The 108846-nt window shown below is 71.8% G+C and carries 106 protein-coding genes, 2 tRNA genes and 1 pseudogene; 45 read left to right on the top strand and 64 right to left on the bottom strand.

What is annotated here, in order from left to right:
• Positions 1-186: 186 nt before the first annotated feature.
• From KBY47_RS21290 to KBY47_RS21280, 3 genes are all read left to right on the top strand, one after another.
• Positions 187-1365, top strand: coding sequence for an exo-alpha-sialidase (locus tag KBY47_RS21290; RefSeq protein ID WP_210922993.1), 1179 nt, complete (start codon positions 187-189; stop codon positions 1363-1365).
• Between the two features lie 104 nt (positions 1366-1469).
• Positions 1470-2231 (top strand): MerR family transcriptional regulator, encoded by a 762-nt coding sequence (locus KBY47_RS21285; protein ID WP_210922991.1) that lies wholly within the window; start codon positions 1470-1472, stop codon positions 2229-2231.
• A 196-nt stretch (positions 2232-2427) separates the two neighbouring features.
• Complete coding sequence (locus tag KBY47_RS21280; RefSeq protein ID WP_210922990.1) at positions 2428-3438, top strand: DedA family protein; 1011 nt, start codon at positions 2428-2430, stop codon at positions 3436-3438.
• A 91-nt stretch (positions 3439-3529) separates the two neighbouring features.
• On the opposite strand, the gene KBY47_RS21275 is transcribed toward KBY47_RS21280, so the two are convergent.
• Together KBY47_RS21275 and KBY47_RS21270 are read right to left on the bottom strand one after the other, a co-directional pair.
• The gene (locus tag KBY47_RS21275; RefSeq protein ID WP_210922986.1) at positions 3530-4990 is read right to left on the bottom strand and encodes an aldehyde dehydrogenase family protein; all 1461 of its coding nucleotides are present in this window, start codon (positions 4988-4990) and stop codon (positions 3530-3532) included.
• Between the two features lie 127 nt (positions 4991-5117).
• Positions 5118-5942: a helix-turn-helix transcriptional regulator gene (locus KBY47_RS21270; RefSeq protein WP_210923022.1), complete on the bottom strand. Its 825-nt coding sequence runs from the start codon at positions 5940-5942 to the stop codon at positions 5118-5120.
• 387 nt (positions 5943-6329) lie between these two features.
• Between KBY47_RS21270 and KBY47_RS21265 the strand changes: the two genes are divergently transcribed.
• Positions 6330-6893 carry an ATP-binding protein gene (locus KBY47_RS21265; protein WP_210922985.1) on the top strand — a complete coding sequence of 188 codons (564 nt, stop codon included), beginning with the start codon at positions 6330-6332 and terminating at the stop codon, positions 6891-6893.
• A 93-nt stretch (positions 6894-6986) separates the two neighbouring features.
• Here KBY47_RS21265 and KBY47_RS21260 read toward each other — a convergent pair whose 3' ends face one another.
• The 8 genes from KBY47_RS21260 to rpmG all read right to left on the bottom strand — a co-directional run bounded on the left by KBY47_RS21260 (position 6987) and on the right by rpmG (position 10588).
• A complete protein-coding gene (locus KBY47_RS21260; RefSeq protein WP_210922984.1) occupies positions 6987-7247 on the bottom strand; it encodes a DUF397 domain-containing protein in 261 nt (86 codons plus the stop codon).
• Between the two features lie 191 nt (positions 7248-7438).
• Positions 7439-7936 carry an SRPBCC domain-containing protein gene (locus KBY47_RS21255; RefSeq protein ID WP_210922983.1) on the bottom strand — a complete coding sequence of 166 codons (498 nt, stop codon included), beginning with the start codon at positions 7934-7936 and terminating at the stop codon, positions 7439-7441.
• Positions 7933-8307 (bottom strand): helix-turn-helix transcriptional regulator, encoded by a 375-nt coding sequence (locus KBY47_RS21250; RefSeq protein ID WP_210922981.1) that lies wholly within the window; start codon positions 8305-8307, stop codon positions 7933-7935. Before KBY47_RS21250 ends, KBY47_RS21255 begins: the two co-directional genes overlap by 4 nt.
• A gap of 7 nt (positions 8308-8314) precedes the next feature.
• Positions 8315-8704, bottom strand: coding sequence for a VOC family protein (locus KBY47_RS21245; protein WP_210922979.1), 390 nt, complete (start codon positions 8702-8704; stop codon positions 8315-8317).
• A gap of 75 nt (positions 8705-8779) precedes the next feature.
• Positions 8780-9013, bottom strand: coding sequence for a 30S ribosomal protein S18 (rpsR, locus tag KBY47_RS21240; protein ID WP_210922978.1), 234 nt, complete (start codon positions 9011-9013; stop codon positions 8780-8782).
• 6 nt (positions 9014-9019) lie between these two features.
• Positions 9020-10153 (bottom strand): GTP-binding protein, encoded by a 1134-nt coding sequence (locus KBY47_RS21235; protein WP_210922975.1) that lies wholly within the window; start codon positions 10151-10153, stop codon positions 9020-9022.
• A 4-nt stretch (positions 10154-10157) separates the two neighbouring features.
• Positions 10158-10415, bottom strand: a complete 258-nt coding sequence (locus KBY47_RS21230) for a type B 50S ribosomal protein L31 (RefSeq protein ID WP_210922973.1) — start codon at positions 10413-10415, stop codon at positions 10158-10160.
• 8 nt (positions 10416-10423) lie between these two features.
• Positions 10424-10588, bottom strand: a complete 165-nt coding sequence (gene rpmG, locus KBY47_RS21225; RefSeq protein ID WP_210922971.1) for a 50S ribosomal protein L33 — start codon at positions 10586-10588, stop codon at positions 10424-10426.
• Between the two features lie 61 nt (positions 10589-10649).
• Between rpmG and rpmB the strand changes: the two genes are divergently transcribed.
• The 3 genes from rpmB to KBY47_RS21210 all read left to right on the top strand — a co-directional run bounded on the left by rpmB (position 10650) and on the right by KBY47_RS21210 (position 11825).
• On the top strand, positions 10650-10886 hold the full coding sequence (rpmB, locus tag KBY47_RS21220) for a 50S ribosomal protein L28 (protein WP_210922969.1): 237 nt from the start codon (positions 10650-10652) through the stop codon (positions 10884-10886).
• Complete coding sequence (gene rpsN, locus KBY47_RS21215; RefSeq protein ID WP_210922967.1) at positions 10886-11191, top strand: 30S ribosomal protein S14; 306 nt, start codon at positions 10886-10888, stop codon at positions 11189-11191. The genes rpmB and rpsN overlap by 1 nt, the downstream gene beginning before the upstream one ends.
• Before the next feature lie 136 nt (positions 11192-11327).
• Positions 11328-11825 (top strand): hypothetical protein, encoded by a 498-nt coding sequence (locus KBY47_RS21210; RefSeq protein ID WP_210922965.1) that lies wholly within the window; start codon positions 11328-11330, stop codon positions 11823-11825.
• Here the strand turns inward: KBY47_RS21210 and KBY47_RS21205 are convergent.
• Positions 11803-12072 (bottom strand): hypothetical protein, encoded by a 270-nt coding sequence (locus KBY47_RS21205; RefSeq protein WP_210922964.1) that lies wholly within the window; start codon positions 12070-12072, stop codon positions 11803-11805. The two genes, KBY47_RS21210 and KBY47_RS21205, sit on opposite strands and share 23 nt — an antisense overlap.
• 144 nt (positions 12073-12216) lie before the next feature.
• On the opposite strand from KBY47_RS21205, the gene KBY47_RS21200 reads away from it, so the two are divergent.
• Both KBY47_RS21200 and KBY47_RS21195 read left to right on the top strand, forming a co-directional pair.
• The gene (locus KBY47_RS21200; protein WP_210922962.1) at positions 12217-12486 is read left to right on the top strand and encodes a hypothetical protein; all 270 of its coding nucleotides are present in this window, start codon (positions 12217-12219) and stop codon (positions 12484-12486) included.
• Between the two features lie 258 nt (positions 12487-12744).
• Positions 12745-13266, top strand: coding sequence for a DUF4232 domain-containing protein (locus KBY47_RS21195; protein WP_210922959.1), 522 nt, complete (start codon positions 12745-12747; stop codon positions 13264-13266).
• A gap of 23 nt (positions 13267-13289) precedes the next feature.
• Here KBY47_RS21195 and KBY47_RS21190 read toward each other — a convergent pair whose 3' ends face one another.
• Positions 13290-14471 carry a DUF2786 domain-containing protein gene (locus KBY47_RS21190; protein WP_210922951.1) on the bottom strand — a complete coding sequence of 394 codons (1182 nt, stop codon included), beginning with the start codon at positions 14469-14471 and terminating at the stop codon, positions 13290-13292.
• Between the two features lie 112 nt (positions 14472-14583).
• On the opposite strand from KBY47_RS21190, the gene KBY47_RS21185 reads away from it, so the two are divergent.
• The 3 genes from KBY47_RS21185 (at position 14584) to KBY47_RS21175 (ending at position 17828) form a co-directional block, all read left to right on the top strand.
• Entirely contained in the window at positions 14584-15246 is a 663-nt protein-coding gene (locus KBY47_RS21185) for a LysE family translocator (protein ID WP_210922949.1), read from the top strand.
• Positions 15247-15346: 100 nt separating this feature from the next.
• Entirely contained in the window at positions 15347-16090 is a 744-nt protein-coding gene (locus tag KBY47_RS21180; protein ID WP_210922947.1) for a Clp protease N-terminal domain-containing protein, read from the top strand.
• A gap of 55 nt (positions 16091-16145) precedes the next feature.
• Positions 16146-17828, top strand: coding sequence for a bifunctional 3'-5' exonuclease/DNA polymerase (locus tag KBY47_RS21175; protein WP_210922945.1), 1683 nt, complete (start codon positions 16146-16148; stop codon positions 17826-17828).
• Between the two features lie 16 nt (positions 17829-17844).
• Here KBY47_RS21175 and KBY47_RS21170 read toward each other — a convergent pair whose 3' ends face one another.
• Positions 17845-18531, bottom strand: a complete 687-nt coding sequence (locus tag KBY47_RS21170) for a response regulator (protein WP_374103093.1) — start codon at positions 18529-18531, stop codon at positions 17845-17847.
• On the bottom strand, positions 18528-19931 hold the full coding sequence (locus KBY47_RS21165; RefSeq protein WP_210922943.1) for a sensor histidine kinase: 1404 nt from the start codon (positions 19929-19931) through the stop codon (positions 18528-18530). The genes KBY47_RS21170 and KBY47_RS21165 overlap by 4 nt, the downstream gene beginning before the upstream one ends.
• A 218-nt stretch (positions 19932-20149) precedes the next feature.
• Here KBY47_RS21165 and KBY47_RS21160 point away from each other — a divergent pair, with 218 nt between their 5' ends.
• Together KBY47_RS21160 and KBY47_RS21155 are read left to right on the top strand one after the other, a co-directional pair.
• Positions 20150-20842, top strand: a complete 693-nt coding sequence (locus tag KBY47_RS21160) for an ABC transporter ATP-binding protein (protein WP_210922941.1) — start codon at positions 20150-20152, stop codon at positions 20840-20842.
• Complete coding sequence (locus KBY47_RS21155; RefSeq protein WP_210922939.1) at positions 20839-23208, top strand: ABC transporter permease; 2370 nt, start codon at positions 20839-20841, stop codon at positions 23206-23208. The genes KBY47_RS21160 and KBY47_RS21155 overlap by 4 nt, the downstream gene beginning before the upstream one ends.
• Positions 23209-23261: 53 nt before the next feature.
• Here KBY47_RS21155 and KBY47_RS21150 read toward each other — a convergent pair.
• The 12 genes from KBY47_RS21150 to bldG all read right to left on the bottom strand — a co-directional run bounded on the left by KBY47_RS21150 (position 23262) and on the right by bldG (position 39695).
• Positions 23262-23338, bottom strand: a tRNA-Thr gene (locus tag KBY47_RS21150).
• 108 nt (positions 23339-23446) lie between these two features.
• Positions 23447-25060 (bottom strand): alpha/beta hydrolase, encoded by a 1614-nt coding sequence (locus KBY47_RS21145; RefSeq protein ID WP_210922937.1) that lies wholly within the window; start codon positions 25058-25060, stop codon positions 23447-23449.
• Positions 25061-25163: 103 nt separating this feature from the next.
• Positions 25164-26369: a DNA polymerase III subunit delta' gene (locus KBY47_RS21140; RefSeq protein ID WP_210922936.1), complete on the bottom strand. Its 1206-nt coding sequence runs from the start codon at positions 26367-26369 to the stop codon at positions 25164-25166.
• Between the two features lie 134 nt (positions 26370-26503).
• On the bottom strand, positions 26504-29653 hold the full coding sequence (tmk, locus tag KBY47_RS21135) for a dTMP kinase (protein WP_210922933.1): 3150 nt from the start codon (positions 29651-29653) through the stop codon (positions 26504-26506).
• 182 nt (positions 29654-29835) lie between these two features.
• Entirely contained in the window at positions 29836-32712 is a 2877-nt protein-coding gene (gene topA, locus KBY47_RS21130; protein WP_210922931.1) for a type I DNA topoisomerase, read from the bottom strand.
• Between the two features lie 269 nt (positions 32713-32981).
• Entirely contained in the window at positions 32982-33179 is a 198-nt protein-coding gene (locus tag KBY47_RS21125) for a hypothetical protein (RefSeq protein ID WP_210922929.1), read from the bottom strand.
• Between the two features lie 210 nt (positions 33180-33389).
• Positions 33390-33518: a hypothetical protein gene (locus KBY47_RS37065; protein ID WP_282108430.1), complete on the bottom strand. Its 129-nt coding sequence runs from the start codon at positions 33516-33518 to the stop codon at positions 33390-33392.
• A 30-nt stretch (positions 33519-33548) separates the two neighbouring features.
• Positions 33549-35087, bottom strand: a complete 1539-nt coding sequence (locus tag KBY47_RS21120; RefSeq protein ID WP_247695001.1) for a class I SAM-dependent methyltransferase — start codon at positions 35085-35087, stop codon at positions 33549-33551.
• Positions 35088-35301: 214 nt separating this feature from the next.
• Entirely contained in the window at positions 35302-35898 is a 597-nt protein-coding gene (locus tag KBY47_RS21115; protein WP_210922925.1) for a small secreted protein, read from the bottom strand.
• Positions 35899-36092: 194 nt separating this feature from the next.
• On the bottom strand, positions 36093-38507 hold the full coding sequence (locus KBY47_RS21110; RefSeq protein WP_210922924.1) for a sodium-translocating pyrophosphatase: 2415 nt from the start codon (positions 38505-38507) through the stop codon (positions 36093-36095).
• Positions 38508-38816: 309 nt separating this feature from the next.
• Positions 38817-39248, bottom strand: coding sequence for an ATP-binding protein (locus KBY47_RS21105; RefSeq protein WP_210922923.1), 432 nt, complete (start codon positions 39246-39248; stop codon positions 38817-38819).
• Between the two features lie 105 nt (positions 39249-39353).
• Complete coding sequence (gene bldG / locus KBY47_RS21100) at positions 39354-39695, bottom strand: anti-sigma factor antagonist BldG (RefSeq protein ID WP_010986038.1); 342 nt, start codon at positions 39693-39695, stop codon at positions 39354-39356.
• Between the two features lie 80 nt (positions 39696-39775).
• Here bldG and KBY47_RS21095 point away from each other — a divergent pair, with 80 nt between their 5' ends.
• Positions 39776-42286, top strand: coding sequence for a DEAD/DEAH box helicase (locus KBY47_RS21095; protein ID WP_210922922.1), 2511 nt, complete (start codon positions 39776-39778; stop codon positions 42284-42286).
• Here KBY47_RS21095 and KBY47_RS37390 read toward each other — a convergent pair.
• The 7 genes from KBY47_RS37390 to ssd all read right to left on the bottom strand — a co-directional run bounded on the left by KBY47_RS37390 (position 42195) and on the right by ssd (position 47403).
• Positions 42195-42788 (bottom strand): Rv3654c family TadE-like protein, encoded by a 594-nt coding sequence (locus KBY47_RS37390; RefSeq protein WP_210922920.1) that lies wholly within the window; start codon positions 42786-42788, stop codon positions 42195-42197. The two genes, KBY47_RS21095 and KBY47_RS37390, sit on opposite strands and share 92 nt — an antisense overlap.
• Positions 42788-43162, bottom strand: coding sequence for a TadE family type IV pilus minor pilin (locus KBY47_RS21085; RefSeq protein ID WP_210922918.1), 375 nt, complete (start codon positions 43160-43162; stop codon positions 42788-42790). Before KBY47_RS21085 ends, KBY47_RS37390 begins: the two co-directional genes overlap by 1 nt.
• Entirely contained in the window at positions 43149-43358 is a 210-nt protein-coding gene (locus KBY47_RS21080) for a DUF4244 domain-containing protein (protein WP_210922915.1), read from the bottom strand. Before KBY47_RS21080 ends, KBY47_RS21085 begins: the two co-directional genes overlap by 14 nt.
• A gap of 85 nt (positions 43359-43443) precedes the next feature.
• Entirely contained in the window at positions 43444-44250 is an 807-nt protein-coding gene (locus KBY47_RS21075) for a type II secretion system F family protein (RefSeq protein ID WP_210922913.1), read from the bottom strand.
• Complete coding sequence (locus tag KBY47_RS21070) at positions 44247-45137, bottom strand: type II secretion system F family protein (RefSeq protein ID WP_210922911.1); 891 nt, start codon at positions 45135-45137, stop codon at positions 44247-44249. The genes KBY47_RS21075 and KBY47_RS21070 overlap by 4 nt, the downstream gene beginning before the upstream one ends.
• Entirely contained in the window at positions 45113-46306 is a 1194-nt protein-coding gene (locus KBY47_RS21065; RefSeq protein WP_210922909.1) for a TadA family conjugal transfer-associated ATPase, read from the bottom strand. The genes KBY47_RS21070 and KBY47_RS21065 overlap by 25 nt, the downstream gene beginning before the upstream one ends.
• Positions 46303-47403, bottom strand: coding sequence for a septum site-determining protein Ssd (ssd, locus tag KBY47_RS21060; RefSeq protein ID WP_210922902.1), 1101 nt, complete (start codon positions 47401-47403; stop codon positions 46303-46305). The genes KBY47_RS21065 and ssd overlap by 4 nt, the downstream gene beginning before the upstream one ends.
• A gap of 575 nt (positions 47404-47978) precedes the next feature.
• Between ssd and KBY47_RS21055 the strand changes: the two genes are divergently transcribed.
• Positions 47979-48812, top strand: coding sequence for an HAD family phosphatase (locus KBY47_RS21055; protein WP_210922901.1), 834 nt, complete (start codon positions 47979-47981; stop codon positions 48810-48812).
• 348 nt (positions 48813-49160) lie between these two features.
• Here KBY47_RS21055 and KBY47_RS21050 read toward each other — a convergent pair whose 3' ends face one another.
• Positions 49161-49985, bottom strand: a complete 825-nt coding sequence (locus KBY47_RS21050; protein ID WP_210922900.1) for a Fic family protein — start codon at positions 49983-49985, stop codon at positions 49161-49163.
• Positions 49986-50103: 118 nt separating this feature from the next.
• Between KBY47_RS21050 and KBY47_RS21045 the strand changes: the two genes are divergently transcribed.
• Positions 50104-51084 carry an ATP-binding protein gene (locus tag KBY47_RS21045; protein WP_210922899.1) on the top strand — a complete coding sequence of 327 codons (981 nt, stop codon included), beginning with the start codon at positions 50104-50106 and terminating at the stop codon, positions 51082-51084.
• Positions 51085-51138: 54 nt separating this feature from the next.
• Here the strand turns inward: KBY47_RS21045 and KBY47_RS21040 are convergent, their stop codons facing one another.
• Complete coding sequence (locus tag KBY47_RS21040; protein WP_210922898.1) at positions 51139-52410, bottom strand: hypothetical protein; 1272 nt, start codon at positions 52408-52410, stop codon at positions 51139-51141.
• Between the two features lie 310 nt (positions 52411-52720).
• On the opposite strand from KBY47_RS21040, the gene KBY47_RS21035 reads away from it, so the two are divergent.
• From KBY47_RS21035 to KBY47_RS21010, 6 genes are all read left to right on the top strand, one after another.
• Entirely contained in the window at positions 52721-55423 is a 2703-nt protein-coding gene (locus KBY47_RS21035; protein WP_210922897.1) for a SulP family inorganic anion transporter, read from the top strand.
• A 365-nt stretch (positions 55424-55788) separates the two neighbouring features.
• On the top strand, positions 55789-57744 hold the full coding sequence (gene acs / locus KBY47_RS21030; protein WP_210922895.1) for an acetate--CoA ligase: 1956 nt from the start codon (positions 55789-55791) through the stop codon (positions 57742-57744).
• Between the two features lie 245 nt (positions 57745-57989).
• Positions 57990-59426, top strand: a complete 1437-nt coding sequence (nhaA, locus tag KBY47_RS21025; RefSeq protein WP_247695000.1) for a Na+/H+ antiporter NhaA — start codon at positions 57990-57992, stop codon at positions 59424-59426.
• A 79-nt stretch (positions 59427-59505) separates the two neighbouring features.
• Entirely contained in the window at positions 59506-60012 is a 507-nt protein-coding gene (locus tag KBY47_RS21020; protein ID WP_210922890.1) for a phage holin family protein, read from the top strand.
• Entirely contained in the window at positions 60009-60959 is a 951-nt protein-coding gene (locus KBY47_RS21015; protein ID WP_210922888.1) for an alpha/beta fold hydrolase, read from the top strand. The genes KBY47_RS21020 and KBY47_RS21015 overlap by 4 nt, the downstream gene beginning before the upstream one ends.
• A 155-nt stretch (positions 60960-61114) precedes the next feature.
• Positions 61115-61297 (top strand): hypothetical protein, encoded by a 183-nt coding sequence (locus tag KBY47_RS21010; protein ID WP_210922886.1) that lies wholly within the window; start codon positions 61115-61117, stop codon positions 61295-61297.
• Positions 61298-61325: 28 nt separating this feature from the next.
• Here KBY47_RS21010 and KBY47_RS21005 read toward each other — a convergent pair whose 3' ends face one another.
• The 3 genes from KBY47_RS21005 to nth all read right to left on the bottom strand — a co-directional run bounded on the left by KBY47_RS21005 (position 61326) and on the right by nth (position 64530).
• Complete coding sequence (locus tag KBY47_RS21005) at positions 61326-62525, bottom strand: MarP family serine protease (protein ID WP_210923018.1); 1200 nt, start codon at positions 62523-62525, stop codon at positions 61326-61328.
• A gap of 132 nt (positions 62526-62657) precedes the next feature.
• A complete protein-coding gene (locus KBY47_RS21000) occupies positions 62658-63353 on the bottom strand; it encodes a CoA pyrophosphatase (RefSeq protein ID WP_210922879.1) in 696 nt (231 codons plus the stop codon).
• Positions 63354-63459: 106 nt separating this feature from the next.
• A complete protein-coding gene (gene nth / locus KBY47_RS20995) occupies positions 63460-64530 on the bottom strand; it encodes an endonuclease III (protein WP_210922877.1) in 1071 nt (356 codons plus the stop codon).
• Positions 64531-64782: 252 nt separating this feature from the next.
• Here nth and KBY47_RS20990 point away from each other — a divergent pair, with 252 nt between their 5' ends.
• On the top strand, positions 64783-65457 hold the full coding sequence (locus tag KBY47_RS20990; RefSeq protein ID WP_010031945.1) for a Crp/Fnr family transcriptional regulator: 675 nt from the start codon (positions 64783-64785) through the stop codon (positions 65455-65457).
• A gap of 61 nt (positions 65458-65518) precedes the next feature.
• On the opposite strand, the gene KBY47_RS20985 is transcribed toward KBY47_RS20990, so the two are convergent.
• From KBY47_RS20985 to KBY47_RS20970, 4 genes are all read right to left on the bottom strand, one after another.
• Positions 65519-66349: an MBL fold metallo-hydrolase gene (locus tag KBY47_RS20985; RefSeq protein WP_210922875.1), complete on the bottom strand. Its 831-nt coding sequence runs from the start codon at positions 66347-66349 to the stop codon at positions 65519-65521.
• A complete protein-coding gene (locus KBY47_RS20980; protein WP_210922873.1) occupies positions 66346-67221 on the bottom strand; it encodes an NUDIX hydrolase in 876 nt (291 codons plus the stop codon). The genes KBY47_RS20985 and KBY47_RS20980 overlap by 4 nt, the downstream gene beginning before the upstream one ends.
• 77 nt (positions 67222-67298) lie before the next feature.
• Positions 67299-67766, bottom strand: a complete 468-nt coding sequence (locus KBY47_RS20975; RefSeq protein ID WP_210922871.1) for a RidA family protein — start codon at positions 67764-67766, stop codon at positions 67299-67301.
• Positions 67763-67924 carry a DUF4177 domain-containing protein gene (locus KBY47_RS20970; RefSeq protein ID WP_003975360.1) on the bottom strand — a complete coding sequence of 54 codons (162 nt, stop codon included), beginning with the start codon at positions 67922-67924 and terminating at the stop codon, positions 67763-67765. Before KBY47_RS20970 ends, KBY47_RS20975 begins: the two co-directional genes overlap by 4 nt.
• A gap of 136 nt (positions 67925-68060) precedes the next feature.
• Between KBY47_RS20970 and KBY47_RS20965 the strand changes: the two genes are divergently transcribed.
• Entirely contained in the window at positions 68061-69038 is a 978-nt protein-coding gene (locus tag KBY47_RS20965) for an ArsA-related P-loop ATPase (protein ID WP_210922869.1), read from the top strand.
• Positions 69035-70561, top strand: a complete 1527-nt coding sequence (locus KBY47_RS20960; protein WP_210922867.1) for an ArsA family ATPase — start codon at positions 69035-69037, stop codon at positions 70559-70561. The genes KBY47_RS20965 and KBY47_RS20960 overlap by 4 nt, the downstream gene beginning before the upstream one ends.
• Before the next feature lie 125 nt (positions 70562-70686).
• On the opposite strand, the gene wblA is transcribed toward KBY47_RS20960, so the two are convergent.
• Positions 70687-71025 carry a transcriptional regulator WblA gene (gene wblA, locus KBY47_RS20955; protein ID WP_210923016.1) on the bottom strand — a complete coding sequence of 113 codons (339 nt, stop codon included), beginning with the start codon at positions 71023-71025 and terminating at the stop codon, positions 70687-70689.
• 552 nt (positions 71026-71577) lie between these two features.
• On the opposite strand from wblA, the gene KBY47_RS20950 reads away from it, so the two are divergent.
• Positions 71578-73884: a transglycosylase domain-containing protein gene (locus KBY47_RS20950; RefSeq protein ID WP_210922866.1), complete on the top strand. Its 2307-nt coding sequence runs from the start codon at positions 71578-71580 to the stop codon at positions 73882-73884.
• Between the two features lie 134 nt (positions 73885-74018).
• Here KBY47_RS20950 and KBY47_RS20945 read toward each other — a convergent pair whose 3' ends face one another.
• Positions 74019-74483: a GatB/YqeY domain-containing protein gene (locus tag KBY47_RS20945; RefSeq protein ID WP_210922864.1), complete on the bottom strand. Its 465-nt coding sequence runs from the start codon at positions 74481-74483 to the stop codon at positions 74019-74021.
• A gap of 107 nt (positions 74484-74590) precedes the next feature.
• Between KBY47_RS20945 and KBY47_RS20940 the strand changes: the two genes are divergently transcribed.
• The 3 genes from KBY47_RS20940 (at position 74591) to KBY47_RS20930 (ending at position 76779) form a co-directional block, all read left to right on the top strand.
• The gene (locus KBY47_RS20940) at positions 74591-75517 is read left to right on the top strand and encodes a metallophosphoesterase (RefSeq protein ID WP_210922861.1); all 927 of its coding nucleotides are present in this window, start codon (positions 74591-74593) and stop codon (positions 75515-75517) included.
• A 366-nt stretch (positions 75518-75883) separates the two neighbouring features.
• Positions 75884-76672, top strand: a complete 789-nt coding sequence (locus KBY47_RS20935) for a Pr6Pr family membrane protein (RefSeq protein ID WP_210922859.1) — start codon at positions 75884-75886, stop codon at positions 76670-76672.
• A 33-nt stretch (positions 76673-76705) separates the two neighbouring features.
• Positions 76706-76779, top strand: a tRNA-Pro gene (locus tag KBY47_RS20930).
• A gap of 191 nt (positions 76780-76970) precedes the next feature.
• On the opposite strand, the gene KBY47_RS20925 is transcribed toward KBY47_RS20930, so the two are convergent.
• Together KBY47_RS20925 and KBY47_RS20920 are read right to left on the bottom strand one after the other, a co-directional pair.
• Positions 76971-77471: a YfbM family protein gene (locus KBY47_RS20925; RefSeq protein ID WP_210922857.1), complete on the bottom strand. Its 501-nt coding sequence runs from the start codon at positions 77469-77471 to the stop codon at positions 76971-76973.
• A 184-nt stretch (positions 77472-77655) separates the two neighbouring features.
• Positions 77656-78066: an ATP-binding protein gene (locus tag KBY47_RS20920; protein WP_210922855.1), complete on the bottom strand. Its 411-nt coding sequence runs from the start codon at positions 78064-78066 to the stop codon at positions 77656-77658.
• A 182-nt stretch (positions 78067-78248) separates the two neighbouring features.
• Between KBY47_RS20920 and KBY47_RS20915 the strand changes: the two genes are divergently transcribed.
• The 8 genes from KBY47_RS20915 (at position 78249) to KBY47_RS20885 (ending at position 86839) form a co-directional block, all read left to right on the top strand.
• Positions 78249-79163, top strand: coding sequence for a helix-turn-helix transcriptional regulator (locus KBY47_RS20915; RefSeq protein WP_210923009.1), 915 nt, complete (start codon positions 78249-78251; stop codon positions 79161-79163).
• Positions 79120-79245 (top strand): DUF397 domain-containing protein, encoded by a 126-nt coding sequence (locus KBY47_RS36635; RefSeq protein ID WP_308405223.1) that lies wholly within the window; start codon positions 79120-79122, stop codon positions 79243-79245. Before KBY47_RS20915 ends, KBY47_RS36635 begins: the two co-directional genes overlap by 44 nt.
• 92 nt (positions 79246-79337) lie before the next feature.
• Positions 79338-79550: a DUF4287 domain-containing protein gene (locus tag KBY47_RS20910; protein WP_210922853.1), complete on the top strand. Its 213-nt coding sequence runs from the start codon at positions 79338-79340 to the stop codon at positions 79548-79550.
• Positions 79551-79678: 128 nt separating this feature from the next.
• Entirely contained in the window at positions 79679-80152 is a 474-nt protein-coding gene (locus KBY47_RS20905) for a GNAT family N-acetyltransferase (protein ID WP_210923007.1), read from the top strand.
• A 76-nt stretch (positions 80153-80228) separates the two neighbouring features.
• Positions 80229-80642: a DUF6153 family protein gene (locus KBY47_RS20900; RefSeq protein ID WP_308405222.1), complete on the top strand. Its 414-nt coding sequence runs from the start codon at positions 80229-80231 to the stop codon at positions 80640-80642.
• Positions 80643-80758: 116 nt separating this feature from the next.
• The gene (locus tag KBY47_RS20895) at positions 80759-81394 is read left to right on the top strand and encodes a DUF305 domain-containing protein (protein WP_210922851.1); all 636 of its coding nucleotides are present in this window, start codon (positions 80759-80761) and stop codon (positions 81392-81394) included.
• A gap of 393 nt (positions 81395-81787) precedes the next feature.
• A complete protein-coding gene (locus tag KBY47_RS20890; protein ID WP_308405221.1) occupies positions 81788-86065 on the top strand; it encodes a hypothetical protein in 4278 nt (1425 codons plus the stop codon).
• 162 nt (positions 86066-86227) lie between these two features.
• Complete coding sequence (locus KBY47_RS20885) at positions 86228-86839, top strand: GntR family transcriptional regulator (RefSeq protein WP_210922848.1); 612 nt, start codon at positions 86228-86230, stop codon at positions 86837-86839.
• A 21-nt stretch (positions 86840-86860) separates the two neighbouring features.
• On the opposite strand, the gene KBY47_RS20880 is transcribed toward KBY47_RS20885, so the two are convergent.
• Positions 86861-87298, bottom strand: a complete 438-nt coding sequence (locus tag KBY47_RS20880; RefSeq protein ID WP_247694998.1) for a hypothetical protein — start codon at positions 87296-87298, stop codon at positions 86861-86863.
• Positions 87299-87509: 211 nt separating this feature from the next.
• Positions 87510-88115, bottom strand: a pseudogene (locus KBY47_RS20875) (ScbR family autoregulator-binding transcription factor); the annotation flags it as partial.
• Between the two features lie 243 nt (positions 88116-88358).
• On the opposite strand from KBY47_RS20875, the gene KBY47_RS20870 reads away from it, so the two are divergent.
• Positions 88359-89309, top strand: a complete 951-nt coding sequence (locus tag KBY47_RS20870) for a ScbA/BarX family gamma-butyrolactone biosynthesis protein (RefSeq protein WP_210922842.1) — start codon at positions 88359-88361, stop codon at positions 89307-89309.
• Positions 89306-90274 (top strand): NAD-dependent epimerase/dehydratase family protein, encoded by a 969-nt coding sequence (locus KBY47_RS20865; protein ID WP_308405220.1) that lies wholly within the window; start codon positions 89306-89308, stop codon positions 90272-90274. Before KBY47_RS20870 ends, KBY47_RS20865 begins: the two co-directional genes overlap by 4 nt.
• Positions 90275-90292: 18 nt before the next feature.
• Here KBY47_RS20865 and KBY47_RS20860 read toward each other — a convergent pair whose 3' ends face one another.
• Both KBY47_RS20860 and KBY47_RS20855 read right to left on the bottom strand, forming a co-directional pair.
• Positions 90293-91066, bottom strand: a complete 774-nt coding sequence (locus KBY47_RS20860) for a TIGR03943 family protein (protein ID WP_210922840.1) — start codon at positions 91064-91066, stop codon at positions 90293-90295.
• The gene (locus KBY47_RS20855; protein ID WP_210922838.1) at positions 91063-92073 is read right to left on the bottom strand and encodes a permease; all 1011 of its coding nucleotides are present in this window, start codon (positions 92071-92073) and stop codon (positions 91063-91065) included. The genes KBY47_RS20860 and KBY47_RS20855 overlap by 4 nt, the downstream gene beginning before the upstream one ends.
• A 159-nt stretch (positions 92074-92232) precedes the next feature.
• On the opposite strand from KBY47_RS20855, the gene KBY47_RS20850 reads away from it, so the two are divergent.
• Positions 92233-94164, top strand: coding sequence for an NAD(P)-binding protein (locus tag KBY47_RS20850; protein ID WP_210922836.1), 1932 nt, complete (start codon positions 92233-92235; stop codon positions 94162-94164).
• Positions 94165-94301: 137 nt separating this feature from the next.
• Entirely contained in the window at positions 94302-94628 is a 327-nt protein-coding gene (locus KBY47_RS20845; RefSeq protein WP_210922834.1) for a DUF6191 domain-containing protein, read from the top strand.
• A 36-nt stretch (positions 94629-94664) separates the two neighbouring features.
• Here the strand turns inward: KBY47_RS20845 and KBY47_RS20840 are convergent, their stop codons facing one another.
• Entirely contained in the window at positions 94665-96527 is a 1863-nt protein-coding gene (locus KBY47_RS20840) for a prolyl oligopeptidase family serine peptidase (RefSeq protein WP_210922826.1), read from the bottom strand.
• A 164-nt stretch (positions 96528-96691) separates the two neighbouring features.
• Between KBY47_RS20840 and KBY47_RS20835 the strand changes: the two genes are divergently transcribed.
• On the top strand, positions 96692-97489 hold the full coding sequence (locus KBY47_RS20835; protein WP_210922825.1) for an SURF1 family protein: 798 nt from the start codon (positions 96692-96694) through the stop codon (positions 97487-97489).
• Between the two features lie 77 nt (positions 97490-97566).
• Here KBY47_RS20835 and KBY47_RS20830 read toward each other — a convergent pair whose 3' ends face one another.
• From KBY47_RS20830 to KBY47_RS20790, 9 genes are all read right to left on the bottom strand, one after another.
• Positions 97567-98805, bottom strand: a complete 1239-nt coding sequence (locus tag KBY47_RS20830; RefSeq protein WP_247694997.1) for a hypothetical protein — start codon at positions 98803-98805, stop codon at positions 97567-97569.
• Complete coding sequence (locus tag KBY47_RS20825) at positions 98802-99482, bottom strand: SigE family RNA polymerase sigma factor (protein ID WP_374103092.1); 681 nt, start codon at positions 99480-99482, stop codon at positions 98802-98804. The genes KBY47_RS20830 and KBY47_RS20825 overlap by 4 nt, the downstream gene beginning before the upstream one ends.
• 424 nt (positions 99483-99906) lie before the next feature.
• Positions 99907-100959 carry an aspartate-semialdehyde dehydrogenase gene (locus tag KBY47_RS20820; RefSeq protein WP_210922822.1) on the bottom strand — a complete coding sequence of 351 codons (1053 nt, stop codon included), beginning with the start codon at positions 100957-100959 and terminating at the stop codon, positions 99907-99909.
• Positions 100956-102233 (bottom strand): aspartate kinase, encoded by a 1278-nt coding sequence (locus KBY47_RS20815; RefSeq protein ID WP_210922815.1) that lies wholly within the window; start codon positions 102231-102233, stop codon positions 100956-100958. The genes KBY47_RS20820 and KBY47_RS20815 overlap by 4 nt, the downstream gene beginning before the upstream one ends.
• Positions 102234-102457: 224 nt before the next feature.
• Positions 102458-102847: a hypothetical protein gene (locus KBY47_RS20810; RefSeq protein ID WP_210922813.1), complete on the bottom strand. Its 390-nt coding sequence runs from the start codon at positions 102845-102847 to the stop codon at positions 102458-102460.
• Positions 102844-103119: a hypothetical protein gene (locus KBY47_RS20805; RefSeq protein WP_210922812.1), complete on the bottom strand. Its 276-nt coding sequence runs from the start codon at positions 103117-103119 to the stop codon at positions 102844-102846. The genes KBY47_RS20810 and KBY47_RS20805 overlap by 4 nt, the downstream gene beginning before the upstream one ends.
• A 53-nt stretch (positions 103120-103172) precedes the next feature.
• Positions 103173-103967, bottom strand: coding sequence for a hypothetical protein (locus KBY47_RS20800; protein ID WP_210922810.1), 795 nt, complete (start codon positions 103965-103967; stop codon positions 103173-103175).
• A 349-nt stretch (positions 103968-104316) separates the two neighbouring features.
• A complete protein-coding gene (locus KBY47_RS20795) occupies positions 104317-104499 on the bottom strand; it encodes a DUF397 domain-containing protein (RefSeq protein WP_210922808.1) in 183 nt (60 codons plus the stop codon).
• The gene (locus tag KBY47_RS20790) at positions 104496-105248 is read right to left on the bottom strand and encodes a helix-turn-helix transcriptional regulator (protein ID WP_210922995.1); all 753 of its coding nucleotides are present in this window, start codon (positions 105246-105248) and stop codon (positions 104496-104498) included. Before KBY47_RS20790 ends, KBY47_RS20795 begins: the two co-directional genes overlap by 4 nt.
• 137 nt (positions 105249-105385) lie before the next feature.
• On the opposite strand from KBY47_RS20790, the gene KBY47_RS20785 reads away from it, so the two are divergent.
• The gene (locus KBY47_RS20785; protein ID WP_210922806.1) at positions 105386-105817 is read left to right on the top strand and encodes a hypothetical protein; all 432 of its coding nucleotides are present in this window, start codon (positions 105386-105388) and stop codon (positions 105815-105817) included.
• On the opposite strand, the gene KBY47_RS20780 is transcribed toward KBY47_RS20785, so the two are convergent.
• The 4 genes from KBY47_RS20780 to KBY47_RS20765 all read right to left on the bottom strand — a co-directional run bounded on the left by KBY47_RS20780 (position 105769) and on the right by KBY47_RS20765 (position 108273).
• The gene (locus tag KBY47_RS20780; protein ID WP_210922804.1) at positions 105769-106458 is read right to left on the bottom strand and encodes a hypothetical protein; all 690 of its coding nucleotides are present in this window, start codon (positions 106456-106458) and stop codon (positions 105769-105771) included. The genes KBY47_RS20785 and KBY47_RS20780 overlap by 49 nt on opposite strands.
• A 157-nt stretch (positions 106459-106615) precedes the next feature.
• Entirely contained in the window at positions 106616-107281 is a 666-nt protein-coding gene (locus KBY47_RS20775; protein ID WP_210922802.1) for a DUF5063 domain-containing protein, read from the bottom strand.
• Positions 107274-107873 carry a recombination mediator RecR gene (gene recR / locus KBY47_RS20770; RefSeq protein ID WP_055492101.1) on the bottom strand — a complete coding sequence of 200 codons (600 nt, stop codon included), beginning with the start codon at positions 107871-107873 and terminating at the stop codon, positions 107274-107276. Before recR ends, KBY47_RS20775 begins: the two co-directional genes overlap by 8 nt.
• A 58-nt stretch (positions 107874-107931) precedes the next feature.
• Complete coding sequence (locus KBY47_RS20765) at positions 107932-108273, bottom strand: YbaB/EbfC family nucleoid-associated protein (protein WP_210922800.1); 342 nt, start codon at positions 108271-108273, stop codon at positions 107932-107934.
• A 273-nt stretch (positions 108274-108546) separates the two neighbouring features.
• On the opposite strand from KBY47_RS20765, the gene KBY47_RS20760 reads away from it, so the two are divergent.
• The coding region (locus KBY47_RS20760) for an SLATT domain-containing protein (protein WP_210922798.1) at positions 108547-108846 on the top strand (300 nt) is incomplete at its 3' end.

Below are 108846 nucleotides of genomic sequence, written 5' to 3'. Positions count from 1 at the left end.
GGGTGGGGTGGGGTGGGGTGGGGCGGCGGAAAGTCGCGCGGTGGGAAGTGGAACCCGAAGCCGGTCGGCGGTGTACCAGAAGCAGAAGCAGGTCATCGCGGACCGAGCCGATCGAAGGGGGAGGGGTCCATGAACACAGGCCATGGGTACGGGCGTTCGCCGTGGACGGGGGCAGGCCCGAGAGGCATGGCAGCGCTGCTGCTGTGCCTGGGCGTGGTCCTCACGGCCGGGTGCAGCGGCAGTCCGGACAGAGAGGAGGACGTGCCGGGCGCGGCCCGGACCTCCCCGTCGTCGACCGCCCCGGCCGCTCCCCCGCGCATACCCTCCGCCACCGACCTGCCCGGTGTCCCGCACGCCGTCGGCTTCGCCTCGGACGGCAGTGGCTTCACCCTGACCGCGGAGTGCGACCAGCGCGGGTGCCGTCAGCATGCCGCCGTGCTCGAGGCCGGTGCCGGTCTGTGGCGGCCGGTCCGCTCACCGCTCCCGGACCTCACCGCCGACCAGGGCATCACCGCCGGGCTCACCGTGCTCGGGCCCGGCCGCGCGCTGATCACCGAGGGAGCCGAGCGCGCCGACCGTCCCGGCCGCACCTGGTTCACGGACGACTCCGGCGGCACCTGGCGGCGCGGATCGACCCGCCCCACCGGCCGTACGGCGACCGTGCCTACGGGCGCCGCCCTCGTCACCGACTGCCGGAAGCCCTCGGACGACGGCGACGGCTGCGCCCGCAGCAGACTGCTGGTCGTCCTGCCGGACACCGGTGAGCACCGCGTCCTGACCCACCGACCACCGCTGACCGGCGTCCTCTCCCCCGCGGGCGACATCGCCGAGAACGCGCTGTTCGTGGCGGGCGAGGACCCCGAGACCGGCCTGCCCGCGCTCGCCATCAGCGGCGACCGGGGCCGCAGCTGGCGCCCGACCCATATGACCGGCGCCGCGGAAGACGGCTGGGCGCCCCGGGTGGTCGCGGGCCGGAGGGGGATGTACGCCGTCCAGCCAGGCCAGTTGCCCAGCCAGGAGGGCGTGAAGAACGGCCTGCTGACCCTCCACGTCAGCACCGACGGCGGCGGCACCTGGACCCGGATCTGGCGCTATCGGCCGGGCGTGGAACCGCTCTCGATACTCGGCGACCTCGTCGTCACGGATGACGACCGGCTCACCGTGTACGGCGAGACGGGTGTGTGGCACAGCGACGACCAGGCACGCACCTTCCGCTCCGAGGGCGCCGCGCGTGGCCCGGCGGGCTCCGTGCGGCAGACCCCGATCGGCTGGCTCTGGTCGGACAGCTACGGCAAGGGCGCCTACCGCATATCGGCCGACGGCACCCACTGGCACGACTTCCGCCTGGGCACCGGGGGAGGCTGAGCTTCCGGCGCGGGGAGGATGGAGCACACCCGCGCGGCCTTCCGGCTTGCACCTCACGTCACGTGAGGGCTCACCGTGGAGTGCGTACCGAGAAGGGAGCGGAAGTGAGCTACTCCGTGGGACAGGTCGCCGGTTTCGCCGGAGTGACGGTGCGCACCCTGCACCACTACGACGACATCGGCCTGCTCGCCCCGAGCGAGCGCAGCCACGCGGGGCACCGGCGCTACAGCGACGCCGACCTCGACCGGTTGCAGCAGATCCTGTTCTACCGGGAACTCGGCTTCCCGCTCGACGAGGTCGCCGCCCTGCTCGACGACCCGGAGGCGGACCCGCGCGCGCATCTGCGCCGCCAGCACGAGCTGCTGACCGCCCGGATCGAGAAGCTGCGGAAGATGGCGGCGGCGGTGGAGCAAGCCATGGAGGCACGCAAGATGGGCATCGATCTCACGCCGGAGGAGAGGTTCGAGGTCTTCGGGGACAAGGACCCGGAGCAGTACGCGGAGGAGGCGGAACAGCGCTGGGGCGGCACCGAGGCATACGCCGAGTCACAGCGCCGCGCCGCGAGCTACACCAAGGAGGACTGGAAACGCATGCAGGCCGAGGTGGCCGACTGGGGCGAGCGCTATGACGCGCTGATGGCCTCCGGTGAGCCGCCGACCGGAGAGCGTGCCATGGACATGGCCGAGGAGCACCGGCAGCACATCTGCTCCTGGTTCTACGAGTGCCCGTACGACATCCACCAGGGCCTCGCCGAGATGTATGTCGCCGACGAGCGCTTCAAGGCGTACTACGACTCCATGCGTCCCGGCCTCGCCGGACACCTCCGGGAGGCGATCGCGGCGAACGCGGCCCGGCACGGCGCCTGAGGCGCCCGGCGCTCCCCCCAGATGCCGGTGAGCCGGACACGGCTTTAGACGCGGTGGGCCGGACACAGCTTTGTGCGAGACGGCCCACAGTGCATCCTGGGGGTACCCGTGGAACCTGGGGTGGACGCATTGCGTTGATAGCTTTGTCCGGCCGTACTGGACGCCGTACTTCCCAACCCCTCAGGAGCCCGGAACCGTGACGACGCTTGCCCTCGGACCGAGCTGGCTGGATCCGAACTATCTGCTGGACACCTTCGGTATCTGGGGCCTGCTCCTCATCGTCTTCGCCGAGTCCGGTCTCCTGATCGGTTTCTTCCTGCCGGGCGACTCCCTGCTCTTCACCGCCGGTCTGCTGATCACGTCCAACCAGCTGAACTTCCCGCTGTGGGCGGCCGTCGTCCTGATCGTCATCGCGGCCATCGTGGGCGACCAGGTGGGCTACATGTTCGGCAAGAAGGTCGGACCGGCGCTGTTCACCCGCCCGGACTCCCGTCTGTTCAAACAGGAGAACGTCACCAAGGCCCACGAGTTCTTCGAGAAGCACGGCCCGAAGTCCCTGGTCCTGGCCCGCTTCGTGCCCATCGTGCGCACCTTCACGCCGATCATCGCGGGCGTCAGCGGTATGCGGTACCGCTCGTTCCTGACCTTCAACGTGGTCGGCGGCATCCTGTGGGGTGCCGGTGTGACCATGCTCGGTGCCTGGCTGGGCAACATCGACTTCGTCAAGGAGAACATCGAGGCGATCCTGATCCTGATCGTCTTCATCTCCGTGATCCCGATCATCATCGAGGTGCTGCGGGCCCGTTCCCAGAAGAAGAGGGGTCTCCAGCAGGAGCCCGCGTCCGCGCCCGGCGGCCAGCAGGCCCCGCACCAGGCCGCCTACCAGCAGCAGCCGGTCATGGACGACGCCACCACCCAGCTCCGACGCATCCCCCCGGCCCACCAGAACCAGCCATACGGCAACCAGGACTACGGTCACCAGGACTACGGCAACCAGAACAACCAGGGCCAGCGGGGCTACGGCGACCAGGGCTACGGCGACCAGCAGGGCGGGTACCCGCAGGACCCGTACCAGGGCGGCTACGACCAGCCCGCCCAGCCGTACGCCCCGCAGTACCCACAGCAGCAGTACCCGCACGACCAGCAGCGGTACTCCCATGACGAGCAGCCCTACCCCTACGACCAGGGCGGCTACCCGCAGCGCTGAGGCAGCGAGAACGACCGTCGGCGGTCAGGAAGGCGAAGGCCTGTCCTGACCGCCGACGGTCGTTTCCGGGTGCGCTGCCCCGCTCAGGACCTCAGAACGGGAAGCCGCTGCGGCCGTGCTGGATCGAGATCCACTTGAGGGTGGTGAAGGCGTCCAGGGTCGTCTCGCCGTTCAGCCGGCCGACGCCCGAGTTCTTCTCGCCGCCGAACGGCACGAGGGGCTCGTCATGGACGGTGCCGTCGTTGACGTGGAACATCCCGGTGTCGATCCGCTGGGCGAAGCGCACACCGCGCTCCACGTCACCGGTGTGGACGGCGCCGCTGAGGCCGTAGGGGGTGTCGTTGACGATGCGTACGGCCTCCTCCTCACCGTCAAAGGGGATGAGGAAGGCGACGGGGCCGAAGACCTCCTGGCGGAGCAGGGGCGAGTCGGCGGGGAGGCCGGTCAGCACCGACGGCTCGACGAGGTTGTCGGTGGTGGTGCCGTGCACGAGGGCGGTGGCGCCCTGGGCGATGGCCTGCTCGACGGTGCTGGAGATCGACTCGGCCTGCGAGGAGTTGATCACCGGGCCGATGACGGTCGCCGGGTCGCTCGGGTCACCGGCCGGGAGGGACTTCACCTTGGCGACGAACTTGTCGGTGAACTCCGCGGCGATCGAGCGGTCCACCAGGACACGGTTGGCGGCCATGCAGACCTGGCCCTGATGGACGTACCGGCTGAAGACGGCGGCGTCGACGGCGTAGTCGATGTCGGCGTCGTCGAGGACGACGAGGGCGCTGTTGCCGCCCAGTTCGAGGATGGTGCGCTTGAACTGCCCGGCGCAGACGGTGGCGACATGGCGGCCGACCTTGTCGGAGCCGGTGAAGGAGATGACCTTCGGCACGGGGTGCTCGATGAAGGCGTCGCCGATCTCCGCGATGTCCGTGATGATCACGTTGAGGAGTCCGGGGGGCAGCCCCGCGTCCTCGAAGATCTTCGCGACCAGGGAGCCGCCGGTGACCGGGGTGTCCTGGTGCGGCTTGAGGACGACGCCGTTGCCGAGGGCGAGGGCGGGGGCGACGGACTTCAGGGAGAGCAGGAAGGGGAAGTTGAAGGGGCTGATGACGCCGACGACACCGACGGGAGCGCGGTAGAGGCGGTTCTCCTTGCCGGGGTCCGGGGACGGCAGGACCTTGGTCTCCGGACGCATCGTCAGGTTGACCGACTCGCGCAGGAACTCCTTGGCGAGGTGGAGTTCGAAGGCGGCCTTCAGCCCGGTGCCGCCCAGCTCGGCGATGATCACCTCGGTGATCTCCTGCTCGCGCTCCTCCACCAGGCGCAGCGCCTTCTCCAGCACGGCCCGCCGCGCGAAGGCACCCGCGGCGGCCCAGTCCCGCTGGGCGCGGGCGGCGGCGCGGTAGGCCTGATCTATCTCGTCGACCGTGGCTATCGTGATCGAGGCCAGCTTCTCGCCGTCGTACGGATTGCAGTCGATGATGTCCCAGGAGCCGGTGCCCGGGCGCCACTCACCGTCGATGTACTGCTGAGCCAGGTCGGTGAAGTACGACGACATGTGATCCCTCAATCCCCTGCCGCAGGACGATGCGGAAAGATGGCGGAAAGATGATCGACTTGACAGCCTGATCGTTCGTCATCGTACTTGTGCCGACGCTCAGTTGGAGCGGTTGTTTCCGGAGAGTTCAGGAGAGCTGGAGCAGGCCGCGCAGCAGGTCCCGGCTGGCGTCGGGGCCCGGACTGTCCCGTTGCAGCTCTTTCAGGGCCTTTTCGTACTGGGCCACGTCCTCCGGCTTGTCCAGATAGAGCGCACTGGTGAGCTGCTCCAGATAGACGACGTCCGACAGGTCGGACTCCGGGAAGCTGAGGATGGTGAAGGCTCCGCTCTCACCGGAGTGCCCGCCGAAGCTGAACGGCATGATCTGGAGCCGTACGTTGGGCCGCTCGGAGAACTCGATCAGGTGCTGGAGCTGGCCGCGCATCACCTCGCGGTCGCCGTAGGGGCGGCGCAGGGCGGCCTCGTCGAGGACGATGTGGAAGTCGGGGGCGTTCTCGGAGACGAGGTGCTTCTGCCGTTCCAGGCGCAGTGCCACGCGCCGCTCCACGTCCGCCTCGCTCGCGCCCTCCATGCCGCGCCGGACGACCGCTCGCGCGTACGCCTCGGTCTGGAGCAGCCCGTGCACGAACTGCACCTCGTACGCGCGGATGACGGAGGCCGCCCCCTCCAGGCCCACGTAGGTCGGGAACCAGCTCGGCAAGACGTCCGAGTAACTGTGCCACCAGCCCGCGACATTGGCCTCGCGGGCGAGGGAGAGCAGTGAGTTGCGTTCCGTGTCGTCCGTGATGCCGTAGAGGGTCAGCAGATCCTCGACGTCCCTTGTCTTGAAGCTCACCCGGCCCAACTCCATCCGGCTGATCTTCGACTCCGAGGCACGGATCGAGTAACCCGCCGCTTCGCGCGTGATGCCGCGCGCCTCTCGGAGTCGCCTGAGTTGCGAGCCGAGCAGCATCCGCCGCACCACCGATCCGGGCTCTCCCGCACTCACGTTCGCCAGCCTCCCCAACCGTCTTCAGGGCCCGCAGTCTGCCACTAAAACACTCCGAGCAGTACTCGCCCGGTTACAGAGATGGAAAGAAGCCAAAGATTCCGCCCGGGTTCCGGCCGAGTCAAGAGAGAGGAGGGAAGAGGGTGGACGGAGGGGCGGGGCCGGGAAGGGAAGGGTTCCGCAGGAAAACGGCTCGAAGACGGCGGAAAAAATGGCCAAGAAGCGGTACGGGAGGGTCCAATTCGGTCGCGTGCACGTGCATCTGCCCTTGCATCTGCTGTACGCATCCGAAACCATGGTCCCGCACCACCGCCGCCTCGCACCGTCCGCGAATTCCCGGGAGTGCCTCGCATGGGGACGAATGGATCGACCATGCTCGAGCCTTTAAGGCAGGGCCTTCCGCCAATGGATCCCTCGGCCGTGTCCTCGGCGTCCTCCTGCGCCCTGCCCGCCCGTTACGAAGCGGTGCGCGACGCACGGCGGTTCACCCGTGGCACGCTCGACCAGTGGGGCATCGGCGACCGGTTCGACGATGTCTGTCTGGTGGTGTCGGAACTCGTCACCAACGCGCTGCGCCACGCGGTCCCCACGACCTCCACGACGCGCGGCGTGAACGGCCCCCCCGGCCAGGAACCTCCCGTACGGCTGCATCTGATGCGCTGGACGGAGCGACTGGTGTGCGCGGTGCGCGACCCCAGCAACGACACCCCGGTCGCCCGGGACGCCGACGACTTCTCGGCGGAGTCCGGCCGGGGCCTGTTCCTCGTCGACTCCTTCTGCGACAGCTGGGGCTGGCACCCGCTGGCCGGGACGCTCACCGGCAAGGTCGTCTGGGCACTGTTCCGGCTCCAGCCGGACGGACGCATGACCGACGCACTCGCGGCGGACGTCAGAGAGGCCCGGCAGGACGCCTGACGAACCGGCACGTTCCGACGCCCGGACTCTACGCGCGTTACATTCCGTCTTCACCCGGTAACGGAAAGTCGCGGCGTATGGACGGCGGTGCGGTCACCCCGCGATCAGGTGGTCGAACTCGCCGTCCTTGATCCCGAGCAGCATCGCCTCGATCTCCGCGCGGGTGTAGACGAGCGCGGGCCCGTCGGGGAAGCGGCTGTTGCGCACCGCCACCTCTCCGCCGGGCAGCCGCGCGAACTCCACGCAGGAGCCCTGCGAGTTGCTGTGTCGGCTCTTCTGCCAGGCCACGCCGCCCAGTTCGGTGGCGGCCATGCCGTTGTACACGTCCATGCCGTTGTACACGTCGTGATCCACAGGTCGCTCCCCGATGGTGCACTGGCTGGTGTGGCCATTGATGCAGTGGTCAACTGACCCGGATCATAACCTCGTTCATGTGCAGCCGCATGAGCATATGCAGGCGCACATGCATGCGCAGATGCACGTGCACGAGGGGTGTTCCCGTGGTTACAGGTTGACCGTCGCGATGGCGAGGCTGCCCGACCGCCTCACCGCAGCTTCTCCAGCGTCTGCCCCAGACTCCGCAGGACATGCGACCGCCAGCCCCCGTCCATGATCTTGCGCGCCATCATCTGCGCCGGGTCGTCCGGATCGAATCCCTCGTGCACTAGGAACAGACGCGTACCGCGCCCTTCCTGTTCCAGGGTCCACGTGATCGTCCAGTCCGCGGGACGGGCCGGATCCGCGTCGGCCCAGCGGAGCCGCAGCATCCGCCCGTCGTCGTAGGCGAGCACCTCCACGTCGACCGCGCCGGAGAAGTTGGAGTTGGGGCGCGGTACGGAGGTCATCCGGTAGCGGTGCCCGACCTCCAGCCGGAAGTCCGCCGCCCCGGGCATCTGCCACTGCGCGAGCAGTCCGGGCTCGGTGAGGGCCCGCCAGACCTTGGCGGGCGGGTGCGGGAGGAACTCGTCCACGCGGATGGTGGTGAGGTCGGCGTCGGCAGATCCCTCAGGGAAGCGTTCGTCGAAGCTCTCGTCGTGGTTCATGCCAGGTCGTCGTCGGGCATCCGGTCGAGCAGTCGGCCGAGGCCCTTGAGCTGCTCGCGCCAGAACCGCTCGTACGGGTGGAGCCAGTCCTGCACCTCGGCGAGCGGGGCCGCCTCCAGGCGGTAGATGCGCTGGCGGCCGACGCGCTGCTCGGAGACGAGCCCGGCCTCCCGGAGCACCTTGAGGTGTTCCGAGAGGCTGGGGCGCCGCATGTCGAAGTGGTCGGCCAGGGCCTGGACGGGCTGGGGTCCGCCGTCGCGCAGCAGTCGCAGCACCTCGCGGCGGGTGGCGTTGGCAAGCGCGGCGAAGACACGGTCCTCGACGGCGGTGCCGGATCCGGCACCGGTGGCGTCGGCCCCGGTGGTGGTCATGGTGCGGTCAGAAGCCTTCCTTCTCCGTCAGCAGCATCAGACCGTTGCCGTCCGGGTCCCGGAAGGAGGCCATCCGCCCCCACGGCAGTTCGTCGGGCCCCTGCACGGCGACCCCTGCTTCCGCGAGCCGCGCGCAGTCGGCGTCGACATCGGTCGTGAGCAACATGATCCCCTGCGTGGAGCCGGGTGCGAAACCGCCCATGCCAGGCCCTGAGAGCGTGAAGACGGTCTGTGCGCCCCGGGGCGCCACCTGGAGCCACCGTCCGGGCGGCGTCTCCCGGTCGGCGGTGACCTCGAAGCCGAGCACCTCCGTGTAGAAGCGCAGGGCGCGGTCCTGGTCCGAGACCGGGAGCGTGACGAAGGAAGCGTGCGTGATGTGGGTGGTGTCCGTGGTCATACGGACGACGATAGGCAGGAGATTCCCTACCCGTCAAACGTAGGGAATCTCCTACCTAATGGTTTCCGTGATCGCTCAGCGACCGGCGTACGGCAGCAGCGCCATCTCGCGCGCGTTCTTGATCGCCCGGGCCAGCAGTCGCTGCTGCTGGGCGGTGACCCGGGTGACCCGGCGGCTGCGGATCTTGCCGCGGTCGGAGATGAACTTCCGCAGCAGATCGGTGTCCTTGTAGTCGATATAGGTGACCCCCGCCTGGAGCAGTGGGTTGGGACGGCTCTTGACGGGCTTGCGGTCAGCTTTGCGGACCATGAGGGATCAAACCTCCAGAAGGGTGTCGAATGCGGGCGGCAAGCGCTTCCAGGCGTCCCGTCCGGCGGCGTACTCGGCGTCGGTGAGCAGACAGGTCTCCAGCAGCTCCGCGAGCCCCTCGCGGTCGAGGCCGGGGGACGTGAACACCAGGTGCTGGCAGCGGTCGCCGTGCTCCGGGTGCCAGTCCAGCGCGGCGGCCGCCCGGCGCACCGGCGGCACCATCTCCCAGGCCGCGTCGGGCAGCGAGGCGAGCCAGGGACCCGCGCTCTCCACGCACAGCGCGCCCCCGGCGGCGTCCCAGTGCAGCAGCGTGTCCGGCCGGTCGGCGAGCCAGAACCGCCCCCTGCTGCGGGCCGCGGCGCAGGTCAGGTCCTCCAGGGCGGCGTACAGCCGGCCGGGGTGGAAGGGACGGCGACGGTTCCAGACCAGGGTCGTGACGCCGCACGCGTCGGCCTCGGCGGGCAGCAGCGCGCACGCCGGGTGCTGGGCAGCGGCGGCGGCCTCCACGTCGAAGCCCGCGAGCGCGGCGCCCGCCAGGCCGCCGTCGCCCACGTACACCTGACGGGCCGTCGGGTGCAGCTGGGCCAGCAGCTCCCGGTCCTCCTCGTCGGCCTCCGGGGAGTCGACGAGGGCGAGGACGGGGGCGTACTCCAGCTGCCGCGCGAAGGTGTCCGCGACCGTGCGCTGGTCGGTGGCGGCCGCGGCGAGACCGCCGTCCGCGAGGTCGTCGCCGTTGCCGAGGTACGGCAGCACCAGCGCGGGGTCGACGGCGGTGATCACACCGGTGACGGTGAACCCGCCGCCCGTGACCACCTCGGCCATCGCCTTGGGCTCGACGGAGTCCCACAGCTCGACGATCGCGAGCCGGGTCGCCCCGGCCGCCGCCAGCCGCTCCAGCTCCGGCACCAGGTCCTCGCGCAGCGCACAGCACGCGCAGTCGTTGACCAGCGGCGTCTCACCGGAGGACCGCATGCCGGACGCGTCGCGCACGGTCCGTACGACGGTCCCGGAGGCCGCCGCCGTGGCCAGGTCGTGGTGGAGTACGACGCTGCCGGGCACCTCGGTGAGCAGCCGCTCGACGGCCGCCGTACGGGCGTCGGCGTGCAGCCCGCCGACGATCACGACGGGAAGCTCGGTCACCGGCTCAGCCCTGCTTCCCGTACCGGCGCTCGAAGCGCTCGACGCGCCCGGCGGTGTCCAGGACGCGGGCGGTACCCGTGTAGAAGGGGTGGCTGACGTCGGAGATCTCGACGTCGACGACGGGGTAGGTGTTGCCGTCCTCCCACTCGATCGTCTTCTCCGTGGGCACTCCGGCGAGCGTGGAGCGGGTCAGGAAGGCGTGGTTCGCGGCGCGGTCGCGGAAGACGACGGGGCCGTACTCCGGGTGGATTCCCTCGCGCATGGCGGTGATCAGCGCTCCTCTCGGAAGTCGACGTGACGGCCGACGACGGGGTCGAACTTGCGCAGGGTCAGCCGGTCCGGGTCGTTGCGGCGGTTCTTGCGGGTGACGTACGTGTAGCCGGTCCCGGCCGTGGACCGGAGTTTGACGACGGGACGGAGTTCGTTGCGTGCCATGCTGCTACCTTACTGAAAACGATTCCCATTTACGACAGCCGATGTGAGGTAGTACGTCACGATGTCCGCGCACTGCATGCTGACCGGCGCCCGGCCCGGGTTCGGCAACCGGATCTCCCACTCCCACCGGCGCACCTCGCGCCGCTTCGACCCCAACATCCAGACCAAGCGCTACTGGCTGCCGAGCGAGGGCCGGTACGTACGGCTGCGGCTGAGCGCCAAGGGCATCAAGACCGTCGACACGATCGGTGTCGAGGCCGCCGTGGCCCGCGTCCGCGCCCGGGGGGTGCGGATCTGATGGCGAAGAAGAGCAAGATCGCGAAGAACGAGAAGCGGCAGCAGGTCGTCGCGCGCTACGCGGCCCGCCGCGCCGAACTGAAGGAGATCATCCGCCGGCCGTCCACGGGAGCCACGGAACGGCTCGCCGCCCAGCAGGAGCTGCGCCGCCAGCCGCGCGACGCCAGCGCCACCCGCGTCCGCAACAGGGACCAGGTGGACGGGCGCCCGCGCGGGTACTTCCGTACGTTCGGGCTGTCCCGCGTGAGTCTGCGGGAACAGGCCCACGCGGGATATCTGCCGGGGGTGCGGAAGTCCTCCTGGTAGGACTGCCCCGGTTTCGGTTACGCGCTGGTAGCTTCTGCGGTCGTCAGGGGTGTCCGGCTCACCGTGGGGGATGGCAGTGACTTCGTGGACTTCGTGGGTTTGCAGGACTTCGGCCACGACGGAGACGCACGCGCGCGTGGGGCGCGGTCCGGGGCGGGCGGCGGTCGCTGCCGCGGGGCTCGCGGCGGTGCTCCTGCTGGGCGGGTGCGGTGACGACGGCGGCTCCGACGACGGCACCCCGAGCCCCACCGCCTCCGCCACCTCCACGAACACCGCCGACACGGGTGGCGGCTCCGGTGGCGGCACCCCGTCCGCCTCCGGCGACCTCGAAGGCAGCTGGCTCGCCACCACCGGCGGCGATGCGGTGGCGCTGGTCGTCACCGGCGACAAGGCCGGGCTCTTCGCGACCGGCGGCACCGTGTGCAGCGGCACCGCGGGCGGGGCATCGGGCACCCGCACGATCCGCCTCACGTGCACCGACGGCAACGACGACCGGGGGACGGGACGCGTCGACTCCGTCGACGGGACGACGCTGAAGGTCACCTGGGAGGGCGGCCTCGGCACGGAGACGTACACCAAGGCCGAGGGTGGCCGGCTGCCAACGGGGTTGCCTACGGACGGACTCGGTTCCTGAGCCGCAGACCACCTCGCGCCGCCTTCCCGGGAGTCGGGCCGTCGCCGTCGTCCAGGGCGGCGGAGAGTTCGGTGAGGGCTTCGAGGAGAGCGCGGGTCGCGTCACGGATGACGGATGTCGGGGTGGCGTCGGCGCGTACGGCGTTGTCGTCTGTGCGTACGGCTCTGTCCTCGTCGGCCGGGGACTCGTCGTCGAGCGCCTTCCGTAGGGCCGTCCAGTCCGGCACCCGGCGTTCCCTGATGGCCATGGCGCCCTGCCGGGTGGCCGTGCGTGCGGCGTCGGCGGGACGGGCGGTGGGCTCCCGGGTGAGCCGGGCGGCGGCAGGCGGTCCGGATCGGCGGGCCCGGTGTGTTCGGGCGGATGGGCCTCCACGAGCATCGCCACCCCGCCCATGCGCGTGAGCGCCTCCCCGGCGTCGTCGGCCGCGACCCGGGACAGGCCCCGGTGCCGTACCGGCTCGTCGGCGGCGCGCTTCACCGCCGTCTGCCAGGCCACGCGGGCGGCGCGCGCGGCGAGGAGCGTGGCCCGCACGGCCGCGACGCCGTTGCCCCGCGCGGCCGGTTCGGCGTGCTGCCGCAGGACGGCGGCGGCGTACTCGCCCTGGGCGGCCAGCCAGTCGGCCGGATGGGCCCGCAACCGCGGCGTCTCCCGGGCCGGGTAGACGGCGTACGCCGGCATCGCTACGGCCAGTCCCGCGCGCTCCGGTGCCCTTCAGCGAGCGGAACCAGTTCATTCGGTCGGCGGATGGGACATAGGGAGACGAAGTGGGGCGGGCCAGCCGGGCGGGCAACCGGGACGTCGTCGTATGCGTGATGATCCACACGTTCGATGCGCATCGGCACCACCGCTTCGGTACCCCGCCATCGGCACTGCTCTGCCCCGCCACCCCGGCGCCACTCCACACCGCAAGGACTCACTCATGCGCTCCGCCCCCCTCGCCGTCACGGCCCTGACCGCCGCCCTCCTGCTCACGGCCTGCTCCTCCGACGGTGACGGTGACGGCGGGAACACCGGCTCCGGTACGGCCTGTGCCGTCGGCGCGGTCGACATCGAGGTCGGCCCCGCCAACGCCGCGCCCGCCGCCGGGGACACCGGCAATGTGCCGGTCACCGTCACCAACCGCGGCGACGACGCGTGCACCTTGGACGGCTTCCCCCGCGTCGAGCTGCGCGCGGGTGACACCTCGGCCGTCCTCCCTGAGGAGGAGGGCGCCAAGCCGCAGCAGCTCACCCTCGCGAAGGACACCGCGGCGACCTTCACGATCACGTACGTACGGGGCGAGGACGGCGGCTCCGGCAGCCTCGACGTGCAGAAGCTCGCGATCGGCCTGCCCGGCGGCGACGACGAGCAGAGCTTCCCGTGGTCGTACGGACCGGTTCCCGTCGACGGGGAGGACACCCCGGACGCGACGGTGAGCACGTTCCTCCAGGCAGGCGACTGAGTCGTACGGCCGTACCGCCGCCCTCAGTCCAGCGGGCGGCGTGGCCTGACCTGGGCGCGGTCCGCCGCGCGGGAGCCCTCCGTCCAGCCCGCCGCGTCGCTCACCCCGCGCAGCCGTGTCGTGGTGGTCTCCGGGAACAGCCGGTCCGTCGCGGCGGTGACCGCCACCTCGCGCGAGGCGAGGACGGGCAGGAGGTCCGCGGCGCCCTTCCCCTCGGCCTGCACCGTCTCCGCCGTGGCCTGTTCCGCCGCGGCGGCGAGGCGGGTGCCGATGCGGTGGGCGTAGGCCGCGAGGAACGCCTGCCGGAAGGTCTTGGTCCGCTTGCGTCCGCCGGCGCGCTGCTCGGCCTCCGCCTTCGTCATCGCGGTGGTGGCCTGTACGAGGAGCGAGGTGTAGAGGAGTTCGACGGCTTCCAGGTCGGGTTCGAAGCCGACGACCGTGGTGAAGCCGAAGGGTTCGTTCCACACGGCCCGGCAGTGGTTGGCGGTGGCGACGGCGTCCAGCAGTACCGCCTTGGCCTGCTCGTACGGCGCGTCGACACCGATCCGGCAGGCGCCCGGGGTGTCCTCGGCGGGCGCCCGGGAGGCGAGCAGCGCCTCGTCGACGCTGTGCCGGGCCATCAACTCCTGTGCCTTGGCGCTGAGCGCTTCCGCCTCCTCCGGGTAACCGGTCGCCTCGGCCTTGGCGAGCAACGCCCGGATCCGCGCGAGCATGCGGGACTCGGCACGCCGCTCCCCCGGCGCGTGCGGCGGCCGTACGGGCTCGTCGAGGGGTTCGAGGGCGGGCAGCCGGAGCAGCAGGCGGTACAGCTCCAGGACGGCCGTGGCGTGCGAGAAGCGGTCGGCGCGGGGCGCCCTGGAGGCCGCCGCGTCCCGGTGACGCCGGTCGAGGTCGGCGAGTTGGTCGGCCCAACGGCGCCCGCGCGGACGGTCGTCGGGCGCCTGGTCGAGGATCAGCGCCGCGACGAGTCGTACGTGGACGTCGTCCAGTTCGCGGCGCACGATCCGTACGACGTCGGCGGGCTGCCAGCCGCGCCGCCAGGCCGCCGCCACGAAGTCCCGGCCACGCCGCGCCAGTTCCCCGTCCGCCTCCGGGTCGGCGGCGAGCAGCGACGCGGCGGTGTCGAGGGCGGCGGCGCCGGGATCGGCGTAGAGGGCGGTCCGGAGGGCGCGGTCGACGGTGCCGGGCGGGGTGGGGGTGCTCACGGGCCGATGGTGCCATGGGGGCGAGGGCGGCGATCCAGGTCACTCGCGCTCGCCCCGTCCAGCCCCTGGAATTCGCTGCACCCGGGCGGGACGCGCGGCCACCATGGCGCGCATGGTGGACATGTCTCTGTACGCGGCGTTCCTGGTCGCCGCCCTCGCGCTCTGTCTCAGCCCCGGCCCCGACATGATGTTCATCGTGGCGATGGGCGGACGGGGCGGCCCGGTCGCGGGCGTGATGGCCGCGTTCGGCGTGGCCTGCGCCATGCTGGTGCACTCGGTCGCCGCGGCGCTCGGTCTGTCGGCCCTGTTCACGACGTTGCCGACGCTCTATCACGTGCTGCGCTGGGCGGGCGCGGCCTATCTGCTCTACCTGGCCGTCAAGGCGTTCCGGGACCGTTCGGTGCTCGGCGACGAGCCGGACGAGGGGGACGTGGACGGGTCCTCCGCGCGGGGGACGCGTCGGCATGCGATGCGGCGCGCCTTCTGGCAGGGCGCGATCACCAACCTCCTCAACCCGAAGGTGATCCTGTTCAACGTGGCGTTCCTGCCGCAGTTCGTGGACCCGTCCCTCGGCCATGTGCCGGGCCAGTTGCTGCTGCTCGGCATCACGCTGGTGGTGATGGGCTTCGTCTGGGACGGCTTCGTGGGGCTGCTCTCGGGGCGTCTGTCGGCGCTGCTGCGGCGGAGCGCGCGGGTGAACCGCTGGCTGAACATCGTCTCCGGGACGGTCTTCACGGGGCTGGCGGTGCGACTGGTGGCGTCGTCGCCGAAGTAGCCGGAGTGGCCGAAGCGGGCGGCGACGGCCACGCGCGCGTGAGGCACGCAAGTGTCAACCCAGGGTTGACGACCCTCGAGCGTCAACCTACGGTTGACACATGACCACCAACCCCGCCGTCACATCCTCCGTACGTCTCGACGACCTCATCGCGGCCATCAAGAAGGTCCACGAGGAACCCCTCGAACAGCTCCAGGACGCGGTGATCGCCGGGGAACACCTCGGTGATGTCGCCGACCACCTGATCGGCCACTTCGTGGACCAGGCCCGCCGCTCGGGCGCCTCCTGGACGGACATCGGCAAGAGCATGGGCGTCACGCGCCAGGCCGCGCAGAAGCGCTTCGTGCCGAAGGAGTCGGCCGACCTCGACCCGAGCCAGGGCTTCAGCCGCTACACCCCCCGCGCGCGGAACACGGTGATGGCCGCCCACAACGAGGCGATCGCCGCCCGCAACCCCGAGGGCCGCCCCGAGCACCTCACCCTGGGACTGCTGGCCGAGCCGGAAGGACTGGCGGCCAAGGCGATCACCGCCCAGGGCGTCCTGCTCGACGACGTGCGCCAGGCCGCCACCGCGGAGCTGCCGCCCGCCGCCGACGACGTCCCCGACCTGATCCCGTACGGCCCCGACGCCAAGAAGGTCCTGGAACTCACCTTCCGCGAGGCCCTCCGCCTCGGCCACAACTACATCGGCACCGAGCACGTCCTGCTCGCCCTCCTGGAGTTCGAGAACGGCCAGGGTGTCCTGACCGGCCTCGGCATCACCAAGGAGGGCGTCGAGCGTTACGTGGCCGAGGCGCTCACCACGATCGCGGCGTCGCCCAAGGAGGCCACGGACCGCGAGTAGTGGGTGAACCCGCAGGTCAGGACCGATTGTCAGACCCCCCTGCGACACTCGTTGCATGGCCGACCGATGGGCGCTCGCTCCGGCCGAGGACGGTGGCGTACAGCTCGCCCCCCTCGGCCCGGACGGGCTGCCCGCCGGACCGGTGCGGTGGGAGGAGGACCTGGCGCGGGCCGTGCGGGACAGGCCACGGGTGGCGCGCTGGGTCTGGCGCTCGACGTCCGAGGTGTATCCGCGCCTGCTCGCCACGGGGGTGCGAGTGGAGCGGTGCTACGACATCGAGGACGCCGAGACCCTCCTGCTCGGCCATGAGGGGCGGTACGGCGAGCCCCGCTCGGCGGCGGCCGCACTGGCCCGGCTGCGCGGCGGCCCCGTACCGCCCGACCCGCCCCTGCGCTCCGCCGCACCCGGAGCGCAGTCCCCGCTCTTCGAACCGGCCCAGGGCGACCCCGTCCCCCTCACCGACCTGCTGGACGTCTACGCCGACCAGCAGCGGCGGCACGACCGCGCCAAGCACCCGGACCGGATGCGGCTGCTGACCGCCGCCGAGTCGGCGGGGATGCTGGTGGCCGCCGAGATGAACACCGCGGGGCTGCCCTGGCGCGCGGACGTCCACCGCGAGGTGCTGCACGACCTGCTCGGCGAGCGGTACGCGGGCGGCGGCGAGCCCCGCCGTCTGGCCGAGCTGGCGGACGAGGTGTCCGCCGCGTTCGGCCGCCGGGTCCGCCCCGACCTGCCCGCGGACGTGGTCAAGGCGTTCGCCCAGGCCGGAATCAAGATCAGCTCGACCCGCCGCTGGGAGATCGAGTCCCTCGACCATCCCGCCGTGAAGCCCCTGATCGAGTACAAGAAGCTGTACCGCATCTGGGTCGCCCACGGCTGGACCTGGCTCCAGGACTGGGTCCGCGACGGCCGCTTCCGCCCGGAGTTCCTCGCGGGCGGCACGGTCACCGGCCGCTGGGTGACCAACGGCGGCGGCGGACTCCAGATCCCCAAGGTCATCCGCCGCGCCGTCGTCGCCGACCCCGGCTGGCGGCTGGTCGTCGCCGACGCCGACCAGATGGAGCCGCGCGTCCTCGCCGCGATCTCCCGCGACCCCGGCCTGATGGAGGTGGCGGGCCGCGAGACCGACCTCTACCAGTCCGTCTCCGAGCGCGCCTTCTCCGGCGACCGCGCCCAGGCCAAGCTCGCCGTGCTCGGCGCGATCTACGGCCAGACCTCCGGCGACGGCCTGAAGAACCTCGCCGCCCTCAGACGCCGCTTCCCCAGGGCGGTGGCCTACGTCGACGACGCGGCCCGCGCGGGCGAGGAGGGCCGCCTGGTCCACACCTGGCTCGGCCGCACCTGCCCACCGGCCGTCGTCGCCGGGGACGACACCTCCGAGGAGGCGGGCATCCCCCAGGACGCCCCGGCCACCGAGGACTGGACCCCGGGCTACGCCTCCACCAACTCCCGCGCCCGCGGCCGCTTCGCCCGCAACTTCGTCGTCCAGGGCAGTGCCGCCGACTGGACCCTGCTCCTGCTCGCCGCCCTGCGCCAGTCCCTGGCACCGATGGCGGCCGAGCTGGTCTTCTTCCAGCACGACGAGGTGATCGTCCACTGCCCCGCCGAAGAGGCCGACACGGTCGCGGCCGCCATCCGCGACGCCGCCGCCCTCGCCGCCCACCTCACCTTCGGCGACACCCCGGTGCGCTTCCCGTTCACGACGGCGGTGGTGGAGTGCTATGCGGACGCCAAGTAGCCCCCGCCTGGCAGCGTCAGGCCCCCTCGCCGCCACCCGGCGAGACCAGTCCCGTCTCATAGGCGAGGACGACGGCCTGCACCCGGTCGCGCAGGTCCAGTTTCGACAGGATACGGCCGATGTGGGTCTTGATCGTGGTCGGACTGAGGCAGAGGCGGTCCGCGAGTTCCGCGTTGCTCAGCCCCGTCGCGAGCAGGCGCAGCACCTCCACCTCACGCGGTGTCAGGCCGGACAGGTCGCGGTGGAGAGCGGGCGAGCGGTCCTCGGTGCGCTGGGCGAAGCGTTCGATCAGTCGGCGGGTGATCGCGGGGGCGAGCAGGGCGTCGCCGGACCGCACCAGGCGGACGGCGGCGACGAGGTGCTCGGGCGTGACGTCCTTGAGCAGGAAGCCGCTGGCACCGGCGGTGAGGGCGGCGTAGACGTAGTGGTCGAGGTCGTAGGTGGTGAGGATGATGACACGGGTGCCGTCCGGGCCGCCGTCGGCGAGAATCCGCCGGGTGGCCTCGATGCCGTCCATCCGCGGCATCCGGATGTCCATCAGGACGACGTCGGGCCGGGTGCGCCGGACCGCGGCGACCGCCTCCGCCCCGTCCGCCGCCTCGGCCGTCACCTCGATGCCGTCCGCGGCGAGGATCATTCCGAAGCCGGTGCGTACGAGGGCCTGGTCGTCGGCGATGACGGCGCGCAGCGCCGACCCGCTCACGACGCCCGCCAGGGGACCCGGGCCTGGATCCGGTAACCGCCCGCGAGGGTCGGGCCTGCGGTGAGTTCGCCGCCGTAGACCGCCAGCCGCTCACGCAGTCCGATCAACCCGCGGCCGTTGCCGTCCGCCGGAGGGCCGTCGCGGACGGCTCCGGTGTCGGTGACCTCTATCTCCAGCAGGTCTCCGCTGTGTCCGACGGTGACGGAGGCGTCGGCGCCGGGCGCGTGCTTGATGGTGTTGGTCAGTGCCTCCTGCACGACGCGGTACGCCGCGAGGTCCACCCCGGGCGGCAGCGGGTCCGGCGGCAGCGACACCGCGACATCGACCGGTGTCCCGGCGGCACGCACCCGCTCGATCAGGGCACCGAGCTGCCCGAGGCCGGGCTGCGGTTCGAGACCGTCGGCGGGGCTGTCGGGGCGGCCGGTGTCCGGGGCGGCCAACAGGCCCATCACGTGCCGCAGTTCGGCCATCGCGGCCCGGCCTCCCGCCTCCACCGCCAGCAGGGCCTTCTTCGACCGCTCCGGTGCCACGTCCATCACCTTGCGCGCCGCGCCCGCCTGGATGACCATCACGCTCACATTGTGGGTCACCACGTCGTGCAGTTCGGCGGCGATCCGGGCCCGCTCCTCGTCGACGGCCCGGCGCATGCTCTCCTCCTGGGCCTGCTGGAGCCGGGTGAACCGGTCCCGGCTGTCCGCGAGCCGCCGCTGCCAGAAACGGACGGTGCTGGCCAGCACCCCGCCGAGCAGCAGCACGACCGCGGGGCTCGACCAGCCCGGAAGCACCGGCTCCGTTCTACGGAACGCGAGCCCGGCGAGCACGGCGGCGACGAGCATCGCGGTTGTCGCCCCCGTCCGGTACCGGCTGTACGCGGCGGCGCTGTAGGCGCCGATGACGCAGGTCAACACATTGATCCAGGACGCTTCGTCGACCATGACCAGCGTCGCGCCCATCACCACCGCGAAGGCCGTCAGCGGATACCGGCGCCGGGCCGCGAGCGGCAGCGCCGACAGGACGACCAGCGGCCATGCCGCGGACGAGGGTTCGTCCACCACGATCCGTGCGGGCGGTTCGTGACGCGAGGGCGGCGCGGGCGGCGCAGGCGGCGCAATGGGCGAGGGCGGCATGGACAGCGCGGAGGGCACCGGCGTCACGGAGGGCACCGGCGTCGCGGAGAGCGCAGGCGGCACGGAGGGCTCCCCGTGTTCGACCTGCGGGCCGACGATGACGGGCCCGTCACCGGGAAAGCGCGCCGCCACGATCAACGCGGCCACGGTCAGCAGAACGGCCAGCGCCACATCGGCGTACAGACCCCGCCGTGACAAGGGGGCCCGCTCCGCGTCCGGCCGCAGCGCTTCGCGCAGTTGATGACGCCGGCGTGACCGGTCCTCCGTCTCCATCGGCTCATTGTGCGGTGCGCCGACGTGCCCCCGCGTCCGCCTGCGCGGCCGAAGCGCCGACCCTCAGACGTACTTCGCAGGGATGACGCCGGAGGCGAATCCTTCGCCGGGAGGGCCGCGATTCGGTGCCGCGGCCGACGCGCCCCACGAGGCCACGCCCCTACGTTCGCTGGGCCCGGGCACCGACGTCTCCCCAACCGCGAGGACGGACCCCACCCATGACGCATGTGATCGAACTGACGAACGTGGCGAAACGCTACGACAGCGCCGGTGCGCCCGCGCTCGGCCCACTGAACCTCACCGTCACCCAGGGCGAGGCACTGGCCGTCACCGGCCCCTCCGGCAGCGGCAAGTCCACACTGCTGAACCTCGTCGCGGGCCTGGACAAGCCGACCGAGGGCGAGGTGACTGTGGCCGGGCAACGGATCGACGAACTGGGCGAGCACGCGCTGGCCCGGTTCCGCCGCGAACGGATCGGCATCGTCTTCCAGTTCTTCAACCTGCTCGACGACCTCACCGTCGCCGACAACATCCAGCTCCCCGCCCAGCTGACCGGGACCTCCCGGCGCAAGGCGGCGGCCCGCGCCGACGAACTCATGGAACTGCTGGGCATCGCCCGACACGCCCGCGCCCACCCCGGCCGCTTGTCGGGTGGTGAACGCCAACGCGTCGCGGTCGCCCGGGCGCTGGTCAACCGGCCCGCGCTGCTGCTCGCCGACGAGCCGACCGGCGCGCTCGACACCGCCTCGGGCCACGACGTACGGGAACTGCTGGTGGAGCTGCACCGCGGTGGGCAGACCCTGGTGCTGGTCACGCACGACATGGCGCTGGCGGAGGCGTGCGCGAGCCGGACCGTTCGGCTGGTGGACGGCCGGGTCGCCCTCGACTCGCGTGCGGAGGCCGTCCGATGAGCCCGCTCGGCACCGGCGCGCTCGGCCGGGTCGTCCGCTCCGGGGTGGGCCGCCGCCGGGTGCAGACGGTGGTGATCGCCGTGGCCACGATGATGGCCGTCGCCGCCGCCGTCGTGGCCGGATCGCTCATCGTCGCCACGAACGCCCCCTTCGACCACGCCTTCGCACGGCAGCACGGCGCGCACCTCACCGCGCAGTTCGACCCGGCCAAGGTGAGCACCGCGCAACTGGAGGACACCGGGCGGCTGGACGGCGTCACCGCGAGCGCGGGCCCGTATCCGTCGACCGCCCTCAGCCCGGTGGACGCGTACGGCGGACACCTGCCGAAGCTGAGCGTGGTCGGTCGGTCCGACCCGCACGGCGACGTGGACGACCTGGACCTGAGATCCGGCCGGTGGGCGGAGCAGACGGGAGAGATCGTCCTGTCCGCGTCGTTCGAGGGCCCCGCTCTCGACATCGGCTCGGAACTGAGCGTCTCGGACACCGACGGCAGCCCGGCCCTGAAGATCGTCGGCTTCGCGGCGTCGGCCAGCGAGACCGCCGACGCCTGGACGACCCCCGACCAGGCCGTCGCCCTGGCCGCCCGGTCCGACAGCCCCGTGACGAGCCAGATGCTCTACCGCTTCGACTCCGCGGCGACCGGCGGCCAGCTCGCCGCCGACCGCAGGGCGCTCGCCGCCGCCGTACCGTCCGGGGCCCTGCTGGGCACCCAGTCCTACCTGGACACCAAGCGCGCCGCCGATCAGGGCGCGGCGGCGACCATCCCGTTCATGGTGGCCTTCGGCGTGCTCGGCATCGTCATGTCGGTGATCATCGTCAGCAGCGTGGTCAGCGGCGCGGTCGGCACCAGCCTGCGCCGGATCGGCGTCCTCAAGGCCATCGGCTTCACCCCGCGCGAGGTCGTACGCGCCTACATGGCCCAGGCGCTGATCCCGGCCGGCGCCGGGATCGCCCTCGGCGTCGGACTGGGCAACCTGCTGGCCGCCCCGCTGCTGGCGGACACCGGACGGGTGTACGGCGGTGTCTCCCTGTCGGTGGCCTGGTGGGTGGACCTCGTCGTACCGGCCGCCGCCCTGCTGGTCGTCGGCGTCGCGGCGCTGGTCCCCGCGCTACGGGCCGGCCGGCTGCGCACGGTCGAGTCCCTCGCGGTCGGCCGGGCACCGCGCACGGGACGCGGCCAGTGGGCGCACCGCGCCTTCGGCCGACTGCCCCTCCCGAGGGCGGTGTCCTACGGCCTCGCGAGTCCCTTCGCGCATCCGGTCCGCACGACCGCCATGCTGCTCGCGGTGGCCTTCGGCACGATCACGGCGACCTTCGCGGTCGGACTGACCTCGTCCCTGAACGCGGTCGGCCGCGCCGCGGACCCGGAGGAACGCGCCCCGGTCACCGCCGTCGTCGGCGGCCCATCCGCCAACGGCCCCGGAGCCAACCCCCCTAAGACCCAGGCCCCGCCCACCGACCCGGCGCAGGTGCGCGCCGCCATCGAGGCACACCCCGCAACCGCGTCCTACTACGGCCTGGCCCAGGCCGACGCCACCGTGGCCGGACTCCCCAAGTCGGTCCGGACAACCCTCTACCAGGGAGACTCCGGCCCCGGCAGCTACGAGATGATCTCCGGCCACTGGCTCACCGACGCGGGCCAGGCCGTCGTACCCACCCGCTTCCTGCAACGGACCGGCACCAGGATCGGCGACACGGTCCGCGTGACCCTCGGCAGCGAAACCCGCACCCTGCACATCGTCGGCGAGGCCTTCGACACCTCCAACGACGGCCTGTCCCTCCACACGGACCTCACCAGCTTCACCGCGACCAGCCCCCAGGTCTTCCACATCGAGGTGAAACCGGACGTCACCCCCACCACCTACGCGACCGAACTCGCCGCGACCGTACGCCCCCTGGGCGGCGACGTCATGGCCAACGCCCCCTCGGAAGGGGAGAACATGATCCTCCTCCTGGACGCGATCGCGGTCCTGCTCACCCTCATGCTGGTCTCGGTGGCGGGCCTCGGGGTCCTCAACTCGGTCGTCCTGGACACCCGCGAGCGCGTCCACGACCTCGGCGTCTGCAAGGCCCTCGGCATGTCACCCCGCCAGACGGTGACCCTCGTCCTCTCCTCGGTGGCCACCATCGGCCTCCTCGGCGGCCTGATCGGCGTCCCCGCCGGCCACGCACTGCACGGCCTCGTCCTCCCGGTCATGGGTCACGCGGCGGGCACCAACCTGCCCCCGTCCGTCCTCGACGTCTACGACGCCCCCCAACTGACCCTCCTGACCCTGACCGGCATCACCATCGCCCTGCTCGGCGCCCTCCTCCCCTCGGGCTGGGCAGCCAAGTCCCGCACGGCCACGGCACTGCGCACGGAGTAGCCACCACGGCACAACAAAAAACCGCAGGTCATGACTCTGACCTGCGGTTTCCGTGGAGCCGCCTTCGGGATTCGAACCCGAGACCTACGCATTACGAGTGCGTTGCTCTGGCCATCTGAGCTAAGGCGGCGTGCTGCCGACACTATGGTGCGATCGGCAACGTCGGTAAGTCTACACAGTTTCCGGGGGTGCTCCGCACCGGCCCGGAGCCGGTGCGGAGGTGTTGCGGAGGCGGGGGTCAGGAGCAGCGTTTCCCCTCGGCGGGCGGGGTTCCGCGCAGGAGGTAGGTGTTGATCGCGGAGTCGATGCAGTCGCTGCCGCGGCCGTAGGCGGTGTGGCCGTCCCCGTCGAAGGTGAGGAGACGGGCCGAGGAGAGCTGGCGGGCGAGGGCCTGGGACCAGCGGTACGGGGTCGCCGGGTCGCGGGTGGTGCCGACGACGACGATCGGTGCGGCGCCCTTCGCCTCGATGCGGTGCGGCTCGCCCGTGGCGGCCACCGGCCAGTACGCGCAGTTCAGGGAGGCCCAGGCGAGGCCTTCGCCGAAGACCGGGGACGCCTTCTCGAAGGACGGGAGCGCCTCGCGCACCTGTTCCGGGGAGTCGAAGGCGGGCGGGAGGTCCAGGCAGTTCACGGCCGCGTTGGCGGACATCAGGTTGGAGTAGGTGCCGTCGGCCTCACGCTCGTAGTAGCTGTCGGAGAGGACGAGCAGGCCCGCGCCGTCGTTCTCCCGCATCGCCGCCGACAGCGCCTCCCGCAGCTGCGGCCAGGCCGCCTGGTCGTACATCGCCGCGATCACGCCGGTCGTGGCGAGCGCCTCGCCGAGCCTGCGGCCGTCGGCGTCGCCGGTCGGGATGGGCCGGGCGTCGAGCTTGTCGAAGAACGCCTTCAGGTTCCGGCCGACCTCCTCCGGCGGCGTACCCGGTCCGCCGAGCGGGCAGTCCGGCTGCCGTACGCAGTCCTTCGCGAACGCCGTGAACGAGGTCTCGAAGCCCGCCGTCTGGTCGAGGTTCAGCTGGCGGGCGGGGAGGGAGGGGTCCATCGCCCCGTCCAGGACCAGCCGCCCCACCCGGTCCGGGAAGAGGCCCGCGTACGTCGCGCCGAGGAACGTCCCGTACGACGCCCCCACGTACGTCAGCCGTTCGTCACCCAGCGCCGCCCGCAGGACGTCCATGTCGCGCGCCGCCTCCTCCGTGGAGACGTGCCGCAGCAGGCGGGTCGCGTTGGCACCGCAGGCCTCGGCGAACTTCTTGTACGAGTCGACCAGCGCGTCGGCCTCCCGGTCGTCGTCGGGCGTGGTGTCCGTCTGCGTGTACGTGTCCATGTCCGCGCCGTCGAGGCACACCACGGGCTCGCTGCGGGCGACGCCGCGCGGGTCGATCGCCACCATGTCGTACCGGGCGCGCACCGGGGCCGGGTAACCCACGGCCGCGTACGACTGGAGGTACCCCACCGCCGAGCCGCCCGGCCCGCCCGGGTTCACCAGCAGCGAGCCCAGCTTCTTGCCCGGGCCGGTGGCCTTCGCGCGGGCGACCGCCAGCCGGACGTCGCCCCGCTCCGGGTCGTCGTAGTCGAGCGGCGCCCGCAGGGTGGTGCACTCGAAGCCGGGGACACCGCAGTTGCGCCAGTTCAGCTTCTGCCCGTAGTACGGGGCGAGCGCGGACGGGGTGGCCTTCGGCAGCGCGGCCAGCACCGCCGCCTCGTCCCCGGGCTCCGCGGCCTGGGCCGCCGAGGATCTCGCGGCGCCCGTCGCGCTCCCCGTGGAGCAGGCGGAGACGAGCAACGCGGCGGCGGCGAGCAGCGTGGCTCCCGCACGGAACCTGGACCTGCGGTGGAGGCGCCTTGTGTGGTACATCCAGCGAGCGTAACTGTGCGCGACGACATGAACGCCCTGAGTGCACAGAATTGCCCGTACGGGTGACAGTCGTGTCAGCTGAGGCGACGCCTCAAACCCCGCCTCAGCCCGCTCTCAGCGCCATCGTCATCGCCTCCACCGCCAGCAGCGGGGCCACGTTGCGGTCGAGCGCGTCACGGCAGGCCGCGATCGCCTCTATCCGGCGCAGCGTCGACTCGGGCGAGCTGCCGCGGGCCAGCCGCTCCAGGGCGTCCTCGGCGTCCGTGTTGGCGAGCGCGATACGGGAGCCGAGCTGGAGGGCGAGGACATCGCGGTAGAAGGCCGTGAGGTCGGTCAGGGCGAGGTCGAGGCTGTCGCGCTGGGTCCGCGTGCGGCGGCGCTTCTGCTTGTCCTCCAGCTCCTTCACCACGCCCGCCGTGCCACGCGGCAGCCGACCGCCCTGTGCCGCGCCGAGGGCCGCCTTCAGCTCCTCGGTCTCCTTGCTGTCCATCTCCTCCGCGAGCTGCTTGGCGTCCTCCGCCGCCGCGTCGACCAGCTCCTGCGCGGCCTTGAGACAGCCGCCGATGTCGTCGACCCGCAGCGGCAGCTTCAGCACGGCGGCCCGGCGCTCTCGCGCGGCCGGGTCGGTGGCCAGACGACGCGCCCGGTCGACATGGCCCTGGGTGGCCCGGGCGGCCGCGGCGGCGACCTCCGGTTCGATGCCCTCCCGGCGTACGAGCATGTCGGCGACGGCGTCCACCGCGGGCGTCCGCAGGTTCAGGTGGCGGCAGCGGGAGCGGATCGTGGGCAGCACGTCCTCCAGGGAGGGCGCGCACAGCAGCCAGACCGTGCGCGGCGCGGGCTCCTCCACGGCCTTGAGGACGGCGTTGGCCGACTTCTCGTTCAGCCGCTCGGCGTCCTCGACGAGGATGACCTGCCAGCGGCCGGTCGCCGGGGACGTGAACGACTTGCGGACGGTGTCGCGCATGTCGTCCGCGAGGATCTGGGTGCCGACCGCCGCGACCGTGGTGACGTCGGCGTGCGTCCCCACCAGGGCGGTGTGGCAGCCGTCGCAGAAGCCGCAGCCGGGGGCGCCGCCCAGGGCGCGGTCGGGGCTGACGCACTGGAGCGCGGCGGCGAAGGCCCGCGCCGTCTGTGTACGGCCCGCTCCGGGCGGGCCGGTGAACAGCCAGGCGTGCGTCATCTTCGACGTCTCGGGCAGGGGCTCGTCCGCGGCGGCCGCGGTGACCAGGGCGTCGGCGTCACGGGCGGCGGCAGCGAGCTGCTCGGACACCTTCTCCTGGCCCACCAGGTCGTCCCACACGGTCATGGGTCACGCCGCCTTTCCGTCCCACACGCTCACACGCTCGCATGCCCACACGCCCACGGGCATCCGCGGATCTCCATTGTGCGGGCGGCCACTGACAACGCGGCCGACCCGCACCGCCCGTGGACTTCGGTGCCTCAGCGCCGACGTCCCCGCCCGCCCCCGTTCTCACGGTCCTCACGGTCCTCGTCCTCGTACGAACCCAGCAGTTCGTCCGCCAGGCTCGGCAGGTCGTCGAGCGGGGTCTCCTCGGCCCAGTCGGAGCGGGCGCGCCGACGCGGGGCCCCCTCGGGGTCGACCTGCGGCAGCTCGCGCGTACGGTCCTCGGCTCGCTCCGGTTCCACCTCCGGCTTGCGGAAGTAGTCCGACGGCACCCGGTCGGCGGGGTCCTCCTCCCGCACCGGAGGCAGTACGGCGGTCTCGTCCGCCGCACCCGACGGCACCTGCGGCAGCACCGCCGTCTCGTCGGCGGCACCCGACGGCACCTGCGGCAGTACGGCCGTCTCGTCCGCCGCACCCGAGGGTGCCCCCGGCTGCGGCAGCTCGGCGGTCACCTCGGCGTCGGAACCGCGGCCCCCGGCGGGCGGCGCGGTGTCCGCCGCCCGGATGACCGGCGTCGGTTCCGTCACGGCCTCCGGCGGCACCGCGGGCGGCGTCGGCTGCCGGGGCCCGGCCGCGGCGACGGCCGCCGCCTGCTCCGCCGCCCGGCGTGCCTCCTCGGCCCGCAGCAGCGCCTCCTCGGCCTGGCGCTGCTTCTCCAGTCGCCGCGCCTCGGCCTCGGCACGCAGCCGGGCCTCCTCCTCGGCCTGCTGACGGCGACGGTCCTCCTCCGCCTTGCGGCGGGCCTCCTCCTCGGCGCGCGCCTGCTCCTCGGCGAGGAGACGGGCCCGCTCCTCCTCCGCGCGGCGGCGGGCCTCCTCGGCGCGCAGCCGGGCCTCCTCCGCCTGCCGTTCGGCCTCGCGGCGCTGGGCCTCCTCCAGCTCGCGCTGCTTGCGCTCCTCCTCCTCGGCGCGCAGCCGGGCGAGCTGCTCCTGGCGTTCCCGCTCCAGGCGCTCCTCCTCGGCCTTCCGCGCGGCCTCTTCCTCCGCCTTGCGCCGGGCCTCTTCCTCGGCCTTTCGGCGGGCCTCCTCGCGGGCCTGGATCTCGGCCTCGGACAGCGGCAGCATCTGGTCGAGCCGGTGCCGGACGACGGTGGTGACCGCCTCGGGTTCCTGTGCCGCGTCTACGACGAGGTAGCGCCCGGGGTCGGCGGCGGCCAGGGTCAGGAAGCCGGACCGCACGCGCGCGTGGAACTCGGCGGGCTCCGACTCCAGCCGGTCGGGCGCCTCGGTGAACCGCTCGCGCGCCGCCTCCGGGGAGACGTCCAGCAGCACCGTCAGGTGCGGGACCAGTCCGTTCGTCGCCCAGCGGGAGATGCGCGCGATCTCGGTCGGGGACAGGTCACGGCCAGCGCCCTGGTAGGCCACGGACGAGTCGATGTACCGGTCGGAGATGACGACCGCGCCGCGCTCCAGGGCGGGCCGTACGACGGTGTCGACGTGCTCGGCGCGGTCCGCGGCGTACAGCAGGGCCTCCGCGCGGTGCGACAGGCCCGCCGAGGACACGTCCAGCAGGATGGAGCGCAGCCGCTTGCCGACGGGGGTGGCGCCCGGCTCGCGCGTGAGCACGACCTCGTGGCCCTTGGCCCTGATCCACTCGGCGAGCGCCTCGGCCTGGGTGGACTTCCCGGCGCCGTCGCCGCCCTCCAGGGCGATGAAGAAACCGGACCCGGCGGGCGCCGTCGTCGGTTCGTCGCCGCCGAGCAGCGCGTCCCGCAGGTCCTCCCGCAGCGGCACCCCGGAGCGGTCGTCGAGCTTGGCCAGCACCAGCGCGGCCACCGGCAGCAGCAGCGCGCCGACCAGCATCAGGGTGAAACCGGCGCCGTCGTGAGCGAACACGAACTTGCCGCTCTCCAGGCGGTGCGGGCCGATGAACCCGGCGACCACGGGCGCGATGAGCGCACTGGCCGCCACCACGACCCGTACCACCGCGTGCAGGTGCTCGGTCGTGCGGGCCCGCCGGGCCTCCTCGGCCTCCTGGTCGAGGAGGGTGTGCCCGGTGTTGGCGGCGACACCGGCGCCGACCCCGGCGAGCGCGAAGATCAGCAGCACGGTGGTGACGTCCGGGACCAGCCCGGCGGCCAGCAGGGCGACGCCGGTGAAGGCGATCGCCAGCGCCAGCAGACGGCGCCGCGACAGCGACGTCAGCACCTTCGGCGCCGTACGGACGCCGACGACGACGCCACCGGTCAGTGCCAGCACCAGCAGGCCGAAGAGCACCGGCCCGCCGCCCAGGTCCTTGGCGTGCAGCACGGACACGGCGACGGCCGCCGCGACCGCCCCGGCGACGGCGGCGCCGGCCAGCACCAGCAGCGTCACGGCGCCGGTGCGGCCCTTGTCCGGGCCGGTACCGGTCTTCGGGCGGCGCAGGCCCTCCAGCGGGGACCGCGCGCGGGGGGTGCGCGTGCCGGGCAGTTCCAGGAAGGTCAGCACGGACAGCGACGCGGCGAAGAGTCCGGCCGCGACGTACGACCCGAGGGCCGCCTGGTGCTGGGCGAACCAGTCGATCCCGGCGCCCAGCAGATTGTTGAACAATCCGGCGGCGACAAGAGCGGCACCCGCGAGCGGCACCGCTACGAAGGTCGTCCGCAGGGACAGGCGGCGCAGCGCGTCCATGTGGTCGGGCAGCGGCCGTACCGTCGCGCCCTCCGGGGGCGGGGCGGGCAGCAGCGCGGGCGCGGCGCTCTCCCGGCACACCGTCCAGAACCGCTCGGCGACCCCCGTCACGAAGGCGGTCACCAGGAGGAACGCCAGCGCGTCGTCCGGCGTCCAGTCGATCCACAACGGCGCGATGATCAGCAGCACGGCACGCAGACCGTCCGCGCCGACCATGGTCCAGCGCCGGTCGAGCGGGCCGTCCTGCGAGGTGAGCGAGGTGAGCGGGCCGAGGAGTACGGCGCCGAAGAGCAGCGTGGCCAGCACACGCGCCGCGAAGACGGTCGCCACTGCGAACGCCACGCCCCGGTAGCCGCCTCCGAAGGAACCCTCGGCGATGGCCGCCTGGAATGCCAGCAGGACCAGCACCAGCAGTGCGAGGGTGTCGCCGACCCCGCTCACCAGCTGTGCGCTCCACAGCCGCCTCAGCTGCGGGCGGCGCAGCAGGGCGCGGACCGCGCGTTCGCGGGAGTCAGCGACCAGGGCGTCGTCGGGGGCCGGGTGGTGGGCCGGGGGCTGCTCGGCTCGCGTCATGCGTTCAGCCTATCGGCCCGCACCGACACGCCAGTGCGCTCACCCGAACGTTCGCACGCCCCGGCATCGAAGCGATGCCGGGGCGTTCGTTTTGCGAACCGGAAGGTCGGCGCGGCGCCGCATTGCGGACCGCGCCGACCGTGCCGCTCGGAGATCTCGTAAGGGCTCAGTCCTCGGACGGGTCAGTCCTCGGACGTCGCCTGCGAGGCCGCGGCCTTCTTGGCGGTCGTCGTCTTCTTCGCCGTCGTGGTCTTCTTCGCGGTCGTCTTCTTGGCTGCCGTCTTCTTCGCGGCCGTCTTCTTCGCGGCCGTCGCCTTGGTGGCCGTCGCCTTCTTGGCGGCCGTCTTCTTCGCCGGGGCCTTCTTCGCCGTCTTCTTGGCGGGCCCCTTGGCCCGCTTCTCGGCGAGCAGCTCGAAGCCACGCTCCGGCGTGATCGTCTCGACGCTGTCGCCGGACCGCAGTGTCGCGTTGGTCTCGCCGTCGGTGACGTACGGGCCGAAGCGGCCGTCCTTCACCACGACGGGCTTTCCGCTGACCGGGTCCTCGCCCAGCTCCTTCAGCGGCGGCTTGGCGGCGGCGCGGCCCCGCTGCTTGGGCTGGGCGTAGATCGCCTGCGCCTCCTCCAGGGTGATCGTGAAGATCTGGTCCTCGGCCTGGAGGGACCGCGAGTCCGTGCCCTTCTTCAGGTACGGGCCGTAGCGGCCGTTCTGCGCGGTGATCTCGACACCGTCGGCGTCGGTGCCGACGACCCGCGGCAGCGACATCAGCTTCAGCGCGTCGTCAAGGGTGACCGTGTCCAGCGACATCGACTTGAACAGCGAGGCCGTACGCGGCTTGACCGCGTTCTTGCCGGTCTTCGGGGTGCCCTCGGGGAGCACCTCGGTGACGTACGGGCCGTAGCGGCCGTCCTTGGCGACGATGGTGTGGCCGGTCGCCGGGTCGGCGCCCAGCTCGAAGTCACCGCTCGGCTTGGCGAGCAGCTCCTCCGCCAGCTCCACGTTCAGCTCGTCGGGCGCCAGGTCGGTGGGGATGTCGGCGCGCTGGTGCTGCTCGGTGTCCTTCTCGCCGCGCTCGATGTACGGCCCGTAGCGGCCGACCCGCAGCACGATGCCGTTGCCGACGGGGAACGAGGACACCTCGCGCGCGTCGATCGCGCCCAGGTCGGTGACCAGTTCCTTGAGGCCGCCGAGGTGGTCGCCGTCGCCGTTGCCCGCGTCGGCCGCGCCGCCGGTGCCGCCCGCGGCGAAGCCGCTGTCAGGCGCGGTCTCGCCGAAGTAGAACCGCTTCAGCCACGGCACGGCCTGCGCCTCACCGCGGGCGATGCGGTCGAGGTCGTCCTCCATCTTGGCGGTGAAGTCGTAGTCGACGAGCCGCCCGAAGTGCTTCTCCAGGAGGTTGACCACGGCGAAGCTCAGGAAGGACGGCACGAGCGCCGTGCCCTTCTTGAACACATAGCCGCGGTCGAGGATCGTGCCGATGATCGACGCGTACGTCGACGGGCGGCCGATCTCGCGCTCCTCCAGCTCCTTGACCAGCGACGCCTCGGTGTAGCGGGCGGGCGGCTTGGTGGCGTGACCGTCGGCGGTGATCTCCTCGGCGGTGAGCCGGTCGCCCTCGGTGACCTGCGGCAGCCTGCGCTCGCGGTCGTCCAGTTCGGCGTTCGGGTCGTCGGCTCCTTCGACGTAGGCCTTCAGGAAGCCGTGGAAGGTGATCGTCTTGCCGGAGGCGCTGAACTCGACGTCCCGGCCGTCGGCCGCGGTGCCGCCGATCTTGACCGTGACGCTGTTGCCGGTGGCGTCCTTCATCTGGGAGGCGACGGTCCGCTTCCAGATCAGCTCGTAGAGCCGGAACTGGTCGCCGGTCAGCCCGGTCTCGGCGGGGGTGCGGAAACGATCACCCGAGGGACGGATCGCCTCGTGCGCCTCCTGCGCGTTCTTCACCTTCCCGGCGTACGTCCGCGGCTGCGGCGGCAGGTAGTCGGCGCCGTACAGCTGGGTGACCTGCGCACGGGCGGCGGCGACGGCGGTCTCGCTCAGCGTCGTCGAGTCCGTACGCATGTACGTGATGTAGCCGTTCTCGTACAGCTTCTGCGCGATCTGCATGGTGGCCTTCGCGCCGAAGCCGAGCTTGCGGGAGGCCTCCTGCTGGAGCGTCGTCGTACGGAACGGGGCGTACGGCGAGCGGCGGTACGGCTTGGACTCGACGGACCGCACCGAGAACTGGGTGTTCTCCAGGGCGGCGGCGAGGGCGCGGGCGTTCGCCTCGTCGAGGTGGAGGATGTTCGCGCTCTTCAGTTGTCCCAGGGAGTCGAAGTCGCGGCCCTGCGCGATCCGCCTGCCGTCGACGGTCTGGAGGCGGGCGACCAGCGACGACGGGTCCGAGGAGTCCCCCGCGCGGCCGGTCGCGAAGGTGCCCGTCAGGTCCCAGTACTCAGCGGAACGAAAGGCGATGCGCTCGCGTTCCCGCTCCACCACGAGCCGCGTGGCGACAGACTGGACACGGCCCGCCGACAGCCGCGGCATGACCTTCTTCCACAGCACCGGGGAGACCTCGTAGCCGTAGAGGCGGTCGAGGATGCGGCGGGTCTCCTGGGCGTCGACGAGCTTCTGGTTGAGCTGTCGCGGGTTGGCCACGGCCGCCCGGATCGCGTCCTTGGTGATCTCGTGGAACACCATGCGCTTGACCGGGATCTTCGGCTTGAGCACTTCTTGGAGGTGCCAGGCGATGGCCTCGCCCTCGCGGTCCTCATCGGTGGCGAGGAAGAGTTCGTCGGAGTCCTTCAGCAGGTCCTTGAGCTTCTTGACCTGAGCCCTCTTGTCGGCGTTCACCACATAGATCGGCTGGAAGTCGTGTTCGACGTCCACACCGAGGCGGCGCACCTCGCCGGTGTACTTCTCGGGCACCTCGGCGGCGCCGTTGGGAAGGTCGCGAATGTGCCCGACGCTCGCCTCGACGACGTAGCCAGGGCCGAGATAGCCCTTGATCGTCTTCGCCTTGGCAGGCGACTCGACGATGACGAGTCGGCGGCCGCCCTTCGCGGTCTCGCTGGTCGGGGACAACTTCGCTCTTCTCTCCGGTCGACGTCGGGGCCTCCCCAGGCCTACGTCCCGGGGGTGGGTGTACGGGTGACGCTGCGGAGTGTGACGGTACATCCCGCCCCCGTGTCAAACGGGAAAAGCCCGCAACGGCCACTCGAACGGTAACCCGACTCCCGCCATTCCTGCCGCCCAGCGCCGACACCGGCCACTTCACGTCGTTCCGGAGCGTGATCCACCGGTTACCGGCCGGGCGGCGCCCGCGCGCCCCCGGCGCGGCGTTCCGCACGTCGTCAGAGGCGGGTGAGGCACCACGCGCCGAGCGCCAGCGCGACCACTCCGACGGCGCTCGCGACAGCCGCCGATGCGATGGGACTCACACCCTGCGCGACGGACTCGCGGTGTCGCAGCCGTGCCGCCGTCCACACCAGCAAGCCGCCTCCGAACAGGACGAACACCACGCCCGCGAAGATCGCCGGTCCGCTCTCCATGGCCGTCCGCGCCCCTTTGCTCCGGTTCCGAGTGCCCAGTCCACCGAAGGTTGACACGCGGGGGCTGCGGCCAGGCGAACCCGAGGTGAACGCGGGACCGACAGGTTCCCGGCCGGACGCCGGAACGGCCACCCGACGCGCCGTGGACAGCGCCACCCACACGGCACCGCCCACCGAACCGACCACCGAGAGGCGTGGTGGCCGGATTGGTCACACCGGCACCGGCGCGTCGGGGGCCACATCCACGCCGTACGCCCGCCTCGCCCACTCCGTACGCCGTCCAGGCCGCACGCGCGCCGCGTCCACGCCGTACGACAGCATCCGTACGAGCCCGCTCACGCCCCGCGCTCGCACGCGCCCGGGCGCCGCCTACTCCGCCGGTTCCAGGAAGCCCTGCTCCACCAGCAGCCGGATCTGCGCCGGGGTGCGGTCCCGCAGCAGCACGGGGTCCTCGCCGACCAGCTGGGCGATCGCGTCCAGGATGCGCCCCGCGGTCAGCGAGCCGTCGCAGACTCCGGCGAAGCCCGCGCCGACCGTGTCCACCTTGGTGGCGCGGCGCATCCCGCGGTTCTGCCGCAGCACGACATGCTCCGGGTCCTCGGCACCGGGCAGCCCGACCTGCTCCTGGACGACCTCGGCGGCCAGCCGGAAGCGCTCCTCGAGCAGTGCGGCGTCATCGCGCGTGCGCAGGTGGTCGAGCCGCGCGAAGTGCGCCCGGACCGTCTCCCCGAGCGGCTGTTCGACCGGATGCGGCCACTCCTCGACGGTCACCGAGGGCACCGCGGCCCCGGTCCTGCGCAGTGTGATCCAGCCGAATCCCACCCCCCTCACCTTGCGCGCCTCGAACTCGTCCAGCCAGGCGTCGTACCGCGCCTGGTACTCCGCCACGTCGCCCCGGTGGTCACCGGCGTCGCGCAGCCACAGCTCCGCGTACTGCGTGACGTCCTGGACCTCCCGCTGCACGATCCAGGCGTCGCAGCCGCGCGGCACCCACGACCTGACCCTGTCCTGCCAGTCCTCCCCCTCCACGTGCTGCCAGTTGGCGAGGAACTGCGCGAACCCGCCTTCGTTGAGCCGTTCCCCCGCTCGCTGAACGAGCGAGCGGCACAGATCGTCCCCGCCCATCCCGCCGTCCCGGTAGGTCAGCCGGGCGCCGGGCGAGATCACGAACGGCGGGTTCGACACGATCAGGTCGTACGTCTCGTCCTCCCGGACGGGCTCGAACAGCGAGCCCTCCCGCAGTTCCGCGGCCGGGGCGCCGGACAGCGCCAGCGTCAGCGCGGTGATGTGCAGCGCGCGCGGGTTGACGTCGGTCGCCGTCACGCGCGTGGCGTGCTGGGCGGCGTGCAGGGCCTGGATGCCGGATCCGGTGCCGAGGTCGAGGGCGGTCTCGACGGGCGTGCGGACGGTGATCCCGGCAAGGGTCGTTGAGGCGCCGCCGACGCCCAGGACGACGCCCTCGTCGCGCCTGCCGATGCCGCCCGCCCCGCCGACGGCGCAGCCCAGGTCGGACACGATGAACCAGTCCTCGCCGCCGGGTCCGCCGTACGGCCGTACGTCCACGGTCGCCGCCACCTCGCCCGCGCCCAGGCCGCCGACCCGCACCAGCCACCCGCTCTCCAGGCACCCGTCGACGGGCAGCACGTCCGCCACGCGCGCGTGCGGCACGGGCTGCTGCAACAGGAACAGCCGTACGAGCGTCTCCAGCGGCGTGTCCCCGCGGGTCGCCCGGAGCGCGGGCACGGTCTCGCTGCGGGCCAGCGCCGCGTACGCGGGGGCACCGAGCAGTTCGAGCAGCCCGTCGGCGGAGAAGGCGGCGCCGAGCAGGGCGTCCCGCAGCCGGGCGGTGACATCGGGACGATCGGTCGCGGGCAGCGGAGGCAGGGTGGCGTTACTCACGCCCCCCATTGTGACGCGCGCCCTCCAGAGCGGACACGACACGCGCCCCGGACGCACGAGCGCGACACGCGCCCCGGACGCCTGTGTGCGGCGGGCACCCGGGGGTCGAAAGCGAGGCGCGCCGCGACGCACGGGTGCGACGCGCGCTCCGGTGGGCGGGCCCGAATCCGCGCGGGCAGGCCGCCCACCGCCGCCCACCCGCCCCGCGCCGCTCCCCCGAACGTCAGCTCTGCGTGGCGGGCGCCGAAGCCGAGGCCGTGGCGCTCTTGCAGCTCTCCTGGCGGTTCATCGCCTGGCCGACCTCGCCCTCCTCCAGGGCCTTGAGCGCGTCGTTGCCGCTCTTGCTGAGCTTCTCCAGCTCGGTGGCGATCTCCTTCAGCCCTTCGGCGAACTTGGCCTGATCCTTGGTCTCCAGCTCGTCGACCTGCTTCTGGAGGGAGGCGTACGACGACGAGATGCCGTTGAGTTCCTTGACGGCGTCCTGCTGCTTCTGTTCGCCGTTCTCGACGTCGGGCGCCCCGGCCTTGTCGACGGTCGTACCGATCGCCTTGTAGGCCTCGGACATGTCCTTGAACGCCTGCGAGTCGGTCTTCTGGACGTCCTCCGGCTTGCTGTTGTCCGAGGTCTGCTTCTGGATCGCCGCGTTGGCGTCGGCGATCTTCTTGGCCTGCGGCTGTACGCCGTCGCAGACCTCCTTGGCCCAGGCATCCAGCTTCTCGTTGCTGTCGTCGCCGCTGCATCCCGTCAGCGCCAGTACCAGTACCGCACCGCCGGACAGTGCGGCCGCGAGCTTCTTGTTCACCGGATTGGTCCCTTCCATGGCTCTCGGCCCCGGAACATACACGCCATGTGGGCGACAAATGTACGGCGAGCGTCCGATATGACCAAAATTACAGTCGTTTGCACCAGGCGAGAGAAGGCTCACGGAGACGGCGTGAACATCATGAAGCGGGCGGGTGACGCGTCAACACGCGCCATCCGCCCGCTCCTTGGGCCGGGCCCTGCCGGACGCTCCTACGAAACCACCGCGGGATCGGCCGACTTGGGCGAGGGATCGGCGGGACCGGCGTCGTCCTCGTCCTCCATGGCGATCCCGCGCCGCTTGGAGACGAAGACCGCGCCGACGATCACCACGAAGGCGACCGCCGCGATCAGGATCCGGACGGCGAGGTTCTCGTCCTCACCGTAGGAGAACTTGATGATGGCCGGTGCGATCAGCAGCGCCACCAGGTTCATCACCTTCAGCAGCGGGTTGATCGCGGGACCGGCGGTGTCCTTGAAGGGGTCGCCGACCGTGTCACCGATGACGGTCGCGGCATGGGCGTCGCTGCCCTTGCCGCCGTGATGACCGTCCTCCACCAGCTTCTTGGCGTTGTCCCAGGCGCCACCGGAGTTGGCGAGGAACACCGCCATCAACGTGCCCGCCCCGATCGCGCCCGCCAGATACGCGCCCAGCGCGCCGACACCCAGCGTGAAGCCGACGAAGATCGGCGCCATCACCGCGAGCAGACCCGGCGTGGCCAGCTCCCGCAGCGCGTCCCTCGTACAGATGTCGACGACCTTCCCGTACTCCGGCTGCTCGCTGTAGTCCATGATCCCGGGCCGCTCGCGGAACTGCCGCCGCACCTCGAAGACCACCGAACCCGCCGAACGCGACACCGCGTTGATGGCGAGCCCGGAGAAGAGGAAGACGACCGCCGCGCCCACGATCAGCCCGACCAGGTTGTTGGGCTGCGAGATGTCCATCGCCAGCGTCAGGGGCGCGCCCTCGCCGGTGAGTTGCTCACCCACGTCGCGCGCGCCGGTGGTGATGGCGTCCCGGTACGACCCGAAGAGCGCCGCAGCCGCGAGCACGGCCGTGGCGATGGCGATGCCCTTGGTGATGGCCTTGGTGGTGTTGCCCACCGCGTCCAGGTTGGTCAGCACCTGCGCGCCCGCGCCCTCGACGTCACCGGACATCTCGGCGATGCCCTGCGCGTTGTCGGAGACCGGCCCGAAGGTGTCCATCGCGACGATCACGCCGACCGTGGTGAGCAGACCGGTCCCGGCCAGCGCCACCGCGAACAGGCCCAGCATGATCGACGTACCGCCCAGCAGGAACGCCCCGTACACCGACAGCCCGATCAGCAGCGCGGTGTAGACGGCCGACTCCAGACCCACCGAGATACCGGCGAGTACGACGGTGGCGGGGCCGGTGAGCGATGTCTTGCCGATGTCCCGCACCGGACGGCGGGTCGTCTCGGTGAAGTAACCCGTGAGCTGCTGGATCACCGCGGCGAGCAGGATGCCGATGCCGACCGCGACCAGCGCGAGCAGCCGCGGGTCGCCGTCCTTGGCGCGGATCGCGGCGTCGGTGACCCCGTCCAGCTCGGCGTACGAACCCGGCAGGTAGACGAAGGCGGCCAGCGCCACCAGCACCAGGGAGATCACCGCGGAGATGAAGAACCCGCGGTTGATCGCGCTCATCCCGCTGCGGTCGGCGCGCCGCGGGGCGACCGCGAAGATGCCGATCATCGCGGTGAGCACCCCGATGGCGGGCACCAGGAGCGGGAACGCGAGCCCGGAGTCGCCGAAGGCGGCCGTGCCGAGGATCAGCGCGGCGACCAGGGTGACGGCGTACGACTCGAACAGGTCGGCCGCCATGCCCGCGCAGTCACCGACGTTGTCGCCCACGTTGTCGGCGATGGTCGCGGCGTTGCGCGGGTCGTCCTCCGGGATGCCCTGCTCGACCTTGCCGACCAGGTCGGCGCCGACGTCGGCGGCCTTGGTGAAGATGCCGCCGCCGACCCTCATGAACATGGCGATGAGGGCGGCACCCAGGCCGAAGCCCTCCAGGACCTTCGGCGCGTCGGCCGCGTACACCAGCACCACACAGGAGGCGCCGAGCAGGCCGAGCCCCACCGTGAACATGCCGACCACGCCGCCGGTACGAAATGCGATCTTCATCGCTTTGTGGGAGACCTCGGTGAGATCCTTTTCCGGCTCACCCTCCGCCGGAGTCGCCTCACGGGCCGCCGCGGCGACCCGCACATTGCTGCGTACGGCAAGCCACATGCCGATATAGCCGGTGGCCGCCGAGAACGCCGCGCCGATCAAGAAGAACACCGACCGTCCGGCGCGCTGATTCCAGTCGTCCGCGGGCAGCAGCATGAGCAGGAAGAAGACGATCACGGCGAATACGCCGAGCGTGCGCAACTGCCGGGCCAGATAGGCGTTGGCGCCTTCCTGGACCGCCGCCGCGATCTTCTTCATGCTGTCGGTGCCCTCGCCCGCGGCGAGCACCTGCCGCAGCAGCACACCGGCGACCACGAGCGCAGCCAGCGCGACGGCCGCGATGACCATCACGATGACGCGGTTGTCGTCGGTCAGAACTGCGGCCGCGAAGGTAGTGGGGTCGTCCAGCTGATGAGGGGTAGAAAGCCCCGCCATTCGTCCTCCTTGACGCTTGGGCTGAGCTCAAGATGTGGACGGATTCTAGGGATCTTAGCCTGATCAAAACAGTGCATGGTAAGCGGAATTCGCCTTCACTTGTTCCTCAGCAAATGATCGCGACAACTCACCGAACCCTTATGGCGTAATGCCTTTGAAGCATTTGGACGAGATCAGGCAACAGATCGTGAATTGCTTCACGAAAAGGCGCCTGGAATCACTCTAGGCACAGTCATCGACGCCCGCACATGCCGAAGGGCCCCACTGAGGTGGGGCCCTTCGGGCAGAGATCGGATGGAGCGGGTGCGCTCAGGGCAGCACGGCGGCCGGCGGAGTGGTCGGCCAGGTCATACGGATCGACCCGCCCTGCTCCCCCGCGGTGACCTCCACGTCGTCCACGAGCCCACTGATGACCGCGAGGCCCATCTCGTCCTCCTCGGCCTCCGCGTCGGGCACCTCGACGCCCGCGGCCCGCTCGGCGGGGGTCACATGCGGCGCCTCGTCGCCGACCTCGATGGAGAACTGCTTCTCCTCATCGATCAGCAGCACCTTCACCGGCGCCGTGATGCCGCCGGTCTGGTGCAACCCGACGGCGCGGGTGCACGCCTCGCCGACGGCGAGGCGGACCTCGTCCAGGACGGCCTCGTCCACTCCCGCCCTGCGTGCCACCGCCGCCGCCACCAGTCGGGCGGTCCGCACATGCTCGGGCAGCGCGCTGAAGCGGAGTTCGACGGTGGCCATGCATCCCCCTCGGAGCTACGGGCGTGCTGTCGGGGGCCGGGCCGCCGAGAGCCCGCCCCCCGTCCTGCTTACCACCGGCCCGGACAGCGCCCGGGCCGGATTGGGTCAGTCGGTGGCCGCCACCGCTTCCTCGACCGAGGTGTGGATCGGGAACACCTTGGTGAGGCCGGTGATGCGGAAGATCTTCAGAATGCGCTCCTGGTTGCACACCAGGCGCAGCGAGCCCTCATGGGCACGCACTCGCTTCAGACCGCCGACCAGCACGCCGAGCCCGGTGGAGTCGAGGAAGTCCACGCCCTCCATGTCGACGACGAGGTGGAAATTCCCGTCGTTCACCAGCTCGACCAACTGCTCGCGCAGCTTGGGCGCGGTATATACGTCGATTTCGCCACCGACCTCGACGACCGTACGATCGCCGACGGTACGGGTCGACAGGGACAGGTCCACGGATCCTCCAGCACCTTGCTATCGAGCGGTCGCCCCTTGGTGAGACTCGGCGAAGCCCCCGGGACGGTTCGCCAGCCGCGATGGCATTCAATCACTTACCGGCGGGCGTGCACGACGCCTTGGCCCCATTGTCCGTCACGCCAGTGACACACTCGGTGCCGATGGCCAAGAATCACCGATCCGATCGACACCCGGCGGACCTCGGGTCCCGCCCCGCTCCGGGCACGGTCCTGGACCGGCTCGCCTCCGGGCCGAGCCGGGCTTCGCGCATCACTCATACGGAGCACTTGCCCCCGCGAGCGGGTCGCCATGCCGTCTGGCCGGATCGGATCCGTCCGGAAGTCATCGCAGCGGTGCAGGCCGCGGGCATCGAGCACCCCTGGGCCCACCAGGCGCGGGCCGCGGAGCACGCCCTCGACGGCGATTCCGTGGTCGTCGCCACCGGCACCGCCTCCGGCAAATCCCTGGCCTACCTCGTCCCGGTGTTCTCCACCCTCCTGGACGGCGCCGAGGCACCCAACGGCCGCGGCGCGACCGCCCTGTACCTGGCCCCCACCAAGGCCCTCGCCGCCGACCAGTGCCGATCCGTGAAGGAACTCTCCCGACCCCTGGGCAACGCCGTACGCCCATCCGTGTACGACGGCGATACTCCGTTCGAGGAACGCGAGTGGATCCGCCAGTACGCGACCTACGTCCTCACCAACCCGGACATGCTGCACCGCGGCATACTCCCGTCCCACCCCCGCTGGTCCTCCTTCCTCAAGGCGCTGAAGTACGTCGTCGTCGACGAGTGCCACACCTACCGGGGCGTCTTCGGCTCCCACGTCGCCCAGGTGCTCCGCAGACTCCGCCGCCTGTGCGCCCGCTACGGCTCCTCCCCGGTCTTCCTGCTGGCCTCCGCGACCGCCGCCCAGCCCGCGGTGGCCGCCCGCCGGCTCACCGGCCTCCCGGTCGTCGAGGTCGCCGACGACGCCTCCCCGCGCGGTGAGCTGGTCTTCGCACTCTGGGAACCCCCGCTCACCGAGATGCAGGGCGAGAAGGGCGCCCCGGTCCGCCGCACCGCCACCGCCGAGACCGCCGACCTGCTCACCGACCTCACCCTCCAGGGCGTACGCACCGTGGCCTTCGTCCGCTCCCGCCGCGGCGCCGAGCTGATCTCCGTGATCACCCAGGAACGGCTCGGCGAGATCGACCGCTCGCTGGTCCGGCGTGTCGCGGCCTACCGCGGCGGCTACCTCCCCGAGGAGCGCCGCGCCCTCGAACGCGCCCTCCACTCCGGCGACCTGCTCGGCCTCGCCGCGACGACCGCGCTGGAACTCGGCGTGGACGTCTCCGGCCTCGACGCGGTGGTCATCGCCGGGTATCCCGGCACCCGCGCGTCCCTGTGGCAGCAGGCAGGCCGCGCCGGACGCTCCGGGCAGGGCGCGCTGGCCGTCCTGGTCGCCCGCGACGACCCCCTGGACACCTATCTCGTCCACCACCCCGAGGCCCTCTTCGAGCGGCCCGTCGAGTCCACCGTCCTCGACCCCGACAACCCCTACGTCCTCGCCCCGCACCTGTGCGCGGCGGCCGCCGAACTGCCCCTCACCGACACCGACCTGCCGCTCTTCGGCCCGGCCAGCGAGGAGTTGCTGCCGCAGCTGGAGGCCGCGAAGCTGCTGCGCCGCCGTACCAAGGCCTGGCACTGGACCCGGCGGGAGCGGGCCGCCGACCTCACCGACATCCGCGGTGAGGGCGGCCGCCCGGTCCAGATCGTGGAGAGCGGCACGGGGCGGCTGCTGGGCACGGTCGACGCCGGGTCCGCGCACACCACCGTCCACGAGGGCGCGGTCCACCTCCACCAGGGCCGCACCTACCTGGTGCGCTCCCTGGACCTGGACGACTCGGTCGCCCTCGTCGAGGAGGCCAACCCGCCGTACTCCACCGTCGCCCGGGACACCACCGCCATCTCCATCCTGGAGACGGACACCGAGATCCCCTGGGGCGACGGCCGCCTCTGCTACGGCTCCGTCGAAGTCACCAACCAGGTCGTCTCCTTCCTCCGCCGCCGCCTCATCACCGGCGAGGTGCTCGGCGAGTCCAAGCTGGACCTCCCGCCCCGTACGCTGCGCACCCGCGCGGTGTGGTGGACGGTGACCGAAGACCAGCTCGACGAGGCCCGGATCAACCCGGAGATCCTCGGCGGCGCCCTGCACGCTGCCGAGCACGCCTCGATCGGCATGCTGCCCCTCTTCGCCACCTGCGACCGCTGGGACATCGGCGGCGTCTCCGTCCCGCTGCACCCCGACACCCTCCTCCCGACGGTCTTCGTCTACGACGGCCACCCGGGCGGCGCGGGCTTCGCCGAACGGGCCTTCCGCACGGCCCGCTCCTGGCTCACCGCCACCCGCGAGGCCATCGCCTCCTGCGAGTGCGACGCGGGCTGCCCGTCCTGCATCCAGTCCCCCAAGTGCGGCAACGGCAACGACCCCTTGCACAAACGAGGCGCCGTACGCCTCCTCACGGCCCTCCTGCGGGGGGCACCGGAGGAGAAGCCCGAGCCTGAGGATGTGGGGGCGGCGGGGGCGGCGGGGGCGGAAGCAGCGGGCTGAGGGATGGCGGGCTGAGAGGCGGCGGGCTCACCGAGGGCGGGTCGAGGGGCGGCGGGCTCGGGAACGGCGGGCTCACCGAGGGCGGGCCGAGGGGCGGCAGCACGCTCGGGAACCCCTGGCCCCTGGACACCGGGACCGGGAGGCTGGCTGGCCCCTGCCCGGCCGGTCCCGCCCGTGCCCTCACCTCCGCCCTGAACGGCCCCACCCCCGACGCCGCCGTCACGTCGGACACCTCACCGACAACCGTGCACCGCACCAGCCGGGCACCCTGCGCCCCTGCCACCCCGTCCGCCGCCGCGCAGGCCGCCGCCGCACCCCCGGCCCAGTGGTCCGCCGCCGCGAGCGCCGCGAGGTCCGCGCCCCCAGCCGCCCGGTGCCGGACCACGACGGCCTTCCCCAGGGCCAGCACCACCCCGAACACCACACACAGGACGGCGATCAGACAGACACTCCAGACGGTGGCGGAGCCACGGTCACGCCCACGGCCCTCGATCACCCTCATCACCCCACCTCCCCCACATCCCCCGCCGTCTCCTCCGCCCACGCCACGGCCTCCTCCCGGACCTCGATCGGCAGCCCGGTCAGCAACGGCGGCCGGGCCACGACCGTCACCCGGACATGGCTCCCCTCACGGCTGACCGTGACGTCGGCGTCGCGAGGTGCCGCCGCGCGGGTCATCTCCAGGACCGCCTCCGCCGGGTCCTGCCGGGCCGCCGCGCGGGCGCCGGTCCGCGCCGCGTCCACGCACTGGATCTGCGCGGCCACCACCAGCAACCCGCACACCAGCGCCATCGCGAACATCACCAGCACCGGCAGCACCACGGCCGCCTCGGCGGTGACGAACCCCCGGTCCCTCCGCCGCTCACATCCGCGCATCGAGGGCCCGTTTCACGATGTCCTGCAACTCCGCGCTGACCGCGTCGCTGGTCACCACCTTGTAGAGCAGCACCGCGAAGGCCGCCGCCGCGATCAGCCCCACCGCGTACTCGGAGGTGACCATCCCCGCGTCCCTCCGCGCTCCCCGCACCCCACACACCAGGGCACGCAGCCGAGCCCGCACCAACCTGCACATGTCCAATCCCCCTTACCTGTTGTCGAAAAGACCCGCTGATCGTTGAAAAGAACCGCCGCCCGCTTCGCCCCAAGGCGCCCGACCGTCATCCACCACCTCCGCCCAGCACGTCACCGGCCATCCCGATCACCACGGGCAGCACTCCGACCGCGACGAACGCGGGCAGGAAGCACAGCCCCACCGGCGCGGTGACCATGACGGCCGCCCGCCGCGCCCGTGCCGTCGCCTGGCGGGCCCACTCCGCTCGGGCGTCCGCGGCGAGGCGTCCGGCGGGTTCGGCGGCGGGGAGCCCGGAGACATCGGCCCGTTCCAGCAGCCGTGCCAGCGGCCCGGCGCCGGGTGTCGAGGCCAACCCGCGCCAGGCGGCGGCCGGTTCACCGCCGAGCCGGACCTCCGCGGCGCCGCGCGCGAGCGCCTCCCCGACCGGACCCGCCAGCGCCTCACCCACGGCCTGCGCCGCGGATACCGGACCGGCGCCCGCCGAGATACAGGCAGCCAGCAGGTCCGCGGCGAGCGGAAGCTGCCGCGCGCCCTCGCGCGGGTCACCGCTCACGCCCGGCCGATCGACCGCCGCTCGCGACCGCCCCCTACGCCACCACCACAGCCCCACCGCCCCGGCGCCACCCGCGACAACCCCGAGCACGCCGCCGACCAGCACCCACCCGGCGCCCGCCACACCGACCAGTGGCAGCCACGACCGCAGCACGGCAACCGCGTCGAAGCGTGAAGCGTCAGACACCCTCTCCCGGCCCAGCAGCCCGGCGAGCCGCCGTCGCGCCCGCCGCCCGCGCCGCACCCCCCTCAGCCACCCCACCAGGCACGCCACCAGACACCCGAGAAGCAGCCCCGCCCCACCGGCCGTCCCCAGCCTGTGGACAACCGTCTCGGTCATGCCGTCTCCGCCTTCCGCACGATCCGCAGCACCCACCACACCCCGACGCCCTCCAGCAGCCCTCCGATCAGCAGGCAGCCCAGCCCCGCACCGGTGTGCAGCAGGACGTGCAACGGATCGGCACCCAGGGCCACCCCGAGGAGGAGACCCAGGCCGGGCAGCGCGGCGAGCATCACGGCGGTCGCGCGGGCGCCTGCCAACTGGGCGCGCAGCTCCGCGCGTTGGTCCCGCTCCGCGCGCAGCGCCGCTTCGAGCCGGTCGAGCCCGGCCGCGAGGCCCGCGCCCTGGTCCACGGCGACCCGCCAGCACGCGGCGAGGCCGACCAGCCCGTCGGCGCCCGGTTGCCGGGATGCGCCCGTGAGCGCCCCGGGAACGTCTCCGCCGAACCGCGCCGCGGCGAGCACCGCCGACCGGGCCTCGCCGAGCCCTCCGGTGTCCCGTGCCGCGGTCAGCAGGGCCTCACCGGGCTGACGCCCGGCACGCACCTCCCCGGCGAGCGCACCGCACAGCGCGATCACCGCGTCCCCCTGGCGTTCCCGTGCCTGCCGCGCCTGCCGTTCGAGCCGGGCACGGCGCAGCAGCGGCACTCCAGCCGCCCCCGCGACGACCGGCACCAGCGAGGCGCCCAGCAGGCCGAGCAGTAGTCCGGCGCCGAGGGCCCACCACTCGACCCGCAGCCGTCCCCTCAGCCGCCGCAGTGCATCGGTGATCCCCCGGCGACCGGGCGGCCCGGTTCCCACGACTCCGCCGCCCCCGAGCAGCAACTGGGCCCGCCGCGCCCCGGAGTGCCACTCACCCAGCAGCCAGACCGCCGCCCCGGCACACACCAGGGCCGCGCCCACCGACGTCTCCTGCACGCCGTTCACCACTTCGGTTCCTCCCCGCATCCGCTCTCCCCGTGGAGCAGCCCACGCAGCCGCTCCCACCCCCGCTCACGGTCGAAGGCGTCCTTCGCCCACCGCAGTGCCGGCACCGTCCGCACCAGCCCCGAGGGGTCCCGCTCCAGCACATGCACCTCGGCGATCCGCCGCAGCCCGGCCCGGTCCCGCACGAGGTGCAGTACGACCGACAGCGCGGCGGCCAACTGGCTGTGCAGCGCGGCCCGGTCGAGCCCGGCCGCCGTGCCGAGCGCTTCGAGACGGGCCGGGACGTCCGCGGCGGCGTTGGCGTGGACCGTGCCGCAGCCCTCGTGGCCCGTGTTCAGCGCGGCCAGCAGATGGACCACCTCGGAGCCGCGCACCTCGCCCACCACCAGCCGGTCCGGCCGCATCCGCAGCGCCTGGCGCACCAGGTCCTCCAGCGTCACCAGGCCCGCGCCCTCCTGGTTGGGGGGTCTGGTCTCCAGCCGTACGACGTGGGGATGGTCGGGCCGCAGCTCCGCCGAGTCCTCCGCGAGCACGATCCGCTCATCGGGTCCGACCAGCCCGAGCAGCGCGCTCAGCAGCGTGGTCTTGCCACTGCCGGTGCCACCGCTGACCAGGAAGGACAGCCGGGCGTCGAGCAGTGCCCGCAGCACCCGGTCGCCGCCGGGCGGCACCGTGCCCGCCGTCACCAGTTCGTCGAGGGTGAACGCGCGCGGCCGTACGACACGCAGCGACAGAAGGGTGCAATCGACCGCGACCGGTGGCAGCACCGCGTGCAGTCGGGTGCCGTCGGGCAGTCGGGCGTCGGCCCAGGGCCGGGCGTCGTCGAGTCTGCGTCCGGCAACGGCGGCCAGGCGCTGGGCGAGGCGTCGTACGGCCGTCGCGTCGGGGAACGTGACGCCGGTCAGGCGCAGTCCGCCGCCGCGGTCGACCCAGACCCGGTCGGGAGCCGACACGAGCACATCGGTGACCGATGCGTCGGCGAGCAGCGGCTCCAGCGGCCCGCTGCCGACGAGTTCGGAGCGCAACCGTGCCGCCGTGCCGAGCACTTCGGCGTCACCGAGGACCCGTCCCTGCTCGCGGAGGGCCTGGGCGACCCGCGCGGGCGTCGGTTCGGCGCCGCTCTCGGCGAGCCGGCGGCGAACGCCGTCCAGCAGCGCCGGATCGCCGGGCGCCTGGGGAGGTGTCCTCATGCGGCACCCGCCTCGATCAGGGCGCGCTCCCAGAAGTCGGTGCAGAACCGGGCGAGGGGGCCTCGGCCGCTGCCCGGCGGCGCCTTGCCGCCGTTCGGCCGCAGCAGCCCCGCCTCGACGGGCACCTCACCGGCCAGCGGCAGTCCGAGCAGCCGCGCCACCTCGCGGTCGTCGAGGCCGGGCGCGTACGGCCCGCGCACGGCGACGCGCAGGTCACGCAGGACCATGCCGACGGCTGAGGCCACCCGCCCGGCCGCGGCCACGGCGCGCAGTTCGGCGGGGACCACCAGGAGCCCGACGTCGAGCTGGGCGAGGGCTTCGGCGACACCGTCGTCGATGCGGCGCGGCAGGTCGACGACGACCGTGCCGCCGCGCCTTCTGGCCGCGGCGAGCACCGCTCGTACCGCCTGGGGCGGGACCGCCACACGGTCGCCGCGGTCCCAGCTGAGCACCCGCAGCGAGTGCAGCCGGGGCAGTGACTCCTCCAGCGCGCCGCTGCCGACCCGCCCGCGCGAGCCCGCGAACGCGGGCCAGCGCAGCCCCTCGGCGGCCTCCCCGCCGAGGAGGACGTCGAGCCCACCGCCCAGGGGGTCGGCGTCGACCAGGAGGGTGCGCAGTCCTTCCCGCGCGGAGGTGACGGCGAGGGCGCAGGCGAGGGTGGACGCTCCGGCGCCACCGCGCCCGCCGATCACGCCGACGGTGAGCGCGGGGCGGCCGACGCCCTCGGCGACGTCGGCGATGCGGTCGACGAGCCACTGCTCGCCGTCGGGCAGCATCAGGACATGGTCGGCGCCGATCCTGACGGCGCGCTGCCAGACGTCGGGATCGTCCTGGTCGCGTCCGACGAGGACCACGCCCCGACGGCGTGCGGCCCCTCGGACGTGCCGGGCGGCGTCGTCGCCGACCAGGACGAGCGGCGCGGTCTCCCAGCCGCCGCCGCGTTCCGGCACCGAGTGGTGCACCTCCGGTGTGGCGCCCGCGGCGGCGCACAGTCGCAGCAGGTCGTCGAGGAGGTCGGTGTCCTCGGTGACGATCAGTGGTCCGCCCTGGCCGCCTCCGGCGGTGGACGATGGTTCTCGGGTGACGGTTCCGGCCACAGTTTGCTCCCCCTTCGCTGCTTCTCACGCGCGGCCCTGGTGCCCCGCGATTCCCGAACCTGTGAAGAACCGGCGATCGGCCTCCATATGAACGGCCGATAGGAATCGGCCATACGCGCCTCGGAAACTGAACCGGCCATGAACTCGCCACGAGTCGCGCTCGAATCACGGTGCAGCGCTTCTGGAAATCAAGTGGATCTTGGTCGAAAACTGTGGACGGGCTGACGCTTGTGGATATCGCCTTCACCCAAACCGGTGACCTTCGGGCAACCCCTGTGCGACTTCCACAGAGGAGTCCGATCGCTACACAGCGTGACTACTCATGAGCATGACAAGACACTGCCGCCTCGGTCGGCCAGACAGCGCGAGACCGCAGAGAGAAGGAGAAAACCCACCCGGACATGCGACGACCCCCGCCGGGGGGGAGAGCGGGGGTCGTCCCCACGGCCGACTCGGGGGGGGAGGAGTCGGGCCGGGTTAGCACGGTCGCGAACGATCCGTGACTTCCATGGTGTACCCGAGAGCCCTCTCAGGCAAACCCACGCGCCCCAGCTTACGCCGAATGGGCTGCGCCTATGCTCAGGCTTGTGGAAAACCACTCCTTGCCCCGCACAGCGGCCTTCTTTGACCTGGACAAGACGGTCATTGCGAAGTCGAGCACGCTCACCTTCAGCAAGTCGTTCTACCAAGGTGGGCTGATCAACCGCAGGGCCGTGCTGCGTACCGCATACGCCCAGTTCGTCTTCCTCGCCGGCGACGCCGACCATGACCAGATCGAGCGCATGCGCGAGTACCTCTCGGCGCTGTGCCGCGGCTGGAACGTCCAGCAGGTCAAAGAGATCGTCGCCGAGACACTGCACGACATCATCGATCCGATCATCTACGACGAGGCCGCGTCCCTCATCGAGGAGCACCACACCGCCGGACGCGACGTGGTGATCGTGTCCACCTCCGGCGCCGAGGTGGTCGAGCCGATCGGCGAGCTGCTCGGCGCCGACCGTGTGGTCGCCACCCGCATGGTCGTGGGCGAGGACGGGTGCTACACCGGAGAGGTGGAGTACTACGCCTACGGCCCGACCAAGGCCGAGGCGATCAGGGAGCTGGCCGAGTCCGAGGGGTACGACCTCTCCCGCTGCTACGCCTACAGCGACTCCGCCACCGATCTGCCGATGCTCGAGTCGGTCGGCCATCCGCACGCCGTGAACCCGGACCGGGCCCTGCGCCGGGAAGCCCTCTCGCGCGGGTGGCCGATCCTCGACTTCCACCGCCCGGTACGCCTCAAGCAGCGGCTCCCCAGGCTCTCCGTACCGCCCCGCCCGGCGCTCGTCGCGGCGGCGGCCATAGGAGCGGCGGCGGCCACCGCGGGTCTCGTCTGGTACGCCAGCCGACGCCGAAGCGCGTCCGCCTGAGTCGAGCGGCGCCCGTTTGATGCGTCTTTGAACCCAAAAGTAAAGAAGCGCGGTGAAGGGTTTCGCTTACCCCGCGCCTGGAGTACAAAGGGGTTAACGGCCCGCGAGACCAAAGGACATCCGAAAGGATCACCTTTAAGACGCAGGATTGGCCCCACGGACCGAGCATGGACATCGAGCACCCACGCGACGTCGACCCGTCGATTACGGGCCAGCCGCACCAGGTGACGGGCAAAGAACCCCGCCTGATGGGCACATATCGAGGACGCTTGGTAACCCGGTGGACATGCCAGCGGCGGTACGAGAACTCGTACCGCCGCAACCCTTTCCCGGACCCCTCCGCGACCTTTATGCCGCGCCGCGCTGAAGCGCCTCGCACACGGCCGTCGACTCGCGCGCGCCGAGTCCGACCGCCTTGCCGCAGTGGGCGATCCAGGCGGCCATGCCCTCCGCGGTCCCGGAGAGATAGCCGTCGAAGGCGGTCAGATAGGCCTCGCCGCCCAGCTCCGCGTAGCCGACCTCGGCGGGACACACCGACTTCGGGTCCAGACCGCTGCCGACCAGCACGATCCGCTCGGCCGTCCGCGCGACCAGGCCGTTGTACGAGACGAAGGGCCGCAGCGCCAGCAGCTCACCGTGCACGACGGCCGCCGTGACCAGCGCGGGCGCCGAGCTGCCCGCGATGATCAGATCGGACAGGCCCTCCAGACGGCCCGACACCTCGGCGGCGCTCGGCAGCGGCTGCGTGATCAGCGACTCGTCGACGGGTTCGCCCTCCTGCCGGGGACGCCCCGCCCGATCGTCCTTCTCCGCCGCCGCCACCAGGTGCAGCCGGGCCAGCACCCTGAGGGGCGACTGCCGCCAGATGGAGAGCAGCTGGCCCGCCTCCGCGGTCAGCCTCAGGGCCGCGCCCACGGTCCGGGCCTCGTCGTCCCCGCCGAAGTCCGTACGCCTGCGCACCTCTTCCAGCGCCCAGTCCGCGCCGGAGAGCGCCGCGGAGCCCCGCGCGCCGCGCAGCGCCGCCTCAGAGGTGATCTCGTTGCTGCGGCGTCGCATGATGCGGTGCCCGTACACCCGGTCCACGGCCTTGCGCACGGACTCCACGGAGTCGGCCACGCCGGGCAGTGAGCCCAGGGCGGCGAGCGGGTCGGCGGTCGCGCCTGTCGTACTCATGAGTACGACCCTAGGGCCTGTCCAGCCCCGGTCACCCCGGGCTCACACCCCACGATCGAGTGGTCTTCTTCACGTTCTCGCGCGCCCGGCGCGGCCCGCGCCACTACGCTTACTGAACATGAAAATTGCTTTCGTCGGCAAGGGTGGCAGCGGCAAGACCACCCTGTCGTCCCTCTTCATCCGCCATCTCGCGGCCACCGGGGCACCGGTCGTCGCCGTGGACGCGGACATCAACCAGCATCTGGGCTGCGCGCTGGGTCTCGACGAGGCGGCCGCGGCGGCACTTCCCGCGATGGGTGACCGGCTGCCGCTGATCAAGGACTACCTGCGCGGCGACAACCCGCGTATCGCCTCCGCCGAGACGATGATCAAAACCACCCCGCCCGGCGAGGGCTCCCGGCTGCTGCGGGTGCGCGAGGACAACCCGGTCTACGACGCCTGCGCCCGGCCGGTGGAACTCGACGGCGGCGCCGTCCGTTTGATGGTCACGGGCGCCTTCACGGACGCCGACCTGGGGGTCGCCTGCTACCACTCCAAGACGGGAGCGGTGGAGCTGTGCCTGAACCACCTGGTCGACGGCCCCGACGAGTACGTGGTCGTCGACATGACCGCGGGCTCGGACTCCTTCGCCTCCGGCATGTTCACCCGCTTCGACATCACCTACCTCGTCGCCGAGCCGACCCGACGGGGGGTCTCCGTCTACCGCCAGTACAAGGAGTACGCCCGTGACTACGACATCACCCTGAAGGTCGTCGGCAACAAGGTGCTGGGCCAGGACGACCTCGACTTCCTCCGCGCCGAAGTCGGGGACGACCTGCTCGTGACGGTCGGGCAGTCGGACTGGGTGCGGGCACTGGAGAAGGGCCGCCCGCCCCGGTTCGACCTCCTGGAGGAGGCCAACCGCGACGCGCTGCGCACCCTGCGCACGACCGCCGACGCGACGTACCGGCACCGCGACTGGGAGCGCTACACCCGCCAGATGGTGCACTTCCACCTGAAGAACGCCCGGTCCTGGGGCAATGAGCGCACCGGAGCCGACCTGGCCGCGCAGGTCGACCCCGGCTTCTTGCTCAGCGAGCGCGTGGCGGCCACCGCCTGAGCCGTCCGCGCGACGCCCCGGGGGCACCCCCGAGGCCGCCCGCGCGCACAGCGGTTACCGGCCGCCCGCCGGTGCCCCCGGCACGCCCTTCGGTGCCGGGGCCGGGCGGGCGGACAGGAAGGACTTCCAGCCCCGCGCGGGTGCCTCGCCGACCTTCAGCGTGCGCAGCTTCGCCAGGGTCCCCGGATCCTGGGCGTCGAGCCAGTCGGCCAGTTGCCGGAAGGACACACAGCGCACCTCCTCCTTGGTGCACACCTGCTCGACGACCTCCTGGATGGCCCGCATGTAGGTGCCCCCGTTCCAGGACTCGAAGTGGTTGCCAATGATCAGAGGGGCGCGGTTGCCGTCGTAGGCGCGCTGGAAGCCCTGGAGGAGACCGTCACGCATCTGGTCGCCCCAGAGCCGGTGCTTGGCGGGGTCGCCCTGGCTGGTGCTGCCCGACTGGTTGACCATGAAGTTGTAGTCCATGGCCAGTTGCTCGAAGGAGTGGCCGGGGAAGGGCACCAACTGCATGGACAGGTCCCACAGGCCCTCCTTCTTCCCGGGCCAGACCTGGTTGTTGACGCCGCTGGTGTCATAGCGGAAGCCCAGTTCGCGGGCGGCCTTGGTGAAGTTCTGCTGGCCCTCCAGGCAGGGGGTGCGGGCGCCGATCAGTTCCCGGTCGTAGTCGAAGGGGAGCGGGGCCGAGTTCCGCATGCCCGTGTTGGTCTTCCAGGACTTCACGAACGCCTTGGCCTGGGCGATCTCGTCCTTCCACTCCTCGACCGACCATTCGCCGACGCCCCCGCCGCGCCCGCAGAAGTGGCCGTTGAAGTGGGTGCCGATCTCGTTGCCCTCCAGCCACGCCAGCCGCAGCTGTTTCACGGTGTCGGCGATGCCCTGCCGGTCGTTGAAGCCGATGTCGGAGCGGCCGGGCGAGTGCTGCGGCGGCCGGTAGAGGTCGCGCCGGTCCTCGGGCAGCAGGTACACGCCGCTGAGGAAGTACGTCATGGTGGCGTTGTTGTCCTTGGCGACCTGACGGAAGTGGGAGAACAGCTTCTGGCTGTCCTCGCCCGCGCCGTCCCAGGAGAACACCACGAACTGCGGGGGCTTCTCGCCCGGCTTCAGCCGCTCGGCCCGGGGCAGATGGGGCTGCGCCCCGGTGAACGCGGTGGAGCCGTCGCCGATCAGACGCACCACGCTCTTCGGGGCGGGAGCGGCCTTGGCCTTCGGCGGTCCGGGAGCCCCCTCCCGCGTGTCGTCGGAGCCACTCCCGCAACCGGCGAGTGACCCGGCACAGACCGCGGCGACCACGACACCCACGGCGATCCTCTGGCTGACGGCCATGTCCCGCCCACCTTCTTCCTTCTCTGGCGAACACTGGCGAACTCGGTGACAGCGCCGCCAAGGTCGCACGGGACGAAGAAGGAATTTGTATGACAAGCCGATGAAATGCTCGCTTCACTCTCCGGAGTGATTGATTGGGCTAATTGCCCGGAATATCCATGCTTTGCCTTTACTCTGCATTACGAATCGTTTACTGATTGTTGATGCATCCCGCCGCTGTACGCCGTGACCCACGGCCGCGACCCGCCCCCGCCGTCGAGCGGGGACCACCTGTTCCGCGACCGCGCTGCCCCGGAGGAGACGGGAAACCATGTCAGCCTGCGTCCCCACCCGCCGTACGACCGACGCTCGCCGGTCCGAGCCCGTACGGCAGTCCCACAGCCCCCCGCCCACCCGGCGCCCCCGCTTCCGCGTCGCGGGCGCCGACGTCTCGGCCGCGATCGCCGTCTTCCTGATCGCCCTGCCGCTGTCCCTCGGCATCGCGCTCGCCACCGGCGCACCGCTCCAGGCGGGCCTGGTCGCGGCGGCCGTCGGCGGCATCGTCGCCGGACGGCTCGGCGGCTCCCCGCTCCAGGTGAGCGGTCCGGCCGCCGGACTCACCGTCGTCACCGCCGATCTCATCCAGCGCTACGGATGGCGTACGACCTGCGCCATCACCGTCCTCGCCGGTCTCGCCCAGATCGGCCTCGGCTGTCTGCGGGTAGCGCGCGGCGCGCTCGCCGTCAGTCCCGCCATCGTGCACGGCATGCTCGCCGGAATCGGCGTCACCATCGCCGTCGCCCAGCTGCACATCATGCTCGGCGGCACCCCGCAGAGTTCCGTGCCCGACAACCTCGCCGCGCTGCCCACGCAGTTGGCGGAGCTGCACCCGGCGGCGCTGTCGGTGAGCGCGCTCACCCTGGCCCTGCTGCTGCTCTGGCCCCGCATCCCCGGCCGGGCCGGACAGCTGCTGCGCAAGGTGCCGACCGCGCTCGTCGCCGTCGCCGGGGCCACCGCGGCCGCCTCGCTGGCCGGGCTGCGGCTGCCCAAGGTGGACTTGCCGACGTGGAGCAGCCACGCCTTGGCCGGGCTGCCCGAGGGCCCGGTGCTCGGGCTGGTCGCCGCCGTGCTCACCACCACGCTGGTATGCAGTGTGCAGTCGCTGCTCGGCGCGGTCGCCGTGGACAAGCTGGCCGCCGCCCGCCCCGCGCCGGCCACCCATGTCGGACGCTCCGACCTCGACCGCGAACTCCTGGGCCAGGGCGCCGCGAACGTCGTCTCCGGCGGCCTCGGCGGACTGCCGGTCGCGGGCGTCGCGGTGCGCAGCACGGCCAATGTCCACGCGGGTGCCGTCAGCCGGAACTCCACGATGCTGCACGGCGTTCTCGTAGTAGTCGCCGCGCTGCTGATGGTCCCGATCCTGGAGCTGATCCCGCTCGCCTCGCTCGCCGCCCTGGTGATGGCCGTCGGCATCCAGATGGTGTCCCTGCACCACATTCGCACGGTGACCCGCCACCGAGAAGTGCTGGTGTACGTCGTCACCACCCTCGGCGTGGTGCTCCTCGGCGTCCTGGAGGGCGTGGCGCTGGGCATCGCCGCCGCGGTCGGCGTGGCGCTGCACCGCCTCACCCGCACCCGTATCACCCATGAAGTGCAGGAAGGAGTCCATCACGTCCAGGTGCGAGGGCAGTTGACGTTCCTCGCGGTGCCCCGGCTCAGCCGGGCCCTGCACCACGTACCCCAAGGGGCCGAAGTGGTCGTCGAGTTGGACGGCTCGTTCATGGACCACGCGGCGTACGAGACCTTGCAGGACTGGCAGAACACCCACACCGCGCAGGGCGGCACCGTCGAACTGACCGGTCGCCGCACCGGTACCCGGACCACCGAGCCGACCGCCTCCCCGGACCCCGGCCTCGATGTGTCCGGGACCACCGGGCGCACTCCCGTCGCCGACTGCCGCTGCCGCCCCTGGACCCCCTGGCGCAACCACCAGTGCGCGGCAGCTCCGGTCAGACTGTCGGGCACGTCCGGCGAGTCGCTGGGGCAAGCGCGCCGAGTCGCAGGGGACCACGAGGAGGCCGGTCCCGCGAGGACCAAGGACACGAGCACCGAGCAGAAGACGGAGAGGAAGGAGGTCCCCACTGCGGTCAGCGAGCTGTCCGGCGGGCCGAGCGACTCCGGCACGGCCCTCACGCACAGCACGAGCAGTACGTACGGCACCTGCCGGACGACATCCGACCCGGCGCTCGACCCCGCACCCAACCCCACGTCCGATCGCGCATCCGGTCCCGCATCCGATCCCACGCCTGACCTCACGTCTGACCCCGCACCTGACCCCGTGCTGGGCACCCCCGGCGGCCACCACCTGCTGCGCGGCATCACGGCCTTCCACCGCAACACCGCCCCCCATGTGCGCGGTGAGCTGGCGCGGCTGGCGCGGGAGGGGCAGCGGCCGGTCCAGCTGTTCCTGACCTGCGCCGACTCCCGGGTCGTCACCTCGATGATCACGTCCAGTGGTCCGGGGGACCTGTTCGTGGTGCGCAACGTGGGCAACCTCGTACCGCTGCCGGGTGCGGAGAGCGGCGACGACTCGGTGGCCGCGGCGATCGAGTACGCGGTGGACGTGCTCCAGGTGCGGTCCATCACGGTGTGCGGGCACTCCGGCTGCGGTGCGATGCAGGCTCTGCTCAAGTCGGGGCCGGGCAGCACCCGTACGCCGCTCGGGCGGTGGCTGCGGCACGGGGTGCCGAGTCTGGAGCGCATGGCCGACGACAGCGGCAGCTGGGCACGGCTGGCGGTGCGCAGACCCGCCGACGCGGTGGAGCAGCTGTGCCTGACCAATGTCGTCCAGCAGCTGGAGCATCTGCGGGCCCACCCGTCGGTGGCCCGGGCGATGCGCGAGAGCGGTCTGGAGCTGCACGGGATGTACTTCCACGTCGGCGAGGCACAGGCGTATCTGCTCACCGAGACGGACGACGGGGAGCCGGTCTTCGACCATGTGGAAGGGGCGGGTGAGCTGCGCAGTCCGGCGTGACGGCGAGGGCCTCGGGGAAGGGCCGGGGCGGGCCGCGGTGTGAGGGGCGTTACAGCGCCGCACCCTCCTGAACCCGGCCGGTGCGCGGTCCGTGGGAAGGGACAAACGGTCCAAGCCCGCGGGTGACGGTCCAGGTCCGCAGGACGGCCGGTCCGACGCCCGCGGGACGAGGGTCCGAGAGCCCGCACCACCCGTATCCGAGAGCCCGCACCACCCGTACAGGTCCGCATCCACATGCCCGCACCAGGCCCAACGGGACCGATGACAGGTCTAAACCAATTTCCCGTCGACCCTTGTCATCGGCCCCCCGGGTCTGATGAGCTGTGGCCTGGGACACAACGGACACCCTGGGAAAGGGAGATGTCGTGAGCAACGAAAGCCTGGCCAACCTGCTCAAGGAAGAGCGCAGGTTCGCACCCCCCGCCGACCTGGCAGCGCACGCCAACGTCACCGCGGAGGCGTATGAACAGGCCAAGGCTGACAGGCTCGGCTTCTGGGCCGCGCAGGCCCGGCGGCTGACCTGGGCCGTGGAGCCGACCGAGACGCTGGACTGGTCGAATCCGCCGTTCGCCAAGTGGTTCAAGGACGGCAGGCTCAACGTCGCGTACAACTGCGTCGACCGCCATGTCGAGGCCGGGCACGGCGACCGCGTCGCCATCCACTTCGAGGGCGAGCCGGGCGACAGCCGCGCCATCACCTACGCCCAGCTCAAGGACGAGGTCTCCAAGGCCGCCAACGCCCTGCTGGAGCTGGGCGTGCAGAAGGGCGACCGGGTCGCCGTCTACATGCCGATGATCCCCGAGACGGCGGTCGCGATGCTGGCGTGCGCCCGGATCGGCGCCGCTCACTCGGTGGTGTTCGGCGGCTTCTCCTCGGACGCGCTCGCGACCCGTATCCAGGACGCCGACGCCAAGATCGTCATCACCTCCGACGGCGGCTACCGGCGCGGCAAGCCGTCCGCGCTCAAGCCCGCCGTGGACGAGGCGGTCGAGAAGGCGGGCAACGTCGAGCACGTGCTGGTGGTCCGCCGCACCGGCCAGGACGTCGACTGGCAGGACGAGCGCGACCTGTGGTGGCACGAGGTCGTGGAGCGGCAGTCGGCCGAGCACACCCCGGAGGCGTTCGAGGCGGAGCAGCCGCTGTTCATCCTCTACACCTCCGGTACGACGGGTAAGCCGAAGGGCATCCTGCACACCTCCGGCGGCTATCTCACCCAGACGGCGTACACCCACCACGCGGTCTTCGACCTCAAGCCGGAGACGGACGTGTACTGGTGCACGGCCGACGTCGGCTGGGTCACCGGGCACTCCTACATCGTCTACGGCCCGCTGGCGAACGGCGCGACCCAAGTGATGTACGAGGGCACACCCGACACCCCGCACCAGGGCCGGTTCTGGGAGATCGTGCAGAAGTACGGGGTGACGATCCTCTACACGGCGCCGACCGCGATCCGGACGTTCATGAAGTGGGGCGACGACATCCCCGCCAAGTTCGACCTGTCCTCGCTGCGGGTGCTCGGTTCGGTCGGTGAGCCGATCAACCCGGAGGCGTGGATCTGGTACCGCAAGCACATCGGTGGCGACCGCACGCCGATCGTGGACACCTGGTGGCAGACCGAGACCGGCGCGATGATGATCTCCCCGCTGCCGGGCGTGACCGAGACCAAGCCGGGCTCGGCCCAGCGCCCGCTGCCCGGCATCAGCGCCACCGTCGTGGACGACGAGGCGAACGAGGTGCCCAACGGCGGCGGTGGCTACCTCGTCCTGACCGAGCCGTGGCCGTCGATGCTGCGCACCATCTGGGGCGACGACCAGCGGTTCATCGACACCTACTGGTCGCGGTTCGAGAGCCGGTACTTCGCCGGTGACGGCGCGAAGAAGGACGACGACGGCGACATCTGGCTGCTCGGCCGGGTGGACGACGTGATGCTGGTGTCCGGCCACAACATCTCCACCACCGAGGTCGAGTCGGCGCTGGTCTCGCACCCGTCGGTCGCCGAGGCGGCCGTGGTCGGCGCGGCCGACGAGACCACCGGCCAGGCGATCGTCGCCTTCGTGATCCTTCGGGGTACGGCGGCGGAGACCGAGGACCTGGTCGCGGAGCTGCGCAACCACGTGGGCGCCACGCTCGGCCCGATCGCCAAGCCGAAGCGCATCCTGCCGGTCGCGGAGCTGCCGAAGACCCGCTCCGGCAAGATCATGCGCCGACTGCTGCGCGACGTCGCGGAGAACCGCCAGCTGGGAGACGTCACCACGCTGACCGACAGCACGGTCATGGACCTCATCCAGGCCAAGCTCCCGGCCGCGCCCAGCGAGGACTGAGCAGACCGGACCGAGCCCTGAGGGGGGCGCCCGGCGCGAACGCGCGGGGCGCCCCCTTTGTGCTTAACATGAGGATCATCACGTTTAGCCCACCGTCCCGGGCACCTTAGGTAAAGTAAACAAAGTCGCTTTAGGTAAACTAAGTAAAAGTCCACGTTCGCAACACGGCTGTCAGAGATAGAACAGGTGCGCCGGGAAGTCTGGTCGGCATGCGCTCAATCCTGCCCACCGACCGGAGGTCACTCTTGCCTGCGCCCAGCACCACCGACTCCCGTAAGGCCCTCGGCCGTCTCTCCCTGCCCGAGCGGACCTTCGTCGCCGACGCGCTGCGCGCCGAGACGGTCGGCGGTGTGCTGCTGCTCCTCGCCGCGATCGCCGCACTGGTCTGGGCCAACATCCCCGCACTGCACGACAGCTACGAGACGGTCAGCCACTTCCACATCGGCCCCGCCTCCCTGGGCCTGGACCTGTCCATCGCGCACTGGGCGGCCGACGGACTCCTCGCGATCTTCTTCTTCGTCGCCGGTATCGAGCTGAAGCGTGAACTGGTCGCCGGTGATCTGCGCGACCCCAAGGCGGCCGTCCTGCCGGTCGTGGCGGCCCTGTGCGGTATGGCCGTACCCGCGCTCGTCTACGTCCTGACCAACGTCGCCGGAGGCGGGGCGATGGACGGCTGGGCGGTGCCCACCGCCACCGACATCGCCTTCGCGCTCGCCGTGCTCGCGGTCATCGGCACCTCGCTGCCGAGCGCGCTGCGTGCCTTCCTGCTCACCCTGGCCGTCGTCGACGACCTCTTCGCGATCCTGATCATCGCGGTCTTCTTCACGGACAGCCTCAACTTCGCCGCGCTGGGCGGCGCCGTCGCCGGCCTCGCGGTCTTCTGGCTGCTGCTGCGCAAGGGCGTACGCGGCTGGTACGTCTATGTCCCGCTCGCGCTGGTGATCTGGGCGCTGATGTACAACAGCGGCGTGCACGCCACGATCGCCGGTGTCGCCATGGGCCTGATGCTGCGCTGCACCACCCGCAAGGGCGAGGCGCACTCCCCGGGCGAGCACATCGAGCACCTGGTGCGGCCGGTCTCGGCCGGACTCGCGGTCCCGCTGTTCGCCCTGTTCAGCGCCGGTGTCTCGGTGTCCGGCGGCGCGGTGCGGGAGGTCTTCGAGCGGCCCGAGACGCTCGGTGTCGTCCTCGGTCTCGTCGTCGGCAAGACGGTCGGCATCTTCGGCGGCACCTGGTTGACCGCCCGCTTCACCCGGGCCTCCCTCAGCGACGATCTGGCCTGGGCCGATGTCTTCGCCGTCGCCTCGCTCGCCGGTATCGGCTTCACCGTCTCCCTGCTCATCGGCGAGCTGGCGTTCGAGGGCGACGCCGTCATGACCGACGAGGTCAAGGCGGCCGTACTGATCGGCTCGCTGATATCGGCGCTGCTGGCCAGCGTCCTGCTGAAGATGCGCAACGCCAAGTACCGCAGGCTGTGCGACGCCGAGGAGCGCGACGAGGACCACGACGGCATCCCGGACATCTACGAGCAGGACAACCCGGCGTACCACCTGCGCATGGCGGAGATCTACGAGAAGAAGGCCGCCGAGCACCGCAGGATCGCCCGCGTCAAGGACGAGGAGCGACGCGCGCTTGCCGAAGTGTCGGCCGGGGCAGGCGAGGAGAGGGACCGTCCGGCATGATCTGACGAGACGGTACAAAAGACGGGACCGTACGCCGGTCAGGCACGGACGGAACCGCCCGCAGATGAGGGAGACACCGATGAGCGCACCCGACGGCAGCCCGGTCGGCGCCGAACGCAGCATCGGCCAGCTGTTCGCCTCGGCCACGGCCGAGTTGTCGGCGCTGGTGCACGACGAGATCGCACTGGCGAAGGCGCAGCTCCGGCAGGACGTGAAGCGCGGCGCGGCGAGCGGCGGCGCGTTCACCGTGGCCGGTGCCGTACTGGTGTTCTCGCTGCCGATGCTGAACTTCGCGCTGGCGTACGGCATCCGCACCTGGAGCGACTGGAACCTCGCCCTCTGCTTCCTGCTCTCCTTCGCGGCGAACGTCCTCATCGCCCTCGTCCTCGCCCTGATCGGCGTGGTGTTCGCCAAGAAGGCGAAGAAGAGCAAGGGCCCGCAGAAGGTGGCCGCGTCCATGAAGGAGTCGGCGAACGTGCTCCAGAAGGCCAAGCCGCACCCCCGCCCGGAGCGGCCCGAGCTGACCGAGCTGCCGAGGGAACGGGCCCCGGAGGTCATCGAGGCTGTGGCACGCTCGTCGTCATGACGGAACCCGCCACGCCTCCGGCACAACCCGCCTCGGTCGTACGGCTCGACCTCTCCGGCGGGCAGGAAGTGACCCACCGCGACGTGGCGGCCAACGGCGCCCGCTTCCACATCGCCGAGCTGGGCGACGGACCACTGGTGCTGCTGCTGCACGGCTTCCCGCAGTTCTGGTGGACCTGGCGGCACCAGATGACCGCGCTCGCCGACGCGGGCTTCCGGGCCGTCGCCATGGATCTGCGCGGCGTCGGCGGCAGCGACCGCACCCCGCGCGGCTACGACCCCGCCAACCTCGCCCTCGACATCACCGGTGTGATCCGCTCCCTCGGCGAGCCCGACGCCGCGCTGGTCGGCCACGACCTCGGCGGCTATCTCGCCTGGACGGCCGCCGCCATGCGTCCCAAGCTGGTACGCCGCCTCGCGGTCGCGTCCATGCCGCACCCCCGGCGCTGGCGCTCGGCGATGCTCTCCGACCTCAAGCAGACCACCGCGGGCTCCTACATCTGGGGGTTCCAGCGGCCGTGGATCCCGGAGCGGCAGCTCGTCGCGGACGACGGCGCGCTGGTCGCCCGGCTGATCCGGGACTGGTCCGGGCCGCGGCTGCCGGACGACGAGGCGGTGGAGGCGTACCGGCGGGCGATGTGCATCCCGTCGACGGCGCACTGCTCGATCGAGCCGTACCGCTGGATGGTCAGGTCCCTGGCCCGCCCCGACGGCATCCAGTTCAACCGGCGGATGAAGCGGCCCGTGCGGGTGCCGACGCTGCATCTGCACGGCTCGCTCGACCCCGTGATGCGCACCCGCAGCGCCGCCGGATCCGGGGAGTACGTCGAAGCGCCGTACCGCTGGCGGCTGTTCGACGGCCTCGGGCACTTCCCGCACGAGGAGGACCCGGTGGCCTTCTCCACCGAACTGGTCAACTGGCTCCAGGACCCCGAACCCGACCGCTAGCGCCCGGGGTTCGGCCGCCCTCGGTGACCGGTCCGACGCGCCCGGTGGCCGAGCCCGGAACGACTGTCCTACGAACTGCCAATTGCCCGGCGCATAGGCCAATTGAGGGCGCCTGAGGCGGTTATCGACCTTGGGCCAGGGGCACACGTCGGGGTATGGGCTGGACGCACGACTTCAGTGACGCAGCACGCAACCGCCGCTCGGGCCGCGCCCTGAGCACCCACCAGCGGGGCGGCAACCCCCAGCTGGCGGGCACCGATCCGAGGGTGGGCATCCCGCGCATTCTGCGCCGCCGCGCCCGCTGGGTCTCGGTACGGCTGCGCCACCCGCGCGGCTGACCCTCCCGCCCCCCTCACCCGCCTCGCCTCACAGGGCGCAGCTGTCGCTGTCCACCTGCTGGTTGGCGGTACGGCCCTCGACGATGTCCTCGCGGATCTCGTCGACCGTGAGCGCGTACCCCGTCTCGGCGTCGTCGAGGGACTTGGCGAAGACCACGCCGTAGACCTCACCCTCCGGGGTGAGCAGCGGGCCGCCGGAGTTGCCCTGGCGGACGGTCGCGTAGAGGGAGTACACATCGCGGCGCACGGTGCCGCGGTGGTAGATGTCCGGGCCGTTGGCCGTGATGCGGCCGCGCACCCGCGCGGAGCGCACGTCGTACGACCCGTTCTCCGGGAAGCCCGCGACGATCGCGCTGTCCCCGCTGGTCGCGTCCTCGGAGGTGAACCGGAGCGCGGGCGCGGACAGATCGGGCACGTCGAGTACGGCGATGTCGCGCTGCCAGTCGTAGAGCACCACGGTGGCGTCGTACCGTCGGCCCTCGCCGCCTATCTGGACGGTGGGTTCGTCGACGCCGCCGACGACATGGGCGTTGGTCATGACCCTTCGGTCGGCGAAGACGAAGCCGGTGCCCTCCAGGACCTTGCCGCAACTCGTCGCCGTACCCACGACCTTGACGATGGAGCGCTGGGCGCGGGTGGCCACCGGGCTGCCCGCGAGCGCCGGGTCGGGGGGCTGGACGTCGGTGATCGGCTCGTTCGAGAACGGGCTGAAGACCTGCGGGAAGCCGTTCTGCGCGAGGACCGAGGAGAAGTCCGCGAACCAGGTGTCCGCCTGCGCGGGCAGCGCTCTGGACACACCCAGCAGCACCTTGGAGTTGCGGACCTCCTTGCCCAGCGTCGGCAGCGTGGTGCCCGCCAGCGCCGAACCGATCAACCAGGCGACCAGCAGCATGGCGACGACGTTGACGAGCGCGCCGCCCGTCGCGTCCAGCGCGCGAGCCGGGGACCAGGTGATGTGGCGGCGCAGCTTGTTGCCGAGGTGGGTGGTGAGCGCCTGGCCGACCGAGGCGCAGACGATCACGACGACGACCGCGACGACGGCTGCCGTCGTGCCGACCTCGGCGTTGTCCGTCAGGGCGTCCCAGATGACGGGCAGGAGGTACACGGCGACGAGGCCGCCGCCCAGGAAGCCGATCACCGAGAGGATGCCGACGACGAAGCCCTGGCGGTAGCCGACGATCGCGAACCAGACGGCGGCGAGCAGCAACAGGATGTCCAGCACGTTCACCGCTTCACGCCCCGCCTCGTCACGTCGCAAGCCCCGGTCGCTTCGATCACTCGGGGCGCTTCGGCCGGTGTGACGCGTGGTGGCGATGGGACACGGCTTCCCCCGGGAGTACACAACACGGCGCCCACCCTGTCATGACCGCAGGTCGAGCGGGACCAGCCGGTCCTGGTCCCATGGCCGCGCCCAGCCCGCGTGGTGCAGCAGACGGTCGATCAGTCCGGCCGTGAAACCCCACACCAGGGCCGATTCGACCAGGAATGCCGGACCCTTGTGCCCCAGCGGGTGGATGGCCATCGCGCGGTTCGCCGGGTCAGTGAGATCCGCCACGGGGACGGTGAACACCCGCGCGGTCTCGTTCGGATCGACCACGCCGACCGGGCTCGGCTCCCGCCACCAGCCCAGCACCGGCGCCACCACGAAGCCGCTCACCGGGATGTACAGCTTCGGCAGCATGCCGAAGAGCTGTACGCCCGCCGGGTCCAGGCCGGTCTCCTCCTCCGACTCCCGAAGGGCGCACCGCAGCGGGCCCTCGGCCGCCGGGTCGCCGTCCTCCGGATCGAGGGCGCCGCCGGGGAAGGCGGGCTGGCCCGCGTGCGAGCGCAGCGAGCTGGCCCGCTCCATCAGCAGCAGCTCCGGGCCGCGCTCGCCCTCGCCGAAGAGGATCAGCACGGCGGACTGCCGCCCGGCGCCGTCCGCCGGTGGCAGGAACCGGCTCAGCTGGAGCGGCTCGACCGTCTCCACGGCGCGGACCACCGGGTCGAGCCATCCCGGCAGGCCCTCCTTGCTGAGCGTCACCGAACCGCCCCATGTGTTGCTCGCGCGCGTCATCGCCACCCCCGTTCTGACCGTTCCAACGCCTTGGCCCCGCGAGATCGTTCCAACGGGGGCCGATTCGGCGCGACCCGTCCAGCCGAGGGGACCGGCTGAAGGCCCGTCATCCGGCCCCCAGCGGAGGCGCCGGCCTGCCGCCCGCGTCCAGGTAGGCCTGCGGAGGGTTGAGCCGCTGGCCCGGCAGTCCGCCCTTCTCGTACTTCAGGAGCTTCTTCGCCTTCTCCGGGTCGGTCTCCCCCTCGCCGTACGCCGGGCAGAGCGGGGCGATGGGGCAGGCACCGCAGGCGGGCTTGCGGGCGTGGCAGATCCGGCGGCCGTGCCAGATGACGTGGTGCGAGAGGTCCGTCCAGTCGCTCTTGGGGAAGAGCGCGCCGACGGTCGCCTCGATCTTGTCGGGGTCGGTCTCGTCCGTCCACTGCCAGCGCCGCACCAGCCGCTGGAAGTGCGTGTCCACGGTGATGCCGGGCCGCCCGAAGGCGTTGCCGAGCACGACGAACGCGGTCTTGCGGCCCACGCCGGGCAGCTTCACGAGGTCTTCCAGCTTGCCGGGGACCTCACCGCCGAAGTCGGCAGCCAGGGCCTTCGACAGGCCTATGACCGACCTGGTCTTGGCGCGGAAGAACCCGGTGGGCCGAAGGATCTCCTCGACCTCCTCCGGGTTGGCGACGGCCAGGTCCTCCGGCGTCGGGTACTTGGCGAACAGCGCCGGGGTGGTCTGGTTGACGCGCAGGTCGGTGGTCTGGGCGGACAGCACCGTGGCGATCAGGAGCTGGAAGGAGTTCTCGAAGTCCAGCTCCGGGTGGGCGTACGGGTAGACCTCGGCGAGTTCGCGGTTGATACGGCGGGCCCGGCGGACCAGCGCCGTACGGGACTCGCCCTTGGGCGGGTGCGCGGCGACGGTACGGGCCGGGGCGGCGCCCTCGACGGCCGCGGTGGCCTTCTCCGGGGCGACGGCGACCTTCTTGGGCGGTGCGGCCTTCTTCGCGGCCGTCGTCTTCTTCGCGGCCGTCGTCTTCTTCGCCGCCGTGGTCTTCTTCGCGGCGGTGGTCTTCTTCGCCGCCGTCTTCTTCACCGAGGTCCGTTCAGTCCCCTTGGTCCCGCTCGCCCCCTTCTTCGCTTTCCTGCCGCCATCAGGGCCCTGTTCGCCCACAGCGGAATCGCGACGTACACCCATCCGCGCAGCCCCCTAGGCCTGTGCTCTCACCGGCGATTTGGACACCCGGCCAGCCTAAGGCCAGGCACCGACATCCGCCCCGGACCCTGTGGATCAGCCCCCAATTGGACCCCTGCCGCTTACCAGGCGAGACACGTGCGGCATCCTTGTGACAGATCACACTGTTTGGACCGTCCGGCAAAATGGGCACCACGGTCCCCTGGTACCAAGGGGGAGAAAGATCCCCTGAGCAGGTCGACAAGGAGAGAACTCGTGGACGACGTTCTGCGGCGTAATCCGCTCTTCGCGGCGCTCGACGACGAGCAGGCCGCGGAGCTGCGCGCCTCCATGAGTGAGGTGACCCTCGCGCGTGGCGACTCCCTGTTCCACGAGGGCGACCCGGGCGACCGGCTCTATGTGGTCACCGAGGGCAAGGTCAAGCTCCACCGCACGTCCCCCGACGGCCGCGAGAACATGCTGGCCGTCGTAGGCCCCGGTGAACTCATCGGTGAGCTGTCGCTCTTCGACCCGGGCCCGCGCACCGCGACCGCCACCGCGCTCACCGAGGTCAAGCTGCTGGGCCTCGGCCACGGCGACCTCCAGCCCTGGCTGAACGCCCGCCCCGAGGTGGCCACCGCGCTGCTGCGCGCCGTCGCCCGTCGACTGCGCAAGACCAACGACGCGATGTCCGACCTGGTCTTCTCCGATGTCCCCGGCCGGGTCGCGCGCGCCCTGCTGGACCTCTCCCGCCGCTTCGGCGTGCAGTCCGAGGAGGGCATCCACGTCGTCCACGACCTCACGCAGGAGGAGCTGGCCCAGCTGGTCGGCGCCTCGCGCGAGACGGTCAACAAGGCGCTCGCGGACTTCGCCCAGCGCGGCTGGCTGCGCCTGGAGGCGCGCGCCGTGATCCTGCTGGACGTGGAGCGGCTGGCCAAGCGGTCCCGCTGAACAGGGCAGGGACCGGTCCCGCTGAGCCAGATGGCACGCGCGGGCTCTACACGCGCGGGCTCTAGATGAGCCCGTGCTCCGTCAGGTAGTCCAGCTGCGCCCGCACGGACAGTTCCGCCGCGGGCCACAGGGAACGGTCCACGTCGGCGTACACATGCGCGACGACCTCGGCCGGGCTGCGGTAGCCGTCCTCCACCGCCGTCTCCACCTGGGCGAGGCGCGTGGCGCGGTGGGCGAGGTAGAACTCGACGGCGCCCTGGGCGTCCTCCAGCACGGGCCCGTGGCCCGGCAGTACGGTGTGCACTCCGTCGTCGACGGTGAGGGACCGCAGCCGGCGCAGGGAGTCCAGGTAGTCGCCCAGGCGGCCGTCGGGGTGCGCCACGACCGTCGTACCGCGCCCGAGGATCGTGTCGCCGGTCAGGACGGCCCGGTCGGCTGGCAGGTGGAAGCAGAGCGAGTCGGCCGTGTGTCCCGGCGTCGGGACGACCCTCAGCTCCAGGCCGCCCACCCTGATCACGTCCCCGGCCGCCAGGCCCTCGTCGCCGAGACGCAGCGCCGGGTCCAGCGCCCGTACCTTCGTGCCGGTCAGCTCGGCGAAGCGGGCGGCGCCCTCGGCGTGGTCGGGGTGGCCGTGGGTGAGCAGCGTCAGGGCGATGCGACGGCCCGCCGCCTCCGCCGTCCCGACGACGTTGCGCAGGTGCCCCTCGTCCAGCGGACCAGGGTCGACCACGACCGCGAGGCCGGAGTCCGGTTCCGCCAGGATCCAGGTGTTGGTGCCGTCCAGGGTCATCGCGGAGGCGTTGGGCGCGAGGACGTTGACGGCCCGCTCGGTCGCGGGGCCCGTGCGGACACCGCCCCGCGGCTGGCCGGGAAGAGTGCTTGCGTCCGTCATGCGGGGGCTCCACCGGTCGGGATGTGCTTGGTGAACTCGTCGTGGCCGGGCCAGGAGAGCACGATCTCGCCGTCCACCAGCCGTGCCTCGGCCAGCACCGGGGTCAGATCGCGCTCCGGCGCCGCGGCGAGGGCGTCGGCGGCCGTGGCGTACGGCTGGAGCTGGCGCAGGGTCGCGATGGTGGGCGGCATCATCAGCAGCTCACCCTTGTCGTACGACGCCGCTGCCGCCGCCGGTCGTATCCACACCGTGCGGTCCGCCTCCGTGGAGGCGTTGCGGGTGCGCTGGCCCTTGGGCAGGGCCGCCACGAAGAACCAGGTGTCATAGCGGCGCGACTCGAACTCCGGGGTGATCCAGCGGGCCCACGCGCCGAGCAGGTCGGAGCGCAGCACCAGGCCGCGGCGGTCCAGGAACTCGGCGAAGGACAGCTCCCGGGCGACCAGGGCCGCGCGGTCCGCCTCCCAGTCGGCGCCCGTGGTGTCGCCGGCCACGGCGTCGGGCGTCGGCCCGGCGAGCAGGACGCCCGCCTCCTCGTACGTCTCCCGTACCGCCGCGCAGACGATCGCCTGTGCCGCCGCCTCGTCGACGCCGAGCCGGTCGGCCCACCACGCGCGCGTGGGGCCCGCCCAGCGGACGTGACGGTCGTCGTCGCGCGGGTCGACTCCGCCGCCCGGGTAGGCGTACGCGCCCGCGGCGAAGGCCATCGAGGCGCGTCTGCGCAGCATGTGGACGACGGGACCGGTGTCACCGTCCTGGTCCTTCAGGAGCATGACGGTGGCCGCGCGCCTGGGAGTCACCGGGGTGAGGGTGCCGGCCGCCAGCGCGCGGATCCGGTCCGGCCACTCGGAGGGGTACCACTGACCGTTCGCCATGGCCGGAGGCTATCCCGTAGTGCGCGGATGTTCGAGAGGCGACGATCACCCGCCGGGGGACGGCGGCCCGTGAGGGGCTACGCCTCCGTGACCTCCACCAGGATCTCCACCTCGACCGGCGCGTCCAGCGGCAGCACCGCGACGCCGACCGCGCTGCGGGCGTGCACGCCCTTGTCGCCGAGGACCTCGGCGAGGAGTTCGCTGGCGCCGTTGAGGACGCCGGGCTGGCCGGTGAAGTCGGAGGCCGAGGCCACGAAGCCGACGACCTTCACCACGCGCGCGATCCGGTCCAGGTCACCGACGACGGACTTCACGGCCGCCAGCGCGTTCAGGGCACAGGTGCGGGCCAGCTCCTTGGCCTCGTCGGCCGTGACCTCCGCGCCCACCTTGCCGGTGACCGGCAGCTTGCCGTCCACCATCGGCAGCTGTCCCGCCGTGTAGACGTGCGAGCCGGACTGCACGGCCGGCTGGTAGGCGGCCAGCGGCGGCACCACGTCCGGCAGCGTCAGGCCCAGCTCGGCCAGGCGCGACTCGACCGCGCTCATGCCTGCTTCTCCCGCTTCAGGTAGGCCACCAGCTGCTCCGGGTTGTTCGGGCCGGGCACGACCTGGACGAGTTCCCAGCCGTCCTCGCCCCAGGTGTCCAGGATCTGCTTCGTGGCGTGGACGAGCAGCGGCACGGTTGCGTATTCCCACTTGGTCATGGGGCCGACTGTATCCGCTGCCGGGCGGTGGCTCCGCAGCCGACCAGCACCCCCGCGGTCGGGTGGGGCCCGCCGTGCGCGGAGTTGTCCACAGCCTCCGGAGTAGTGCGGGCGGTAACTGGTTACGCTCGAAGACGTGAGCAGGCTCCAGGTCGTCAGCGGCAAGGGCGGGACCGGTAAGACCACGGTCGCCGCCGCCCTCGCGCTGGCCCTCGCCACGGAGGGGAAGCGGACGCTCCTCGTCGAGGTCGAGGGCCGGCAAGGCATCGCACAGCTCTTCGAGACGGAGGCGTTGCCGTACGAGGAACGGAAGATCGCGGTGGCTCCCGGCGGCGGGGAGGTGTACGCCCTCGCCATCGACCCCGAACTGGCCCTTCTGGACTACCTCCAGATGTTCTACAAGCTGGGGGGCGCCGGACGGGCCCTGAAGAAGCTCGGCGCGATCGACTTCGCCACCACCATCGCGCCCGGCGTGCGCGACGTACTCCTGACCGGCAAGGCGTGCGAGGCGGTCCGCCGCAAGGACCGGAACGGCCGCTTCGTCTACGACTACGTCGTCATGGACGCGCCCCCGACCGGCCGCGTCACCCGCTTCCTGAACGTCAACGACGAGGTGGCGGGGCTCGCGAAGATCGGCCCGATACACAATCAGGCGCAGGCCGTGATGCGGGTGCTGAAGTCGCGCGAGACGGAGGTGCACCTGGTGACGCTGCTGGAGGAGATGCCCGTCCAGGAGACCGCCGACGGCATCGCCGAACTGCGTGCGGCGCGGCTGCCGGTGGGCCGGGTCATCGTGAACATGGTGCGTCCCGACGTACTGGACGGGGACGAGCTGGAGCTGCTGCGGATGGTCCCGCGGGCGGCCGTGGCCCGGTCGCTGTCGGCCGCCGGGCTGGGCGGGGCGCGCCGCGGACAGCACGCCGAGCGGCTCGTGGACCCGCTGCTGACCCAGGCCGAGGAGTACGCCGAGCGGTACGCGCTGGAGCACGAGCAGCGCGCCGTCCTCGGCGACCTCGGCCTGCCGCTGCACGAGCTGCCGCTGCTCACCGAGGGCATCGACCTGGCGGGTCTGTACGAACTGGCCACCGAGCTGCGGAAGCAGGGGATGTCATGAGCCCGGACCCGGCCGAGCACCACCACCCGCACCCTGAGCGCCACCCCCACCACCTCTCCCCCATGCGCACCCTCGACGTCGATCCGCTGCTGGACGACCCGGCCACCCGCATCGTGGTCTGCTGCGGCGCGGGCGGCGTCGGCAAGACGACCACGGCGGCGGCGCTGGGGCTGCGGGCCGCCGAGCGGGGCCGCAAGGTCGTCGTCCTCACGATCGACCCGGCCCGCAGGCTCGCCCAGTCCATGGGCATCGACTCGCTGGACAACACCCCGCGCCGGGTGAAGGGCGTGGAGGGCGACGGCGAGCTGCACGCGATGATGCTCGACATGAAGCGCACCTTCGACGAGATCGTCGAGGCGCACGCGGACCCCGAGCGGGCGGCCGCGATCCTCTCCAACCCCTTCTACCAGTCGCTCTCCGCTGGCTTCGCGGGCACGCAGGAGTACATGGCGATGGAGAAGCTGGGGCAGCTGCGGGCGACGGACGAGTGGGACCTGATCGTCGTCGACACGCCGCCGTCCCGGTCGGCGCTGGACTTCCTCGACGCGCCCAAGCGGCTCGGCTCGTTCCTCGACGGCAAGCTGATCCGTGTACTGCTGGCCCCGGCGAAGGTCGGCGGCCGCGCGGGCATGAAGTTCCTGAACGTCGGGATGTCGATGATGACCGGCGCGCTGGGCAAGGTGCTGGGCGGCCAGCTGCTGAAGGACGTACAGACGTTCGTGGCGGCGATGGACTCGATGTTCGGCGGCTTCCGCACCCGGGCGGACGCGACGTACAAGCTGCTTCAGGCCCCCGGGACGGCCTTCCTGGTCGTCGCGGCGCCGGAGCGGGACGCGCTGCGCGAGGCGGCGTACTTCGTGGAGCGGCTGGCCGCGGAGGACATGCCGCTGGCGGGGCTGGTGCTCAACCGGGTGCACGGCAGCGGCGCCGCCCAGTTGTCGGCCGAGCGGGCGGTCGCCGCGGCGGAGGAACTGGACCTCGACGATTCCGGTGCCGAATCCGACGGCGGTTCCGACATCGGTCCGGACGCCGGTTCCGCCGCTGGGCCAGAAGCCGGTTCCGCCGCTGGTCCGGACTCGGGCCCCGACGCCGGTCCCGACGCCGAGGAAAATCTTGCGGAGTCCCGCATTGTGGATCAGGTGGACGGGAAAGCTGGACTTCGTAACTCACCCGACACGTACGACAGTTCAGACCCCGGCGCCGACAGCGCAGGCCCCGGCTCCGGCAGTTCAGGTCCCGACGGAGGCTCCCCCGCCGCCCCGGACACGACTGCCGCGGACCTGGAGCGGTCCGTCGACCAGCTCACCGCGGGCCTGCTGAGGCTGCACGCCGAGCGGATGCGGCTGCTCTCCCGCGAGCAGCGCACGCGTGACCGCTTCACCGCGCTCCACCCCGAGGTGGCGGTGGCCGAAGTGGCCGCGCTGCCCGGCGATGTGCATGACCTCGCGGGGCTGCGGGACATCGGGGACCGGCTCGCGGCCAACCGGCCGGAGCTGCCCGAGGTTTCCGAGACGGGTGCCTGACAGGACCCGTCCGACTGTGGCTGTCCCCTCGTCCGGGCCCGACTGCCTGAGCCCTGACGGGGACAACAAGAACCAGGAGGTACGTGAGGTGAGCCCGACCGGCGTCTGAGCCGCGCCCCGGGCCCTCAGCTCACCGCCGCATAGTTCTCGTACACCTCATCACTGTCGAGGGGCACCAGGCCGGCCCCTCGCTCGTACTCCAGACGCGCGGTCTCCAGGAGTCTGCGCCAGGAGGTCACCGTGGGCCGCCGTCGCAGCAGTGCGCGGCGTTCCCGCTCGGTCATGCCTCCCCACACGCCGAACTCGACGCGGTTGTCGAGCGCGTCGGCCAGGCACTCCGTCCGCACCGGACACCCGGTGCAGACCGCCTTGGCCCTGTTCTGCGCTGCTCCCTGAACAAACAGTTCATCCGGATCGGTAGTGCGGCAGGCCGCCTGCGCACTCCAGTCGGTTACCCAGCCCATACCGGCGCCGTCCTCTCCCGAATCGAGGCTCCCCCACGGCGGCAGCGGCATATTCACCGCCGCCAGTTGAGGACGTTACGGAAGGTGGGCACAGCGCAACACCCCCTTCGGGCCCAATCTTGAATGGCCCGAACGGACTATGGGTAAGCGGCAGATCACCCGCGGGAGTGAGCTGGCGACATGCGCGACAATCCCGGCGAAGCGGGACGTTTCTGTTGAGTCACAACGGACGCCAAGTGACACACAAGGCCGATTCGGACACGCACTCACCACGCACCCGACACGCCCGTGCCGCCCTGGATGCCAGGACGAGAACGATTCGAGAACGAACGAAGAAAGTCGCGGAGATCCGGAACGATCCCGAGTCACCGGACGTATTGATACGTGACCGCACTGCTGTGACAGTTGAGAGCAGCTTAGGCCAAGGCCTGTGTGCGTGTCCGGCGAATGGGAACCTAGAGGGTTCACTTTGCCGTGCCGTGACAGTTGAGGGGGCGTGCCAAGAGGGACCGCTCCCTCGGATCGCTCATCTCTACGGATTAGGCTGCCCTCATGCCAAAGAAGCGCTCGGGCGGTGGTCTGTCGCCAACGCAGCAGGCCGCGAAGTTCCTCGGTGTCAGTGTGCTCGCGGGAGCCCTCATGGCGGGCATCGCGTTGCCCGCCGTAGGGGCGCTCGGTCTCGCGGCGAAGGGTTCGGTCGAGAGCTTCGACGAGCTGCCGGCCAACATGAAGACCCCACCGCTGAGCCAGCGCACCACGATCCTCGACGCCAACGGCGGCCAGATCGCCACCGTCTACTCGCGCGACCGTACGGTGGTCGACCTCAAGGACATCTCGCCGTACATGCAGAAGGCGATCGTCGCCATCGAGGACTCCCGCTTCTACGAGCACGGCGCGATCGACCTGAAGGGCGTCCTGCGCGCCCTCAACAAGAACGCACAGAGCGGCGGCGTGGCCGAAGGCGCCTCCACCCTCACCCAGCAGTACGTGAAGAACGTCTTCGTGGAGGAGGCGGGCGACGACCCCACGAAGGTCGCCCAGGCCACCCAGCAGACCGTCGGCCGCAAGATCGTCGAGCTGAAGTACGCGATCCAGGTCGAGGAGGAGCTGGGCAAGAAGAAGATCCTCGAGAACTACCTGAACATCACCTTCTTCGGTCAGCAGGCCTACGGCGTCGAGGCGGCCTCCCGCCGCTACTTCTCCAAGTCGGCCAAGGACCTCAACGTCCAGGAAGCGGCCCTGCTGGCGGGCATCGTCCAGTCGCCCAGCCGGTACGACCCGGTCAACGACGAGGCCGAGGCCACCAAGCGCCGCAACGTCGTCCTGGAGCGCATGGCCCAGGTGGGCGACATCTCCCGCGCGGAGGCCGACAAGGCGAAGAAGGCACCGCTCGGCCTGAAGGTCAGCCAGCCGAAGAACGGCTGCATCACGGCCGTCAAGGGCGCGGGCTTCTTCTGCGACTACGTGCGTGAGGTGTTCCTGAACGACCCGGTCTTCGGCAAGACCCGCGAGGACCGGGCCAAGATCTGGAACCAGGGCGGCCTGACGATCCGTACGACGCTCGACCCGCAGTCGCAGCAGGCGGTCCAGGACTCGCTCAGCGACCACGTCAAGAAGAACGACTCCGTGGCCGCGGCCGCCACCCTGGTCGAGCCGGGCACCGGCAAGATCCTCGGCATGGGCCAGTCGAAGCCGTACGGCTACGGCAAGAACGAGACCGAGATCAACTACTCGGTCGACCACGGCATGGGCGGCTCGAACTTCGGCTTCCCGACCGGTTCGACGTTCAAGCCGTTCGTCGCGGCGGCCGCGCTGGAGCAGGGCAAGCCGCCGACGCAGCAGTACTCGTCGCCGTACGAGATGCCGTACCCCGACCCGGTCCAGACCTGCGACGGCAAGCCCTGGATCAACCAGAACGGGGAGAGCGTCCCGAACGAGGACGAGTCCGAGGTCGGCCCCTACCCGCTGAAGGAGGCGATGGCCCTCTCGGTCAACACCTACTTCGTGCAGATGGTCGCCGACATCGGCCTGTGCCCCGTGATGAACATGCTCGACGGGCTGCACGTCGTGCAGGGCAACGGCGACAAGCTGCCCGAGGTCCCGGCCATCTCCCTCGGCTCCAAGGGCATCTCCCCGCTGACGATGGCGACCGCCTACGCCGCGTTCGCGTCCCGCGGGATGTACTGCACGCCCGTCGCCATCGAGTCGATCACGCAGAAGCTCGGCGACAAGCAGAAGTCCCTCGCCGTACCCAAGTCGACCTGCTCGCGCGCCATGTCGGAGAAGACCGCCGACACCATCAACACCCTGCTGCGCGGTGTCGTCGACTCCGGCACCGGCCAGGAGGCCGGTCTGACCGACCGGGACAGCGCGGGCAAGACCGGTACGACGGACGAGCGCAGGAACGCCTGGTTCGTCGGGTACACCCCGAACCTCTCGGGCGCCGTCTGGGTCGGCAGCGCCACCCAGGAGGTCAAGATGGTCAACATCACCATCGGCGGCGTCTGGCACGAGAAGGTCTACGGCGGCCGGGTGCCCGGTCCCATCTGGCGCGACGCCATGGCCGGTGCCCTGACCGGCAAGGACGCCGGGTCCTTCAACCTCGTCGACATCCCGGATCCCGAGAAGAAGGAGAAGGACCGCGACGACGACGGGGACGAGGACAACGACAACGGCAACGGCGACGAGAACGGCAACGGCAACGCCGTCCAGGGCCTCATCGGCGGCCTGACCGACGGCGGCACGGACACCGGCGGCACCGTCAGCCCCGACCCGAGCTTCTCCATCCCCGAGGGCTGGATCGAGGGCGCGGACGGCGGCGGCAACAACGGGAACGGCAACGGGGGGAACTGGCCGTAGACCGGGGGTCGTGGGTTCGGTGATGTGGAGATGGGGGCGGCCCTTTCGGTGAGGGCCGCCCCCGTCGACGTATGGCGATGCTTTGTGGCGGCGCCGTATGACGGTGCCGTATCCGGCGCCGTATGTGGGTGCTCTCAGCCCGCGAGGAGCTGCTTGACCACCGCGGCGACCCGGCCGCCCTCGGCCTGGCCCGCCACCTTCGGGTTGACGATCTTCATCACGGCGCCCATGGCCCGCGGCCCCTCCGCCCCCGCGGCCTTCGCCTCCGCGACGGCCTGGGCGACGATCTCCCGCAGCTCCTCGTCGGACAGCTGTTTGGGCAGGTACGCGGCGAGCACCTCACCCTCCGCCCTCTCGCGCTCGGCGCTCTCGGCACGACCACCCTGCGCGAAGGCCTCCGCGGCCTCGCGCCGCTTCTTCGCCTCCTTGGTGATCACCTTGAGGACCTCGTCGTCGGACAGCTCGCGCTTCTCCTTGCCGGCGACCTCCTCCTTGGTGATCGCGGCGAGCGTCAGCCGCAGCGTCGAGGAGCGCAGCTCGTCGCGCTCCTTGATCGCCGCGTTGAGGTCTTCGTGAAGCTTCGACTTGAGCGTGGTCATGGGGTCGATTGTCGCAGGAGTGGACGGCTGCACGCCCGCTGGTTTTCCGGGCACGACCGGAGGACGGCCGGGCGCGACACCGGGACGCCGTCTGACACGATGGATGCATGCGCGCGCGATACGGAGTTCCCCTGGGCATCACGGCGGTAGCGGCCGCCGGTCTCCTCTACTCCGCGGGATTCGAAGCCCGCTCCTTCCGCCTCCGCCGGGTCACCATCCCGGTCCTGCCCTCGGGTATGCGCCCACTGCGCATCCTGCACGTCTCCGACATCCACATGGTCAGCGGCCAGCGCAAGAAGCAGCGCTGGCTGCGCTCACTGGCCGGACTGCGCCCCGACTTCGTGATCAACACGGGCGACAACCTGTCCGACCCGGAGGGCGTCCCCGAGGTGCTGGACGCGCTCGGCCCCCTGATGGACTTCCCGGGCGCCTACGTCTTCGGCTCCAACGACTACTACGGCCCCACCCTGCGCAATCCCGGCCGCTACCTGGTCGAGAAGGTCCAGGGCCGCCACGGTCTCAACGGCAACGCGCCCGCCGTAGGGGTGGTCCACAACCCCTGGGAGGACCTGCGGGACGGTTTCGACTCGGCGGGCTGGCTGAACCTGACGAACACCCGCGGCACGCTGAAGATCGACGGGGTGTCGGTCGAGCTGACCGGCCTGGACGACCCGCACGTCAAGCGGGACCGGTACGCGGAGGTGGCCGGGGGCCCGTCGGGCTCCTCGGACTTCTCGATGGGCGTGGTCCACGCCCCGTACCTGCGCGCCCTGGACGCCTTCGCGGCCGACGGCTACCCGCTGATCCTCGCCGGTCACACCCATGGCGGCCAGCTCTGCATCCCCTTCTACGGCGCCCTCGTCACCAACTGCGATCTGGACACGGACCGGGTGAAGGGCCTGTCGACGCACACCGCGGAGGACCGTACGTCGTACCTCTACGTCTCAGCGGGCTGCGGCACGAGCCGCTACACACCGGTGCGGTTCGCTTGTCCGCCGGAGGCGACGTTGATGACGTTGGTGGGGAAGGAGTAGGGGGACTCGCGGGGCGGTTGTCTGTCTGCGCGGGGGCGGTTGTCAGCGCGGGGGCGGAGCCGAGCGACGGTCCAGGGGAACGCGAGACGGTCCAGGGGAACGCGAGACGGTCCAGGGGAACGCGAGACGGTCCAGGGGAACGCGAGACGGTCCAGGGGAAGGGGAGACGGTCCAGGGGAAGGGGAGACGGTCCAGGGGAAGGGGAGACGGTCCAGGGGAAGGGGAGACGGCCCAGGGGAAGGGGAGACGACCCAGGGGAAGGGGAGACGACGGGCCGGGGCAAGGGAAGACGGGTCGGCGTGCCGGATTCCACCCACCCGGCCCACCCAAATCGCCCACTGCATCCCACATCCCTACTTTGGGGGCATGACCGCCCCGATACCCAGGGACATCCCGGATCTCCCCGCGATCCCGGGCATACCCGCACTGCCGCCCTCCTCGGTGCCCGCGTCCGCGGTGGTGACACCGGTACGACGCCCCCTGACGGCCGGGTTCCGCCTCCTGACCGCCCTGGCGGCAGCAGCCGCGGTGACCCTGGCCCTGCTGGACGGCGCCCCGCTCCCCACCCTGAGCCTCTTCTCGGTCCAGGCCACCATCCTGCTGGCCCTGACCCTCCTGCCCTCGGCCCGCCGAGCCTGGACGGCACGCCGCCCGTTGCCGTCCGCCCTGACCGGCGCGATCCTCCTCTACGTCACGGTCGGCGCCCTGGTCCACCACGTACTGCTGACCGACCCGTCGACGCCCTACGCCGACACCACACCCCTGGCGGCACCGACGTCCTGGCAGACGACCCTCGCCGCCCACCTCCTCCACACCGCCATCCCGATCGCGGCCCTCCTGGACTGGCTCCTCCTCACCGCGCCGGGCCGCCTCCACCTGCGCCAGGCCAGCACCTGGCTCCTCTACCCCCTGGCCTACCTGGCCTTCACCCTCACGCGGGGCGAACTACTCGACCCCGGCACCGCGGGCCGCTACCTCTACCCCTTCCTCGACGTCGGGGCCCACGGCTACAAGAGCACCCTCGGCAACGCCCTCCTCCTGGGCCTCTCCTGCTACGCCCTCGCCGTCCTCCTCGTCACCCTCGACCACCTTCGCCCGAACCCGATCCGCCACCGCTCCAAAACCGGATTTCGTCTCCAGCCACCGGTGGGCTAAAGTAAACGTCGTCGCCGCGACAGCAGCGACGATCGGGGTGTAGCGCAGCTTGGCAGCGCGCTTCGTTCGGGACGAAGAGGTCGTGGGTTCAAATCCCGCCACCCCGACAGTGAAACACCAGGTCCGCGCAACCTACTAACGTGAGTAGGTTGCGCGGACCTGTTTCGTGTGCGTGTCTATCTGCGTGACTACCGGCCCGGAGCGCGCTAGAGGATGCCGTACATGACCACCGCGCCGGTCTGTTCTCGGGCCTGATCCGCTTCGGTAGACCTCCTCGGTCACCACTGTCCTTTGCTCGTCAGTCCAGCCAGACGAGCATGGCGTCGTCTGCCGTGGCGGCAGCCTCGAAGAACTGTGTGAGGCCGTCGTACCAAGGACGCCCCCACTCCAGGGAGCCGGGATCACTCCAGCCGAGCGGGTACACCTCGGCGCGGGTCAGTTCGGCGGGGTCCACGCCACTGGTGAACTGGGAATAGCCGGTGCCCCGCAGAGCTTCCGCCGCGAGCCGGACCCGGTCAGGCCGCAGGTATCTCGGCGGCCCGTAACCCCAGTCCTCGTCCTCGGCGAACGGCTCCTCCCCGTGAATCACATTCACGGGGAACTCGGCGCGCGCCAGCAGGAAGCGGAGCATGTCCCAGGTCTTGTACGTGCTGAAGTGACGCGCCTCGGTCGGCGCAGGCTCTGTCTCTTCCTCGGCATCCTGGACCTTTTCGACCAAGTCCAGAGCCCAGTCGGGGTCGCGGATCGCTCGATCAAGCTCAGCAGCCGTGACACGCAGGTACTCACCGATCATGCTCATGGGCGGACACTAGGCCAGGCCACTGACAACGGTGAGGGCCGTCGCCTGTCAGGGCCCCGGCATACCGGCGCGTGGTTCGACTTCGAACCCCTCTAGGTCCGTGTACGTCGCTCGCAGCAACGACTCAGGGTGGAGATGCGCATCATCGCGTGAGCCGTCCGACGAGGCTGTCGCGCGGCCGACGTCACAGGCACAGCTCCGCCCAGACCGTCTTGCCCTCCGAGGGGTGTGGGGTCGTTCCCCAGTGTGTGGCGAGGACGTCCACCAGGAGCAGTCCTCGGCCTGACTCGTCTTCCGGGTGTGGTGGGGTCGGGGCCGGGGGCAGGTCGGGTGGGGGCGCGGCGTCCGTGACCTCGATGCGTACGTGGTTCGCCGCTTCGTCGGCGGTGATGCGGAGGCCGAAGTCCCGGCCGGGGACGCGGCCGTGCTGCACGGCGTTCGCCGCCAGTTCGCCGACCACGAGGGCCACGCCGCATGCGATGTCTGATGCGGGCGGGTGGCCCCGTTCCTGCATCCATCGGACGGCCTGGCGGCGGGCCAGCTGTGCGCCTCGCGGGGTGGCGGGGAAATGTGCGGTGAGCACTCGGGTGTCCATCAGCACGCTCTGTACGGCCCTTTCGGTCGGGGTGAGGTGTTCCGTGGCGTACACAGTTCATTACGTTCCGTACTCAAGAGTCGGCCGATCGCCCTACGCTCGACAGGTGACACAGCCTTACTTTTCACGCCGTAAGGAACGGAAGTGATGCCTTGGCCAACGGAATTGACCCCAGCGCGTCGATGGCCGCCCTCTTCGGAGCACGGGTGCGCAGGCTCCGAACGGCGGCGGGACTGACCCAGGCCGAGCTGGGTGCCCTCACACATGTGGTGGGTACGCGGATCACCCAGATCGAGCGGGCGTCCGGAGCGAAGCCGACGCTGGCGCTCGCGCGTGCGCTGGACGTGGCCCTCGGTGCGGATGAGCTGCTGGTGGAGCTGTGGCCGTACGTCTACCGGGAGGCGTTTCCGGACTGGTCGCGGAAGTTCATGGAGTACTCGGAAGGGGCGGTGGCCGTCCGGCAGTACGCGGCTCATGTGGTGCCCGGACTGTTGCAGACCGAGGGTTATGCGCGGGCCGTGCTCAGCCTGGATGCCCTGCTGGACAGTGAGGAGCAGTTGGAGGAGCGCGTCGCTGCACGCATGGGGCGGCAGGAACGGCTGCGATCGCCTGATCGGCCTGAGCTGTGCGTGATTCTGGATGAGGCCGTGCTCAGGCGCCCGGTCGGCGGCCATGCCGTGATGCGCCAGCAGCTGGCGCGCCTGCTGCACGCTGCGGCCGAGCGGAACACCACGGTGCAGGTACTGCCGTTCGACCAAGGCGGGCACGAGGCGATGGGCGGGTCGTTGACGATGCTCTCGCTGCCGGGCGGCTCGGAAATGGCCTACACAGAAGGCGCGGACTATGGCCAACTCATCGAAGAGCCGTCCAACGTCGGTCGCTACAAGGTGATTTACGATCGCCTGCGGGCGGCAGCTCTGCCCCCGCTCATGTCAATCGACATGATCCGGTCCGCGATGGAGGGCAACTACCGTGGCGCGTATCTTCCGTCCCGATCTGAGCGGCGCCGCCTGGCGCAAGAGCAGCTACAGCAATCAGGCGGGGGGCGACTGCGTGGAGGTGGCCGACGGGTTTCCGGCCGTCGTCCCGGTGCGTGACAGCAAGGTGCCGGGCGGTCCGGCCGTGTGTTTCGGGGCGGCTTCCTGGGGCTTCTTCATACGGGAGTTGCGCTGCCTGTGACCCAGCGCACAGGGCGTCGGCGATGAGTTGCGGCGAGCGGGGCGGTCAAAACCGGTGACATCGCATCGTCGTAGAAGTGGGAGAGCGCCGTCGTGAGTGACGCTGTGAAGGGGCCTGCCAGTTACTTTCCGGCCATCGAGAAGAAGTACGGGCGGCCCGTTGCCGAGTGGAAGGCGCTCATCCGGGCTTCTCCGCTGGTCAAGCACATGGAGTTGGTGAACTGGCTCAAGGCCGAGCACGGGTTGGGGCACGGGCATGCCAATGCCCTCGTCGCGCACACGCTCGCCGAACGCGGGGGCGCGTGAGGCACGGCCGTCAGGCCGTGTCAGCATCGACGTATGTCGAAGACCGTGCTGCCGCTGCCGAGCGGCTCGTCGAGGGACCTGCCCCGGTGACCCCGCCCGGCGGTCCCGGCGGCGTGACCATCGCGCCGATGGACGCCTCCCACGCCGACCAGGTCCTGGCGATCTACCAGGCCGGGATCGACGAGGGCAACGCCACCTTCGAGACGACCGCCCCGAACTGGGAGGCCTTCGACGCCGCGAAGCTCGGGGCGCATCGCTTCGTCGGCCTCGACGAGCGTGGCGTGGTGCTCGGGTGGGTCGCCGTCAGCCCGGTCTCCGACCGGTGCGCGTACGCCGGTGTCGTCGAGCACTCCGTGTACGTCGATCCCCGCGCCCGGGGGCGTGGAGTCGCCTCCGCGCTGCTGAAGGCGTTGGTCGACTCGACCGAGGCGGCCGGGATCTGGACCATCCAGTCCGGTGTCTTCCCCGAGAACACCGCCAGCCTCGCCCTGCACCAGCGGGTCGGCTTCCGGATCCTCGGCACGCGGGAGCGCATCGGGCGCCATCACGGACGCTGGCGGGATGTCGTCCTCGTGGAGCGGCGTAGTCCTGTCGTCAGTTGACGGGCGGCCCGCACGGCTGGGCAGGCGACCGGCGGCCCGCGCGGCGGCCTCCGCGCGGTTCCGTAGGATGAGACGCGTGACCGGCCGTCTCCCGCTGCGACCTTCGCGACCGCCCCTCGGGCGGGTGCGGGGACTGCTGCTGCTCGCGCTGTTCGCCGGGCTGTTCGGGATGCACGCGCTGGGGCCGGGCGGGGCGGTCGTCGACCGTGCCCAGCACTCCCCGCACAGCGTCGCCGCCGTCGCCCTCCATTCGGATGCCGGTGACGAGTACGTCTGCCATGGTTCGGGCGGTCTCGGTGGGCATGCCCACCACGCCGATCCGACGTGTGCGTCGGGGGCGCTCGGTGCCGGGCCCGTACTGCCCTTGCCGGCCGCCGATGCCGTCGGGGCGGTCACGTCCGTCGACGGCCCTCGTGGTTCCTTCGCCGTCGCCCCCGAGGGCGGCCGTGCTCCGCCCACGCTGGCGGAACTCCAACTCCTGCGGATATAGGACGCCGCCTCCCGGCCGTGTCCCGCCTCAGCTCAGCGAGCGGCGGGCAGGGCCGTCCGGTATGTCCGTCTCCGTGCGCAACGGAGAACATCGCAGAGCATCGCAGGAGTTCACCCATGAGCAACAGCAGTCCTTCCCGTGCGCGCCGTGCCGCGATCGGCTTCGCCGCCGTCGGCTCCGCCCTCGTCCTCGCCGCCTGTGGCAGCGAGGACAGCGGCTCCGGCGCCGCGTCCGGCACCACCGCCTCCGCGAGCGCCTCGGACACCGCGGGCGCCCACAACGACCAGGACGTCGCCTTCGCGCAGGGCATGATCCCGCACCACCAGCAGGCCCTCCAGATGGCGGAGATGGCCGCCACCCGCGCCTCCTCCGCCGAGGTCAAGGACCTCGCCTCCCGCATCCAGCAGGCCCAGGACCCGGAGATCCAGACCATGTCCGGATGGCTGGAGGCCTGGGGCGAGGACGTGCCGTCCGGCATGCCCGGCATGGACCACGGCGGTCACTCCGGCGGCACCGACATGCCCGGGATGATGGGCACCGAGGACATGGACGAGCTGATGGGGGCCTCCGGCGGCGGCTTCGACACCATGTTCCTGACCATGATGGTCGAGCACCACGAGGGCGCCGTCGAGATGGCCCAGACCGAGAAGGACAAGGGGCGGTACGGGCCCGCCAAGAAGCTGGCCGACGACATCATCACCGCCCAGCAGGCCGAGATCGAGGAGATGAACCAGCTCCTCGGCAAGAACTGACCCACCTCACGGCCTTTTCCGGCCGATTGGGTACACCGGGCACCGCGCCGGATTTCCTGGGTACCCGTGGGTCACACCGCACCGTCGGGTACCGGTCCCTCCCCTCGTGGGGACCGGTGCCCGACGGTGCGGGTGGTTTTGGTCCGCTACCGGGTCGGCGCACGGAACGGACCGTCAGTGGAGGGGGGTGGCTCACCTACGGGTTTCGGTCACGATGATCGAATCGCCGTCACCGCGCCGTCACTCGGTGCTACTACCTCCGGATCCTGCCATCCGGTGTCCCGGATGAGGAGGCTCCGGTGTCCGGAAGAGGGCGTCGATGCAGGTCAGGCGTATAGGGTGAGTTTTCCGGTCCGGACGCTCAGACGATATTCAGCTGCGGGGGAGTGAGGGGTGGAGGCCTTGGGTTCCGACGCCGGGGCACGTACGGCCTTCGCGGAGCGTCTCGCGCTGCTCTACAAGGAGGCCGGTGATCCTCCCCTCAAACGGGTCTCCGAGGCCGTCGGCCGGTTGCAGCGGGTGGACGAGCGGGGGCGGCCCGTACGGGTCTCCGCGCAGCGGATCAGCGACTGGCGGCGGGCCCGCAACGTACCGGCGCAGTTCACCGCGCTGGCCGCGGTGCTCCACGTACTGATCCCCGACGCGCGGCGGCTGCGGCCCACCCCCGTCTCCCCCGGGCTCTACGACCTCGGGCAGTGGCAGCGGCTGTGGGAGACCGCGGTCGGGGTGCCGGTCACCGCCGACGACCGGTCCGGGGAGGGGGACGGTCAGGGGCGCGAGGAGCGGGATGCCCCCGCCGTGCCCGGCGGGGTGTGTCCCTACCGCGGGCTCGCCTCCTACCGGCCGGAGGACGCCCGGTGGTTCTTCGGGCGGGCGCGCAGCACCGACGCGCTCGTACGGCAGCTGCGGGCGGCCGAGGGCACCGGTGGGCTGGTGATGCTGGTGGGGGCGTCCGGCGCCGGGAAGTCCTCCCTCCTCAACGCCGGGCTCGTGCCCGCGCTCCGGAGCGGGGTGCTGGACGGGGACGGGGGCGGGGATGGGAACGGCGGGCGGGAGGTCGTCCAGCTCGTCCCGGGAGGTGATCCGCTGAAGGAGCTGACCCGCCGAATACCCGGGCTCGCGGACCTCCTCGACCGCACGGACGGGGCGGACCGCGCGGGAGGTTCGGAGGGCGCAGAGGGCCCGGAGGGCGCAGAGGGCTCGGTGTGCGCCGAGCGGGCCCGGGAGGCCGTCACCGCGGAGTTCGACCGGCGCGCCCGCGAAGCCGCCGCCCGCGCCGAGACCGACGGCGACGCCCCTGCCGCCTCAGGCGGCCCCCCTGCGGCCCCGGGCGCCCCCGCCGCTCCCGGCGCGCATGGGGCCCCCAGCACCACCGCTACCCCGGGCACAAGCGCGACCCCCAGCACCGTGACCCCCAGCACCACCGCCACCCCTGACGCCCCCAGCATCCCTGACGCCCCCAGCACCCCCCTTCGTCCCGGCACCCCCCACCGTCCCCCCGTCCTCATCATCGACCAGTTCGAAGAGACGTTCACCCTCTGCCCCGACGAAGCCGAACGCCGCGCCTTCATCCGCCTGCTGCACGCCGTGAGCACACCGGCCGAGGGCGGCGGCACCGCCCCCGCCCTCGTCGTCCTCGGAATCCGCGCCGACTTCTACGAGCGCTGCCTGGACTACCCCGAGCTGGCCGACGCGTTGCAGCACCGGCACATGGTGCTCGGGCCGCTGACCACCACCGAGCTGCGGGAGGCGGTGACCGGCCCGGCGAAGGCGGTGGGGCTGGAGCTGGAGCCGGGGCTCGCCGAGCTGATCCTGCGGGAGGTCAGCGCCGACGGTCCGCGCGGGGCGCACGACGCCGGTGTGCTGCCGTTGCTGTCGCACGCGCTGCTGGCGACCTGGCAGCGGCGCAAGGCGGGGCGGCTGACGCTGGCCGGTTACCGGGCGGCGGGCGGCATCCAGGGTGCCGTCGCGGCGACCGCCGAGCGGGCCTGGTCCAGCCTGGACCCGGCGGCCCGCACCGCCGCGCGGCTGCTGTTGCTGCGGCTGGTCAGGCTGGGTGAGGACACCCAGGCCACCCGGAGAAGGGGCACCCGGCGGCAGCTGGCGGCGGAGTCGGCGGACCCGGGCAAGACGGAGGAGTCGCTGGAGGCGCTGGTGCGGGCGCGGCTGGTGACGCTGGACGCGGAGACGGTGGAGATCACCCATGAGGCGCTGCTGCACGCCTGGCCGCGGTTGCGGGAGTGGATCGACGAGGACCGCGGCGGCCATCTGCTGCGGCAGCGCCTCGAGGAGGACGGCCGGGCCTGGGAGGAGAGCGGCCGGGACAGCGCGCTGCTGTACCGGGGGTCGCGGCTCGACCAGGCGCATGACTGGTCGCGGTCCGCGGGGGACACGTTCCTGACGCGCAGCGCGGTGGAGTTCCTGGCCGCGTCGGTGCGGCTGCGGCGGCGGACGACGATCGTCAGCCGGGCGGCGGTGGCGGCGCTGGTGGCGCTGTCGGCGATCGCGGTGTGGGCGGCGGTGATCGCCTGGCAGGAGCGGGACGACGCGGTGTTCGAGCAGGTGGTCGCGGAGGCGGACCGGGTGCAGGACTCCGATCCGTCGCTGTCGGCGCAGATCGACCTGGTGGCGCACCGGTTGCGGCCGGACGACGCGGGGACCCGCAACCGGCTGGTCTCGATCGTGAACGCGCCGCTGGCCACGCCGCTGCTCGGGCACACCGGCGCCGTCTACCTGACGTCGTTCAGCCCGGACGGGAAGGTCCTGGCGACGGCGAGCTACGACCGTACCGTCCGGCTGTGGGACGTGTCCGACCCGAGCCGCCCGCGTGCCCTGGGGGAGCCGCTGCGCGGGCACGGCAGCTGGGTGAGCACGGCCGTGTTCAGCCCGGACGGCCGCACCCTGGCCAGCGCCTCCGACGACGGCACGATCCGGCTGTGGGACGTACGGGATCCCGCGCGGCCCCGGCCGGTGGGGGCGCCGCTGGCCGGGCACGAAGGGACGGTGTACCTGCTGGCGTTCAGCCCGGACGGCCGCACCCTGGCCTCCGCGAGCGAGGACCGGACGGTCGGCCTGTGGGACGTCACCGACCCCGCGGAGGCCGGGCCGCTGGGCGAGCCGCTCATCGGGCACACCGCCGCCGTACGGTCGGTGGCGTTCGGCCCCGGCGGCCGGACGCTGGTGGCGGGCGGCGACGACGGGACCCTGCGGCTGTGGGACGTACGCCGGCCGCGGAGTCCGCGGGCGCTGCCCGAGCCGCCCGACGGGCACATGGACACGGTGCACTCGGTGGCGTTCAGCCCGGACGGCCGCACCCTGGCCAGCGGCGGCTCCGATGACACCGTACGGCTGTGGGACATCGGCGACCCGGAGGAGCTGCGGCCCCTGGGGGCGCCGCTGACCGGGCACACCGGTGCCATCTGGTCGGTCGACTTCAGCCCGGACGGCCAGATGCTCGCCGCGGCCAGCGCGGACAGCACGGCGTCGCTGTGGAACGTGAGCGATCCGGCGTACCCCTCGCAGGTCGGTGAGCCGCTGGCGGGCAGCAGCGGCGAGATGTACGCGCTCGGCTTCAGCCCGGACGGGCGGACCCTGGCCACCGGCAGCGGCGACAGCAAGGTCCGGCTGTGGTCGATACCGACCGCGGACATGATCGGCCGCAGCGGGGTGTTCCGGCCGGACGGGCAGGTGCTCGCCACGGCCGCGCGGGACGGGCGCATCCGGCTGTGGGACGTACGGAAGCCCGCCCGGCCCAAGCCGCTGAGCAAGCCCTTCATGGAGGGGGACGGCGGTTGGCGGAACCTCGCGTACTCCCCCGACGGCCGTGTCCTCGCCGTGCTGTTCGCCAATCGAGCCGTGCAGCTGTGGAACGTCTCCGATCCGGCCGAGCCGGTCCCCTACGGGGCACCGGTCGCCCTCCAGACCCGGTTCGCGGGCCCGGACGCGCTGGCGTTCAGTCCCGACGGGCGCACCCTGGCGACCCCGCGGACCGATCGCACCATCCAGCTGTGGAACGTCACCGACCCGGCCCGGCCGCGCCCCCTCGGCACACCGCTGACCGGGCACAAGGGGTATGTGAACGCGCTGGTCTTCAGCCCGGACGGGCGCACCCTCGTCAGTGGCAGCTCGGACCACACCGTACGGCTGTGGGATGTCGGCGATCCCCGGGACGCGCGCCCGCGCGGCGCTCCGCTCCGGGGGCACGGGGGTCCCGTCAACGCGCTCGCGTTCGCGCCGGACGGGCGCACCCTGGCCAGCGGCGGCAACGACAACACCGTACGGCTGTGGGACATCGACACGCCCGAGGCGGTCGCCACGCTCACGGGGCACACCGAGGCGCTGGTGTCGCTGAGCTTCAGCGAGGACGGGCACACCCTGGCCAGCGGCAGCAACGACAACACCGTACGGCTGTGGGACGTCGCCCGACCGGCCGACGCCGCGCCCATCGGGCACTCGATGAGCCCCAACTCCCGCACCGGCAACTTCCTCTCCTTCAGCCCCAGGACGAACATGCTGGGCGTCTCCAGCGGCACCGACACGGTCCGGCTGTGGAACCTCGACGTCGACGACGCCATCGGCCGTATCTGCGCCACGACACGGGGCGTGCTCACCGAGGAGAAGTGGCAGGAGTACCTGCCCCGCCTCTCGTACGACCCGCCGTGCGGCCGGTGACGCATCCGGGACTCCCGCACCGCACCCGGCCTTGTTAGTCTTGGCCCCAGCCCGATCGCTGGTGTATCCCCCGTCGCCAGCGATCGGGCCTTTTGGTGCCCGGCCGCCGCGACGCCCTTATGGTGATCTTGAAGGTGACCGTCCGAGGGACCGGGAGCGCCCGTGCCAGAGGCCTACGACGACCAGGAACCCGTCCGTCCCCTCGCCATCCGCGACAACCGCCGCCACCAGTGGGAGAAGGACCGGGCGCGGCAGCCGGAGGCCCAGCGCCGACGGACCGGGGTCACCGAGCGCGACACCGGCCTCGGCTCCGAGGAACTCGTCTTCCACGCCAGCTACCGGGAGACCGGCGCGGACCCCGGACTCGCCCGCCTGTTCGGCGTACCGGAGGGCACCGCCCTGCTGGAGCGCGTCTACCGCACCCGGTGCGCCAACGGGCGGACGCCCTTCGGCCTCAGCGCCTCCTACCTCCCGCGCGAGCTGATCGCCGCCAACCCCGCCCTCCTCGACGAGGCCAACGAGCCCTGGCCCGGCGGCACCCACCACCAGCTGCGCACCGTCGGCGTCGAGGTGGACCGCGTCGAGGAGCGCCTCACCGCCCGGCCACCGACCGCCGGGGAGCGCCGGGAGCTGGAGCTGCCCCCGGGTGCGCCGGTGATCGTGCTGCACAAGATCTCGTACGACGTGCGGGGGCGGGTCGTGGAGGTCACCCGGGTGAGGCTGCCCGGTGACCGCACGGAACTGCGGTTCACCACGCCGTTGGAGCGGTGGTGACGGCCGCGGCGGCGGGGTGTTTCAGCGGCGGGCGAGCCAGTGCGCGAGCGTGCGGAGCGTGGTCTCGTCGAGGCGCTCGGCCAGGGTCTGTACGGCGGTCAGGTCGTCCGCGGTGAGGTCGTGGTGCCCGGCCCTGGTCAGCCCGGCCAGGAGGACCTGGCGGCGGCGGTCGTCCAGCCGCTCGGTGAGTGCGGTGGGCCCGGCGGCGGGGCGGGGGGCCGGGAGTGCGGTCGCCGGGGGTGCGGTCGCCGGGAATGTCTCTGCCGTGGACGCGGGGGCGAGGTCGTGGCGCTGCCAGTCGGTGCCGTCGTGGTCGTCCGGGCCCCACAGGGCGGCGGTGAGGTCGTCGCCACGCGCGCGTACCGTCCGGGTCATCTCGCCGAGGGCGTGCAGCACCGGGGCTCGGTAAGGGGATTCGGCGCCCGTGTGCCAGGTGCCGGTGGCCGGTTGGTGGACCATCAGGACCCAGCGAGGCGTGCCTTGTGGCCGCGGGCTGTCCAGGGCTGTCCGCACGGCGCCCACCTCCTCGGGAACGGCATGGCGGCGCGCGACGAAGGTAGCTGACGGGGCGTCAGGTGGCCAGAGTCGTGCTCAAGGGCGCGGCGCGGCCTCAGGACGCGGAGGGGGTCACCGGCACCAGCGCCACCGTCTCGGTGTCCTCCAGGGCAACCGCCGGGTCCATGGCGCCCTCCGGGGTGATGTGGACGATGACGCCGGGGTGGGTGATGGCGGGCAGGATGTGGTGCCACAGGACGGCGACCCGGCCGCGCAGGTCGGTGCGCTTGCTGATGGCCTCGGAGACCAGCTGGACGCCGGTGAAGGCGGAGACGATGAACTCGGCCGTCTCCTCCGGCACCACCTGCGGGAGCACCTCGCCCGCCTGCTTGGCCTCGGTGAGCAGCCGGGCGACCAGGTCGAACCAGTCGCCCCAGGGGTGTACGCCGTTGAGGAAGACACCCTCGATCGACAGCCGCGTACCGGCGCGGGCGAGCGGGTCGTGCACCAGGGAGTGGGCGAACTGGTGGGTGATGTCGATGACGGCCTGGAGCCGCGAGCCGTCCTCGGGCACCTTCACCCGGGTGGTCTGCTCGTCCATGATCGCCTGGGCCAGCGACTCCTTGGACGGGAAGTGGAAGTACAGGGCGCCCTTGGTGACCTCGGCGCGGCGCAGGATCTCGGAGAGGGCGGCACGCTCGTAGCCGTAGTCGTCGAAGACGCTCGCCGCCGCTTCCACGATCACGCGTCGCGTGTGGACCGCTCGGGCCTGCTTCGCCATGTCTCGTCCTCCACCGTCTCAAGCTGGTGCACCGGGAGCTTACGCGACTACACGGTTTGTTTTATCAAGAAACGATATAGATCGGCTTACGTGGTTTCGCTGGTCCGTCAAGGGCCGCCACCAGCTGCCGTGATGCAAATCACACCGATACGAGGGACCGTAAGAAACCGTCCAGCTGGTTTTTTGGCAGACTCCTCGTTCAAGAGCTACTCAAACGAACCGCCCTTCACCGAGGGATACCGTATGACCGTGCTCAGTGGCGCCGTGCCGATCCCCGCCGAGGGCGTCGCCCCGGCGCAGATGACCATCCCTCAGCAGTATGTCCACCGCAACGCCGACGATGACGTGCTGCTCTCCCATTTCACGGCCGACGCCGACGGCACCTACCGGATCGCCGTGCGCTGGCCGCACGCCCACGCCCTGTTCGCCCCCACCGCGGACGGCCGTGAGAACCCGATGCTGATGGCGGAGACCGTCCGCCAGTGCGGCGCCGTCGTCTCCCACCTCGCCTACGACGCCCCGCTCGGCCAGCACTTCCTGCTGTGGAACCTGCGCTACGAGGTCCCCGACGCCATCCACACGGCCGGTCTGCCGCTCGCCCCCACCGAGGCCGTCGTGCGCTGCCCCGAGGTACGGCTGCGCGGCGGGAAACTCTCGGAGTTCCAGCTGGAGGTCGAACTGCGCCGGGAGTCCCTGCTCATCGGGACCGGCGCCTGCCGGGCGACCTGCGTCTCCGCCGCCGCCTACCGCCGACTGCGCCCGCCCCGCCCCCGGCCCGCGGCACCCGCCCCGCTGCCCGCGCCCTTGCCCCCCGCCCAGGTCGGACGCGACCGCGCCGAGGACGTCCTCATCGCCCCCTCCGGCCGCCCCGGCGCCTGGCTGCTCCGCGTCGACCAGGACCACCCCGTCATCTTCGACAGCCAGAGCGACCACGTGCCCGGCCGCGCCCTCATCGAGGCGATGCGCCAGACGGCCGCCGCCGCCACCGGCCGCCCCCACGCCGTCGCGCCCGCGCTGGACGCCGAGTTCCACCGGTACGTCGAACTCGACGAACCCTGCACCCTCACCGCCGAACCCGGCCCCGCCCCCTCCCCCGGCCGCGCCTCGGTCCGGGTCACCCTGCGCCAGTCCGCCGGGCCCGCCGCGACCGGCCTGGTCACCCTCGGCGCCCCCGGCCCGGACCCCCTGCCGTGACCGGCGGCGACCGCGCGGTGCTGGTCACCGGAGGCACCGGCTTCGTCGGTACGGCCGTGCTGCGCGCGCTGACCACCGGCCCCCGCCCCGCCCCCGGCACCGTCCGCGCGCTCGTGCGCCAGTTGCCCGGACCCGAGCGGCGTATCCCCGGAGTCACCTACCTCACCGGTGACCTGACCGCCCCGCGGACCCTGCGCGGCGCCTGCGACGGCGTGCGCTCCCTGGTGCACTGCGCCTCCGTCATCAGCCGCGACGACGACGTCTGCACCGCCGTCAACGTCGACGGCACCCACGCCCTGCTCGCCGAGGCCGCACGCGCCGGGGTGGAGCGGACCGTGCAGCTCAGCACCACCGCCGTCTACGGCGCCGGACCCCACCGCGACCTGCCCGAGGACGGGGCGCCGACCGTGCCCTCCTCCCCCACCAGCCGCACCCGGCTGCTCGCCGAGCGGGCCGTGCGCGCCACCGGAGGGGTCGTGGTCCGGCCGCCGCTGGTCCACGGACCCGGCGACCTGTGGGTCGTACCGATGATCGCCGACATGCTGCGCCGGGTCCCCGCCCTCGTCGAGGACGGGCGGGCGCGGCTGTCGTTCGTCGCCGTGGACGACCTGGGCCGCCTGCTCGCCGCCCTCGCCCTCGATCCCGCCGCCGTACCGGCCGGGAGCGTGCACCACGCCGCCCACCCCGAGCCCGTCACCCTGCGTGGCTTCGTCCGGGAACTCGGCCGGACGCTGGGCCTGCCGGTGCCCGCGGACGGGCTCGACACCGAGTCGTACGTGCGCCGGCTGGACGCCGAGCCGGGGCGCGCCACCGGGCACCAGGCGCGCCTCCTCGCGGAGGACCGGTGGTACCGCTCGGACGTGTGGCGGGTGGCCGGATGCCCGGTCGGCCCCGGACACGCGGCACGGCTGCGGGAGGCCGCGCCGTGGTACCTGGACCATCTCGGCCTCGCCGCCACGACGTGACTGCGTCGTCCGTACCCGTCAGTCGCCGCCGCTCTCGTCGTACGGCTGCCGCGGCGCAGGTACCGGCACGGCCCGGGTCACCCTCAGGAACGGGATCGGTCCCTCGTTGACCGGGTCCGCCGTGCGCTTCGCGGTGTAGGTGCCGGTGACCCGCAGCCAGGTGTCCGGTTGCAGCACCGGGGGGACCTCACCGGTCAGCCCCACCTTCACCGGACGGGCGTCCGCCGCACAGCAGTTGAGCGTCATCCGCACCAGATACGGGTCACCCGCGCCGTCCAGCGCCACGAAACCGGTGACCTCCACCGTCCGGCCGCGCAGGGTGCGGCCACCGTCGTAGGCGGCGCGGCCCGCGTAGTCGGTCAGGCCCAGCCGCACCGGGTCCCCGTCCGGCAGCGCGGCGTAGCCGTGCGGCCGCTGCAACGCCGTACCGCTGTGCGTCGCGCTGTACGAGCCCAGGGCGGGCGGCGCGATCAGGATCAGCGCCAGCAGGGGCAGCAACAGGAGCCAGGCGACCCGGGGTTCGTGGTGCGGGTGCGCCCCGTCGTCGGTGTGGCCGTCCGTGTCGCCGCCTGTGTCGCCGTCCGTGTCGCCGTCCGTGTCGCCGTCCGTGTCGCCGCTCCGGCGTTCGTACCACACCGTCGCCACCGCCGCCGCGACCAGGACGACACCGCAGGCCAGCAGCAGCGGACGCAGCCCCTCCTTCACATACCGCAGGGCGAGGTCCGTGGCGGCCGTGTGCAGGACCGTCGCGCCGAGCAGGAACAGCACCGCCGCCTGTGCGTGCCGGTTCACAGCAGCACCGCCCCCGTCAGCACCGACACCGTGACCGCGACGGCGAAGGTGGCGGGCGCGAACCGCAGCGCGAAGGCCCGGCCGAAGGTGCCCGCCTGCATCGCGAACAGCTTCAGGTCCACCATCGGCCCCACCACCAGGAACGTCAGCCGCGCCGTGAGCGAGAACTGCGTCAGCGACGCCGCCACGAAGGCGTCCGCCTCCGAGCAGATCGACAGCAGCACCGCCAGCACCGCGAGCGCCAGCACCGACACCACCGGATGGTCGGCGGCCACCCGCAGCCAGCCCTCCGGCACCACCGCCTTCAGCGTCGCCGCGGCCGCCGCGCCGACCACCAGGAAGCCACCCGCGTGCATCACGTCGTGCCGCACCGACCCCCAGAACGCGGCGCCCCTGCTCCGACCGTCGTAGGAGTCCCGCGCGGGCAGCCGCAGCCAGTCCGCGCGGCCGAGGCGCTGCCACAGCCAGCCCATGACGCACGCCGCGAGCAGCCCGGCGACGAACCGGGCCAGCACCATCCGCGGCTCACCGGAGAACGCCACCGCCGTCGCCGTCAGCACCACCGGGTTGATCGCGGGCGCCGACAGCAGGAACGCCAGCGCCGCCGCCGGGGTCACCCCGCGCCGCACCAGCGCGCCCGCCACCGGCACCGACGCGCACTCGCAGCCCGGCAGCACCGCGCCCGCCGCCCCCGCGACCGGCACCGCCAGCGCCGTACGCCCCGGCAGCGCGCGGGCGAAGAACGACGGCGGCACGAACACCGCCAGCGCCGCCGACAGCAGCACCCCGAACACCAGGAACGGCAGCGCCTGCACCACCACCGCCACGAACACCGTCAGCCAGCTCTGGAGCACCGGCGCCGCGAGCGCCCGCCGCACCGGCGACTGGACCAGCAGCACCAGCAGCAGCGCCAGGACGAGGAGGAGGGAGGAGTCGACGCGCGGGCCCCCGGGCCGGGACCGCCGCCCGGTTCCTTCCTGGGTGACTGTTTCCTGGGTGACGGCCACGGTTCGGGCACCTCCTGGATCGCGTCGCCTCCCCTCCCATACGGCGGTCCGGGGCCCGACGTTCAGTCAGCTTCTGGAACCATCGCCGCAGTTGAGGCAGTCTTTGCCGATGTGGGGAGCGTTCCGTATCAGGCAGGGCCGGGTGACACGGCCGCGCACATGGTGGTGTGCGGCGACGACGGGCTGGCGCACCGGCTCGCCGCCGAGCTGCGCGGTGTCTACGGCGAACAGGTGACGCTCGTCGTCCCGCCCTCCGGGCGCCGGGTGCGGCAGCCGGTGGTGGGCAGGGCGCGGGCGGCGTCGGCGGCGCTGCTGGACCGGATGGTCAGCGCCGCCGTCAGCCGTGCCGCGGGCACCAACGGCACCGCCGCGCCCGGCGGCGACGGCACCGGCAACGAACGGATGCTGGAGGTCACCGAGCCGACCGAGGCCGTCCTCGCCGACGCGGGCGTGGAACGGGCCGCCGCGCTCGCCCTGGTGTACGACGACGACGAGACCAACATCCGCGCCGCGCTCACCGCCCGCCGCCTCAACCCCCGGCTGCGGCTCGTGCTGCGCCTGTACAACCGGCGACTCGGCCAGCACATCGAGGACCTCCTCGACCAGGCCGCCGCGCTGGCGACCGGTGACATGTCGGCCGCCGAACTCGACGCCTCCACCACCGTGCTCTCCGACGCCGACACGGCGGCGCCCGCGCTGGCCGCGACCGCGGTCGTCGGCACCAGCAAGGTCGTCCAGACCGACGGGCTGCTGCTGCGGGCCGTGGAACGCACCCCGCCCGCGCCCGGTCAGGTCGCCGACCCCGGACTGTGCACGCTGGCCCTGCTGTCGGCGACCAGCAGCGACCCGGCCGGTGCGGACGGCTCGGAGAGCAGCGAGGGCGGGCCCCGGCTGCTGCCCGACGAGAACGAGGTCGCGGCGGCCACCGGGCGCGGCACGGTGGTCCTGGAGCAGGTGTCCTACACCGGCCCGCCGCAGTCCGCCGGGCGCGCAGGGCGCCGTGGCCGCGCGGTCAGCTTCCTGCCGCCCTTCGCCTCGCTGTTCTCGCGTCGGCTGCGGTGGTCCCTGGCCGGTCTGGTGGCCGCGGTCGTCGCCCTCACCGTGGCGCTGACCGTCGTCACCGGCGAGCATCCGCTGCACGCCACCTACGAGACGCTGCTCGACCTGCTCTCCATCAACGACCCCGCCCTCGACGAGACGCCGGGCCGTCAGATCCTGCAACTCCTCGCCGGGCTGCTGGGGTTGCTGCTGCTGCCGGTGCTGCTGGCCGCCGTGCTGGAGGCGCTCGGCACCTTCCGCAGCGTCTCCTCGCTGCGCAAGCCGCCGCGGGGGCTCGCCGGGCATGTCGTGCTGCTCGGCCTGGGCAAGATCGGCACCCGGGTGCTGACCCGGCTGAAGGAACTCGACATACCCGTGGTCTGCGTGGAGTCCGACGACGACGCGCGCGGCATGGCCACGGCGCGGCGGCTGCGGGTGCCGGTGGTGCTCGGGGACGTCACCGAGGAGGGCGTCCTGGAGGCCGCCAAGATCCATCGCGCTCACTCCTTCCTCGCCCTCACCAGCGTCGACACCACCAACCTGGAGGCGGTGCTGTACGCGCGGTCGGTCCGGCCCGACCTGCGGGTGGTGCTCCGCCTGTACGACGACGACTTCGCCACCGCCGTGTACCGCACCCTGCGCGCCGCGCACCCGGCGGCGCTCACCCGCAGCCGCAGCGTGACCCATCTCGCGGCGCCCGCGTTCGCCGGGGCGATGATGGGCCGCCAGGTGCTGGGGGCGATCCCCGTGGAGCGGCGGGTGCTGGTCTTCGCCGCGGTCGTCGTCCGCGGCATCCCGCAGCTGGAGGGCAAGACGGTCGCGGACGCCTTCCGCGCCGGATACTGGCGGGTGCTGGCCCTGGACGCGGTGGCCCCGGAGGACCGCCGCCCCGACCTCGCGACCGTGCCCCCGCCCGGCACCAGCCCGCCCGCCTCCGCCCTCATCTGGGACCTCCCTCCCACCTACGTCCTGCGCGCCGAGGACCGCGTCGTCCTGGCGGCAACCCGCCAGGGCCTGGCCCTCCTGACGGGCCGCCACCGCAGGACCCAGTGACCGGCACGGGGGCCTGCGGCGCTCCCGACGGGCGACCGGTGCCTGGCCTGGGGCACGCTCACCGGTGACCGGCGTCCGGCCTCGGGGGCCGTCCCACCCGGTGACCGGTGCCGGAGGGCTCCGGCAGACTGGGTCCCATGGGCTTCGCCGTCTTCGTCACGCTTCCCGGGCTGGTGATCCTGCTCACCGTTGTCGCCCTCGTCGATCAGGTGCTGCTGCACGCGGGGCGTGCCGGGCTGTTGCCCTGGCGGAACGGGGCCCGGGTGGGGCAGGTCTCCGCCACCGGCTTCGAGCAGTTGCACGGCGCGCTGTCGCCGGGCAAGCAGCACGAACTGAAGGAACGGCAGTCCGCGCTGCTGATGCGCGACGACGAGGAGGACGGGGCGCCGCCGAACCGGACCCGGGTCGATCTGGACGGCGGTGTGGCGGTGGTGCGGCCGCCGCGCACACCCCCCTCGCCCTGAGGACCGGCCCCGCCCCGGGGACCGGCCCCCCGGGCCTCAGCCCCGCACGGCCGCCGTCCGGCTCAGGTGCCGCTCGGCGAACTCCAGCTCCAGCCGGACCTGCTTGATGCGCTCGTCGACGACCAGCGAGCCGTGCCCCGCGTCGTACCGGTAGACCTCGTGGACGGCGCCGCGGGCCTCCAGACGCTTGACGTAGTTCTCGATCTGGCGGATCGGGCAGCGCGGGTCGTTGACCCCGGCGGAGATGTAGACGGGCGCCTTGACCTGGTCGACGTACGTCAGCGGCGACGACGCCTCGTACCGCTCGGGGACCTCCTCGGGGGTGCCGCCGAGGAGGGTGCGGTCCATGGCCTTCAGCGCCTCCATCTCGTCGTGGTACGCGGTGACGTAGTCCGCGACCGGGACGACGGCGATGCCCAGCGCCCACGCCTCCGGCTGGGTGCCGAGGCCGAGCAGGGTGAGGTACCCGCCCCAGGAACCGCCGGTCAGGACCAGCCGCTCGGGGTCGGCGAGCCCGGAGGCGACCGCCCACTCCCGCACCGCCGCGATGTCCTCCAGCTCGATCAGACCGACGCGGTGCTTGAGCGCGTCCGTCCAGGCGCGGCCGTACCCGGTGGAGCCGCGGTAGTTGACCCGCACCACCGCGTACCCGTGGTCCACCCAGGCGGCCGGGCCCGCGGCGAAGGAGTCGCTGTCGTGCCAGGTCGGACCGCCGTGGATGTCGAAGACCGTCGGCACCGGCCCGCTCACGCCCACCGGCCGCTGCACCAGGGCGTGGATCCGGCCGCCCGGCCCCTCCACCCACACGTCCTCCACGGGCACCGACCCCGGCGACCGCATCCCCGGCGGGTCGAGCACCACACCACCGGCGGTGGAGCGCACCGCCGACGGCTCGGCCGCCGACGACCACAGGTACTCCACGCTGCCGTCGGGGCGGGCCGTCGCCCCCGACACCGAGCCGGCCGGGGTGTCGATCCGCGTCAGCTCACGCGCCGCCAGGTCGTACCGGAACAGCTCGCTGCGGGCCTCGAAGCTGTGCGCGATCAGCAGCCCCGAGCCGTCCGGGTACCACTCGGCGCTCACGTCGCCGGGCAGGTCGAGGGCGAGGTCGGTCTGCGCGCCGCTCGCCACGTCCCACACCAGCGGCTCCCAGCGGCCCCGCCGCTGGTGCCCGATGAGCAGCCGGGTGTCCCCGTCGACCGGCGCGAAGCCCAGCACCTCAAGGCCCAGCTCGACCCGGCCGCCCTCGGTGTCGTCCAGCTCCGCCACCGTCGTACCGTCCTGGCGGAGCACGCGCAGCGCCGAGTGCATCGCGTCGCCGTGCTCGGTGTGCTCGATCGCGATCAGGGAGCCGTCGTGCGACAGCCCGCCGACGCCCGCCGACTCGCGGTGCCGGTAGATCTCCACCGGGGCGTGGCCCTCACAAGCCAGGTGGATCGTCGTGCCGTCCTCGTCGGTGGAGCGGCCTACCACGGCCGTGCGGCCGTCCCGGGCGAGGGCGAGCCCCGCCGGGTACGACGGGTCGAGGCCCGGTACCGCAAGCTCGTCCTCGCCGCCCGCGAAGGGCTGGCGCCGCCAGACGCCGAACTCGTCGCCGTCCTTGTCGTCGAACCACCAGATCCACCGGCCGTCCGGGGAGAGCGTGCCGTCCGTCGTGCCGTTCGGCCGGTGGGTCGCCTGGCGCTGCTCGCCGGTGGACCGGTCCCACGCGTACAGCTCGTACGTCCCCGTGGCGTTGGACACGAACAGGGCGTGGTCCGGTGCGTCCTCCGCCCAGTCCGGCAGGGACACCCGGGGTGCCCGGAAGCGCTTCTCCCAGTCGGGCACCACCTCGCCCAGTCCGCTCGCCATGTGCTGTTCCCGCTGATCAGGCGCCGCCGCCCCGTTGCTCTCAGTCATGACCCCATACTGCCCGCACGGAGCGACACCCCGCTGCCGAGACCCCCAGCCTGTGGAAAACTCCCACGGTCACCCACCACGTGGCCCCCACCCTGTGGACAACTCCTTCACACCCGCCGACCCCGCGATCCGGCGCCCCGCCCCGGCCCCGTACCTTTGAGGGCGTGTACCGGTTCCTGCTGACGCCCCGCTGGTGGGGGATCAACGTCTTCGTGCTGCTCGCCATCCCCTTCTGTGTCTTCATGGGGTCCTGGCAGCTGAGCCGGTTCGAGGAGCGCGTCGACACCCACCGCGGCGCCGACCAGAAGGCCGCCGACGAGGACCGGGCGGCCCGCCCCCTGGCCGACGTGCTGCCCGTGGACAAGGAGACCTCCGGCGCGCGGACCACCGCGACCGGCCACTACGCCGACCAGCTCCTCGTCCCCGACCGCGACCTCGACGGCAGGCGCGGCTACTACGTCCTGGCGCTGCTGCGCACCGACTCCGGCAAGGCCCTCCCGGTCGTCCGAGGCTGGCTGCCCGGCACCGCCGACCCGACGAAGGCCCCCGCCGCGCCGACCGGCGAGGTCACCGTCACGGGCGCGCTCCAGGCCTCCGAGAACCCCGGTGAGAACGGCGTCAGCGCCCGCGGCGGCCTGCCCGCCGGCCAGACCGCCGCGATCAGCTCGCCCTCGCTGGTGAACCTGGTGCCGTACGACCTCTACGACGCCTGGATCACCCTGGAGAAGGCCGACTCCGGCATGACCGCCGTACCGGCGACCGCGCCGCAGAACACCGGCCTGGACCTGAAGGCGTTCCAGAACCTCGGCTACACCGGCGAGTGGTTCGTCTTCGCGGGCTTCGTCGTCTTCATGTGGTTCCGGCTGTTCCGCCGCGAGACGGAGTTCGCCCGGGACGCGGAACTCGGCCTCGTCCCGGACGAGGCCGACGGCCAGGAAGCCCTCAGCCCGTCCCGGGTCTGAGCCTCCGCCCAGGCCGCGTGAGGCCGCGCCCCGCCCGGTCGTGGGCAGCGTCCCGTCAGGTCGTGGGCAGCGTCCCGTCAGGTCGTGGGCAGCACCCCGGTCCGGTACACCGTCCCGGCGCAGGCGTTGGTGACCACCGCGGACACCGACGGCCCACCCGCCGCGGTCGTGTGCGAGACGGTCACGCTGCCGTCCTGCGTGCCGTCCGCCGTCAGCAGCTGGGTGGACGTGCCCGTCTCGCCGCCGGTGGACGTGCCCTGTGTGCCGGTGCTCTGTGTCGGGCTCGGGTCGGGCGACGGGTTCGTGCCCCCGGTGTCCCCGCCTCCGGTGTCACCGCCTCCCGTGCTGCCACCGGTGCTGCCGCCGTTGTCGACGGGACAGGTCTCGGCGGGCACCCAGGCGAACTTCACCTCGTAGGAGTCGCCCGTCTTCAGCAGCAGCGACGACACCTCGACGGACGGGCTGGGCAGGCTTCCCGCCGCGTCGCCCGCGGTGTGGCTGACCACGCTGATCCGGGCCGGGTCCGCCGCGCCCTGCGCGAGGACCTCGACGGTGCCGGGGGCGCCGACCGTGCAGCCGTTGCCGGAGACGTTGGTGATCCGGAACGTGCCGTAGACCGTGCCCATGGCGTCGGGCGCGTCCACCGAGGCCGTGCCGTTGAGCTGCGCGGCCTCGCACGCGGGCGCCCCCACGGCGGTGCTCGCCGACGGCCCCGCGCTGTCGCTCGGCCCGCTGCCGGTACCGGCGCCGCCGTCCTTGTCGCCCTGCTCGGTGCCGCCGTTGCCCGCGCCCTGGGTCTGGTCAGCGGACCCGGCGGTGCTCTCGGACCCGGCGGGGCCCTTGCCCTCGTTCGCGCCGCCCTGCGCCTGGGACGCCTGCCCCGCGATGGAGGGGTTGGCGTCGCTGCCGTTGGACTTCGACACGTGCAGTACGGCGGGGACGGCGGTGCCGATGAACAGCGCGGCGGCGGCCAGCCCGACGGCGGCCTGCCGCTTGCGGGCCCGGCGCGCGGGCACCGCGCGGCGCAGGTGCTCCAGCGTGCCGTCACGCGGCTCGATGTCCAGCACCGCCTGCTGGAGCATCCGGCGCAGCGCCAGCTCGTCGGACGCGAGGTCCCCCGGGGAGTCCGAGCCGGGCAGGACGGAGTCGGGGGAGCCCGAGTCGGGGACGCCCGAGCCGGGCCCTCCGGTATCCCGTTCGAGGTCCTGTTCGAGACCCTGCCGTTCGAGACCCTGGTCGTCGGGGCCGTGGTTCACAGTTCCGTTCCCAGCGTGCGTGTTGTTCTGCTGTGGCTCGTCGTCATGCCCCTTGTTCATGCCGACGCCCCCATCGCCAGCCGTAGGGCCGCGATCCCGCGCGAGCCGTACGCCTTCACCGAGCCCAGCGATATGCCGAGCGTCTCGGCGACCTGGGCCTCGGTCATGTCGGCGAAGTAGCGCAGCACGAGCACCTCGCGCTGACGGCGCTGGAGGCCCTTCATGGCCTTGATCAGCGAGTCGCGCTCCAGCTGGTCGTAGGCGCCCTCCTCGGCGCTCGCCATGTCCGGCATCGGCTTGGACAGCAGCTTCAGTCCGAGGATGCGGCGGCGCAGCGCGGAGCGGGAGAGGTTGACGACCGTCTGGCGCAGATAGGCCAGGGTCTTCTCCGGGTCGCGGACGCGTTTGCGCGCGGAGTGGACGCGGATGAACGCCTCCTGGACGACGTCCTCGCAGGAGGCGGTGTCGTCGAGGAGGAGGGCCGCGAGACCGAGCAGGGAGCGGTAGTGGGCGCGGTAGGTCTCGGTGAGGTGGTCGACCGTGGTACCGGCCGCCGCGGCCTCGACCTGGTCGACAGCGTCACGCTGACTGGGAATGCGGGCGGGCCGCGCTGCGGGCATCGGCGCGATCACCGGCATGCCGCCGGGCGCACCGGCCAGGCCGGTCCGGAAGGGCCGGGGGGCGGGCCGCAGTGCCGTGCCGCGCGTCGCCGCTGTGAAGTCGAGTACCTCTGCCACGTGAGTTGGACGCGCGTCCCCCCGCAGGGGTTGTACGTGCCGGGCGTCACTTTCGTACCGGCTGACGCGACCGGCGACGTTCTCGCGTCAGGCAGCACGACCGACGGTGCCTCACTTGCCCTCATGCGTCCCGCTCTTCCCCTAAGTCCAGTGAAACGGGCGTCCCCACGCCCGCCGCACGGCGTCCCCACGCCGTGTGGTGCACGTCCTCACACCCCGGAAGGGCGTCCGCAAAGACGTTCCCCGTCCACCGCGCGGTTGCGGAGAACGGGGAGCAAATCCTCGGACGTCGAGGCGGCTCGGATCAAGGGGTCCGGACCAACGGCCGGGCCACCTTGTCATGCGCAGACGATCTTACGCACCGTTCCAGCCATGGCCAGGCCTTTACCGGCCACCGCATCGCGAAGGCGTCCCGGAGACGGTCTCAGCGGAACTCCGTCGCCACCAGCTCAGCGATCTGCGCCGTGTTGAGCGCCGCCCCTTTGCGCAAATTGTCACCGCATACGAAGAGTTCGAGCGCCGTCGGATCGTCGAGCGCCCGCCGCACCCGGCCCACCCAGGTCGGATCGGTGCCCACCACGTCGGCGGGGGTGGGGAACTCCCCGGCCGCCGGATCGTCGCAGAGCACCACACCGGGCGCGGTGGCGAGGATCTCGCGGGCCCGGTCCACCGTCACCTCGCCCTCGAAGCGGGCGTGCAGGGTCAGCGAGTGCCCGGTGACGACCGGCACCCGCACACAGGTCACCGCGACGGGCAGCTGCGGCAGGGAGAGGATCTTGCGGGACTCGTCCCGCACCTTCATCTCCTCCGACGACCACCCGTCCGCCGCCAGCGACCCGGCCCACGGTACGACGTTCAGCGCGACCGGCTCCGGGAACGGCCCGGTGTTCTCGCCCACGGCCCGGCGTACGTCGCCCGGACTGGTCCCCAGCTCGCTCCCGGCGACGAGGTCGATCTGCTGCCGCAGCGTCTCCACCCCGGCCCGCCCGGCCCCGCTCACCGCCTGGTACGAGGAGACGACCAGCTCACGCAGCCCGAACTCGGCGTGCAGCGCGCCCAGGGCGACGATCATCGACAGCGTGGTGCAGTTGGGGTTGGCGATGATGCCGCGCGGCCGGTTGCGCACGGCGTGCGGATTGACCTCGGGCACGACCAGCGGCACGTCGGGGTCCATCCGGAAGGCGCCGGAGTTGTCGACGACCACCGCGCCCTTGGCTGCGGCGACCGGCGCCCAGTGCGCGGAGACCTCGTCGGGTACGTCGAACATGGCGATGTCGACGCCGTCGAAGGCCTCCTCGCCCAGCGCCACCACCTCGACCTCGGCACCGCGCACGGCCAGCTTGCGGCCGGCCGAGCGCGGCGACGCGATCAGGCGGATCTCGCCCCAGATGTCCGCGTGCTGGGACAGGATCTGGAGCATGACGGTGCCGACGGCCCCGGTCGCTCCCACGACCGCGAGCGTCGGTCGGCCGGTCATCGCCCGGTGCCTCCGTAGACGACGGCCTCGTCGCTGTCGGAGTCGAGCCCGAAGGCGGTGTGCACGGCGCGGACGGCCTCGTTGACGTCGTCGGCGCGGGTGACGACCGAGATACGGATCTCGGATGTCGAGATCAGCTCGATGTTGACCCCCGCGTCGCTGAGCGCCTCGAAGAACGCGGCGGTGACGCCCGGGTTGGTCTTCATCCCCGCGCCGACCAGCGAGATCTTCCCGATCTGGTCGTCGTAGCGCAGCGAGTCGAACCCGATGCCGCCCTTGTTCTTCTCCAGGGCGTCGATGGCCTTGCGGCCCTCGGTCTTGGGCAGGGTGAACGAGATGTCGGTCAGCCCGGTGGACGCCGCCGAGACGTTCTGCACGACCATGTCGATGTTGATCTCGGCATCGGCGATCGTACGGAAGATGGCGGCCGCCTCGCCCGGCTTGTCCGGCACCCCGACGACCGTGATCTTGGCCTCGGAGGTGTCGTGTGCGACTCCGGAGATGATGGCCTGCTCCACCTGCTTTTCCCCTCGCGTAATCGGCTCGCTGCTGACCCAGGTGCCCTGGAGCCCACTGAAGCTGGACCGGACGTGGATCGGGATGTTGTACCGGCGGGCGTACTCCACACACCGGTGGAGCAGCACCTTCGACCCGGACGAAGCCAGTTCGAGCATGTCCTCGAACGAGATCCAGTCGATCTTCCGGGCCTTCTTCACCACGCGCGGGTCGGCGGTGAACACGCCGTCGACGTCCGTGTAGATCTCGCAGACCTCCGCGTCGAGAGCGGCGGCCAGCGCGACGGCGGTCGTGTCGGACCCACCGCGCCCCAGCGTGGTGATGTCCTTCTTGTCCTGCGAGACGCCCTGGAACCCGGCGACGATGGCGATGTTGCCCTCGTCCACCGAGGCGCGGATACGCCCCGGTGTGACGTCGATGATCCGGGCTTTGTTGTGGACCGAGTCGGTGATGACCCCGGCCTGGCTGCCGGTGAACGACTGGGCGTTGTGCCCCAGGCTTTTGATCGCCATGGCCAGCAGGGCCATGGAGATCCGCTCCCCAGCGGTCAGCAGCATGTCGAGCTCGCGCCCGGCAGGGATCGGGGAAACCTGCTCGGCGAGATCGATCAGCTCGTCCGTCGTGTCGCCCATCGCGGAAACGACGGCGACCACCTGGTTGCCGTTCTTCTTCGCTTCCACGATCCGCTTGGCGACGCGCTTGATGCCCTCGGCATCGGCTACGGAGGAGCCTCCGTACTTCTGCACGACAAGGCCCACGTGCGCTCCTCGCTCAATCCGTCTCTTTCCGCACGTACGTAGATGTACTGCGGTCGGCTCAGTCTATCGAGCAGCCGGATTTCACCCTTCTGATACCGCATGGTGAGATGTCCCGCTCACCCTGCGATCACTCCGGCTGTCCTCCGGCTGCTCGCCTTGGCACATGCCCATCCCGGGCGCCGCCATCCGCAAAGTGGGCCAGGTCACCCGGTGACAGGGGGAGATCAGGGGCGTTCGACGCGGATGTGTCCGCGGTTCGCCGCGTCCGTGAGGGCGCGGATGTCGCCCGGGTCGTCGGTGATGATCGGCACCCCGCCGTAGGCAATGGACGCGAGTACGACGCTGGCGTCAATGACGTCCGACGTCCTGCTCTCCTGGCACAGCACCGCCGCCGCCCTCGCCAGGGCCTCGGTGAAGGACAGCACCTCGCAGCCCCGGAGCACGCGGTGGAGGGCAGCCGCCTTCGGACGGGAGTCCCACCCCTGGGCGAGGACCCCCGCCGGGACGAGGGGGGTGCTGCCCCTGTCGATCAACCGGAGGTGCCGCCGAAGGAAGCGCTGGTCGTTCTTGACCGCAGCGATCAAGGCACCCGTGTCGTAGACGACATGGCTCATGCGCTCCGGCGCTCCTCTCGCGGCCCGCCGAAGAGATCGTCGACCCACGCGTCGGCCTCCGCCAGTTCCTCGGACGTGGGCCAGCCGTGTTCCTCGAAGTGCTCCTCCATCGCCCGCCGCCCCTCACGGAGGCGGCGCCGCTTGCCGAGGTACTCCTCCAGCGCCCGGCTGACCACCATCGAGATCTGCTCGTCCTCCTCCTCGGCGCACCGCCGCAGGGCCTCTCCGAGATCGGCATCCACACTCACGCTGAACTTCACCTTCTCTGTCATATTACGAACGTAATCCGCCGCTTGGGCTGCGGCAACAGTCCCCGCCGCCCCCGTCACGGGCGGAACGTGGCCGGGATCGCCGCCTTCTCCTCCTCTTCCATTTCCTTGCGGCACTCGACGCAGATGCCGTTCACCAGCCACACCGTCCGTTCGTCCTGCTGGCAGAAGCCGCAGGCCATGAGGGCGCGGGTGACCCGGCCGCCCTTCGGCCGGGACGCGGTGGTCCTGTCGGTTCGCTTCGGGGGCATCTTGGTCTCCAGTCGGTTGCGGGCGAGTCCGCCCGGGTTGGTCACGGTCGTGGGCAGCCCCTCCGTCAGGGCCCGGATGACGCCGTTGGGTGTCGCACCCCGGTCCAGCCACTCGGTGACGAGCGGTTCGAGCGACCGGCAGTCGGATTCGGACAGGGCCATACGCCGGTCCGCCGCGCGCAGCTCTACGAGGGTCAGGTGGGCGACGCTGGGCTCGTCGTCGGGGGCGGGTTGCTCGGCGGGGCGCTCGGGCTCCGGCTGCGGCTCCTCGGCGCGGGCCAGGCCGGGGGCGTGGTCCCTGGTCACGTCCTTGCCGTGGCGCTCCCGCGTGAACTCCGCCCACCACTCCGCCGACCTGGGCGTACGCGACCAGTACGTGCGCGTCACCCAGCGCATGGTGTTGTCGTCGAGCGTGATGTGCTCTTTGATCCAACGCAGATGACCGGCGTCGATGAGCTGGTTCAGCGCGGTGCGGATGGCCTGTTGGCCGTAGCGGGGGTGTTCCTCCGCGAGCACCTTGTGGGCCATCGAGTGGCCGTCGTCGAGGTGGTCGACGAAGACGGCGACCTCGCGGGCGCGGAGGCTCAGGTGTGCGAACACCGGGTCCGCGTGCGGGTCTTCGTCACCCGTTGAGCGTTTCCCGTACCCCGTTTTGGCCATGGGGTGGGACGGCGAGGGAAGGGCGGGACTAAGGTAGGCGTAAGCCACCATCGATGAGGGTTCCATTCGATGTGTAGGTCCAGGCCCCGGAGCCGGTGTTGGCGCACCGACCGGGGCCGATCTATTGCCGCGAACCTAGAGCGGCTTTACGTTCCGAAGCAAGCTGATCACGGAACGTCACTCGTTAGAGGTACGGCGTCTCAACTCACGTACAAGCTTGGTTAGTTGGTTGGATTTCAACCAAACCAAGAACCCAGAAAACCCATGGGAAGGGCTCGGGCCCCGGGGCTCAAGCTCCGGGCTGAACTGCGGCGATGAACGCCACCCAGGCGGGGGCGGTGACGGTTATCTCGGGACCGGTGGGGTTCTTGGAGTCGCGGATGTGGGCGGTGCGGGCGAGGGCTACTTCGACGCAGGCGCCGCCTTCGGAGTCGCTGTAGCTCGACTTGAACCACCGGAGCTTGTCGTTCACGTCTGATCCACCATCCGCTCAATGAAACGGGCCGACTCATCGGGGCTGAAAGCCTGCGCGCGGATCATGCTAAGCCGCTCGGTGGCACGGCTGACAGCGCCCGGGTCCGCCGAGAGGTCGCTTCCCAACTGGCCCTCCATGTAGGCGAAACGCTCGTGATCCCTGGTCTCCAGCAGCACCAGGGGCCCCATGAGCGCCGCAGGAACGGCCCGTTCGAACGGAAGCACCTGGACCACGACGTTGCGCAGGCGGGACACGTCCAGCAGGCGGTGCAACTGCTCTTCGTCCACCTGCGGACTGCGCAGCGCCGCCTCGTACAGGACGAAGCTGAGGGCTACTGGCGGCTTTCGCCCAGTAAGGATCGCTTGCCGTTCCAAGCGTGCCGCGATCCGCTCCTCCGCCGTCTCCTCGTCCAAGGGCGGGACGTGATTCTCGATGAGCACCTTCGCGTACGCCTTCGTCTGCAACAGGCCGGGGATGTAGAGGGTCTCGTACCACCAGAGACTGACCGCCTCCTTCTCCCGCTCCATGAAGTCCTGCGCCCGCGCAGGGAACCGCTCCTTCTGGAGGTACTCCTTCGCCGCGCTCAACAGCCCCTCCGCCCGGCACAGCTCGTCCGCCACGTCGAGCACCCGCGGCGTCGGCATCCGTACGCCCTGCTCCATCGACTTGATGGTGTCCGGGGAGTAGTTGGCGGCGGCCCCGAGTTCCTCGCGGGTCACGTTGGCCTTGGTGCGCCAGCGTTTCATCTGGTTGCCGCTGTAGCGCCATGCGGCGGGTGACGAGTGGGAGTTGTACTGGACTGACACTGCGCGCACCTCCGACCGATACACCCCGGCGTGTATCACCCGGGTCACTACCGAGCGTAGCCCGAGACCGACACGGTGTGACCATGAACAACGCGATTCACGCACCCGACTGGGTCCCCGCCTCCGGCCACCAACTCCACGTCACCGGCGTGCACTTCGACGCCGTACGGATCGAGGGCGTACGCGGAGAGGTCGTCGCCGAGCGGCTGATCGAGGCGACGGACGGGGACGCCGGGCCCGTCGTGTGTGAGGTGAGTGGGTTCCGGTGGATGTACTTCCTGCTCGCGCCCGGCGAGGTGCGGCGGCATTCGTGGCCGCTGGGAGTGCAGCGGTTCGGGGGGCGGGGCACGCGCACCGTCACCTACATCGGCATCCCGGCCCTCGACGGGAACACCTGGCCCCTGCGGTGGTACAGCGAACCGACGGCGACGGCGCCGTACGTCGACCCCGGGCAACTGCGTCAGGCGACCACGGTCACCGGGAGTGAGGTGCGGCGGGGTACCGCCTGAGCGTCCGAGGCGGTCTCGGGGGCGCTCGTGTCGACGAGGCGGATCAGCAGCGGGGTCGAGCCGGTCGGGCCCTCGGGGAGGGCGCGCAGGCGGTAGCGGTCGACGCGGGCGGCGTCCAAGGCCAGGGGTGTGCCGTCCGGGTAGAGGTAGTGCGGGAAGACGTCGTTGGCGACGCGCAGGTCGGTGGCGGGGCGCCAGGTGCCGGTCGCGGGGTCGTGACGCTCCAGGACCAGACCGTTGGCCTCGGAGTTCGGCCCCTCACCGAACAGCATCTCCATCTGGAGCGCCACCCGCAGCTGCGGATAGGCACGGGTGTTGCCATTACGCACGGAGACGGTGAACTCCTGTGCCTCACCGCCCCTTTTGAGCACGATACGGCCGCCTGCGGTGGAGGCGTACATGCTGATGGTGGTGGGCGCGGGGGGCGAGGGCGGCGGCGTGGGAGTCGGGGTGGCCTTGGTCGGCGTCGGCGTCGGGGTAGGGGTGGGAGTGGGAGTCCGGGTGGGCTCCGGGGCAGGCGTGGTGGGGGTCGAGGTCGCGGAGACGGTCGGGTGCTCGACGGGACGGGCCTCGGCCGCCGCGTCCTCGTCCTCCGGGCCGCAGCCCGTGAGCAGCGCGGCCACGGCCACCGCGATCGTCATGGCTCCGGCTGCCCTGGTCCCTGCGCGGCGGTACATGCTCCGCGTGCCCCCGTCCTACGACTGTGCAACAGTTGACTGATGAACCGTCACCGTAGGCCGGACCAGGCTGCGGGGGCGCAACACCGAGGTGTCACTTGGGACACGCTCGGCGTAGGAGTCACTGAGAGGCCGACGAGCGCAGCCCCAGGGGGCCCGCGATCTCCTCGGCCATGACCGCGCCCGCCTCGATCTCCAGGGTGTCGTCGCCCATGCCCTGGTCGGTGTCGAGGCCGTCGAGGGCGGCGAGGGGCTGGTTCAGGCGGACGTGGGCCAGGACCGAGTGGAGGGCGCGGAGGGTGGCGGAGGCCGTGGAGCCCCAGTTGGAGAAGTAGGAGAACTGCCACCACCACAGGGCCTCCGTGGTGCGGCCCGCGCGGTAGTGGACCATGCCGTGGCGGAGGTCGGCCATCACGTCGGCGAGGTCGTCGGAGATCCGGGCCGGGACCGGGGCCTTGCGGGGCTCGTAGGGGTCGAAGACCTCGGAGTAGACGTCGACCGGGTCGAGCAGGCGGGCCAGGTTCTCGCGGAGGATGTCCACGTCCTGCTCCGGGCCCGGGTCGGGCTCGTAGCGGTCGTCGGGGACGATGTCCTCGTGGGCGCCGAGACGGCCGCCCGCGAGCAGGAGCTGGGAGACCTCCAGGAGGAGGAAGGGGACCGCCGAGTCCGGCTCGTCGCCCTTGGCGACCTCCGTGACGGCGACCAGGAAGCTCTCGATCTGGTCCGCGATCTGGACCGCGAAGTCGTCCGGGTTCTGGTTCGTCGCGTGCAGCGTGGCGTCAGACATCTAGGAGTCGTCTCCCCTCGAAGGCGCGGCCGAGGGTGACCTCGTCCGCGTATTCCAGGTCGCCGCCCACCGGGAGGCCGCTGGCCAGGCGGGTGACCTTCAGGCCCATGGGCTTGATCATGCGAGCGAGGTACGTGGCCGTCGCCTCGCCCTCCAGATTCGGGTCCGTCGCCAGGATGAGTTCCGTTACGGTCCCGTCGGCCAACCGCGCGAGAAGTTCCCGTATACGCAGGTCGTCCGGACCGACACCCTCGATGGGGCTGATCGCGCCACCCAGGACGTGGTAGCGGCCCCGGAACTCGCGGGTGCGCTCGATCGCGACCACGTCCTTCGGCTCCTCCACCACACAGATCACCGACGGGTCGCGGCGCGTGTCACGGCAGATGCCGCACAGCTCCTCCTGCGCCACGTTGCCGCAGGTCGCGCAGAAGCGGACCTTCGCCTTGACCTCCAGCAGGGCCTGCGCGAGGCGCCGTACGTCCGTCGGTTCCGCCTGGAGGATGTGGAAGGCGATCCGCTGCGCGCTCTTGGGACCGACGCCGGGCAGCCGCCCCAGCTCGTCGATGAGGTCCTGGACCACGCCTTCGTACAACGGACTGCCGTCCCTTCCTATGGTCGTTCGGTACGTACGGTAGTTGCCCCGGGCCCGCTTAGAAAGGCAGGCCGGGGATGCCGCCGCCGCCCAGGCCCTGGGCCAGCGGGCCGAGCTTCTGCTGCTGGAGCGCCTGCGCGTTCTCGTTGGCCGCGTGGACCGCCGCGACGACCAGGTCGGCGAGGGTCTCGGTGTCCTCCGGGTCCACCGCCTTCGGGTCGATCTTCAGCGCGCGCAGCTCTCCGGCGCCGGTCACGGTAGCCTTCACCAGGCCGCCGCCCGCCTGGCCGTCGACCTCGGTCCGGGCCAGTTCCTCCTGGGCCTTCGCCAGGTCCTGCTGCATCTTCTGGGCCTGCTGAAGCAGCTGCTGCATGTTGGGCTGGCCACCACCGGGGATCACGATCAGCTCCTCTGCCGCCGCCCGAGTCTTCGGGCGTTTCGTCTCTGTGGGCTCTTCGTCTCTTCGGGCTCTTCGGGTCGAGCCTACGTGGTCCTGGTGGCGCTCGCCCCGCCACTCTTTCGAGTGAGTCGGACCGGCGGCCTATACCTGATCAAGGCCCTCTTCCAGGCGGAAAAGAGGGGAAACCGGCCTCTTCGCCACCCATTGGGCGGTAGGAAGGGTCCGCGGCGTACGTGCACGCACCGTGATCAGTTCGACCGTAGGGAGTGCCGGGTGGGTCAGCCGGAGATGCAGCCCGAGGGGCCGCCGCAGGACGGGCGGGGCGAGGGTGCGGCCGGGCTGCGGCCGGGCGATCTGTCCGGGCGGGCGCTTCCGCTCGGTGACTGGGGGGAGCCCGCGGAGCGGCTGGACGAGCTGTACCGGTGGGTGGAGCGGGGGGCGCTCCAGACCGTGGCCTGGTACCTCGTCGACCGGGTCTGGAAGCGGCGGTGCGCGCGGGCGCTGCGGTGTGGGGCGGCGTGCGGGGCGGTGGCCGGGGCGTCGATGCCGTTGCTGGATCTGGCGGGGGTGGTG

This window comes from Streptomyces sp. B93 (genome assembly GCF_018070565.1).
Lineage (GTDB): Bacteria > Actinomycetota > Actinomycetes > Streptomycetales > Streptomycetaceae > Streptomyces.
This window is presented reverse-complemented; position numbering and strand designations above follow the sequence as displayed.

What these genes read in the sequence shown, in the direction of transcription:
- KBY47_RS21290 (WP_210922993.1), top strand. Translation starts at nt 187, where the DNA reads ATGGCAGCGCTGCTGCTGTGCCTGGGCGTGGTCCTCACGGCCGGGTGC.
- KBY47_RS21275 (WP_210922986.1), bottom strand. Translation starts at nt 4,990, where the DNA reads ATGTCGTCGTACTTCACCGACCTGGCTCAGCAGTACATCGACGGTGAG.
- KBY47_RS21270 (WP_210923022.1), bottom strand. Translation starts at nt 5,942, where the DNA reads ATGCTGCTCGGCTCGCAACTCAGGCGACTCCGAGAGGCGCGCGGCATC.
- KBY47_RS21265 (WP_210922985.1), top strand. Translation starts at nt 6,330, where the DNA reads ATGGGGACGAATGGATCGACCATGCTCGAGCCTTTAAGGCAGGGCCTT.
- KBY47_RS21255 (WP_210922983.1), bottom strand. Translation starts at nt 7,936, where the DNA reads ATGAACCACGACGAGAGCTTCGACGAACGCTTCCCTGAGGGATCTGCC.
- KBY47_RS21250 (WP_210922981.1), bottom strand. Translation starts at nt 8,307, where the DNA reads ATGACCACCACCGGGGCCGACGCCACCGGTGCCGGATCCGGCACCGCC.
- KBY47_RS21245 (WP_210922979.1), bottom strand. Translation starts at nt 8,704, where the DNA reads ATGACCACGGACACCACCCACATCACGCACGCTTCCTTCGTCACGCTC.
- rpsR (WP_210922978.1), bottom strand. Translation starts at nt 9,013, where the DNA reads ATGGTCCGCAAAGCTGACCGCAAGCCCGTCAAGAGCCGTCCCAACCCA.
- KBY47_RS21230 (WP_210922973.1), bottom strand. Translation starts at nt 10,415, where the DNA reads ATGCGCGAGGGAATCCACCCGGAGTACGGCCCCGTCGTCTTCCGCGAC.
- rpmG (WP_210922971.1), bottom strand. Translation starts at nt 10,588, where the DNA reads ATGGCACGCAACGAACTCCGTCCCGTCGTCAAACTCCGGTCCACGGCC.
- rpmB (WP_210922969.1), top strand. Translation starts at nt 10,650, where the DNA reads ATGTCCGCGCACTGCATGCTGACCGGCGCCCGGCCCGGGTTCGGCAAC.
- rpsN (WP_210922967.1), top strand. Translation starts at nt 10,886, where the DNA reads ATGGCGAAGAAGAGCAAGATCGCGAAGAACGAGAAGCGGCAGCAGGTC.
- KBY47_RS21205 (WP_210922964.1), bottom strand. Translation starts at nt 12,072, where the DNA reads ATGGCCATCAGGGAACGCCGGGTGCCGGACTGGACGGCCCTACGGAAG.
- KBY47_RS21200 (WP_210922962.1), top strand. Translation starts at nt 12,217, where the DNA reads ATGCGCGTGAGCGCCTCCCCGGCGTCGTCGGCCGCGACCCGGGACAGG.
- KBY47_RS21195 (WP_210922959.1), top strand. Translation starts at nt 12,745, where the DNA reads ATGCGCTCCGCCCCCCTCGCCGTCACGGCCCTGACCGCCGCCCTCCTG.
- KBY47_RS21185 (WP_210922949.1), top strand. Translation starts at nt 14,584, where the DNA reads ATGGTGGACATGTCTCTGTACGCGGCGTTCCTGGTCGCCGCCCTCGCG.
- KBY47_RS21180 (WP_210922947.1), top strand. Translation starts at nt 15,347, where the DNA reads ATGACCACCAACCCCGCCGTCACATCCTCCGTACGTCTCGACGACCTC.
- KBY47_RS21175 (WP_210922945.1), top strand. Translation starts at nt 16,146, where the DNA reads ATGGCCGACCGATGGGCGCTCGCTCCGGCCGAGGACGGTGGCGTACAG.
- KBY47_RS21165 (WP_210922943.1), bottom strand. Translation starts at nt 19,931, where the DNA reads ATGGAGACGGAGGACCGGTCACGCCGGCGTCATCAACTGCGCGAAGCG.
- KBY47_RS21160 (WP_210922941.1), top strand. Translation starts at nt 20,150, where the DNA reads ATGACGCATGTGATCGAACTGACGAACGTGGCGAAACGCTACGACAGC.
- KBY47_RS21155 (WP_210922939.1), top strand. Translation starts at nt 20,839, where the DNA reads ATGAGCCCGCTCGGCACCGGCGCGCTCGGCCGGGTCGTCCGCTCCGGG.
- KBY47_RS21145 (WP_210922937.1), bottom strand. Translation starts at nt 25,060, where the DNA reads ATGTACCACACAAGGCGCCTCCACCGCAGGTCCAGGTTCCGTGCGGGA.
- KBY47_RS21140 (WP_210922936.1), bottom strand. Translation starts at nt 26,369, where the DNA reads ATGACCGTGTGGGACGACCTGGTGGGCCAGGAGAAGGTGTCCGAGCAG.
- tmk (WP_210922933.1), bottom strand. Translation starts at nt 29,653, where the DNA reads ATGACGCGAGCCGAGCAGCCCCCGGCCCACCACCCGGCCCCCGACGAC.
- KBY47_RS21125 (WP_210922929.1), bottom strand. Translation starts at nt 33,179, where the DNA reads ATGGAGAGCGGACCGGCGATCTTCGCGGGCGTGGTGTTCGTCCTGTTC.
- KBY47_RS21120 (WP_247695001.1), bottom strand. Translation starts at nt 35,087, where the DNA reads ATGGGGGGCGTGAGTAACGCCACCCTGCCTCCGCTGCCCGCGACCGAT.
- KBY47_RS21115 (WP_210922925.1), bottom strand. Translation starts at nt 35,898, where the DNA reads ATGGAAGGGACCAATCCGGTGAACAAGAAGCTCGCGGCCGCACTGTCC.
- KBY47_RS21110 (WP_210922924.1), bottom strand. Translation starts at nt 38,507, where the DNA reads ATGGCGGGGCTTTCTACCCCTCATCAGCTGGACGACCCCACTACCTTC.
- KBY47_RS21105 (WP_210922923.1), bottom strand. Translation starts at nt 39,248, where the DNA reads ATGGCCACCGTCGAACTCCGCTTCAGCGCGCTGCCCGAGCATGTGCGG.
- KBY47_RS21095 (WP_210922922.1), top strand. Translation starts at nt 39,776, where the DNA reads ATGGCATTCAATCACTTACCGGCGGGCGTGCACGACGCCTTGGCCCCA.
- KBY47_RS37390 (WP_210922920.1), bottom strand. Translation starts at nt 42,788, where the DNA reads ATGAGGGTGATCGAGGGCCGTGGGCGTGACCGTGGCTCCGCCACCGTC.
- KBY47_RS21085 (WP_210922918.1), bottom strand. Translation starts at nt 43,162, where the DNA reads ATGCGCGGATGTGAGCGGCGGAGGGACCGGGGGTTCGTCACCGCCGAG.
- KBY47_RS21080 (WP_210922915.1), bottom strand. Translation starts at nt 43,358, where the DNA reads ATGTGCAGGTTGGTGCGGGCTCGGCTGCGTGCCCTGGTGTGTGGGGTG.
- KBY47_RS21075 (WP_210922913.1), bottom strand. Translation starts at nt 44,250, where the DNA reads ATGACCGAGACGGTTGTCCACAGGCTGGGGACGGCCGGTGGGGCGGGG.
- KBY47_RS21070 (WP_210922911.1), bottom strand. Translation starts at nt 45,137, where the DNA reads ATGCGGGGAGGAACCGAAGTGGTGAACGGCGTGCAGGAGACGTCGGTG.
- KBY47_RS21065 (WP_210922909.1), bottom strand. Translation starts at nt 46,306, where the DNA reads ATGAGGACACCTCCCCAGGCGCCCGGCGATCCGGCGCTGCTGGACGGC.
- KBY47_RS21055 (WP_210922901.1), top strand. Translation starts at nt 47,979, where the DNA reads ATGCTCAGGCTTGTGGAAAACCACTCCTTGCCCCGCACAGCGGCCTTC.
- KBY47_RS21050 (WP_210922900.1), bottom strand. Translation starts at nt 49,985, where the DNA reads ATGAGTACGACAGGCGCGACCGCCGACCCGCTCGCCGCCCTGGGCTCA.
- KBY47_RS21045 (WP_210922899.1), top strand. Translation starts at nt 50,104, where the DNA reads ATGAAAATTGCTTTCGTCGGCAAGGGTGGCAGCGGCAAGACCACCCTG.
- KBY47_RS21040 (WP_210922898.1), bottom strand. Translation starts at nt 52,410, where the DNA reads ATGGCCGTCAGCCAGAGGATCGCCGTGGGTGTCGTGGTCGCCGCGGTC.
- KBY47_RS21035 (WP_210922897.1), top strand. Translation starts at nt 52,721, where the DNA reads ATGTCAGCCTGCGTCCCCACCCGCCGTACGACCGACGCTCGCCGGTCC.
- KBY47_RS21020 (WP_210922890.1), top strand. Translation starts at nt 59,506, where the DNA reads ATGAGCGCACCCGACGGCAGCCCGGTCGGCGCCGAACGCAGCATCGGC.
- KBY47_RS21015 (WP_210922888.1), top strand. Translation starts at nt 60,009, where the DNA reads ATGACGGAACCCGCCACGCCTCCGGCACAACCCGCCTCGGTCGTACGG.
- KBY47_RS21010 (WP_210922886.1), top strand. Translation starts at nt 61,115, where the DNA reads ATGGGCTGGACGCACGACTTCAGTGACGCAGCACGCAACCGCCGCTCG.
- KBY47_RS21000 (WP_210922879.1), bottom strand. Translation starts at nt 63,353, where the DNA reads ATGACGCGCGCGAGCAACACATGGGGCGGTTCGGTGACGCTCAGCAAG.
- nth (WP_210922877.1), bottom strand. Translation starts at nt 64,530, where the DNA reads ATGGGTGTACGTCGCGATTCCGCTGTGGGCGAACAGGGCCCTGATGGC.
- KBY47_RS20985 (WP_210922875.1), bottom strand. Translation starts at nt 66,349, where the DNA reads ATGACGGACGCAAGCACTCTTCCCGGCCAGCCGCGGGGCGGTGTCCGC.
- KBY47_RS20980 (WP_210922873.1), bottom strand. Translation starts at nt 67,221, where the DNA reads ATGGCGAACGGTCAGTGGTACCCCTCCGAGTGGCCGGACCGGATCCGC.
- KBY47_RS20975 (WP_210922871.1), bottom strand. Translation starts at nt 67,766, where the DNA reads ATGAGCGCGGTCGAGTCGCGCCTGGCCGAGCTGGGCCTGACGCTGCCG.
- KBY47_RS20970 (WP_003975360.1), bottom strand. Translation starts at nt 67,924, where the DNA reads ATGACCAAGTGGGAATACGCAACCGTGCCGCTGCTCGTCCACGCCACG.
- KBY47_RS20960 (WP_210922867.1), top strand. Translation starts at nt 69,035, where the DNA reads ATGAGCCCGGACCCGGCCGAGCACCACCACCCGCACCCTGAGCGCCAC.
- wblA (WP_210923016.1), bottom strand. Translation starts at nt 71,025, where the DNA reads ATGGGCTGGGTAACCGACTGGAGTGCGCAGGCGGCCTGCCGCACTACC.
- KBY47_RS20950 (WP_210922866.1), top strand. Translation starts at nt 71,578, where the DNA reads ATGCCAAAGAAGCGCTCGGGCGGTGGTCTGTCGCCAACGCAGCAGGCC.
- KBY47_RS20945 (WP_210922864.1), bottom strand. Translation starts at nt 74,483, where the DNA reads ATGACCACGCTCAAGTCGAAGCTTCACGAAGACCTCAACGCGGCGATC.
- KBY47_RS20940 (WP_210922861.1), top strand. Translation starts at nt 74,591, where the DNA reads ATGCGCGCGCGATACGGAGTTCCCCTGGGCATCACGGCGGTAGCGGCC.
- KBY47_RS20935 (WP_210922859.1), top strand. Translation starts at nt 75,884, where the DNA reads ATGACCGCCCCGATACCCAGGGACATCCCGGATCTCCCCGCGATCCCG.
- KBY47_RS20925 (WP_210922857.1), bottom strand. Translation starts at nt 77,471, where the DNA reads ATGAGCATGATCGGTGAGTACCTGCGTGTCACGGCTGCTGAGCTTGAT.
- KBY47_RS20920 (WP_210922855.1), bottom strand. Translation starts at nt 78,066, where the DNA reads ATGGACACCCGAGTGCTCACCGCACATTTCCCCGCCACCCCGCGAGGC.
- KBY47_RS20915 (WP_210923009.1), top strand. Translation starts at nt 78,249, where the DNA reads ATGGCCGCCCTCTTCGGAGCACGGGTGCGCAGGCTCCGAACGGCGGCG.
- KBY47_RS20905 (WP_210923007.1), top strand. Translation starts at nt 79,679, where the DNA reads ATGGACGCCTCCCACGCCGACCAGGTCCTGGCGATCTACCAGGCCGGG.
- KBY47_RS20895 (WP_210922851.1), top strand. Translation starts at nt 80,759, where the DNA reads ATGAGCAACAGCAGTCCTTCCCGTGCGCGCCGTGCCGCGATCGGCTTC.
- KBY47_RS20880 (WP_247694998.1), bottom strand. Translation starts at nt 87,298, where the DNA reads ATGGTCCACCAACCGGCCACCGGCACCTGGCACACGGGCGCCGAATCC.
- KBY47_RS20870 (WP_210922842.1), top strand. Translation starts at nt 88,359, where the DNA reads ATGACCGTGCTCAGTGGCGCCGTGCCGATCCCCGCCGAGGGCGTCGCC.
- KBY47_RS20850 (WP_210922836.1), top strand. Translation starts at nt 92,233, where the DNA reads ATGGTGGTGTGCGGCGACGACGGGCTGGCGCACCGGCTCGCCGCCGAG.
- KBY47_RS20845 (WP_210922834.1), top strand. Translation starts at nt 94,302, where the DNA reads ATGGGCTTCGCCGTCTTCGTCACGCTTCCCGGGCTGGTGATCCTGCTC.
- KBY47_RS20840 (WP_210922826.1), bottom strand. Translation starts at nt 96,527, where the DNA reads ATGACTGAGAGCAACGGGGCGGCGGCGCCTGATCAGCGGGAACAGCAC.
- KBY47_RS20830 (WP_247694997.1), bottom strand. Translation starts at nt 98,805, where the DNA reads ATGAACAAGGGGCATGACGACGAGCCACAGCAGAACAACACGCACGCT.
- KBY47_RS20820 (WP_210922822.1), bottom strand. Translation starts at nt 100,959, where the DNA reads ATGACCGGCCGACCGACGCTCGCGGTCGTGGGAGCGACCGGGGCCGTC.
- KBY47_RS20810 (WP_210922813.1), bottom strand. Translation starts at nt 102,847, where the DNA reads ATGAGCCATGTCGTCTACGACACGGGTGCCTTGATCGCTGCGGTCAAG.
- KBY47_RS20805 (WP_210922812.1), bottom strand. Translation starts at nt 103,119, where the DNA reads ATGACAGAGAAGGTGAAGTTCAGCGTGAGTGTGGATGCCGATCTCGGA.
- KBY47_RS20790 (WP_210922995.1), bottom strand. Translation starts at nt 105,248, where the DNA reads ATGAAACGCTGGCGCACCAAGGCCAACGTGACCCGCGAGGAACTCGGG.
- KBY47_RS20780 (WP_210922804.1), bottom strand. Translation starts at nt 106,458, where the DNA reads ATGACGATCGCGGTGGCCGTGGCCGCGCTGCTCACGGGCTGCGGCCCG.
- KBY47_RS20775 (WP_210922802.1), bottom strand. Translation starts at nt 107,281, where the DNA reads ATGTCTGACGCCACGCTGCACGCGACGAACCAGAACCCGGACGACTTC.